The organism is Bradyrhizobium sp. CCGE-LA001 (assembly GCF_000296215.2).
In the GTDB taxonomy this organism is placed as follows: Bacteria; Pseudomonadota; Alphaproteobacteria; order Rhizobiales; family Xanthobacteraceae; genus Bradyrhizobium.
This window is the reverse complement of the sequence record NZ_CP013949.1, coordinates 1,768,177-1,881,120: the sequence shown is the minus strand read 5'-3', so window position 1 is coordinate 1,881,120 and position 112,944 is coordinate 1,768,177. Positions and strand designations below refer to the sequence as shown.

General features: G+C 64.6%; 109 protein-coding genes (2 of these 109 cut by a window edge). 31 read left to right on the top strand and 78 right to left on the bottom strand.

Features of this window, described 5'->3' with window-relative positions:
* Window positions 1-736 carry the 5' portion of a FadR/GntR family transcriptional regulator gene (locus tag BCCGELA001_RS09015; RefSeq protein ID WP_060737565.1) on the bottom strand. 77 nt of this gene lie to the left of the window's left edge, so only the first 736 of its 813 coding nucleotides appear in the window; the start codon lies at window positions 734-736; its stop codon lies beyond the left edge, outside the window.
* 143 nt (window positions 737-879) lie between these two features.
* On the opposite strand from BCCGELA001_RS09015, the gene BCCGELA001_RS09010 reads away from it, so the two are divergent.
* Window positions 880-2,364: a mannitol dehydrogenase family protein gene (locus tag BCCGELA001_RS09010; protein WP_193409768.1), complete on the top strand. Its 1,485-nt coding sequence runs from the start codon at window positions 880-882 to the stop codon at window positions 2,362-2,364.
* A gap of 85 nt (window positions 2,365-2,449) precedes the next feature.
* On the top strand, window positions 2,450-2,857 hold the full coding sequence (locus tag BCCGELA001_RS09005) for a nuclear transport factor 2 family protein (RefSeq protein WP_008560242.1): 408 nt from the start codon (window positions 2,450-2,452) through the stop codon (window positions 2,855-2,857).
* Window positions 2,858-2,928: 71 nt separating this feature from the next.
* Here the strand turns inward: BCCGELA001_RS09005 and BCCGELA001_RS09000 are convergent, their stop codons facing one another.
* Complete coding sequence (locus BCCGELA001_RS09000; RefSeq protein ID WP_060737563.1) at window positions 2,929-3,645, bottom strand: HAD family hydrolase; 717 nt, start codon at window positions 3,643-3,645, stop codon at window positions 2,929-2,931.
* Between the two features lie 130 nt (window positions 3,646-3,775).
* Between BCCGELA001_RS09000 and BCCGELA001_RS08995 the strand changes: the two genes are divergently transcribed.
* Window positions 3,776-4,624: an SDR family oxidoreductase gene (locus BCCGELA001_RS08995; protein ID WP_008560247.1), complete on the top strand. Its 849-nt coding sequence runs from the start codon at window positions 3,776-3,778 to the stop codon at window positions 4,622-4,624.
* Window positions 4,625-4,747: 123 nt separating this feature from the next.
* Window positions 4,748-6,013 carry a serine hydrolase domain-containing protein gene (locus BCCGELA001_RS08990; RefSeq protein ID WP_060735096.1) on the top strand — a complete coding sequence of 422 codons (1,266 nt, stop codon included), beginning with the start codon at window positions 4,748-4,750 and terminating at the stop codon, window positions 6,011-6,013.
* Between the two features lie 55 nt (window positions 6,014-6,068).
* On the opposite strand, the gene BCCGELA001_RS08985 is transcribed toward BCCGELA001_RS08990, so the two are convergent.
* Window positions 6,069-6,956, bottom strand: coding sequence for a dienelactone hydrolase family protein (locus BCCGELA001_RS08985; protein ID WP_008560260.1), 888 nt, complete (start codon window positions 6,954-6,956; stop codon window positions 6,069-6,071).
* 682 nt (window positions 6,957-7,638) lie between these two features.
* Between BCCGELA001_RS08985 and BCCGELA001_RS08980 the strand changes: the two genes are divergently transcribed.
* The gene (locus BCCGELA001_RS08980; RefSeq protein WP_008560262.1) at window positions 7,639-8,217 is read left to right on the top strand and encodes a MarR family winged helix-turn-helix transcriptional regulator; all 579 of its coding nucleotides are present in this window, start codon (window positions 7,639-7,641) and stop codon (window positions 8,215-8,217) included.
* Window positions 8,218-8,230: 13 nt separating this feature from the next.
* On the opposite strand, the gene BCCGELA001_RS08975 is transcribed toward BCCGELA001_RS08980, so the two are convergent.
* Window positions 8,231-9,175 (bottom strand): hypothetical protein, encoded by a 945-nt coding sequence (locus BCCGELA001_RS08975; RefSeq protein ID WP_008560264.1) that lies wholly within the window; start codon window positions 9,173-9,175, stop codon window positions 8,231-8,233.
* An 823-nt stretch (window positions 9,176-9,998) separates the two neighbouring features.
* On the opposite strand from BCCGELA001_RS08975, the gene BCCGELA001_RS08970 reads away from it, so the two are divergent.
* Window positions 9,999-10,769 (top strand): response regulator transcription factor, encoded by a 771-nt coding sequence (locus BCCGELA001_RS08970; protein ID WP_008560265.1) that lies wholly within the window; start codon window positions 9,999-10,001, stop codon window positions 10,767-10,769.
* Window positions 10,770-10,898: 129 nt separating this feature from the next.
* Here the strand turns inward: BCCGELA001_RS08970 and BCCGELA001_RS08965 are convergent, their stop codons facing one another.
* The 37 genes from BCCGELA001_RS08965 to motA all read right to left on the bottom strand — a co-directional run bounded on the left by BCCGELA001_RS08965 (window position 10,899) and on the right by motA (window position 41,539).
* Entirely contained in the window at window positions 10,899-11,357 is a 459-nt protein-coding gene (locus tag BCCGELA001_RS08965; protein ID WP_008560267.1) for a hypothetical protein, read from the bottom strand.
* Window positions 11,354-11,863, bottom strand: coding sequence for a hypothetical protein (locus tag BCCGELA001_RS08960; protein WP_060737562.1), 510 nt, complete (start codon window positions 11,861-11,863; stop codon window positions 11,354-11,356). The genes BCCGELA001_RS08965 and BCCGELA001_RS08960 overlap by 4 nt, the downstream gene beginning before the upstream one ends.
* A 39-nt stretch (window positions 11,864-11,902) precedes the next feature.
* Window positions 11,903-12,382 (bottom strand): rod-binding protein, encoded by a 480-nt coding sequence (locus BCCGELA001_RS08955; protein ID WP_008560272.1) that lies wholly within the window; start codon window positions 12,380-12,382, stop codon window positions 11,903-11,905.
* A complete protein-coding gene (locus BCCGELA001_RS08950; RefSeq protein WP_008560273.1) occupies window positions 12,379-12,798 on the bottom strand; it encodes a hypothetical protein in 420 nt (139 codons plus the stop codon). The genes BCCGELA001_RS08955 and BCCGELA001_RS08950 overlap by 4 nt, the downstream gene beginning before the upstream one ends.
* 6 nt (window positions 12,799-12,804) lie before the next feature.
* Window positions 12,805-13,557, bottom strand: a complete 753-nt coding sequence (fliR, locus tag BCCGELA001_RS08945) for a flagellar biosynthesis protein FliR (RefSeq protein WP_008560275.1) — start codon at window positions 13,555-13,557, stop codon at window positions 12,805-12,807.
* A complete protein-coding gene (gene flhA, locus BCCGELA001_RS08940; RefSeq protein ID WP_060735095.1) occupies window positions 13,554-15,635 on the bottom strand; it encodes a flagellar biosynthesis protein FlhA in 2,082 nt (693 codons plus the stop codon). Before flhA ends, fliR begins: the two co-directional genes overlap by 4 nt.
* Window positions 15,636-15,801: 166 nt before the next feature.
* Entirely contained in the window at window positions 15,802-16,068 is a 267-nt protein-coding gene (fliQ, locus tag BCCGELA001_RS08935; protein ID WP_027572776.1) for a flagellar biosynthesis protein FliQ, read from the bottom strand.
* Entirely contained in the window at window positions 16,065-16,478 is a 414-nt protein-coding gene (gene flgD, locus BCCGELA001_RS08930; RefSeq protein WP_060735094.1) for a flagellar hook assembly protein FlgD, read from the bottom strand. The genes fliQ and flgD overlap by 4 nt, the downstream gene beginning before the upstream one ends.
* Window positions 16,479-16,493: 15 nt before the next feature.
* A complete protein-coding gene (gene flbT, locus BCCGELA001_RS08925) occupies window positions 16,494-16,904 on the bottom strand; it encodes a flagellar biosynthesis repressor FlbT (RefSeq protein ID WP_008560289.1) in 411 nt (136 codons plus the stop codon).
* Window positions 16,904-17,248 (bottom strand): flagellar biosynthesis regulator FlaF, encoded by a 345-nt coding sequence (gene flaF / locus BCCGELA001_RS08920; RefSeq protein ID WP_008560291.1) that lies wholly within the window; start codon window positions 17,246-17,248, stop codon window positions 16,904-16,906. The genes flbT and flaF overlap by 1 nt, the downstream gene beginning before the upstream one ends.
* 50 nt (window positions 17,249-17,298) lie before the next feature.
* Window positions 17,299-18,345, bottom strand: a complete 1,047-nt coding sequence (locus BCCGELA001_RS08915; RefSeq protein WP_008560293.1) for a flagellar hook-associated family protein — start codon at window positions 18,343-18,345, stop codon at window positions 17,299-17,301.
* 3 nt (window positions 18,346-18,348) lie between these two features.
* Window positions 18,349-19,827, bottom strand: a complete 1,479-nt coding sequence (gene flgK, locus BCCGELA001_RS08910) for a flagellar hook-associated protein FlgK (protein ID WP_008560295.1) — start codon at window positions 19,825-19,827, stop codon at window positions 18,349-18,351.
* A gap of 34 nt (window positions 19,828-19,861) precedes the next feature.
* Window positions 19,862-21,094: a flagellar hook protein FlgE gene (locus BCCGELA001_RS08905; protein WP_060735093.1), complete on the bottom strand. Its 1,233-nt coding sequence runs from the start codon at window positions 21,092-21,094 to the stop codon at window positions 19,862-19,864.
* 82 nt (window positions 21,095-21,176) lie between these two features.
* A complete protein-coding gene (locus tag BCCGELA001_RS08900; RefSeq protein ID WP_060735092.1) occupies window positions 21,177-21,758 on the bottom strand; it encodes a transglycosylase SLT domain-containing protein in 582 nt (193 codons plus the stop codon).
* Complete coding sequence (gene fliK / locus BCCGELA001_RS08895; RefSeq protein ID WP_060735091.1) at window positions 21,709-23,037, bottom strand: flagellar hook-length control protein FliK; 1,329 nt, start codon at window positions 23,035-23,037, stop codon at window positions 21,709-21,711. The genes BCCGELA001_RS08900 and fliK overlap by 50 nt, the downstream gene beginning before the upstream one ends.
* Window positions 23,034-24,215 carry a chemotaxis protein gene (locus tag BCCGELA001_RS08890; protein ID WP_060735090.1) on the bottom strand — a complete coding sequence of 394 codons (1,182 nt, stop codon included), beginning with the start codon at window positions 24,213-24,215 and terminating at the stop codon, window positions 23,034-23,036. Before BCCGELA001_RS08890 ends, fliK begins: the two co-directional genes overlap by 4 nt.
* Window positions 24,212-25,471, bottom strand: a complete 1,260-nt coding sequence (locus BCCGELA001_RS08885; protein WP_060735089.1) for a MotB family protein — start codon at window positions 25,469-25,471, stop codon at window positions 24,212-24,214. Before BCCGELA001_RS08885 ends, BCCGELA001_RS08890 begins: the two co-directional genes overlap by 4 nt.
* Window positions 25,472-25,477: 6 nt before the next feature.
* On the bottom strand, window positions 25,478-26,173 hold the full coding sequence (locus BCCGELA001_RS08880) for a hypothetical protein (RefSeq protein ID WP_060735088.1): 696 nt from the start codon (window positions 26,171-26,173) through the stop codon (window positions 25,478-25,480).
* Entirely contained in the window at window positions 26,170-27,795 is a 1,626-nt protein-coding gene (gene fliF / locus BCCGELA001_RS08875; RefSeq protein WP_008560344.1) for a flagellar basal-body MS-ring/collar protein FliF, read from the bottom strand. The genes BCCGELA001_RS08880 and fliF overlap by 4 nt, the downstream gene beginning before the upstream one ends.
* A gap of 290 nt (window positions 27,796-28,085) precedes the next feature.
* Entirely contained in the window at window positions 28,086-28,997 is a 912-nt protein-coding gene (locus tag BCCGELA001_RS08870) for a flagellin N-terminal helical domain-containing protein (protein WP_008560347.1), read from the bottom strand.
* A gap of 266 nt (window positions 28,998-29,263) precedes the next feature.
* On the bottom strand, window positions 29,264-30,169 hold the full coding sequence (locus BCCGELA001_RS08865) for a flagellin N-terminal helical domain-containing protein (RefSeq protein WP_008560349.1): 906 nt from the start codon (window positions 30,167-30,169) through the stop codon (window positions 29,264-29,266).
* A gap of 242 nt (window positions 30,170-30,411) precedes the next feature.
* The gene (gene fliP / locus BCCGELA001_RS08860) at window positions 30,412-31,152 is read right to left on the bottom strand and encodes a flagellar type III secretion system pore protein FliP (protein ID WP_060735087.1); all 741 of its coding nucleotides are present in this window, start codon (window positions 31,150-31,152) and stop codon (window positions 30,412-30,414) included.
* The gene (locus tag BCCGELA001_RS08855) at window positions 31,149-31,592 is read right to left on the bottom strand and encodes a flagellar basal body-associated FliL family protein (RefSeq protein WP_008560352.1); all 444 of its coding nucleotides are present in this window, start codon (window positions 31,590-31,592) and stop codon (window positions 31,149-31,151) included. The genes fliP and BCCGELA001_RS08855 overlap by 4 nt, the downstream gene beginning before the upstream one ends.
* 42 nt (window positions 31,593-31,634) lie before the next feature.
* Window positions 31,635-32,336, bottom strand: coding sequence for a flagellar basal body L-ring protein FlgH (gene flgH / locus BCCGELA001_RS08850; RefSeq protein WP_060735086.1), 702 nt, complete (start codon window positions 32,334-32,336; stop codon window positions 31,635-31,637).
* On the bottom strand, window positions 32,337-33,086 hold the full coding sequence (locus BCCGELA001_RS08845) for a MotE family protein (protein ID WP_060735085.1): 750 nt from the start codon (window positions 33,084-33,086) through the stop codon (window positions 32,337-32,339).
* 67 nt (window positions 33,087-33,153) lie between these two features.
* Entirely contained in the window at window positions 33,154-34,284 is a 1,131-nt protein-coding gene (flgI, locus tag BCCGELA001_RS08840) for a flagellar basal body P-ring protein FlgI (RefSeq protein ID WP_060735084.1), read from the bottom strand.
* The gene (gene flgA / locus BCCGELA001_RS08835; RefSeq protein ID WP_060737561.1) at window positions 34,281-34,733 is read right to left on the bottom strand and encodes a flagellar basal body P-ring formation chaperone FlgA; all 453 of its coding nucleotides are present in this window, start codon (window positions 34,731-34,733) and stop codon (window positions 34,281-34,283) included. Before flgA ends, flgI begins: the two co-directional genes overlap by 4 nt.
* A gap of 37 nt (window positions 34,734-34,770) precedes the next feature.
* Entirely contained in the window at window positions 34,771-35,559 is a 789-nt protein-coding gene (flgG, locus tag BCCGELA001_RS08830; protein ID WP_008560375.1) for a flagellar basal-body rod protein FlgG, read from the bottom strand.
* Window positions 35,560-35,577: 18 nt separating this feature from the next.
* Window positions 35,578-35,907, bottom strand: coding sequence for a flagellar hook-basal body complex protein FliE (locus BCCGELA001_RS08825; protein WP_008560377.1), 330 nt, complete (start codon window positions 35,905-35,907; stop codon window positions 35,578-35,580).
* 2 nt (window positions 35,908-35,909) lie between these two features.
* Window positions 35,910-36,326, bottom strand: a complete 417-nt coding sequence (gene flgC, locus BCCGELA001_RS08820; RefSeq protein WP_060735083.1) for a flagellar basal body rod protein FlgC — start codon at window positions 36,324-36,326, stop codon at window positions 35,910-35,912.
* A gap of 11 nt (window positions 36,327-36,337) precedes the next feature.
* On the bottom strand, window positions 36,338-36,718 hold the full coding sequence (flgB, locus tag BCCGELA001_RS08815; protein WP_008560380.1) for a flagellar basal body rod protein FlgB: 381 nt from the start codon (window positions 36,716-36,718) through the stop codon (window positions 36,338-36,340).
* 86 nt (window positions 36,719-36,804) lie between these two features.
* Window positions 36,805-37,890 carry a flagellar biosynthesis protein FlhB gene (flhB, locus tag BCCGELA001_RS08810; RefSeq protein ID WP_060735082.1) on the bottom strand — a complete coding sequence of 362 codons (1,086 nt, stop codon included), beginning with the start codon at window positions 37,888-37,890 and terminating at the stop codon, window positions 36,805-36,807.
* A gap of 13 nt (window positions 37,891-37,903) precedes the next feature.
* The gene (locus BCCGELA001_RS08805; protein WP_008560383.1) at window positions 37,904-38,944 is read right to left on the bottom strand and encodes a flagellar motor switch protein FliG; all 1,041 of its coding nucleotides are present in this window, start codon (window positions 38,942-38,944) and stop codon (window positions 37,904-37,906) included.
* A 2-nt stretch (window positions 38,945-38,946) separates the two neighbouring features.
* The gene (gene fliN, locus BCCGELA001_RS08800; RefSeq protein ID WP_008560385.1) at window positions 38,947-39,336 is read right to left on the bottom strand and encodes a flagellar motor switch protein FliN; all 390 of its coding nucleotides are present in this window, start codon (window positions 39,334-39,336) and stop codon (window positions 38,947-38,949) included.
* A 76-nt stretch (window positions 39,337-39,412) separates the two neighbouring features.
* Window positions 39,413-39,724 carry a hypothetical protein gene (locus tag BCCGELA001_RS08795; RefSeq protein ID WP_008560386.1) on the bottom strand — a complete coding sequence of 104 codons (312 nt, stop codon included), beginning with the start codon at window positions 39,722-39,724 and terminating at the stop codon, window positions 39,413-39,415.
* Window positions 39,705-40,646, bottom strand: a complete 942-nt coding sequence (locus tag BCCGELA001_RS08790) for a flagellar motor switch protein FliM (RefSeq protein WP_008560388.1) — start codon at window positions 40,644-40,646, stop codon at window positions 39,705-39,707. The genes BCCGELA001_RS08795 and BCCGELA001_RS08790 overlap by 20 nt, the downstream gene beginning before the upstream one ends.
* A complete protein-coding gene (gene motA, locus BCCGELA001_RS08785) occupies window positions 40,643-41,539 on the bottom strand; it encodes a flagellar motor stator protein MotA (RefSeq protein WP_060735081.1) in 897 nt (298 codons plus the stop codon). The genes BCCGELA001_RS08790 and motA overlap by 4 nt, the downstream gene beginning before the upstream one ends.
* Before the next feature lie 142 nt (window positions 41,540-41,681).
* Between motA and BCCGELA001_RS08780 the strand changes: the two genes are divergently transcribed.
* The 4 genes from BCCGELA001_RS08780 to BCCGELA001_RS08765 all read left to right on the top strand — a co-directional run bounded on the left by BCCGELA001_RS08780 (window position 41,682) and on the right by BCCGELA001_RS08765 (window position 46,076).
* Window positions 41,682-42,470, top strand: coding sequence for a DUF1217 domain-containing protein (locus tag BCCGELA001_RS08780; protein ID WP_008560403.1), 789 nt, complete (start codon window positions 41,682-41,684; stop codon window positions 42,468-42,470).
* Between the two features lie 3 nt (window positions 42,471-42,473).
* On the top strand, window positions 42,474-43,202 hold the full coding sequence (gene flgF, locus BCCGELA001_RS08775) for a flagellar basal-body rod protein FlgF (RefSeq protein WP_060735080.1): 729 nt from the start codon (window positions 42,474-42,476) through the stop codon (window positions 43,200-43,202).
* Window positions 43,203-43,238: 36 nt separating this feature from the next.
* Window positions 43,239-44,558 (top strand): flagellar protein export ATPase FliI, encoded by a 1,320-nt coding sequence (gene fliI, locus BCCGELA001_RS08770; protein WP_060735079.1) that lies wholly within the window; start codon window positions 43,239-43,241, stop codon window positions 44,556-44,558.
* Between the two features lie 882 nt (window positions 44,559-45,440).
* Window positions 45,441-46,076, top strand: a complete 636-nt coding sequence (locus tag BCCGELA001_RS08765) for a MarR family winged helix-turn-helix transcriptional regulator (protein WP_060735078.1) — start codon at window positions 45,441-45,443, stop codon at window positions 46,074-46,076.
* Between the two features lie 1,169 nt (window positions 46,077-47,245).
* On the opposite strand, the gene BCCGELA001_RS08760 is transcribed toward BCCGELA001_RS08765, so the two are convergent.
* Window positions 47,246-48,817 carry a porin gene (locus BCCGELA001_RS08760; RefSeq protein ID WP_060735077.1) on the bottom strand — a complete coding sequence of 524 codons (1,572 nt, stop codon included), beginning with the start codon at window positions 48,815-48,817 and terminating at the stop codon, window positions 47,246-47,248.
* Window positions 48,818-49,349: 532 nt separating this feature from the next.
* On the opposite strand from BCCGELA001_RS08760, the gene BCCGELA001_RS08755 reads away from it, so the two are divergent.
* A complete protein-coding gene (locus tag BCCGELA001_RS08755) occupies window positions 49,350-49,829 on the top strand; it encodes a MarR family winged helix-turn-helix transcriptional regulator (protein WP_008560426.1) in 480 nt (159 codons plus the stop codon).
* A 150-nt stretch (window positions 49,830-49,979) separates the two neighbouring features.
* Here the strand turns inward: BCCGELA001_RS08755 and BCCGELA001_RS08750 are convergent, their stop codons facing one another.
* The gene (locus BCCGELA001_RS08750; protein WP_008560428.1) at window positions 49,980-51,059 is read right to left on the bottom strand and encodes an alpha/beta hydrolase family protein; all 1,080 of its coding nucleotides are present in this window, start codon (window positions 51,057-51,059) and stop codon (window positions 49,980-49,982) included.
* 838 nt (window positions 51,060-51,897) lie between these two features.
* On the opposite strand from BCCGELA001_RS08750, the gene BCCGELA001_RS08745 reads away from it, so the two are divergent.
* Window positions 51,898-52,962 carry a ketopantoate reductase family protein gene (locus tag BCCGELA001_RS08745; RefSeq protein ID WP_060735076.1) on the top strand — a complete coding sequence of 355 codons (1,065 nt, stop codon included), beginning with the start codon at window positions 51,898-51,900 and terminating at the stop codon, window positions 52,960-52,962.
* A 25-nt stretch (window positions 52,963-52,987) separates the two neighbouring features.
* Here the strand turns inward: BCCGELA001_RS08745 and BCCGELA001_RS08740 are convergent, their stop codons facing one another.
* Entirely contained in the window at window positions 52,988-53,572 is a 585-nt protein-coding gene (locus tag BCCGELA001_RS08740; RefSeq protein WP_008560432.1) for a LysE family translocator, read from the bottom strand.
* Between the two features lie 464 nt (window positions 53,573-54,036).
* Here BCCGELA001_RS08740 and BCCGELA001_RS08735 point away from each other — a divergent pair, with 464 nt between their 5' ends.
* Entirely contained in the window at window positions 54,037-54,855 is an 819-nt protein-coding gene (locus BCCGELA001_RS08735; protein ID WP_008560434.1) for a YkgJ family cysteine cluster protein, read from the top strand.
* Window positions 54,856-54,960: 105 nt separating this feature from the next.
* Window positions 54,961-56,475, top strand: a complete 1,515-nt coding sequence (locus tag BCCGELA001_RS08730) for an ATP-binding protein (protein ID WP_060735075.1) — start codon at window positions 54,961-54,963, stop codon at window positions 56,473-56,475.
* A 21-nt stretch (window positions 56,476-56,496) separates the two neighbouring features.
* Here BCCGELA001_RS08730 and BCCGELA001_RS08725 read toward each other — a convergent pair whose 3' ends face one another.
* The 9 genes from BCCGELA001_RS08725 to BCCGELA001_RS08685 all read right to left on the bottom strand — a co-directional run bounded on the left by BCCGELA001_RS08725 (window position 56,497) and on the right by BCCGELA001_RS08685 (window position 65,631).
* On the bottom strand, window positions 56,497-57,555 hold the full coding sequence (locus BCCGELA001_RS08725) for a HoxN/HupN/NixA family nickel/cobalt transporter (protein ID WP_236840837.1): 1,059 nt from the start codon (window positions 57,553-57,555) through the stop codon (window positions 56,497-56,499).
* 218 nt (window positions 57,556-57,773) lie between these two features.
* A complete protein-coding gene (locus BCCGELA001_RS08720; RefSeq protein WP_060735074.1) occupies window positions 57,774-58,514 on the bottom strand; it encodes an ABC transporter ATP-binding protein in 741 nt (246 codons plus the stop codon).
* The gene (locus tag BCCGELA001_RS08715; RefSeq protein ID WP_060735073.1) at window positions 58,511-59,350 is read right to left on the bottom strand and encodes an ABC transporter ATP-binding protein; all 840 of its coding nucleotides are present in this window, start codon (window positions 59,348-59,350) and stop codon (window positions 58,511-58,513) included. Before BCCGELA001_RS08715 ends, BCCGELA001_RS08720 begins: the two co-directional genes overlap by 4 nt.
* Window positions 59,350-61,173: an ABC transporter permease gene (locus tag BCCGELA001_RS08710; RefSeq protein WP_008560460.1), complete on the bottom strand. Its 1,824-nt coding sequence runs from the start codon at window positions 61,171-61,173 to the stop codon at window positions 59,350-59,352. The genes BCCGELA001_RS08715 and BCCGELA001_RS08710 overlap by 1 nt, the downstream gene beginning before the upstream one ends.
* A gap of 57 nt (window positions 61,174-61,230) precedes the next feature.
* Complete coding sequence (locus BCCGELA001_RS08705; RefSeq protein WP_060737559.1) at window positions 61,231-62,388, bottom strand: ABC transporter substrate-binding protein; 1,158 nt, start codon at window positions 62,386-62,388, stop codon at window positions 61,231-61,233.
* A gap of 59 nt (window positions 62,389-62,447) precedes the next feature.
* Window positions 62,448-63,026, bottom strand: a complete 579-nt coding sequence (locus BCCGELA001_RS08700; RefSeq protein ID WP_008566401.1) for an alkylhydroperoxidase domain protein — start codon at window positions 63,024-63,026, stop codon at window positions 62,448-62,450.
* 13 nt (window positions 63,027-63,039) lie between these two features.
* Window positions 63,040-63,639, bottom strand: coding sequence for a CMD domain protein (locus BCCGELA001_RS08695; RefSeq protein ID WP_060737558.1), 600 nt, complete (start codon window positions 63,637-63,639; stop codon window positions 63,040-63,042).
* A gap of 37 nt (window positions 63,640-63,676) precedes the next feature.
* Window positions 63,677-64,711, bottom strand: coding sequence for a putative FMN-dependent luciferase-like monooxygenase (locus BCCGELA001_RS08690; RefSeq protein ID WP_008560473.1), 1,035 nt, complete (start codon window positions 64,709-64,711; stop codon window positions 63,677-63,679).
* Between the two features lie 137 nt (window positions 64,712-64,848).
* Window positions 64,849-65,631: a MetQ/NlpA family ABC transporter substrate-binding protein gene (locus BCCGELA001_RS08685; RefSeq protein WP_008560476.1), complete on the bottom strand. Its 783-nt coding sequence runs from the start codon at window positions 65,629-65,631 to the stop codon at window positions 64,849-64,851.
* Between the two features lie 307 nt (window positions 65,632-65,938).
* Between BCCGELA001_RS08685 and BCCGELA001_RS08680 the strand changes: the two genes are divergently transcribed.
* Together BCCGELA001_RS08680 and BCCGELA001_RS08675 are read left to right on the top strand one after the other, a co-directional pair.
* Complete coding sequence (locus BCCGELA001_RS08680) at window positions 65,939-66,469, top strand: YciE/YciF ferroxidase family protein (RefSeq protein ID WP_008560478.1); 531 nt, start codon at window positions 65,939-65,941, stop codon at window positions 66,467-66,469.
* A 149-nt stretch (window positions 66,470-66,618) separates the two neighbouring features.
* A complete protein-coding gene (locus BCCGELA001_RS08675) occupies window positions 66,619-68,409 on the top strand; it encodes a peptide ABC transporter substrate-binding protein (RefSeq protein WP_060735072.1) in 1,791 nt (596 codons plus the stop codon).
* A 57-nt stretch (window positions 68,410-68,466) separates the two neighbouring features.
* Here BCCGELA001_RS08675 and BCCGELA001_RS08670 read toward each other — a convergent pair whose 3' ends face one another.
* The 4 genes from BCCGELA001_RS08670 to BCCGELA001_RS08655 form a co-directional block, all read right to left on the bottom strand.
* Entirely contained in the window at window positions 68,467-69,324 is an 858-nt protein-coding gene (locus BCCGELA001_RS08670; RefSeq protein WP_008560493.1) for an SDR family oxidoreductase, read from the bottom strand.
* A 123-nt stretch (window positions 69,325-69,447) separates the two neighbouring features.
* Window positions 69,448-69,711, bottom strand: a complete 264-nt coding sequence (locus BCCGELA001_RS08665; RefSeq protein WP_144441211.1) for a DUF3551 domain-containing protein — start codon at window positions 69,709-69,711, stop codon at window positions 69,448-69,450.
* 95 nt (window positions 69,712-69,806) lie between these two features.
* Window positions 69,807-70,016 carry a hypothetical protein gene (locus tag BCCGELA001_RS08660; protein ID WP_008560498.1) on the bottom strand — a complete coding sequence of 70 codons (210 nt, stop codon included), beginning with the start codon at window positions 70,014-70,016 and terminating at the stop codon, window positions 69,807-69,809.
* Window positions 70,013-70,837 carry an AraC family transcriptional regulator gene (locus BCCGELA001_RS08655; RefSeq protein WP_060735071.1) on the bottom strand — a complete coding sequence of 275 codons (825 nt, stop codon included), beginning with the start codon at window positions 70,835-70,837 and terminating at the stop codon, window positions 70,013-70,015. The genes BCCGELA001_RS08660 and BCCGELA001_RS08655 overlap by 4 nt, the downstream gene beginning before the upstream one ends.
* Before the next feature lie 474 nt (window positions 70,838-71,311).
* Between BCCGELA001_RS08655 and BCCGELA001_RS08650 the strand changes: the two genes are divergently transcribed.
* The 7 genes from BCCGELA001_RS08650 (at window position 71,312) to BCCGELA001_RS08620 (ending at window position 79,154) form a co-directional block, all read left to right on the top strand.
* Window positions 71,312-73,189 (top strand): ATP-binding protein, encoded by a 1,878-nt coding sequence (locus BCCGELA001_RS08650; protein ID WP_236840836.1) that lies wholly within the window; start codon window positions 71,312-71,314, stop codon window positions 73,187-73,189.
* Window positions 73,186-73,857 carry a response regulator transcription factor gene (locus tag BCCGELA001_RS08645; protein ID WP_008560512.1) on the top strand — a complete coding sequence of 224 codons (672 nt, stop codon included), beginning with the start codon at window positions 73,186-73,188 and terminating at the stop codon, window positions 73,855-73,857. Before BCCGELA001_RS08650 ends, BCCGELA001_RS08645 begins: the two co-directional genes overlap by 4 nt.
* 101 nt (window positions 73,858-73,958) lie before the next feature.
* Window positions 73,959-74,339 (top strand): response regulator transcription factor, encoded by a 381-nt coding sequence (locus BCCGELA001_RS08640; protein WP_060735069.1) that lies wholly within the window; start codon window positions 73,959-73,961, stop codon window positions 74,337-74,339.
* A 163-nt stretch (window positions 74,340-74,502) separates the two neighbouring features.
* Window positions 74,503-76,392, top strand: coding sequence for an FUSC family protein (locus BCCGELA001_RS08635; protein ID WP_060735068.1), 1,890 nt, complete (start codon window positions 74,503-74,505; stop codon window positions 76,390-76,392).
* Window positions 76,389-76,592, top strand: a complete 204-nt coding sequence (locus BCCGELA001_RS08630) for a DUF1656 domain-containing protein (protein WP_008560527.1) — start codon at window positions 76,389-76,391, stop codon at window positions 76,590-76,592. The genes BCCGELA001_RS08635 and BCCGELA001_RS08630 overlap by 4 nt, the downstream gene beginning before the upstream one ends.
* Window positions 76,593-76,603: 11 nt before the next feature.
* On the top strand, window positions 76,604-77,884 hold the full coding sequence (locus BCCGELA001_RS08625; protein WP_008560529.1) for a biotin/lipoyl-binding protein: 1,281 nt from the start codon (window positions 76,604-76,606) through the stop codon (window positions 77,882-77,884).
* 256 nt (window positions 77,885-78,140) lie between these two features.
* Window positions 78,141-79,154 (top strand): helix-turn-helix domain-containing protein, encoded by a 1,014-nt coding sequence (locus BCCGELA001_RS08620; protein WP_060735067.1) that lies wholly within the window; start codon window positions 78,141-78,143, stop codon window positions 79,152-79,154.
* 210 nt (window positions 79,155-79,364) lie between these two features.
* Here BCCGELA001_RS08620 and BCCGELA001_RS08615 read toward each other — a convergent pair whose 3' ends face one another.
* From BCCGELA001_RS08615 to BCCGELA001_RS08575, 9 genes are all read right to left on the bottom strand, one after another.
* A complete protein-coding gene (locus BCCGELA001_RS08615) occupies window positions 79,365-80,303 on the bottom strand; it encodes an acyltransferase domain-containing protein (protein WP_008560539.1) in 939 nt (312 codons plus the stop codon).
* A gap of 9 nt (window positions 80,304-80,312) precedes the next feature.
* Window positions 80,313-81,260, bottom strand: coding sequence for an AEC family transporter (locus BCCGELA001_RS08610; protein WP_060735066.1), 948 nt, complete (start codon window positions 81,258-81,260; stop codon window positions 80,313-80,315).
* Window positions 81,257-82,138, bottom strand: coding sequence for a triphosphoribosyl-dephospho-CoA synthase MdcB (gene mdcB, locus BCCGELA001_RS08605; protein ID WP_008560552.1), 882 nt, complete (start codon window positions 82,136-82,138; stop codon window positions 81,257-81,259). The genes BCCGELA001_RS08610 and mdcB overlap by 4 nt, the downstream gene beginning before the upstream one ends.
* The gene (mdcG, locus tag BCCGELA001_RS08600) at window positions 82,135-82,815 is read right to left on the bottom strand and encodes a malonate decarboxylase holo-[acyl-carrier-protein] synthase (RefSeq protein WP_060735065.1); all 681 of its coding nucleotides are present in this window, start codon (window positions 82,813-82,815) and stop codon (window positions 82,135-82,137) included. The genes mdcB and mdcG overlap by 4 nt, the downstream gene beginning before the upstream one ends.
* Entirely contained in the window at window positions 82,790-83,512 is a 723-nt protein-coding gene (gene mdcE / locus BCCGELA001_RS08595) for a biotin-independent malonate decarboxylase subunit gamma (protein ID WP_008560562.1), read from the bottom strand. The genes mdcG and mdcE overlap by 26 nt, the downstream gene beginning before the upstream one ends.
* Entirely contained in the window at window positions 83,499-84,434 is a 936-nt protein-coding gene (locus BCCGELA001_RS08590; protein ID WP_008560565.1) for a biotin-independent malonate decarboxylase subunit beta, read from the bottom strand. The genes mdcE and BCCGELA001_RS08590 overlap by 14 nt, the downstream gene beginning before the upstream one ends.
* Entirely contained in the window at window positions 84,431-84,748 is a 318-nt protein-coding gene (gene mdcC, locus BCCGELA001_RS08585) for a malonate decarboxylase acyl carrier protein (protein ID WP_008560568.1), read from the bottom strand. The genes BCCGELA001_RS08590 and mdcC overlap by 4 nt, the downstream gene beginning before the upstream one ends.
* Before the next feature lie 9 nt (window positions 84,749-84,757).
* Window positions 84,758-86,404, bottom strand: a complete 1,647-nt coding sequence (gene mdcA / locus BCCGELA001_RS08580; protein WP_060735064.1) for a malonate decarboxylase subunit alpha — start codon at window positions 86,402-86,404, stop codon at window positions 84,758-84,760.
* Window positions 86,405-86,548: 144 nt separating this feature from the next.
* A complete protein-coding gene (locus BCCGELA001_RS08575) occupies window positions 86,549-87,334 on the bottom strand; it encodes an alpha/beta hydrolase (protein WP_060735063.1) in 786 nt (261 codons plus the stop codon).
* A 183-nt stretch (window positions 87,335-87,517) separates the two neighbouring features.
* Here BCCGELA001_RS08575 and BCCGELA001_RS08570 point away from each other — a divergent pair, with 183 nt between their 5' ends.
* The 5 genes from BCCGELA001_RS08570 to BCCGELA001_RS08550 all read left to right on the top strand — a co-directional run bounded on the left by BCCGELA001_RS08570 (window position 87,518) and on the right by BCCGELA001_RS08550 (window position 94,501).
* Complete coding sequence (locus BCCGELA001_RS08570; RefSeq protein ID WP_060737557.1) at window positions 87,518-87,859, top strand: hypothetical protein; 342 nt, start codon at window positions 87,518-87,520, stop codon at window positions 87,857-87,859.
* Between the two features lie 276 nt (window positions 87,860-88,135).
* A complete protein-coding gene (locus BCCGELA001_RS37890) occupies window positions 88,136-88,615 on the top strand; it encodes a hypothetical protein (RefSeq protein WP_158511613.1) in 480 nt (159 codons plus the stop codon).
* 20 nt (window positions 88,616-88,635) lie between these two features.
* A complete protein-coding gene (locus BCCGELA001_RS08560; protein WP_008560591.1) occupies window positions 88,636-89,811 on the top strand; it encodes an efflux RND transporter periplasmic adaptor subunit in 1,176 nt (391 codons plus the stop codon).
* Window positions 89,808-92,951, top strand: coding sequence for an efflux RND transporter permease subunit (locus tag BCCGELA001_RS08555; protein WP_060735061.1), 3,144 nt, complete (start codon window positions 89,808-89,810; stop codon window positions 92,949-92,951). Before BCCGELA001_RS08560 ends, BCCGELA001_RS08555 begins: the two co-directional genes overlap by 4 nt.
* 149 nt (window positions 92,952-93,100) lie before the next feature.
* On the top strand, window positions 93,101-94,501 hold the full coding sequence (locus tag BCCGELA001_RS08550; protein WP_236840834.1) for a PAS domain-containing sensor histidine kinase: 1,401 nt from the start codon (window positions 93,101-93,103) through the stop codon (window positions 94,499-94,501).
* 34 nt (window positions 94,502-94,535) lie between these two features.
* Here BCCGELA001_RS08550 and BCCGELA001_RS08545 read toward each other — a convergent pair whose 3' ends face one another.
* Window positions 94,536-96,833: an FdhF/YdeP family oxidoreductase gene (locus tag BCCGELA001_RS08545; RefSeq protein ID WP_008560614.1), complete on the bottom strand. Its 2,298-nt coding sequence runs from the start codon at window positions 96,831-96,833 to the stop codon at window positions 94,536-94,538.
* Window positions 96,834-97,086: 253 nt separating this feature from the next.
* Here BCCGELA001_RS08545 and BCCGELA001_RS08540 point away from each other — a divergent pair, with 253 nt between their 5' ends.
* A complete protein-coding gene (locus tag BCCGELA001_RS08540; RefSeq protein ID WP_060735059.1) occupies window positions 97,087-98,334 on the top strand; it encodes an oxalate decarboxylase family bicupin in 1,248 nt (415 codons plus the stop codon).
* Window positions 98,335-98,437: 103 nt separating this feature from the next.
* Here the strand turns inward: BCCGELA001_RS08540 and cydB are convergent, their stop codons facing one another.
* The 11 genes from cydB to BCCGELA001_RS08480 form a co-directional block, all read right to left on the bottom strand.
* The gene (gene cydB / locus BCCGELA001_RS08535; RefSeq protein ID WP_060735058.1) at window positions 98,438-99,424 is read right to left on the bottom strand and encodes a cytochrome d ubiquinol oxidase subunit II; all 987 of its coding nucleotides are present in this window, start codon (window positions 99,422-99,424) and stop codon (window positions 98,438-98,440) included.
* A gap of 2 nt (window positions 99,425-99,426) precedes the next feature.
* Window positions 99,427-100,842: a cytochrome ubiquinol oxidase subunit I gene (locus tag BCCGELA001_RS08530; RefSeq protein WP_008560622.1), complete on the bottom strand. Its 1,416-nt coding sequence runs from the start codon at window positions 100,840-100,842 to the stop codon at window positions 99,427-99,429.
* 15 nt (window positions 100,843-100,857) lie between these two features.
* Complete coding sequence (gene mqo / locus BCCGELA001_RS08525; RefSeq protein WP_060735057.1) at window positions 100,858-102,396, bottom strand: malate dehydrogenase (quinone); 1,539 nt, start codon at window positions 102,394-102,396, stop codon at window positions 100,858-100,860.
* Window positions 102,397-102,438: 42 nt separating this feature from the next.
* Entirely contained in the window at window positions 102,439-102,843 is a 405-nt protein-coding gene (locus tag BCCGELA001_RS08520; RefSeq protein ID WP_008560636.1) for a hypothetical protein, read from the bottom strand.
* A gap of 13 nt (window positions 102,844-102,856) precedes the next feature.
* The gene (gene fumC / locus BCCGELA001_RS08515; protein ID WP_008560638.1) at window positions 102,857-104,293 is read right to left on the bottom strand and encodes a class II fumarate hydratase; all 1,437 of its coding nucleotides are present in this window, start codon (window positions 104,291-104,293) and stop codon (window positions 102,857-102,859) included.
* Between the two features lie 177 nt (window positions 104,294-104,470).
* Window positions 104,471-105,133, bottom strand: coding sequence for a YoaK family protein (locus tag BCCGELA001_RS08510; protein ID WP_236840833.1), 663 nt, complete (start codon window positions 105,131-105,133; stop codon window positions 104,471-104,473).
* Between the two features lie 23 nt (window positions 105,134-105,156).
* On the bottom strand, window positions 105,157-105,993 hold the full coding sequence (gene fdhD / locus BCCGELA001_RS08505) for a formate dehydrogenase accessory sulfurtransferase FdhD (RefSeq protein ID WP_060735055.1): 837 nt from the start codon (window positions 105,991-105,993) through the stop codon (window positions 105,157-105,159).
* Window positions 105,994-106,227: 234 nt separating this feature from the next.
* The gene (locus BCCGELA001_RS08495; RefSeq protein WP_060735054.1) at window positions 106,228-106,851 is read right to left on the bottom strand and encodes a sensor histidine kinase; all 624 of its coding nucleotides are present in this window, start codon (window positions 106,849-106,851) and stop codon (window positions 106,228-106,230) included.
* Between the two features lie 38 nt (window positions 106,852-106,889).
* Window positions 106,890-107,390 (bottom strand): Dps family protein, encoded by a 501-nt coding sequence (locus BCCGELA001_RS08490; protein WP_008560653.1) that lies wholly within the window; start codon window positions 107,388-107,390, stop codon window positions 106,890-106,892.
* 57 nt (window positions 107,391-107,447) lie between these two features.
* Window positions 107,448-108,011 carry a cytochrome b gene (locus BCCGELA001_RS08485; protein WP_008560654.1) on the bottom strand — a complete coding sequence of 188 codons (564 nt, stop codon included), beginning with the start codon at window positions 108,009-108,011 and terminating at the stop codon, window positions 107,448-107,450.
* Window positions 108,008-109,060 carry a catalase family peroxidase gene (locus BCCGELA001_RS08480; protein WP_060735053.1) on the bottom strand — a complete coding sequence of 351 codons (1,053 nt, stop codon included), beginning with the start codon at window positions 109,058-109,060 and terminating at the stop codon, window positions 108,008-108,010. The genes BCCGELA001_RS08485 and BCCGELA001_RS08480 overlap by 4 nt, the downstream gene beginning before the upstream one ends.
* A gap of 365 nt (window positions 109,061-109,425) precedes the next feature.
* Here BCCGELA001_RS08480 and BCCGELA001_RS08475 point away from each other — a divergent pair, with 365 nt between their 5' ends.
* Together BCCGELA001_RS08475 and BCCGELA001_RS08470 are read left to right on the top strand one after the other, a co-directional pair.
* Complete coding sequence (locus BCCGELA001_RS08475) at window positions 109,426-110,304, top strand: SDR family NAD(P)-dependent oxidoreductase (RefSeq protein ID WP_060735052.1); 879 nt, start codon at window positions 109,426-109,428, stop codon at window positions 110,302-110,304.
* Between the two features lie 237 nt (window positions 110,305-110,541).
* On the top strand, window positions 110,542-112,944 hold the 5' portion of the coding sequence (locus tag BCCGELA001_RS08470) for an ATP-binding protein (RefSeq protein WP_063921095.1). It continues 564 nt past the right edge of the window; 2,403 of the gene's 2,967 nt are visible here — the first part of the coding sequence; the start codon lies at window positions 110,542-110,544; its stop codon lies off the right edge, out of view.

Genomic DNA, 112,944 nt, shown 5'->3' with positions numbered 1-112,944 from the left:
GCACCGCGCGGCTGCGTCCGGACGACGATGCCGCCGCGGTCTCGGCACCGAAATTCTGCGCAAACCGCGCCTGGGAGCGCGCCAGATGCTCGCGCATCGCCTCGCGCGCGGCGTCGGGGTCATGCGCGGCGACCGCGTCCCGCACCGCGCGATGCTCGTCGAGCGCCGTGCGCCAGGTGCCGGGGCTTTCGAAATAATGCGCCAGCTGCGCGAAATAGGGATTGAGGCGCTGGTCGAACAGCTCGCCGACCACGCGCACCAGAACGGCATTGCCGAGGCTTCCGGCGATCGCGACGTGAAACGCCCGGTCGTGGACCATCGAGGCTTCGCCGGGATGCTCGACATTCTCCATCGCGACGAGCGACACATCGATGCGGGCGATATCGTCCCTGGTCGCGACGCGCGCTGCCTCTTCGGCGATCGCGCTTTCAAGGAATTCGCGGGCGCGCAGCAGCTCGAACGGGCCCTCAATGACGGCGGCGGGTGCGGGCGCGGTCACGGCTGCGGGCTCGATCACGTAGATGCCGGACCCGACGCGGATGCGGAGGCGGCCTTCGACCTCGAGCGCGATCAGGGCTTCGCGCACCGTTGGCCGCGACACCTTGAGCTGCTCGGCGAGCTCGCGCTCGGTCGGCAAGCGGCTGCCGACCGCGTACTCGCCGCTGTCGATCAGGCTTCGCAATTGATCGGCGACCTGGCGATAAAGCCGTCTCGCCTCCACAGCTTCCAGCGGCACGCTGGTCCTCCCGAAAGGGTCGCGCGGCACCTCCCGGCGCCCGCGGCCTGCCAATTTTGGAAAATTGGTCTTACCAATTGACCAGAGCATTGACCCGATACGGGCGCCATGTCAAGCAGCGGCGAAGCGAAGGGGGGACGTCCATGCGCCAGAGCTCGATGCGTCTTGGCCGCGCCAATCTCGACCGGCTGCCGGCTGGCATCTGGCGCCCGGCCTATGATCGTTCACGCATGACGCCCGGGATCGTGCATCTCGGCCTCGGGGCCTTCCATCGCGCACACCAGGCCGTCGTCATCGATGATTGCCTTGCCGCAGGCAGCACATCCTGGGGCATCATCGGCGCGAGCCTGCGTAGCCCGGATACACGCGATGCCCTCGCCCCGCAGGACCATCTCTACACCGTTGCCATCCGGTCGGCGGAAGGCACCCAGCATCGCGTCATCGGCGCGCTGCTCGACAGCATCGTCGCGCGCGAGAACCCGGCGCGGCTGGTCGGGCAAATGGCCGATCCCGCCACCCGCATCGTCTCGCTCACGGTCACCGAGAAGGGCTATTGCCACACGCCGCAGACCGGCGATCTCGACGAGCGGCATCCCGACATCGTGCACGACCTCAACAACCCCGATGCGCCGCGCTCGGCGCCCGGCTTCCTCGTGGCTGCGCTGGCGCGCCGGCGTGCCCAGGGGCTCTCGCCCTTCACGGTGCTGTGCTGCGACAACCTCGCCGCCAATGGTCACACCGTGCAGCGCATCGTGACGCAGTTCGCCGCGCTGCGGTCGAAGGATCTCGGCAAGTGGATCGCGGATACGGTCGCCTTTCCCTCGACCATGGTCGACCGTATCGTGCCTGAGTCGACGGATGCCGACCGGGATGCGGTGTCATCGGCACTGGGCATGCGCGACGCCTGGCCGGTGATGACCGAGCCTTTCACGCAATGGGTGGTCGAGGATCGTTTCACCGCAGGCCGGCCCGATCTTGCCGCAGCTGGCGTCGAGCTCGTCGCCGACGTCAAGCCGTTCGAGCTGATGAAGCTGCGGCTGCTCAACGCCAGCCATTCGGCGCTCGCCTATCTCGGCTATCTCTCGGGCTACGAGACTATCGCCGACACCATGCAGGATCCGCACTTCGCGCGCCTCGCCGCGCAGGTGATGGAGGAGGCTGCGGTGACGCTGACCATGCCTGCTGGTACCGACCTCGCCGCCTATCGCGCCTCGCTACTGAAGCGCTTCGCCAATCCGGCGCTGCATCACCGCACCTGGCAGATCGCGATGGACGGCTCGCAGAAGCTGCCACAGCGCCTGCTCGGCGCGATGCAGGATCGCCTGCGCAAGGACTTGCCGATCGCAACCCATGCGCTCGCGGTGGCCGGCTGGATGCGCTACGTCACCGCAATAGATGAGCACGGCCGCGCGATCGACGTGCGTGATCCGCTCGCCGCCGAGTTCGCGTCGCTGGCGCGCGAGGCGGGACCCGCCGCCGAGCGGCTCGCGCCCGCACTGCTCGGGGTCACGAAGGTGTTCGGGGCGTTCGGTGCCGAGCCGCGCCTGCGCGAGGCCGTCACCACCGCGCTCGGCCGCCTCTACAAGGATGGCGCGCGATGTGCGGTGGAGGCGCACGTCACCGCCTGACCACGAAGCGGACAATGCTGCACTGCGTTCAAAGTCGACGGAAGTCGCGCTTGATTTTTGCCTGTCATTGCCGCACCCGGAAGGCATGGCAAAGGACAGCAAGGTCATCGCCGCGAACGCGGCCTTCTACGCCGCCTTTTCGGCCGGCGATTTCGAGGAAATGCAGCGGATGTGGGCGGATGACGACACCATTTCCTGCATTCATCCCGGCTGGCCGGCGATCATCGGGCGGGCCACGGTGATCGGAAGCTGGCGCGACATCCTGCAGAACCCGGAACGGCCCCAGATCGTCTGCGCCGAGCCGCAGGCCATCGTCGACGGCGACAGCGCCCGCGTGCTCTGCATCGAGATCGTCGACGGCACCGCCTTGGCTGCTGCGAACCATTTTCGCCGCGTCGGCGACGGCTGGCGCCTGGTGCATCACCAATCGAGCCCGATCGCGCAAATTGTCGAGCAGTCCGAGGACGATAGAGCAAGCCATCGCGTCCACTGAGGACGGCGATCACGGCGGCGTGATCTACTGTGCATGGGGTTGTTTTCGCCGTTTCGTTTTCGTTTAGCGCCTCATCCAAGCCTGGACAAATCGTCCAGTACGGCCCGTGCATCGCTGAAATCATCGTCCCGGAAGAACAGGCTGCGGGTGATGAGCACCGGAATGTTGGCCCGCGAGGCCGCGATCAGCCCGTTGGCGGAATCCTCGATCGCGACGCAGTCGGGCGCATCCAGCCGCAGCCGCGCCAGCACTTCGAGATAGACGTCCGGCGCGGGCTTCTTGTGCCTGACATCGTCACCGGCAACGACGGCGTCGAAATCCACGGCCCAACGCGGCCCCAGCGCCTGCGACAGCAGTGCATCGATATTGCCGTGCGAGGTGGTGGTCGCGATCGCAAGCCGCTGGCCGCGCGCCTTCGCCGCAGCCAGCAGCTCCGCCACGCCCGGCCGCAACGGGCAGCAGCCGGTCTCGATCAGCCCGGCATACTGCGCGGTCTTGATGCGGTGGAGCTCCGCGATGTCCACGTCGGATAGGGGCACGGCTGTCTCCAGCCTTGCATGATAGGCACGCATGCGCTCCTTGCCGCCGGTCACGCGCAACAGGTCCTTGTAGACCGCACGGTCCCATTCCCAGCCGAGCCCGTGTCGCGAGAAGGCATGGTTGAAGGCCTGCCGGTGGAGCTCCTCGGTTTCGGCGAGGGTGCCGTCGACGTCGAAGATCAGCGCGGCGGCCTGCCGGATCAGGTCGGCGGCGCCCGATGGCGCGATGGTGACCGCTTCTACATGCATCGTCATGAGCAACCATCGCCCGGTGCTGCGGCCGAGACAAATCGCAATATCTTTTGCCCGCCCCAAAAATCTCTTATGAGCGGAGACGCGCGCAGCGGCGCGATGGAACTCCGACCGGCACGGCAAAGGCATGCGGCTCTTCATTCTCGGCTTCGGCTACAGCGCCCGCCATTTCGTTCGCAAATACGGCGGCGCCTTCACGCATATCGCCGGCACCGTGCGCAATCCCGCGCAGCGGGATGATCTCCCCGGCATCGAGCTGCATGCTTTCTCCGGGAGAGGTCCGGACCGCGCGACAGCCGAACGCATCAGCGAGGCCGATGTCCTTCTCGTCTCGATTCCGCCCGGCAGCACCGGCGATCCCGCACTCGATGCGTTCGGTGACGCGCTGGCCGCGCGCCGCTGCAAGGTCATCTATCTCTCTACCATCGGCGTCTATGGCGACCACGGCGGCGGATGGGTGGACGAGAGCACGCCGCCGCAGGCTGCGCTCGCGCGCGCGCAAATGCGGATCGCGGCGGAGCAGGCCTGGACGGATGCGACCGGTGGCGATGCCGCGATCCTCCGGCTCGCCGGCATCTATGGCCCCGGCCGCAACGCACTGGCGACGCTACGCGCTGGAACGGCCCGGCGCATCATCAAGCCGGGGCAGGTCTTCAACCGCATCCACGTCGACGACATCGCGAGCGCGATCATCGCCGCTGTTCATCACCCGAAGGGCGGCATCTGGAACGTCTGTGACGACCAGCCCGCGCCGCCGCAGGACGTGATCACCTATGCCGCGCAGCTGATGGGCGTTGCACCGCCGCCCGAAGAGCCGTTCGCTACCGCCGAGATGTCGCCGATGGCCCGCAGCTTCTATGCCAGCAGCGCTCGCGTCTCCAACGCGAAGCTGAAGCACGAGCTCGGCGTCACCTTGACTTGCCCGACCTACCGGCACGGCCTCGATGCGCTGTGGCGCGCGGGCGAAGGACGATAAGGTTCCCGCATTTCCCCCGCGTCCCAGACATGCCCTGCCTGCGCTTGACTTCATTCCGGTGCGGTCGTGATCTGGTTGTCGAGCGAGCCACGGCCTAACGAGCTCGCCTCTTGGGAGGATGCAATGAACAAGACGATCGCCATGATCGCAGCGGCTGCCATCATCACGTTCGGCGCAGCCAACGCTGCGCCGCTGCCCGAAACCAATCCCGACGACGCCGGCATCTCCAAGCCGGGGCTCGCACGTCTCGATAACTTCTTCGCGCGCGAGATCGCCGCCAAGCGCGTGCCCGGCGCGGTCGTCGCGGTGGCACGCGACGGCAGGCTCGTACACTACAAGGCCTACGGCATGCTCGACCCGGACAAGGGCACGCCGATGCCGATCGACGCGATCTTCGCGCTGGCCTCGATGACCAAGCCGATGGCGGCGGTAGCAGGCCTGACGCTGATGGAGCAGGGCCGGCTGCCGCTCCAGGCCAAGTTGTCCGACTACTATCCCGGCTTTGCCGACATGAAGGTCGGCGTGCCCCAGGCGGACGGGTCCCTCAAGCTCGAACCGCAGGCCTCGCCGATCTTCATCCATGATCTCTATCGCCACACCTCCGGTCTGATGTATGGCGGCCGCCCCGACAGCTCGAGTCCGGTGGCTCGGCAATATCCTGACGGGATCGCGCCGGCGATCGAAGGCGATACGCAAGCCTTCGTCGACCGCATCACCAAGCTGCCGCTAGCACAGCAGCCCTCGACCACCTTCGAATACGGCTTTTCGATCGACGTGCTCGGCGCCGTGGTCGAGAAGGTGAGCGAGCAGAAGCTCGGCGAATACCTCGCCGCCAATGTGTGGCAGCCGCTCGGCATGAAGGACGCGACCTTCCACCCGACCGATGCGCAGCGCCCTCGCCTCGCCCGCCCCTTTGCCAACGATCCGCTGACCGGAAAGCCGCAGGCCATCAAGCTCTTGGACACGCCGACCAAATTCGACTGCGGCGGCGCCTGCTCATTCGCCACGGTCGGCGACTACCTCCGCTTCGGACAGATGCTGCTCAATGGCGGCGAGCTCGACGGCCAGCGCATTCTCGGACCGAAGACCGTGCACCACATGACCACCAACCATCTCGGTCCCGAGATCAAGAACAACGTGGCAAACGTCGAGCCGCATCGCGGCGGCTTCGGCTTCGGCCTTTCGGTCGCGGTCCGCACCAGCGAGGGCCTGTCGTCGGTCCCCGGCAATCCCGGCGAGTTCACCTGGAACGGCGCATATGGGACGCAATTCTTCTGCGATCCCAAGGAACGTCTCGTCGTGGTGGTAGGAACGGCAGCGCCGGGCGAGCTCAGGAAATATTATCGCGAGCAGGTTCAGGACATCGTCTATGGTGCGATGGTGAAGTGAGATCGTTGCGCTGAAATAAAAAGGGCGGCCGATCGGCCGCCCTTCGTGTCCAGCGTCAGCTCAGGACGCCATATTTCCTGAACCAGGCTTGCGCCTGCTTCCAGGCGTCTTCCGCGGCGTCCTTGCGGTAACTGCCGCGGTAGTCGGCATGGAAGCCGTGCGGCGCTTCGGGATAGATCTTGAACTCGGCCGTCTTCTTGTTCTGCGCGAGCGCGGCCTTCATCTGCTCGACTTGCGCGACTGGGATGCCGGTATCGGCACCGCCATAGAGGCCGAGCACCGGCGCCTTCATCTCGGGTGCGAGCTGCATCGGGCTCTTCAGCCACAGCGGATTTTCGGGGTCGACCACGGTGCCGTAGAAGGCAACGCCCGCCTTGAGTGTGCTGCTATGTGCGGCATATTCCCAAACCGTACGGCCGCCCCGGCAGAAGCCGATGATGCCAAGCTTCGCCGTATCGCCGCCTTGCGATCCCGCCCATGCCACCGTCGCGTCGAGATCGGACAGCAGCTCGGCGTCGGGCTTGGCATTGACGATCGGCAGCAGGTCCTTGATGTCCGAGACCTTGGTGAGATCGGTGCCCTTGCGGAAGTAATAGTCCGGCGCGATCGCGAAGGCGCCGAGCTTGGCGAGGCGGCGCGTCACATCCTTGATGTATTCGTGCAGACCAAAAATCTCCATCGCCACGATGATCACGGGAGCCTTGGTGTTGCCGGCCGGGCGGGCGAAATAGGCAGGCATCTCTTCGGAGCCGACCTTGATCTTGGCGTCACCGACCTGGAGGCCGCTGGTGTCCGTCGTGATCACCTCGGCCCGCACCGGACCTGCCGCCAGCGTGTAGCCGGCGGCCACGGCTGCGGTCGCGCTCATGAATCCGCGGCGCGAGACCGGCGCGACTTTCGTCAGCCCGACAACGTCGGATGTCATGGTAGTTTCGAAGCTCATTGGCTATTTCCCTTCCTGCTGCCTGGTACCCAGGGAGCGGCGCATTCGCCAATAATCGCTCGCGAAACGCAAATCACCAGCCCGCGAGTGCGCTGTCGTCAGACTTGTTCCAGCGCAGCTTCCCCGGTGCAGTTCTCTGGCATCGGGCTCATCGCAATCGATGGTGGCTGCAAATGCCGTACGCTTGACGTTGAACGGCGCTGCTTGCTTTTTTCCAACGATACTCTGACTTTCCCGCACTCGCTCGTGCTGCGACTTAACCGTCCAGCCGCATCGCATCGCAACATCCATTAACCGAGAAAACGGTTCAGCCACCCCGCGCGGCGCTGCAAGGAATGCGTCGACTCACGCTTCTGGGAGGCTTCGACCGCAACAAATGGACATCGCAGTGACGACAATGACGCATCATGTTGCGCAATCACCGCACATCATCGTCAATCCGCGCGTGAGCCGACGTGATTTGATTGAAATTTTCGGATGAGTTGAGCCGAACGATTTACTCGAACTTTCTTTGTGGCGCTCTAGTTCCACGACCGGAAGTTCCATCTCCGGACACGACGGTCTTCCCGCGCGATCCGCCGTCCGGCAGGACGAAAGACCGCTCGAGTGGTTCGATCTCGTCACCCAGATTGCGCTTACTCATGGCTCAATTGAATAAAGTTTTATCCCGCCCGGAATTGAAATGAATTTGGCTCGCGAATCGATTGAACTGTTGGAGCAGGTCGCGCGGATCCTGTGGTTCGAAGGCACCAAGCACGGATTGCGCGACCGCGAGTGGATGGCGCTGCGCTTCCTCTCCCGTGCCAACCCGTTCTCCCGAACGCCTTCAGCGCTGGCCAGTTACGTCGGCACCACGCGCGGCACCGCCTCGTTCATCATCGGCGAGCTCGAGCGGCTCGGCTATCTCGAGCGCAAGCGCTCGGCCAAGGACAAACGCTCGGTGACGCTGAGCGTGACGCAGCAAGGCAAGAAGTTCCTGGTGCGCGACCCCACCAACGTTCTCGTCGAGGCAATTGCCGTCCTCGACGACGACGTCAAGATCCGCTTTCGCGACACGGTCCGGCATGTGCTGGATCGGTCGGACGCGGCCGAGCAGCGGCACCACACCGACGTCTGTAGGCGATGCATCTTCCTCCGAGAGGATCGCACCGCCACGGACAACAAGACCACGGTGGAGTTCAGCTGCCGCCTGTTTCGCGCGCCGATTGCGGAGACCGAGGTCGATCTGCTCTGCACCAGCTTCGAGCATCACCGCCAGTAGAAGGTCGCGCCGGTCACGGCGCCGCCTTGCGCGAGGAATAGACGACGCCTCCGCTGGACTCCACCACCAGACGCCCATTCTCGTTCCTGATGTCCTCGATACGGCCGAGCCCGGGCACCTGCTGTCCCAGCACGGCTTCGATGACGCCATTCGGGCTTTGCAGGATCGCAATTCCCTCATAGGCCTGCCGGACCGACCAGCCCTTGATGACCTTGCGCGGCGCCGACGGCGCAACCGAACCGGTCACCTCGGGCGCAGCGACCGAGGCCATCATCGGCATCGCCTGTGCCGGCGATGTCGGCGATGCAACGGTTGCAGGTGCCGGGGCCTGGACCTGAACCTGTGCTTGGGCGAGCTTGTCGAGCTTCGCCGTGGAGGACGAGCTCACCCGCTCGATGCGGTCCAGGTTCTCGGCGAACCTGCCGAAGCGGTCGTTGGTGGCCTTGCTCGACTGATCGACCGCGGTGCGCAGGCCGTCCAGATTTTCGGACACGCCCGACACCTGCTTGCGCAGCTGCGCCACCGTCTCGCGCAGATTCCTGATCTCGGCGTTGGCCGCAACGTTGCTTTGGACCGGCTGCGTGGTGGTGAGATAGGCGATCACGCCCGTGCAGGCGCAGACCACCAGAATGGCGGCAACCGCCAGCGTTGCGAGCGGCACGACCCATGTCGGGCGCGGCGGCGGCGGCTTGGCCACGATCACGGCCGGCTTGATCACGGCCGGCGCAGGTTTCGGTATCGCCATGTTGTCGAGGCGCGCCTTGGCGCGAATACGCTTCAAGCCCTCGAGCGCCTCTTTCGCCAGAGCTTCATCGCTCGCCGCAAGACGCTTTGCGCTCGCGGCGGGTTTCGCCGCTCGTGCAGCATCGTCCTTTGTATCGCGCGCCTCCGCAGCCGGCCTCGCCGCTGCTGCAGCATCAACGGTCACGTTGGGACGAGCTTGTCCATCGGACAACATGTGGCAATGCTCCGTTCGGTTCGATCTGTCGAACGGCAACGATATGCGTCGAAGCTTGCCTGAAACGTGCGTATCGAAATCATTTCATCGCGCGCGAAGCGACGTCACATGAGCAGAACGCGTCGCGCACGTAGCGCGAGTGCGACTCGAAAGCCACACACTCGCCAAGATTTCGCCAAGCTGGAGTCCAGTCGCAACGCGTGAGTCGAATTGTCGCATGTTGAAACAGGACTTCGACCATCAATCCCGGGTTGAAAATCCCTCGATTTGCATGACGAACCGCACTATCCAAAAGGGCTGTAATTGTACGGGGATGGGGAACTGTAGACCGCCTACGGTGCAGAACTGGTTTAGTTTCCAAATCAACTGATGCGATTGGATATACCAAGAAACACCTCGAAGCGAACCAACAGCATCAAGCACAAATAGCAACCGCTTTGTGGCGCACGCTTGATCGGAAAACGGCAATCGTTACGGTCCTAATCAAGTGATTCTCGCCAGTTGGCGAGGAGATCGACACAGTTTCAGTCGTGTTCGGACGCAATGAGCAACTTGGCGCAACTGATCTAGGTCGTTTCTCAATCCGCTCCGCGAGGTGATCCGTAAGGCACCCGCCGAGCCTCACGCAGTAAGCGTTTCAGTATTGAGTTGGAAGTAGCAGGCCTGCGAGACGCAGGCACTGAATGCGTAGGGCTGCCCGCGAATATCGAAACCATAATAACGGTTCGCGGGATGGAATGTCGTCAAACAGCATCGTTGCCAAGCCGGGGCATCACAAACAACCAACCGGCCGCAACAAGTGCGAAACAGGGGCGAAAGACTGATGTATATTATCGTTGATGATCGCGAGAGCGTCGCGAACAGCTACGTCGGAGGGCTCGTTCGCGAAGGCGTATCGTCGATCGGCTTCTCTTCCGGAGAATTCTGGGACTGGCTGCAATCTGCGAGTGAATCGGACCTCGCGGCGGTGGACGCCTTCCTGCTCGGGGACTGCGACGGCCGCGGAAGCCTGCCGCGGGCCATGCGCAAGCGCTCCTCGGCACCCATCATCGCCATGAGCGGCCAGAAGATGCTCAAGAACACGCTGGAGCTGTTCGAAGCGGGCGTGGATGACGTCGTGCACGTGCCGATTCACCTGCGTGAGATCCTGGCCCGGACGGCCGCAATCGCGCGTCGCCGGGTGGGCGAGCTGCCAAAGCCCTGCGAGAGCAGGATCCAGGTCTTTTTCAACGGCCGTGACCCCGAGATCGCGGGCCACGCCCTCACCCTGCCCCGCCGCGAGCTGCGCATTCTCGAATATATGGTGAGCAACCACGGCAAGTGGATCACCAAGACGCAGATCTTCAACGCAGTCTACGGCATCTTCGAATCGACCTTCGACGAGAGCGTGATCGAGAGCCACGTCAGCAAGCTGCGCAAGAAACTCCGCGACCGCCTCGGCTTCGACGCGATCGTGGCCCGGCGCTACGTCGGCTATCGTCTCAACATTCCGGCCGGCGAGACCTTCGACGTCCCGATGCAGGAGCTCGACGAGGTCGGAATCCTCCTGAACAGGGCGCACGCCGTTCCGGCTGCGTATCCGGCCGGCAACTAACGCGGCACAGCGCTGCAAAATCGACAACGGCCTCTGCGGAGCACCCTTCGCAGAGGCCGTTTGAACATTCAGCAGCGGAGATCACGGAATCCAGGCCCGCCCGAGCGGAAGCATCGTTTCAGGGCGGTCCTATGGCTTCTGCTGGAATTCCTCCTTCGAGACGTAGTTGAAGTCCTCGACCAGGACGTCCTGGACCACGTCGGCCTGCATCCGCTCGTTGACGCGCTGCTTGATGGCCGTCGTGAGGATGGAGAGGTCGTAACGCGCGAGCTTCCTGAAATCGAGCCGGTCGTCGGCGTAGATCCTGCGGAAGGCCTCATCGACGACGAACGGCTCCGGCGGAACGTTGAGCTGATGCAGGGTCCGCGCCTCCACGGTGTAGACGAAGCGCGCGACGATGTAGCCTTGCACGTTGCCGTTCTCGACCATTGGCACGCTCAGCGGCCGCGTCTTCTGATATTGCAGCCCGTCTAGATATTCGTCCTTCGCCGGCAGCAGGCTGCCGTTCTCCTTCCAATAGGCCACGGCATAGCTCGTGCCTGCCGTCAGGATGCAAACCCAGAGCCCGGCCAGCACCAGTCTGATCATTTTCCGTCCTGTGTTGCGCGGCCGGTATAGGTGCCGTCCGACTCGGCATCCCTGACCGCCTTGACGATGATGGTCGCGACCTCGCGCACCGCATCGTAGTGCATTTCGAGCACGGAGCGATTCCGTTCCAGCTTCTCGCGCAACCGCTGGATCTCCTCGGTGATCTCGATCTCGCTGCCGAGGTGGATCCGTGCCCGCATCAGGCGGACGAATTCGAGCATGCTCCGACTCTTCCGGGCGCTAAAATCGTCGAAATCGACCTTCTTTCCGGTCGTAAGCGCGACCGTCTCCTCCTCGACGATGCTTTCGAGCCGGCGGATCGCCGCCAGCAGGCCGCGCATCTCGTCAGATTTCGCTGCGTGGGTGGCATCGATGATCACTTCGCCGCCGGGATTCGGCAGCAGCGCGGGCAACAGCGCATCCCCTGCTTCCGCTTCCGTCGTCGCCTCGATGTCCGCAGCTGGCTGCTCCATCACCGGGGTCGCCGCGCTTTCTTGTGCCTGCATCACGAATTCACCCTTCAACTTTTGTCACCAATTGCCGGATCACCCGGCTTTCCCCGTCACGTCCGGTCCAGCCGGCTGCCCGGCGGCGAGCTGACTGGCAATGCCGATGCCCTTGCCCTTGGCCAGCTGGCTGCCGAGCTGTTCCGCCAGCATCGACTTCCAGAGGCCGCCGGCCGTGCCCTTGCCAAAGACCTCCTCCGACTCCTTCGGCAGCATCGCTTCGACGAAGGTCTGCAGAATGTAGGCTTCGAATTTCCGGTACACCTCGCCGGAGGCCGGCGCCTTGATCACCTGCACCGGCGCGCCGTTGACGGCGCCCGGCTCCGCCTCGGACGACTTCGTTGCGGATTGTTCGGTAGCAGCCGCCTTGGCCTTGCCGGCCTCCGCCTCCATCGTGGCGGCGAAATCCGCATCCGTTGATTTCAGTGCGTCGAGCTTGGCGGTCGCCGCCCGCTGCGCCACGGGGTCGGCGGCTTCGAGGACGTCGAGGACGAGGTCTTGTGTCGCTGTCACGATCATGTCTTGTTCCGGCTGGCTGGCCGCGGCGTCCACTCGCGCACGGCTGGGCTTACGCCCGTCATTTCCTCGAGCGATCGCTTCTCCGCGTCACGGAGCTTGTCGGCGAGAGCCGCTTTTGCGACCTCCTCGAGCTGTTTCACGCGGCGACTTTCGCGGCGAACCTGGTCAAGCTGCCGCGAGGCCTGCTCTTTCACGGCGCGGGCGCCGACGCTCGCCCTGTTGAGACGCCGCGCGATCGAATCGCTCGACGATCCCGCCGGAGGCTTGCCGTCGTTCAGCGCCCTGACCAACCATTCCTGCTGGTCGTCCAGGTTGCGCTCCTGCTGCCGCAGATGCGCAAGCTGCCATTCGGACAGCCGCAGCTGGAGCTTCACCAGCGAAACCATCCGGCCGAGCTTGTCAGCGCGCGACGTCATGACCGGTCACTCCGCGAGCCACGAGGAAACGCCGAGCATGAACTGCGTCAGGAGCTCGTCGCTGGTGAGATAGAGCAGCAGGAAGCCGCCGAACAGCACGAACGGCACCGAGATGAAATAGACCGGAATAGCGGGCGTCAGCTTGTTGATCAGGCCGACCGCCAGGTTGACGATGACGGAATAGACGATGAAGGGGCTGGTGATCCGCAGCGTCAGCACGAAAGCTTCCGACAGGCGCCCGACGAGCTGGTCCAGCGCCATGCTGTCGCCGATCCTGTTGCCGGGATGCCAGACGTCGTAGGAGTTCATCAGCCCGCGCAGCACCTGCCAGTGTTGGTCGGTCATGAAGAACAGCGTGGTGACGGCGGCCATGATCAGCGGCACCAGGGCCGGCGCCGGGTCGGTGTCGCCGACCGGCGTGCCCGGGATGTTGCTCAAGCCTATCGCGCTCGCCATCACGGTCGCCATGGTCTGGAGCGCGAGGAAGAACACGCGGCCGCCGAGCCCGATCACGCTGCCGACAACGAGCTCGGAGCAGATTAGCAGCGCCAGCGTCAGCGGCGCCGCGTTGTCGGTAAGCGGTTTGAGGATCGCGATCAGGATCGGCGTCAGCGCGAACGTCGTGACCAGCGCGACGAACAGGCGAACCTGGGCCGGCACATTGATGCTCGAATAGCCGGGCACCAGCATCAGGCAGGCGCCGATGCGACAGAACACGATGAACGTCACCAGCACGCTGTCGGTAAGGCCGGAGATCACGACACGGCTCCGAGCGCCCTGATCTCGGCGCTGCGCGCGACTTCGACGTGCGACAGGATGGGCAAGGTCGGGAACACCCGCTCCAGGATCATCCGGACATAGGGCCGCGCTTCCGGCGTCACCGCCAGGACCACGCTGGTGCCATTCTCCGTGAACTTGCGGATCGCGGCGCTGGCCTCGGTCGCGAACTGCTCGATCAGGCGCGGATCGGCATCGAACTCGACGACGTCGCCCTTGGCGTCGCGCTTCAGGCTCTGGTGGAACGCGAGGTCCCAGCGATTGCCGAGGCGGACCACGTTCAGCACGCCGTTATCGGAGAGGTCGCCGCAGATCTGCTGGGCAAGACGGGTGCGCACGTGCTCTGCGACCTGCTCGGAGCGCCGCACATGCGGCGCGATCTCGGCGATCGCCTCGAGGATGAGGTGAAGATTGCGGATGGAGACCCGCTCCGCCAGCAGGATCTTCAGGATCGCGAGCAGGCCCGAATAGGAGATCTGCGACGGACAGAGATCCTCGACGAGGCGCTTGTATTCGGGATCGAGCCGGTCGAGCAGGGCGCGCATGTCCTTGTAGGACAACAGCTGGGCGAGGTTGGCCCGGATCACCTCGCTGAGATGCGTGAGCAGCACCGACAGATTGTCGACCGGCTTGCAGCCCTGACGCCTGACCTCGTCGGTGAAGGCTTCCGTCACCCACAGCGCCTTCATGCCGAAGGCGGGCTCGATCACCTCCTCGCCGGGCACGTCGGGCTTGCCGTCCTTGTCGACCAGCACCAGCACCTCGCCGAGCCTGAGCTCGCCATGGGCAATTCGGGTATCGTGGATCCGGATCTGGTAACCCTTGGGGTCGATCGAGAGGTTGTCGCTGAGCTTGATCTCGGGAATGACGAAGCCGTACTGCTTGGCGAACTTCTTGCGGATCTTGGCGACGCGGTGCGCAAGCTCCGTGCGCGAACCGAGCAGATGGACCGACAGATGGCCGCCGAGCGCCAGCTCGATTTCCGCGGTCCTGAGCTGCTCCTTGACGGATTCCTTGGCGTCGGCCTGGGCGCGCTCGTCGGCCTTGCGCGCATCCTCCTTCTGCTTCAGCGCCGCCTGCCGCTTCGGCAAGGAGTAGCCGACGAAGGCCATGACGCCGCCGAGCAGCAGGAACGGCGCCATCGGCAGCCCCGGCATCAAGGCGAGCACGAACATCATCAGCGCGGCGGCCGAGACCGCGCGCGGATAGCCGCCGAGCTGCCGCAGCACCGCCTGCTCGGCCGAGCCTCTGGTGCCGCCCTTGGAGACCAGCAGGCCCGCCGACAGCGACACGATCAGCGCCGGCATCTGCGACACCAGGCCGTCGCCGACGGACAGCTTGGTGTAGACGTCGGCCGCACGCGACAGCGTCAGGCCGTGATGGGTGACGCCGATGATGATGCCGCCGAAGATGTTGATCGCGGTGATGAGCAGGCCGGCGATGGCATCGCCCCGGACGAATTTCGAGGCGCCGTCCATGGCGCCGAAGAACGCGCTCTCCTCTTCGAGCTCGCGGCGCCGGCGCTGGGCTTCCTTGTCGTCGATCAAGCCGGCCGACAGATCCGCGTCGATCGCCATCTGCTTGCCGGGAATGGCGTCCAGGGTGAAGCGGGCGCCGACCTCGGCGATACGCGTCGCGCCCTTGGTGATCACGACGAAGTTCACCGTGACCAGGATCGCGAAGATGATCAGGCCGATGACGAAGTCCCCGCCCATGACGAATTTGGAGAAGCCGGCCACGACGTAGCCGGCGGCGTGCTCGCCCTCCCCGCCGCGCGACAAGATCAGGCGCGTGGTCGCGACGTTCAGCGCCAGGCGCAGGATCGTCGCGATCAGCAGCACGGTCGGAAAGGCCGAGAAATCGAGCGGCCGCTGGATCCACAGCGCGACCATCAGGATCAGCGCCGACAGTGCGATGGAGAAGGCAAGTCCGAGATCGATCAGGATCGGCGGGATCGGCAGGAACAGGATCGTGAGCATGGTCACGATGCCGGCTGCGAAGAAGGCGTCCGCCCCGAGGCGCCGCGGGCTGGGCAGGCTAGCAGCTAACGTATCGGCCATGGGTCACCGGCAGAGGATCCGGCTCGCAATCTGCCGCGCAAAGCTTACGCGAGGGTGGTGGCCCGCGAAGCGCGATCAGATTTGGAATGATCGCGCTTCTGGTTGTTGTTTACGCATGATCTTTCCGGAAAACCGCTTCGCACTTTTCCGGATCATGCTTTAGCGATCAGAAGCCGTGCTCGATGCGCGAATAGACCATCTCGGTGAAGGTGGACAGATGCGCCCCGATGAAGGAGCCGGAGACGGCGACGACGAGGAGAATGACGATGATCTTCGGGACGAAGGTCAGCGTCACCTCCTGGATCTGGGTCAGGGCCTGGATCAGCGCGATCACGGTGCCGACCAGCATCGCGGCGCCGACCGCGGGCCCGGAGGCGACGATGATGGTCCAGATCGCCGCCTGGACGATGTCGAGGGCGTCCCGCTCGTTCATGACTGGCTGATCGTGAGCCCGGGGCCGACCGCGACCTTGGTACCGTTCTCGAGGGTCGCGATGGAGCCGTCGCTGTTGATGGAGACCGAAACGACCTTGCCGGTGAAGCTGGCGCCGGTCGCATCGGTGAAGCTGACGGTTTTTCCGATCAAGCCGTTGGCCTGTGACAGCGACTGCGAGGACAGCAGCGCATCCAGCTTCGAATTGGTCTGCATGGCCTGCTCGACCGTCGAGAGCTGCGCGAACTGGCTCATATATTGCGCGGTGTCCATCGGATTGGTCGGATCCTGGTACTTCATTTCGGCAACGAGCAGCTGAAGAAACGTGTTGTAGTCGACGCTGTTGCTCGACGTGGTCGTGGTCGAGTTGGACGACTTGCTGGTCGTGTCGGTCGCGCTGGTGACGTTCATCTGGCCTCTCCGCTGTCAGGCAGCCTGGAATGGGGAATGGGTCGCGGCGCCGGCCAGGATGGCCTGCTCCACCGGGAACAGCGCCCGGATGCGCTTGAGCGCCTCGAAATAGCGCGTCGTCCCGACCAGTTCGTCGACCGCGGCGAGCCCGTCGAGCATCTCGCGGTTCTCGCACACGGCGAGCAGAGCGGCGTGGTGCTGCGCGTAGAGCACTGACGCGTCCCGGACGTCGGTCGGGTTCATCAGCATCAGCTGGACGATGAAATAGAGCTGCCGCATCGCCGTGGTGGCGTCGGATGCCTGCATGACCTGCCCTTCGAGCAGGAACATCACGTCGTTGACGAGCTCGACCGAGACCTTGCGGTCGACGCGCAGCACCGCACCGTTGACGTAGATCCGTTCGCCGGCGCGCAAGGAGATCTTCATCAAAGAGCGTCTCGGATCAGGCGGTTGATTTCGATGAGCTGCATCACGTCGTTCGACTTCTCGTCGCGAAGGCGGTCGGCTTCCTTCACCACCCAAAGGCCGATCGAGATGATGTCGGCCCGCAGCTGGTCCGGGAGTCCGTTCTCGGGATGCGAGAGGTCCTCGATGAAGATGGTCCACAGCCGCCGGACATAGAGCAGGCTCTCGACCTGCTCCTCGATGTGGAATGCGCCTCGCTGGATCCGTTCGAGCCGGTCGATGCCGAGGCTGAGCGCCTGCCGCTCGCGGCCCCGCGCCTCATGGCCGCTCTCATCGACAACCGCTTCATAGGCTTCAAACGTCATCTGAACCACTCTGCACGGGAGGCCAACCAACAGGACAAGATCGAGCTTTCTCAGAGATAGTTGATGAGACTGATCTGCTGGAGCTGCGAGGTCAGCGCGAGCGCTGTCTTGATCTGGGTCTGCAAGGTGTTGACCCGGACCGAGGCCTCGGTCGGATCGACCGCCTCCAGCTTCACGATCTGGTCGTTGAGGATGTCCTTCTGGATCTTCAGCTTCTCGGTGGCGCCGGTGACGCGTTGCTGGATCGAGCCGACCGTGCCTCCGAGCACGGCGAGGTCGTTGATCGCACCGCTGACGAGGCTGATGGCCTTGTCGACGACGACCTGGAACGTATCCTTGCTCAGGCCAGTGTTCCCGAGATCGGTCAGCATGGTGTAGGCCTCGGCCAGCTTGCGGAAGCCGGGCTGGTTGGCGCTGACCGAGCTGTCGACGACCTCGGTCGTGGAGATGCGGCTCGACAGGGTCTGGTCGGTGGCTGAGGACCAGTTGGTGTCCCAAGCCGGGCTCGCGAACTCGGGATCAAGGGTGTTGTCGAGGAAATTTTGCATCTGCGCAGGCGTGATGGTGCTCACGCTGGCCGACGACTGTGCAAAGCCGAAGCTCGCCAGGAAGTCGGCATCGAGCTGGTTCTTGCTGGCAGAGCCCGCGACGTAGTTCGTGATCGGCTGGGTCTGCGTATTGATGCCGCCGAACAGGTACGAGCCGTTGTAGGAAACGTTGAGCGCGCCGACGAGATCCTGGAGATTGGCGGATGCGCTCGGCAGGATGATCCGCGCACCGCTGTCGGCGTCACGCGCTGCGATCAGGTTCTTGAGGAAGTCCGATGCCGTCTTGCCGAGTTGCGTGATCCGGTTCTGGGTCACGTCGAGGCGGCCGGCGACGAGCTCGTTGGTGTCGACGAGCTGGTCGGCGAAGTTGAACTCGGCGCGCAGGCTGACGTCGCGGCCCGTCCCCGTGCCGAGCTCGAGGCCGACATCGGCGAAACGGCCGGTGGTCGCCTCCTTCGTGGCCTTGCTCAGCGCGGCCTGATTGTTCGTGATCGAGGACCTCAAGGCCGAAGACAGCATCAGGGTCGAGATGTAGTTCGCGCTCATCATGACTTAGTTCCCCACGGCAGCCAGCAGGCTCTGCAGCATCTCGTCGACGGTGGAAATGATCTTCGACGATGCGGAGTAAGTGCGCTCGACCTGGAGCATCAACGCCATCTCGTCGTCCATGTTGACGCCGTTGACGTTGGACAATGCCGCGGTGCTGCGGTCGAGCAGCGTGTTCTGGTACTGGACGCTGTCGTCCGCGGTCTTGCGCTGGCTTTCGATCCAGCTTGCCGAGGACGAGGCGAACTCGATCACGCTGCCGCTTGGCTTGGCCTGCGCCGCGGCGGCGAATGGCTGCGGCGCGTCCATCTCGTTGATGAGCTGCTGGAGCCGTGCTGAGAAGCCGGCATTGCCGGTCGTGTTGTAGTTGAACGCCGCGTTGCCGCTGATCGCGCCGTCGCGCAGCAGATTGGGGTTGCCGCCCACGGCGGGATCGACCGACGCGGCCACACTGATCGTCCCGGCCAGGCCGACCGAGATGGTGGCGCTCGCGGGCATTGCCGGCGCTCCGGGATAGGTGAACAGGCCGGGCCTGTCGGCCAGCGTCGGGGTTGCCGACTGATCGCTCTCCTTGAAGGCGTCAATCAGGCCGCGCGCGATTTCGTCGAGCTGGCTCTGATACGTGACCGTCGCCTTGTCGCGCAGCTCGGCGAGACCGGCGAGCTTGCCCGTCTTGAGCGGCATCACGGAATTGGCGCCGGTGACGGGGACGCCGTCGATATACACCGCGTTTCCGGTCGTGCCGGGCGTATAGACGTTGGTGGCCGCGAAGCTCACCGTTCGCGCCGTCTTGTCGAACAGCACAACGCCGCTGTCGGTATAGAGCGCCGCGTCGCCATTGGCCCGGAGCGACATCGAGACACCGACCTCCTGCGACAGCCTCGAGACGATGTCGTCGCGCTGGTCGAGATAATCGGTGACGTCGTCGCCGGAGATCGTCCCCTTCACGATCGCGGTGTTGACCTTGTCGAATTGGGCGAGCAGCTGGTTGATGTTGGCGACCGACGTCGCCATGTCGGCGTCCGCACCCTCGCGCACGGACTGCACGGTCTTGGTCGCCTGGTTGAGCGTGGTCGCCATGTCCTTGGCTGAGGTCACCGCGGCCTGCGCCAGGGTCGCATTGTCGGTTGAGTTCGCATATTGCTGGAGCGCCTGCTTCAGCTTGGTGAGCTGGGCGGTCGGCGATTGTTCGAGCTCGGGATCGTCGACCGTCGCGGTCGCGATCTTCTGAAGGCCGTCATAGATCACGCCCTGCTTGGCGGAGGCCGACGTCGCGGTGAGGACATTCGTGAACAGGCCGCCGCTCGCGGCGCGTTGGATCGCCGCGACATAGACGCCGGTGCCGGGAAGGTTGTCCAGCACCGCGATCTTGCGCGAATAGCCGGTTGCGCTGGCACCGGCGATGTTGCGCGAGATCGTCGAGGACTGGATGCCCGATGCCATGAGCGAGGCGCGGGCGGAATCGAGAGCGGCGGTAAGGGACATGATGTGCTCTTGCCCGGGACGGGCGCTTCAGGATTCAGCGCTTCAGGTTGACGACGACGTCGAGCAGGTCGGCGCCGGTCTGGAACGATTTCGAGTTCGCGGTGAAGCCGCGCTGCGCCTCGATCATCCCGGTCAGCTCGTCCGCGAGATCGACGTTGGAATCTTCCAGCGCACCGGACTGGATCGTTCCGAGCCCGCCGGTGCCGGCGTTGCCGGCCTGCGCGTTGCCGGAGTTCATGTTGGTCGAATAGACGTTGCCCGGCTCGGGCGTCAGATTGTCGGGGCTCGCGACATCGGCAAGCATGATCGTGTACAACGTCAGCTGCTGCCCGTTCTTGAGGATCGCCGTCACGTGGCCGGCCTCGTCGACGTCGACCTTGTCGATGGCCGCGGGAACGCTGCCATTGACGGTGGCCTTGAAGCTGAAATCGGCTCCGACCTGGGTCATGTTCGACAGGTCCAAGGTCATCGCCGCGCCGCCCGGGACGGTGAAGGCGAGGCCCGTCGGGCTCGCTCCAGCCAGCGCGCCCCTGCCGGCCGCGGTGGTGTCGAAGGTGAAAGTGGTGGCGGCGGCGAGCGACGTGCCCGTCGCCGAATCATAGACTTGAACCTGCCAGGTATCCGAACCCGCAGCCGTCGCGGTATGGGACATGTAGACGTCGAGCGTCACCGCCTGGCCGATATTGTTGTAGGCGACGATCGAGCTTTTCGACGAATAGGACGCCGGGCCGGGCGGACCGGCGATGACGGCCGCCTTCGGATCCAGATTGCCGGTCGTGAGCGTGCCCGCCGTCGATGGCACCGGCACTTGCGAGACCTGGGCGATGTTCACGATCTGCATACCCGCCAGGCTGTTCTGCGAAAAGTTGGTCACGAGGCCGGGTTGGCCCAGAAGGTAATAGCCGGCGGCGTTGACCAGGTTGCCCTGGCTATCCGGCACGAACGATCCGGCGCGCGTCAGATATTGCTGCGTGTTGTCGGCATTCGATACCACGAAGAAGCCGTTGCCCTGGACGGCGAGGTCGGTCGTCGACGTGGTGAACTGGGTATGACCTGCGTCGCTGATGGCGTAGCGGACGGTCGTCTCGACCGCGCCGGAATCGTAATTGCCCGAGCCGCTCTTCAGGATCAGCGAGGAGAATTCGGTCGAAGCCCGCTTGTAGCCCGTGGTGTTGACGTTCGCGATGTTGTCCGAGACCGTCGACAGCTTGTTGGACTGCGCAGACATTCCGGAAACGCCGGTGCGCATAATGCCGTAGAGGCTCATGGATTGGGCTCCTGTGGTAGGGTGGAGTTACAATGAGGGTTCTTGCTTGCGCGGGGCTGATGGTGAGGAACCATGCACAACTTCACGTCGTCTTCGGCTGACAGAACGAACGAGCTTTGTCCGTCCACGCGCCGAAGCCGCTCGAAACGAGATGGGCGACGATGTGACAGACGTAGCGCTTCTGCGCCGGCTGGTTGTTCGGTCCTGCATTGTAGCGGGCGACCGCCATGGTCCAGCTACCTTCGCGCTGTTTGAGCTCTTTCAAAAAGCGCGCGGCGTATTCGACGTTTCGGGCCGGATCGAACATCGCGCGGACCGACGCGAACTTGTCGCCGTGATAATAGTGATTGATTTGCATGCAGCCGAGGTCGATCAGCTTGATGCCCTTGCTTCGCATCGTCTCGAAAGCCGCGATCGCGTCGTTGATGTCCTTGGCGAACACGGTCTGCCCGTCGGCGCCGAGCGCGTAAGGATGCAGCGCGCCACGGCGCCCGGTCTCGGTGAGACCGACCGCATAGAGAATGCCGAGCGGAATCCCGTGCTGCCGGGCCGCGCGCGCCATCTCGCGCTCGCAGGGGCGCGCACCATCGGCTGCCGCCTGCGCGGCGCCTGCGTTACAGATAAACAGGGCCGCGACGAATCTGCGGCGCCACGTCCTGCTCATGACGCGTCTCCTGATTGGACTGGCGCTCCTGCCGGGTCTGCTTCGCCTCGCCGTCCGACTGCCCCGACGACGAGCTGGCGCCGCCGAACGAGCCTTGCGACTGCGACGGCGGCTGCTGCTGGCTCGAAAGCTGCGACTGCGATTGGCCGGAGCCGCTCTGGAATCCATCCAGCGTGCCGTGCTGGACCGGCGCGACGTCGGCGACATAGCCCGCCGACTGCATGAGATCGCGGATCGAATCGCGCTGCTGGTCCAGCATCTGGCTGGTATCCTTGCGTTCGGCCGCAAGGTGGACGGACACTTCGGTGCCGACGAGACGCAGGCGCACGGTGACGTTGCCCAGCGCCGGTGGCTCGAGATTGATGGTCAGGATCTTGAGCGGCTGGTCCGGCGCATTGGTCTGCGACGCCGCGGGATCGGGGAGAGCGGAGGCCGCCGCAGATTCCTTCAGCTCGGCGACCACCGCGCTTGCAACCTGTTGCGGAGCATTGAACTGCGCCGGCGGCAGATGGGTTTCCTGCTGGAGCACGGTGACCTTGGTCGCCTCGGGCAACGCGTCCCGCGCCGAAGCCTTGACCGCGCGCTCCACATTGGCCGTGACGGTGTCGAAGCCGCATGCCGCCGGCATTGGTTTCGAGGTGGCATCGCTGCCTAGCGGCGCGACTGCGGTCGCCTGCGAAGCCACGGCCTGGGAGCGCGCGCCTGTCGGAGCGGCCGCGGACGGCGCTGAATCGGCCACGTCGATTCTAGCTGTATCCGCAGCCCGGCTTTCGCGCCGGGTCGTGGACGAGCGTTCGTCGCGCACGGCCGCCTCTGCCCTGTCGTCCACCGGCGATAGCAGCTGCGATCTCACCGCCGGCGCAGCAGCGAGCTCCTGTCCGGCCGTCGCAACAACGCTGGAGCGGTCCGCGACGTCCGCCCTGTGGTCTGCCGGACGTTCCGACGGTGGATCAACATTGCGGCCGGACGACTTGCGACCGGACCCGGCTTCGTCGGTTGGCTCGAGCCGTTCGTGAACCGTCTCGCCCTTTGTCTTGCTCTCTTCGGTGGGATGCGCCAGATGCGTCCGCAACGATGCGGCCTTCACGCTCGCGTCTGCGTTCTCCTCCTTGAGCGCCTTCTTCGCCAGATTGGAGACGTTGCGGAGCAAATCGTTGAACGACGAGTCCGCCTGCGATTTTGCCCCGGCGCCTTTCGCCGAGCGCGACGTCCCGCGCATGTTGAGAGTTTCGGCGAGGCCCGAGAAAGCCTGTCCGGAGGTTCCGTTGAGCTTGGTCATGGACGGCGATCCCTGGTGAGACGTTCGAGCTCGCCGAACTGCTTCTGCGCACGCGCGACGGTCGCGGTCGACGATGCGAGGTCGAGACGGGCCGGCGTTGCCGGAGGCTTGTCGGCCGTGGTTGCTGATCCTGCGGCGAAGGGTTTGCGGATGTCGAGCGCGAGCTGAACCGCCGCATTCAGAAGGGGAACGTCGCGCTCAGGCAGTTTCGACCGATCGAGCGCCTTCAGTTCGGCGAGACCGCCGTCATACTCGTCGGTGAGCGTCCGCGAGGTGCCACGGAAGAGATGCGCGCGCTCGCGGTCCACCGACGCATCGGCGCTGAGCGTCAGCGCGCGCTCGCTGGCGAGCCGGGTCACGACCAGCCGTCCACGCAGCATCGCGGCGCGTGCGATCACGAGATAGAGCTTGAGACGGCCGGCGCGATCGATCTGCTCCAGCAGCGTCGTGATCCGGGCAAATCGACGCTCGTCGAACGCCAGGCTCGATTGCGTCAGGCCCGTGGAGAAGCGCTGCCAGAAATCGCCGGCATAGATCGAGTTGCGGTAATGGCGGATATAGGCCAGCGTCAGGAACTCGAACTTGTCGAAATCCTCCGCCTGCCCGACCAGCAGGATCTCGCGCCGCAGTGCCGCCTCCTCCACCAGCGTGCCCGGGAGGAGCAGGCGCGCATCGTCGAGGCGTTCGATCGCGAACGAGGCCTCGCTGCGCGCGAACAGCGCACCCTGGACCAGCGCGACCTGTCCGCCGAGACCTGAGGGAAGCGCGCGCGGCTTAACGTCCTTGAGCAGCTCGCGCGCCTCGTCCTGGCGACCCTCGACATAGGCGAGCGCACCATTGAACAGCCGCTCGTCGATGGTCATCTTGTCGCGCGGCAGCTTGCGGACGATCTGCGGCGCGCCGCCGCTCAGCAGGTAAATAACGACGGCCTGACCGTTCTGCGGACTGCTCCACACGCCGGCATCGGCGGCGAGAAATTTCTCGCCGATCTGCCGGATCAGCGCGATGTGGCTGCCGTGCGCCGCAGTGTCGCCGTTGGCAATGCCGTCCTGCACGGCTTGCAACGCGCGCACCAGCTCATACGGCTGTTCGCCTGACGGCGGCGTCGGCTCGGCAAACGCACTTGCTGCCGCGAGCGGCAGCAGCAACAGCACGGCGCGGAGAAACGGCCTGATCAAGAGCGCTTCTCCCGGATCAGGATTTCGATCCGGCGATTCTGCGCGGCCGCCGGATCGTTCGGCAGCTTCGGCCGCCGGTCGGCGTAGCCTTCGATGTGCTCGATCCGCTGCGCATCGACGCCGGCGCGGACGAGCATGTAATAGGCCATCTGCGCCCGCGCGGTCGACAGCCGCCAATTGTCGTAAGCTTCCGACCGGTACGGCCGGTTGTCGGTATGGCCGCGGACGATGATCAAGCCGGACCGCCTCGTCAGCAGCGGGCCGATCTTGTCGATCACGCGAATGAGCTCGGGCCGCGGCTCGGCCGAGCCAACTGCGAACATGCCGAAGCTCGCATCGTCGGTCAGGCTGATCAGAAGCCCCTCCTCGACCTGGCGCACCTCCGCCGCCGGTCCCGCGCCGGCCTTGATGTCTGACAGCGCATCCGCGATCGCGGACTGAAGCTGCTTGACGGTCGGCTGCTGCGTCTGCGCCGCATCGCGCGGTTCGGCCTCCTTCGTCGTATCGCCAGGACGCGCCTGCGCAGCGGCATTGGCCTGAGCGCCGGCCTGCGCATTGCCCTCGCGCGGTGCTTGCGACGGCGCCGGTCCCGGCGGCAACAGCGGCGACGGGCTCGCGGACGCGCTATCTGCGTTCGGCGCCACGCTTCCACCGGCATCATCCGCCTTGGCACGGCGCGCCTGCGGCTCGCTTTCGATGATGCGATCCCCGTCCTTGGACGCCTGCGGCGCCAGCTTCCAGTAACCGGGATCGAAGGGATCCCGGTAGGCGTCGCCGCCCTTGAGGCCGTCTTCTTCCGCGGACGTCAGCGCGCCGGCGCGCCGCTGGCCCGAGGCCTGGTTCGCGCTGTTCGCGATCTCAGCAAGCGTGGCATAGGGATCGCGGAACAGGACCTTCTCCTCGTAGGAGGCCGGTTTCTCCGCCGTCGGCGAATCGCCACGCCGTTCCTCGTTCGGCCCGGCCGGCTTGCGCCTGCCGTCCTGTCCTTCGAACGACGACGGCTCCTTCTTGGAGAGATCCTTCAGGCCCTTCGGAGCCGGTGCGTTCTCCGCGAGCTTGATCGGATTGAAGTAGCTCGCAACCACCTGCTTCTGGTCCTGGTTGAGCGCGTTGAGCAGCCACATCACCAGGAAGAACGCCATCATCGCGGTCATGAAATCCGCATACGCGATCTTCCAGACGCCACCATGCGGCTTTTCATCCTCGAAGGCGCTCCTCCGCCGGATGATCACGAGTTCTGGCTTGACCTCATTCATGGCGGGCTACCGGCGCGCCTCCTTGAGGCGTTCGCTCCAGGCCGAGATCTGCGTCTCGATCACGGTCTGGTCGGCCACGGCGCGGACCTCGAAGCTGTCGGCGGCCTCATAAGCGATGCCCGTCCGCCGGGACTTCTCGAGCTGCACCCTCACGAGGTCCAATAGCTCGCTCGGGCCGGTGACCTTGAACACCGGCATCGGCGAATTCCCGGTCAAGGCCGCGATCTGTTCGACCAGCGATCCGATCGCCTTGTCGCGAACCGCCTCGTTGAGGAAGGGCAACAGGATCCGCGCAACGGAGCTCGCGATATTGCTCTCGATCTCGCGGCAAGCCGCCTCGAAACCGTTGACGATCGTGGCCGCCTGTTGATCGGACCATTTCGCGCGCTCCTCGCCGAGCCGGATCGCGCTGCGGACGCGTTCCTCCGCAAGCCTGGCGTCGCCTTCCGCGACGCCGGCCGCATGGCCGCGCCGATAGGCATCGTCGAGAAGATTGGGGAGCGGGGATTCCGGTGCGGGCGACGGCGGCTGAAGCTGCGGTGGGGCGTGCGGCTGTGGCTGAGGTTGCGCCTGGGCTTGCGGCTCGCGCCGGACCTCCTTCCTTGTCAGCACGTCCTGGATCTTGGGCGGAGGGGGCGGCGGCGACTTGGCGCGGCCGTTCGCGTCGAACTGCGTCAGCAGTTTTCCGATTGCCGCGTTCATGCCGCCTCCTCGCGTCGCATCCAGTCCTTAAGGATCGCTGCCGCCTGCGCTTGATCGAGCCGCACGATCTGCTCCAGCCGCTTCTGCGGCGTTCGCTGCATCTTGCCCTCGAGGTCCTCGACGAGGTTGAGCTCGGGGTCCTGACTTTCGGCCAACGCCAGCGCCGTGGCAGCTTCGAGCTCGGCGACCTCGGCCGCTTCGGCCTGCTCCTGCTCGGCGCGATGGGTGAGAATGCCGTTGACCGCGGGCCGAAGTCCGAACCAGACCAGCATCGAGGCAACGGCGAGAATGGTCACAGCGTTGATGACGCTGCCGAGCTGCTTGTTGATCATCTCGACGAAAGTGATCGGCGGCACCGGCGCCAGCTCGCGCGAGCCTTCGATGAAGTCGACCGCCGAGACCTGAATCTGGTCGCCGCGCTGCTTGTCCAACCCGCCCGCCGTCGCCGCGAGCTGGCTGATCTCGGCGAGCTTGCTGTCGACGATGGCCTGGTTACTCTTGTCGCCGAGATCGGCGACGAGACGGGCGCGGTTGACCAGGACCGCGATGAAGAGCTTCTTGACCGAATAGCCGTCGCTCACCGTCGTCGTGGTCTTGGACGAGACCTCGAAATTGGTGACGTCCTCGCGGCGGGTCTTGTCCTCGCTCGAATTCTTGCCGCCGCCCGCGTTCACCTGCTGATCCGGAAGGTTCTGTTGCACCGTGGTCGGCGTCGAACGGTCCGCGTTCTGCGAGGATTCCTTCTCGCGCACGTTCCGCACCGAGCGCTCGGCGCGGCTCTCGGGATCGTAGACGGTCTCGTTGATCTGCCGCTTGTCGGTGGAGAGCTGCGGCGCGACGCTGACCTCAAAATTGTCCAGGCCCAGATACGGGGTCAAGGCCTTGCGGATGTTCTCCTGCACCATGCCGCCGACGGTCTTCTGCAGGCTCGCCATCTTGGTCGGCGCGGCGCTGGCCTCATCCTCCTCCGCAAGCAGCATCGAGCCGTCGGCATCCAGCACCGTCACCTTGTCGCGGTTCATACCGGGGACGGCGGCCGCGACGAGATGACGGATCGATTGTGCGGTGCGCGCCTCGATCGCACCATCGGTGCGCAGAACGACTGAAGCGGATGGCGGCTGCTGGGTCGCGCGAAACGAGCCGCGCACCGGGAGAACGATGTGAACCCGGGCCGCCTTGACGCCCTTCATCAGCTGCACCGTGCGCGCGATCTCGCCTTCCAGCGCCCGCAGCTTGGTGACTTCCTGCATGAACGAGGTCAGGCCGAGCGAGCCGATCTTGTCGAACAGCTCGTAGCCGGAATTGGCGCTGGTCGGCAGCCCCTTCTCGGCGAGCAGCATCCGAGCCTGCATGGTCTGGCTTGGCCGCACCGATATCGCATCACCGGCCGTGTTGACGTCGAAGGTGACGTTCTGCTCGCGCAGCGCCGCGCCCATGCGCGTCACGTCCTCGCGGGTGAGGCCGGTATAGAGCGTCTCGAACTCAGGCCGGCTCAGATAATAGGCGCCGCCGACGACGGTGACGAGAACGGCGAATCCGATCAATCCCAAGGCCATCAGGCGTCGCGGCCCGAGCTCCAGCAGATTGTTGAGCAGTTGCTGTATCTGCGCGCGACTGAGCATATGACCTCGTGGCAATGCGAACGTAGGCGACACTCCGCTGCCAACCTTGTCTGAAGGTTGCGCGACGACGCGAGCACGCCGGTTCGCGGACGAGGCATTGCAATTTTACAAGGGTTCGGTGAAGCGATCGATGTCGGCAACCGCGGGCCGGACGATGGCGGCTCGAACGGCCGCGCCAAGTCATCGTGCGTCGGGAAGTCGATGTCCGGGCACGCCTCGTGCCCTCATATCCGCCGCTCGCGGCGGTGACCGTGCTCCCCAGGGAGCACGGTCGTCTTCGAAAGCCCCGCTTAGCCGCGGAACAGCGACAGGATGCTCTGGCTGTTCTGGTTGGCGATCGAGAGCGCCTGAACGCCGAGCTGTTGCTGGGTCTGGAGCGCCTGCAGGCGGGTCGATTCCGCGTTCATGTCGGCGTCGACGAGCTGGCCGATACCACGATCCACCGAGTCCATCAGCGACTTCACGAACTCCGTGTTGTTCGAGATGCGGTTCTTGATGGCGCCGAGATTGGCGGCGGACTGGCTGACCGTGTTGATCGCGGCGGTGACCTGCGCGATGTAGCCATCGATCGTGGTCTGGTCGGCCGCCGAATCGGTCAGAGCGCCGATGTTGATGGTGTCGACCGACGCGCTGCCGCTCACCGTGTCCAGAATGCCGCCCGTGGTCGAGGTGTAGAGCGAGTAGTTGGCAACCGTCACCGTGATCGTGTTGATCGTCGGCGTGCCGCCGACGCGCGAGAACGACGACACTAGGTTGACCGTCGCCGGCGTGGTGGCGTTGGTGCTCAGCCAGTTGACGCCGTTGAACGTCGCCGCGTTGGCCACGTTCTTCATGTCCTGCTGGATCTGAGTGATTTCGGCCTGGATCTTGGTGCGGTCGATGCCGGCGGTCTTGGCTTCGACCAGCAGCGCCTGGAGCTTGGTGAGGCCGGAGTTGCTGTCGCCGATTACCTTGTTCAGAGCGGTGTATTCGGTGTCGACGGTCGCAGCCGACAGACCGAGCGAGTCGGACACCGCGGAGAGCGCGGCGTTGTCGGCGCGCATCGAGGTCGCGATCGACCAATAGGCCGAATTGTCCGAAGCGGTCGCGACGCGCTGGCCGGTCGAAATGCGATTCTCGGTCGTCTGCAGGCTGGCGCTGACATTCCGGAGGGTCTGGAGCGCAGTCATTGCAGCGGAGTTGGTAAGCAGGCTGGAAGCCATCTTTGATGTCCCTTTGAAAGCAGATTGGATTTGGGGACATACCGGGCTTGCACCGGTACGACGGGGCGGCATCATGCCTTTGGGCTGGGCAAATGCGCGCGTGAGCCCAATCCGTCGTAGCGGCGAGACTAGCCAGCGAAGCTTGTGCGGGGCTTGTGGCGTTGTGATCCGGCCGCAACAGGGCAGCCGGAATCATGGCGCGGTCATGCCAAACGAAAGGGCCGCGCTTCGCGAGAAGCGCGGCCCTCCTGGGACTGTCCTAGGGCTTAGCGGAACAGCGACAGGATGCTCTGGCTGTTGTTGTTGGCGATGGAGAGCGCCTGAACGCCGAGCTGCTGCTGCACCTGGAGGGCCGCCAGACGGGTGGACTCCTGGTTCATGTCAGCGTCGACGAGCTGGCCGATACCGCGATCCACCGAGTCCATCAGCGACTTCACGAACTCGGAGTTGTTCGAGATGCGGTTCTTGATGGCGCCGAGGTTGGCCGCACCGGAGGAGACCGTGCCGATCGCCGCGGTGACCTGCGCGATGTAGCCATCGAGCGTGGTCTGGTCAGCCGCCGAGTCGGTCAGTGCGCCGATGTTGATCGTGTCGACCGATGCGCTGCCGCTCACCGTGTCCAGGATGCCGCTCGTGGTCGAGGTATAGAGCGAGTAGTTGGCGACGGTGACGGTGATCGAGCCGGTGGTCGGAGTGGCGCCGACGCGCGAGAACGACGACACCAGGTTGACCGTCGCCGGCGTCGTGGCGTTGGTGCTCAGCCAGTTGACGCCGTTGAACGTCGCCGCGCTGGCCACGTTCTTCATGTCCTGCTGGATCTGGGTGATTTCCGACTGGATCTTGCTGCGGTCGACACCGGCGGTCTTGGCCTGCACCAGCAGCGACTGGAGCTTGGTCAGGCCGGAGTTGCTGTCGCCGAGCACCTTGTTGAGAGCGGTGTACTCGGTGTCGACGGTCGCGGCCGACAGACCGAGCGAGTCGGAGACGGCGGAGAGCGCGGCGTTGTCGGCGCGCATCGAGGTCGCGATCGACCAATAGGCGGCGTTGTCGGAAGCGGTCGCCACGCGCTGGCCGGTGGAGATCCGGGTCTGCGTGGTGGAGAGTTGCGAGCTGACAGACCGCAGGGTCTGGAGCGCGGTCATGGCGGACGAGTTCGTGAGCAGGCTTGACATTGCGAATGTCCCTTTATGTACGCGTTACATTTTCACTTGGGGACATACCGGGCTTTCACCGGTACGGAGGGGCGGCATCATGCCTTTGGACTGATGTGGGTGAGGTCCAACCCGCCGTGACGCCTTGCTAGCACGCCGAATCTTGCCGCCGGATTAAAATCGCATTGAATTTCATGGCTGTAACGGGGGTCTTGCGGTTACCATTCGCTAACCATGATCGCGCGGTTCGCAACCGCGCTCCGTCACGAGAACGAGCGCACCAGTCCGGACGCCAACAGATTCCAGCCGTCGATCAACACGAAGAACAGCATCTTGAACGGCAGTGCGAGGATGGTCGGCGGCATCATCATCATGCCCATCGACATGGTCAGCGTCGCCACGATCATGTCGATGACGAGGAACGGCAGGATGATGAGGAATCCGATCTCGAACGAACGCCGCAGTTCGGAGATCATGAAGGCGGGAATGATGACGCGCATGTCGACGCGCTTGTCGTCGAACTTCTTGCGGAAGCTCTCCGCGGCGAGCGCCTCGAAGGTCTGCAGATCCTTGTCGCGGACATGGGCCAGCATGAACTCGCGGAATGGATCGGTGATTTTCAGATAAGCCTCCTCCTCCGAGATCTCGTTCTTCATCAGCGGCTGCACGCCACTCTCCCAGGCGCGGTCGAAGGTCGGCGCCATCACGTAGAAGGTCATGAACAGCGCGAGGCTGATCAGCACGAGGTTGGCCGGCGTGGTCTGGAGGCCGAGACCGGCGCGCAGAAACGACAGCGCCACGGCGAAGCGCGTGAAGCTCGTCACCATGATGAGCAATCCCGGAGCAACCGACAGCACCGTGATCAGCGCCATCAACTGGATGATCCGGCCGCTGGTGGAGCCGTTGCCGGGCGGCAGCAGCGAGTTGAGGTCGGGAATCTGGGCCAGCGCCACTTCGGGCAGAACGGCCAGGATCAAGGCGAGGAGCAGGACTCTCACTCTCACTGGATCACCAACGTCTCAATGATCAATTCGCGGACCTTTCCAGAGGAGCGGATATTGGCGCGCTCGATGAGGTCGTCGCGCAGGTGCTGGAGGCCGCGCGATCCCTCGAACTGAACGACCGAGGCGGAGCGCAAATAAGTGACGATGTCCTCGCTGATGTGCGCAGCCAGGATGCCGGCATCCTCGTCGCTCATGCTCTCGGTCACCATGGAAGCCTCGACGCGGGCCCAGTTGTTGGCCGGTGCGGCCAGATTGGTCACGATCGGCGACAGTTTTCGAAGCCGTGCGCTGCCGGTGTAGCTCGAGGCCAGCGGCGGCGGCGCGGCGCTCTTCTTCGCGTCGGCGGCACGCTCGGCCGCCGCAAACAGATGCAGGCCGGCCAGCGCACCCGCACCGATCGCGACGAGGGTCAGCACGACGATGGCCGCGATCAGGCGCATCACGTCCCCTGCCCTCGCGATACGGCCCGGCCGGCGCGGATCTCAGAATGGAGCCACGGCGTCATAGATCCGATGTCCCCATCCAGGCTGTTGCACGTCAGACAGATTTCCGCGACCGCCATAGGACACGCGCGCCTCGGCGATCTTGTCGTAGGAGATCGTGTTGGCCCGCGAGATGTCGCGCGGGCGCACGATGCCGCCGACGTTGAGCACGCGCATCTCGGTGTTGACGCGAAATTCCTGCGAGCCGCTGATCATCATATTGCCGTTCGGCAACACGTCGGTGACGATGGCCGCGATGGACAGCTTGATGTCCTCGGTGCGATCGATCTGACCGTTGCCCTTGATCTGGGTATTGGTACTGAGATTGGCGTTGGCCGAGCCCGTGTCTTTCCATCCGGCCACGTCCATCAGCCAGTCGAGCCCGAACTTGATCTGCGAATCGCGTGAGCGGTCGGTCTTGTTGTCGAGCTTGGCCTTGTCCTGCATCGAGATGATCACCGTCACGACGTCGCCGGTGCGCCGTGCCCGGGGATCGCGATAGAGATCGGTGCCGTCGTCCCAGGTCGAGCGATAGCTGACGGGCGTGCGCATCCGGGGCGTCACCGGGATCGGATCGGCCTGCGTCCGCAGGCCGCTGCCGACCGGGGACAGTCTCGGGCCGGTCAGGACTTCGGCCGGGTCGTGGTAGCATCCCCCCAGGGCCACAGATGCGAGCGCGAGGATGAGGATCGGCTTCTTCATCTATCTGGTCTTTCCGTCGTCCGCGCGGCGCATCCCGCCGAGCAGGTCCGCAAGGTGCGCCGCGCGCGCCGTATCCATCTCGTTGAAGATCGCACTCGAGCTCCGCGGACTGAGCTTGGCCAGCACGGCGGCGGCGGTCTCGTCGGCCATTCCGGCGATCTGGGTTGCGGCAGCCTCGGGCTTCATGCGCGAATAGATCTCGACCACGCTGGCTTCGGCCTTCTTCAGGAACTCGTCGCGTAGCGCCATCCACTTCTCGTATTCGGCACGCTTGGTTTCGACCTCGGCGATGCGCTCGCGCAGCAGGCTCTCGGCCTTCTCCAGCTCCTTGAGCTGCCAGGCCAGTCTTGCATCGACGGCGGGATCGGCGACGTTGCTACAGAACAACGCGACCTCGTTGTCGGCGGGGACAGTGGCCTGTGGCGCTGGGGGCTTCGGCGGCGCTGTAACGGCACCGGGCTTGGCTGCACGGACAGGCGCCGGCGCCGGCGCGGGCGTCTCGGCAGCCGGTACTGCGCCGGTGACGGCGGGGCTTGAATCCTCGGCCGCCCACGCGGTGGCACGGATGTCGTCTGCGCCCGGAATCGGGGTCGCCGGCTTCGGCGGCCCGGCTGCACGGGCGCGCGCGAAGGACAACAGGTTGAGCGGCTTCGACGGCTTCGCCTCGTCCAGCGCCAACACAGGCGAAGCGCCCGCAAGCGTCCACACCGCGACGAGGAGGAGTTTGGCTTTGTGATCCAGCTTCAGCATCGGGCCGCGCGCGATTCTCGGTCGAGACCAGAGCATTGCGCGACCAAGCTTGCACGACGCTTATGCATCATTGCACGATGACGTCGGCCTGGAGCGCGCCGGCCGTCTTGATCGCCTGGAGGATGGCGATGATGCCTGACGGCTTCAAGCCGATCTGGTTGAGCCCGCGGACCAGGCGCTGGAGGTCAACGCCGCTGAGGATCGCCACCTGCGATCCGGCCTCGTTAGCCTCGACCACCGTCTGCGGAACGACGACGGTCTGCCCACGCGAGAACGGCGCCGGCTGCGAAACCACCGGCATCTCCGTGACGCGAACCGTCAGATTGCCGTGCGTCACGGCAACGGTCGATATCCTCACGTCGCGTCCGATCACCACCGTGCCGGTGCGCTCGTTGATCACCACCCGCGCCGGCGTATCCGGCTCGACCGTCAGCTCGCCGATTTCCGCCAGGAACCGGACCGGGCCGATGTGGCGCGGCTTCGACAGCACGATCGTACGATAGTCGCGTTCGAAGGCGATCTGTGCGCGATACCGGCCGCCGGCATAGCGGTTGATGGCGTCGAGGATGCGCGTCGCGGTGACGAAGTCGGGGTTCTTGAGCTCCAGCACCAGGAATTCCATCTCGTGGAGACTGCCCTGCACCTCGCGCTCGACCAGCGCGCCGTTCGGAATGCGTCCCGCGGTCGGCGTGCCCTGGCTGACGTTCTGTGCCTGGCCGCCGACACTGTAGCCGGCCACCGTGATCGCGCCCTGCGCCACCGCATAGACCGCGCCGTCCGCCGCCCGCAGCGATGTCATCACCAACGTGCCGCCGAGCAGTGAGGTCGCATCGCCAAGCGACGACACGGTCACGTCCATCCGCTCGCCGGCGCCGATCGACGGCGGCAGGTCCGCGGTCACCATCACGGCCGCGACGTTGCGCGTGCGCAGCGTGGTCGGCCGGGTGGGATTGTTGGTGCTCGTCGCCTCGTTCCTGACGTTGATGCCCATGTTCTCGAGCATCGATTGCAAGGATTGCTCCGTGAACGGCGCATTGCGCAGCGTGTCCCCGGTGCCGTTCAGGCCGATGACGAGGCCATAGCCGACGATCTGGTTCTCGCGCAGTCCCTTGATGTCCGCGATGTCCTTGATGCGGACGGCGGCGTGGGCGCTGGTGGCGGCGAAGAGGAGGACGAGCGCGAGCAGGATTCTGGTCATGACCCGTCCACGACCTTGACCGTGCCGTCCGGCTGCACGACACCCCTGATGATCACGCCGGTGTCGGTATTGCGCACCGGAATGAGCGCGCCGGCCGCGCCCGACTGCATCGCCGAGCCGTAGGTGACGATGGACAGGCCGCTGTCTTCGACCACGACCTTGACCATGGCGCCGCGAGCGACCGTCCAGGGATCCTCCACCGCATTGGTCGGGATCGGCTGGCCCGGCAACAGCGTGCGCCGGGCCATGCGGCCGACCAGGACCTGACGTCCTTCGATGAACATGGCGACGCCGAGCAGATTCGGCGCAAAGCCGCGCTCGATGATCATGTCGTCCCGGATCAATTCGCCCGTCCGGATCGAGACGGCCGGCACCGGCAGCCGCTTCTCCTCGGCCGCGGCAAGGCGCGCCGAGACGAGCACCAGCAGCACGGCGGCCACCCCGCGCATGATCCAGCCCATCCTTTTCAACATCCAGACACCGGAACTAGCGCATGCCCTTCGAGACCGTCGAGGCCATTTCATCCGAGGCCTGGATGACCTTGGCGTTCATTTCGTAGGCGCGCTGGGCCGAGATCAGCTCGGTGATTTCCTTGACCGGATCGACGTTGGAGGCCTCGAGGTAGCGCTGGTTGATCTTGCCGTAGCCGGCGTCGCCGGGCAGCCCGACCACGGGGGTGCCGGAGGCCGTGGTCTCGCGGTAGAGATTGCTGCCGAGCGGCTCGAGGCCTGCTTCGTTGGCGAAATTGGCGAGATTGAGCTGGCCGATCTGCCGCGGATTGATTTCGGTGTCCAGCTTGGCGAACATCTGGCCGGTCTGGTTGACCGTGACCTCGACCGTTCCCTGCGGCACCGTGATCGCGGGATCCAGCAGATAGCCGTCGATCGTGACGAGCTGGCCGTTGGCATTGGTGTTGAACGAGCCCGCGCGCGTGTATTGCACCTCGTTGTTCGGGCCGAGCACCTGAAACCAGCCGCGGCCGTTGATCGCGAGGTCGTAGGGATTTCCGGTCTGCGTCAGCGCACCCTGGATGTGCAGCTTGCGGATCGCCGCCGACTTGACGCCGAGGCCGAGATTGCTGCCTTCCGGGATCGGCGAGGAGCCGTTGACGTTGGCGACGCCCTGCATGCGGTCCATCTGATAGAACAGATCGGTGAACTCCGCACGCGCCCGCTTGTACGAGGTCGAGTTGATGTTGGCGATGTTGTTGGCGATGACCTCGACGTTGGTCTGCTGGGCATTCATGCCCGTGGCCGCGATGGCGAGCGATTTCACGATCGTCACTCCTTCAGATCAAATCGACATCCGAACGACTTCTTGATAGGCCTGCACGACCTTGTCGCGAACGGCGACCGCGGTCTGCAAGGCCTGCTCGGCCGACATCAGCGCCTCCACGACGCGCCGCGTCGATTCCTTGCCCTGCATCGCCGAGATCGACGCCGCCTCGCCCGCCTTGAGCGTTCCGATCGCGTCGGTCGTCACCTGCTTCATCACCGATTCGAAGCCGAGCTCGTCACCGGACTGAATCGCGGTCGTCGCCGCCGGCGAGATCGCCTGCGTCTCGGTCGCCCGGCTTGCCGCCTGGCCCGCGGAGATCGCCGTCGATGAAATTGCCTCAAGCATTGTCAGCTCCTCAGGAGATCGATGGTCATGCCAAGCATCGATCTCACCTGCTTCACGACCTGGAGATTGGCTTCATAGGACCGGTTGACCTCGCGCATGTCGGCCATCTCGATCATCATGTTGACGTTCGGCAGCTTGACGTAGCCAGCCTTGTCGGCGGCGGGATGCCCCGGATCGTACTCGACACGATACGGCGTTGTGTCGACCCCGATTTCCTTTACCTTCGCAAGCTGCGCGCCCGAGGCCCGATCCATGGCGGCATCGAACGTGATGGTCTTGCGCTGATACGGATCGGCGCCGGCGGTGCGCCCGGTCGAGGTCGCGTTCGCGAGGTTTTCCGAGACAATGCGCATACGGGTCGATTGCGCTTCGAGCCCGGAGCTTGCGACCGTCAATGACGATTGTAGGGAGTCCAGCATGTCAATTCACCTCAGGCCTTTGCGCTCGACAGGACCATGCGGTGGAACGAGCGCACGATCGCCGAGTTCATCGAATAGTCGCGACTGACGTCGCTGCCCTTGATCATCTCCTGCTCGAGGCTGACGGAGTTGCCGGAGTGCACGACTTCCCAACTGTCCTTCTTGTCGATCTTGCGCGTGTCGGTCTCCGCTGCGGACAGCTGCATGTGCGATGGCGACGTCATCGCGAGCCTGACCGGCATGCCATCGAGCACCTTGTTGAAGGGCTCGACGTCGCGCGCCTTGAAACCCGGCGTGTTGGCGTTGGCGACGTTGGTGGCGATGGTCGACTGGCGGAGCTCGAGATAGCGCGCCTGCGACGATGCCAGTTCGAAGAGATAAAGCGGTCCCACGACAGCGCCCCGTTATGTTCTGTTGGGGCAAGCTTAGGGTGACAAGCTTTCGTCAGGCTGATGCGGCCCGCGCCGTCCTCGGAAATCTATGGGACCTTCTCGGACCGCGCCGCCTGCTTGGACTGGAGGAAATAGATGATCTCGGCGACGGGACGGAAGAATTCCGCCGGGATCACCTGATCGACCTGAACCGCTTCGTAGAGTGCGCGCGCCAGCGCCTTGTTCTCGATAACGGGAATTCGGTTCTGCTCGGCGACTTCGCGGATCTTCAGCGCGATCACGTCCATGCCCTTGGCGACCACGAGCGGCGCGGCGTTCTCCTCGCGCTTGTAGCGCAGCGCGATCGCGAAGTGCGTCGGATTCGCGATCACCAGCGTTGCGCGCGCGGCGGAGGCGATCATGCGCTGGCGCGAGCGGTCACGCGCGAGCGAGCGCAAACGTGCCTTGATCAGCGGATCGCCTTCCGCCTGCTTGTGCTCGTCCTTGATCTCCTGCTTGGTCATGCGGAGCTCGCGCCGCCAGTGGAAGCGCGACCAGGCGAGATCGATCGCGACCAGGACGATGGTCGCGATGCAGATCGCCGATACGATCCGCATCGCGATGTTGAGGATCATCTCCGGCAGCGCAACCGGATCGGTGTACATCGCCTCGAATGCCTTCGCTTCCGACGATCGCAGCACGAAGGCGACGACGGCGGTCACCGAGGCAAGCTTGAACAGCGACTTGGCGAACTCGACCAGGCCTTGCGATCCGAACAGCCGGCTCCAGCCGCTGACCGGGGAGATGCGCGACAAGTCCGGCTTGATGCGGTCGAGCACGAGGCGCGGCGCATTCTGCAGCAGCGAGGATGCAAGGCCGAACGCCATCATGATGACGATCAGCGGCATCAGGAATTGCAGCGCCTGCAGGCCCACCACGGTGAGCAGGTTCTGCGCATCCGCCCCCGTCGTGAGCGGGAAGCCTTCGGGATCGTCGAGAAAGCTCTTCAGCGTCGGCGTCAGTTGCTGCACGCCCTGGCCGATCAGGAAAGACAGGATCACCATCAACGCCGCCATCGAGGCGAGGATGGAAGCCTCCCGAGAGACCGGAATTTTGCCCTGCTCGAGCGCATCACGGACTTTCTTCTCGGTCGGCTCTTCTGTTCTGCTCTCCTTGTCGGATGTTTCTGCCATGCCCGTTCAGCGGTCAGCGGAAGACCAGCTCATCCTCCTGCTCGGGATTGAGCTCGATTTCACCCTTCTCCGCGAGGTCGAGCGCGAGATCGGTGATCACGCGCCGCGCTTCCAGTACGTCGCGCTGGTTCGACGGCTCGCCGATGGCGAGCTCGTGCTCGACGACGCGGCGGACGCGCGAGGCGACCGAGGACAGGATCAGCTCGCGGAAGTTCTTGTCGGTCCCCTTCAGTGCGACGACGATGCGGTCGGTCGGCACCTGGTCGAAGATCATGGTGCGTGCCTTCGGCGTCAGGTTTGTGACGTCGTCGAAGGTGAAGAGCAGCTCCTTCAGCACTTCGGCCGATTTCGGCCGCTTCTCCGACAGGCTCTTCAGCATGTCCTCGATGTGGCCACGCTCCATCTTGTTGATGATGTCGGCGACGCGGGCGTAGGTATCGGCGCCAAGGTTGCGGGCGAAGTTGAGCGTCAGGTCCTCATGCAGCGTCTTCTCGATGATGCGCATGGCGTCGTCGACGATCGGCTTGAGGCTCAGGACGCGCCGCATCAGCTCGTTGCGCAGGCTCGAGGGCAGCTGGCTCATGACCTTGGCAGCGCAGGCCGGCTTGACCTTGGACAGGATCAGCGCCGCCGTCTGCGGATGCTCCTTGGAGAGATAGCTCGCCAGCGAGTTTTCGGACACCGACGATACCCGGTCCCAGACCGACCGGCTCGAATTGCCGAGCAGGTCGGACATGATCTGCGAAACCTGGTCGGCCGGAAGCACGTCGCCGAGCACGGCTTCCAGGCCGCCGAGCGTGCCGAGGATGTTGGCGCCCATCGAGAATTGCTGGGCGAACTCCTCGACGATCCCCTCCAGCTCCTGCGCCGTGATCGGCCGCAGCTCGGCCGCGGCCTTGGTGACGATGCGGATCTCCTGCGGTTCGAACTGCTGAAGCACGCTCGCGGCCGCCTGCCGCCCCATGGCCAGCAGGAGCGCCGCGACCTTCTCCGTGCCGCCCAGCGTGGCGACGCCTCGCGGCTTGACGGGAGCGATGCCGACCTGTGCCGCCATGGTCAGGTGTCACCCTGCCCCAGCGGACCGACGATCTCCGTCAATGAGACGCCGAAGCGGGAATTGTCCTCTTCGACCACGACCACCTCGCCGCGGGCCACGATGCGGCCGTTGACGACGACATCAACGGGTTCGCCGACCCGGTGATCGAGCGGCACCACGGCGCCGCGGCCTAGCTTCATCAGGTTCGCCACCGGAATGGTCGCGGACCCCAGCACGACCTGCATGGTGACGGGAATGCGCAGGATGGCATCGACATTGGCGAACTTGCCGGTCTCCTCCGCCGTGCGCGCGGCGATCTCCGCCAGCCGCTCCAGTGGAGATGTGTCGGCATGCCCTTCGTCGGATGCCGATGCTCGCGTGGCAGAGTCATAGTCGAAGGATTGCGCCATTTGGTATCGCCTCTTGGTATTTCCGCTGCCGGAGCACCGTGGCGTTCCGGCCGTATCGTCTTCGCCGGCTTCGGCTTCAATGCTTGTTCACTTCGACACCGGCGCTCGCGGCGGGCCGGAGCCCGGACCTCGCATCGAGTGCCGCGATCGCCTCGTGGGCCTGATCGATCTTCGTGCTCAGCACATTGGCGAGCCGTCCGAGATTTGCGGTGGAATCGTGCGCCGCATGGATGACCGTGTCGAACGCACCCGCCGTCTCCTGGACGATGGTCGAGAACTCCCCCTGATAGCTGCGCAACCGCGCCAGCTCGCGGTGCATCTTGGTCACCCGCATGCTGGTGAAGGCGAGCGCGATCAGCAGCACGGCATCAACGAGATAGGATATCATCGACGAACTCCCGTTTCTGATCGACGGGATCGGCCACCTGCATGGCGTAATAGCCGTCGAGCTGGCCGATCTGGCACCAGAACAGCACCTGGTTGTTGCTTTCGAGCCGGGCGAGCGTGCGCGGCGTGGCTTCGAGCTCGAGCACCTGCCCGACCTGGAATTTCACGACGTCGCCGAGGGTGATCATCTTCTCGTCGAGCACCGCGCTCAGCGTCACCTCGGTGCGGTGAACCTCGCTCTCCATCTGCTCGCGCCAGCGCGGATCGGACGCGCGGCCGTCGCTGACGACGACATGCGCCAGCTTTTGCCTGAGCGGGTTGAGCGCGGAGTGCGGAATGATCAAGAACATCTGGCCGCCGCGATAGAGCGCCTGCAACATGATGTTGGCGCAGATCGACATGTTGCCGCTGCGTCCGATCGCCAGCGAGGCCATGGCCGTCTCGACCCGCTCCACGCGGAAGGTGACGTTGGAGGTTCCGGCAAAGGCGGATTGCAGCGCCTTGGCGAACCGCTCGAACAGCGCCTGCACCAGGCGGATCTCGATGTTCGAGAATGCGCGCTCGACGTCGAGCGGGGGCTCGGCGCCGTCGGACCCGAACATCGCCTCGACCATGGTGAACACGAAATCACGGTCGAGCATGATGATGACGCGGGAGTCCCATTGCTCGGCATAGAGCACGGCCGCCACCGCGTTGGCCTCGTAGGGGTTGATGATGTCGCCGACGCGGTCATTGGTGATGCCGTTGACCGAGAAATAGCAGGGCGTTCCGGCCATCGGCTGCAGGCTGTCGGTGCACGATGCCGCCATGCGATCGAAGATCACATTGAGCATCGGCATGCGCTCGATGGAGATACCCGCCGCGTCGAGCAGGTAGTTCGGCAGCTGTTTGCGCTGATCGACCTCGACGTCTTCCATCATCATGCGCGGGCAGCCTTCGGTTCAGCCTCGGTCGGGACGGCCTTGGGACCCGCAATCGTCTCGTTCTCGACGACGTCGATCGACGGCCGCTCCGTGCTCGCGATCATCTTGCGGCCGTGCTCGACGGCGATCTGCGGCATGGCACCGTTCATGAACGCCAGCAGCGTCTGCTTGACGATGATGTAGGGCCGGCACTTCTTCTCGCGCGTCATCTTGATCTTGATCGCAAAGGGCGAAAGGACGCCGTAGGACAAGAAGATGCCGGCGAAGGTGCCGACGAGCGCCGCGCCGATGTAACCGCCCAGCAGCTTCGGCGACTGGTCCAGCGCCCCCATGGCCTTGATGACGCCGAGCACGGCGGCGACGATGCCGAGCGCCGGCAGCGCCTCGGACACCGTCACCAGCGCATGGTAGGGCGACAGCTTGCTCTTCACGATGGTGTGGATCTCCTCGTCCATCAGCGCCTCGATCTCATGCGTGCGCGCGTTCCCCATGATGATGAGGCGGACATAGTCGCAGATGAACTGGAGCAGCGCCGGGTCGGAGAGCACGCTCGGAAACGCCTTGAAGATCTCCGAGGAGGCGGGATCGTCGATATGCGCCTCGACCTCGTTGCGGCCCTTGCCGCGCAGCTCGCGCATCAGGGCATGGAGCGCACCGAGCAGGTCGAGATAGTAGCGCTCGCCGGGCACTGCCCCGGTGATGGCCTGCATGCAGGCGACCCCGGTGTCCACGACCGTCTTCCACGGATTGGCCACGATGAAGGTGCCGACGGCGGTGCCCATGATGATCACGAACTCCCACGGCTGCATCAGCACGGCCAGATGCCCGCCCATGGCGGCAAAGCCGCCGAGCAGTGCCGCCACCGTGATGAAAATCCCCACGAAACTGCCCAACACGCCGCTCCATCACCGATCCCACCGGAAACATCTAGCGGGCGAGCCTTGCGCGAAGCTGGCTTGCGAATCGCCAGCCCCGCGCAAGCAATTCGCGGCAGCTTGCGACGACGTCGCGGGAGCGGCCAGAGGAACGCGTCTCATGCTATCCACCATCGCGGATTACACCAGACTGACCAAGGACATGGGCAAGTCGCTGACGCAGGTCGCGACGCAGCCGGATGTCAGCCGCGAGACCGACTATTTCCTCAGCCACATCGGCAACGTGAAGACGATCGACGATTTCCTGAAGGACTACCGCCTCTACTCCTACGCGATGAAGGCCTACGGCCTCAGCGACATGACCTATGCCAAGGCGTTCATGCGCAAGGTGCTGACCGAGGGGGTCGGCAACAAGAACACCTTCGCCAACAAGCTCACCGACGTCCGCTACCGCGAATTCGCCAGCGCCTTCAATTTCGCCGCCCTCGGCAGCAATGCGACGAAGACCACCCAGGCCACGACCGGGACGGCGACGCAATATGTCAGGCAGACGATGGAGCAGAAGGCCGGCGACCAGAACGAGGGCCTGCGGCTGGCGCTGTATTTCACCCGCAAGGCGTCCACCGTCACCACCTCCTATCAGATCCTCGCCGACAAGGCGCTGACGCAGGTGGTTCAGACCGCGCTCGGCCTGCCCTCGACGATCAGCGCGGCCGACATCGACGCCCAGGCCAAGATGATCACGGACAGGATCAAGCTCACCGACTTCCAGGACCCGGCCAAGGTCACCAAATTCGTGCAGCGCTTCGCCGCGATGTGGGATGCGACCCAGGCCCAGAGCGACAACTCGACCAACCCCGCGCTGGTCCTGATCGGCGGCGCCTCGTCGATGGCCAGCATGGACATCGACATGCTCTCGAAACTTCAGTCCATCCGCTTCGGAAAGTAAATCATGCAATCGGCTCTCTATGTCGGATTGTCGGCGCAGGTCGCCCTCGAAAAGCGCCTCCAGACGATCGCCAACAACGTCGCCAACGTCAACACCGCGGCGTTTCGCACCGACGTGGTGAAGTTCGAGACCGTGTTGTCCAAGGCGGGCGCCAGTCCGGTCGCCTTCTCCTCGCCCGGCGACAACATCATCTCCCGAGAGATGGGCAACATCACCGAGAGCGGCAACCCGCTCGACGTCGCCGTGGTCGGACAGGGCTGGATCGCCTTCGCCGGTCCGAACGGCACGGTCTATACGCGTGACGGCCGCCTCCAGATCGCCCCCAACGGCGACCTTCAGACCGTATCGGGCTTTCCCGTGGTCGATGCCGGCGGCGCGCAGATCACGCTCGACCCGAACGGCGGACCGGTGTCGATCGCGCGCAGCGGCGCCATCACCCAGGACAACAACGAGATCGGCACCATCGGCCTGTTCAACATTCCCGCCGACGCCAATCTCGAGCGCTACGGCAATTCCGGCGTCACGCCCGACCGTCCGGCGACCGCCATCGCCGATTTCTCCCGCGACGGCTTCAAGCAGGGCTATGTCGAGGGCTCCGGCGCCAATCCGATGATGGAGTTGACCAAGCTGATCGCGGCCTCACGCGCCTTCGACGGCACCAATTCGATGATCGAGGGCACCGAGGGCTCGCTCCAGAATGCAATCCGGACGCTGGGCGAACCCGGCAAATAGACTGCGCCTCGCGCGCATTGAGGTTGGACGGTTTCCTTGAACGCTCTTCGGCAACTCGAATGGGCGCTGCTGGAGCTTCAGCAGAGCACCCCCCTGGCAAGCGTCAGTGGCGCGATCTCCGAGATCGCGCCGACGCATTTCCGCGTCTCCGGCCTGTCGCGCTTCGTCAGGCTCGGCGAGCTGATCGGCGTCGCCGGCACGCCCCAGATCGGCGAGGTGGTGCGGATCGACAGCGAGGGCATCATCGCCAAGCCGTTCGACCGCCAGTTCGCCGGCGGCCTCGGCTCGGTCGCCTACCGCATGCCGCCGCCGTCCTTTGCGCCCGATCCGAGCTGGAAGGGCCGCGTCATCAATGCGCTCGGTGCGCCGCTTGACGGCCAGGGTCCGCTCACCCCGGGATCGCGCGCGGTCTCGGCGGAAGCCGAGGCGCCTTCGGCCATGAAGCGCTCGCGCGTGCACAAACCGCTGCGCACCGGCGTGCGCGTCATCGACCTGTTCGCGCCGATCTGCGCCGGCCAGCGCGTCGGCATCTTCGCCGGCTCCGGCGTCGGCAAATCGACACTGCTTGCGATGCTCGCCCGCAGCCAGGGCTTCGACACCGTCGTGCTGGCGCTGGTCGGCGAGCGCGGCCGCGAGGTGCGCGAGTTCATCGAGGACGTGCTGGGCGCTGACCGTCATCGCGCCGTCACAATCGTATCGACGGGCGACGAAAGTCCGATGATGCGGCGGCTGGCGCCGAAGACGGCGATGGCGGTGGCCGAGTATTTCCGCGACCGCGGCGAATCGGTGCTGCTGATGGTCGATTCGATCACCCGGTTCGCCCATGCCGCCCGCGAGGTTGCACTCGCCGCCGGCGAGCCCGCGGTTGCGCGCGGCTACGCGCCGACAGTCTTCACCGATCTGCCGCGGCTTCTGGAGCGCGCCGGCCCCGGCGAGGAAGGATCCGGCACGATCACCGGGATCTTCTCCGTGCTGGTCGACGGCGACGATCACAACGAGCCGATCGCCGACACCATCCGCAGCACGCTCGACGGGCATATCGTGCTCTCCAGGCACATCGCCGACCAGGCGCGCTATCCGGCCGTCGACGTTCTGGCCTCGGTCTCCCGCCTCGCTCACAACGTCTGGGATCCCGAGGAGCGCGAATTGGTGAGCAAGCTGCGGGCCATGATCGCGAAATACGAGGACACGCGCGATCTTCGCCTGATGGGCGGATATCAGTCGGGACGCGATCCGGGCCTCGATCAGGCGGTCGAGATGGTGCCGAGAATCTACAACGCCATGCGCCAGGACGCTTCGGCGCCGCCGAGCGCCGATCCGTTCCGCGAGCTCCGGGACATGCTCAAAGGCGACTAGAGCGCGTTGAGAATCATCATCGCGCTTCAGGTTGCTGCATTGTTTTCCCACTCCTGCGCCGGCGCGCGATGCGAGCGCACGTCGCTCGACGTTTTCGACAGGTGTTTGCGCATGCCGCCACGCTTCCAGCGCATGCACGGACGTGACTGTCACTGGCTTTCGCCTTTTTTGCGTGTCCACCGTTCAGGGGAGAGCAGCGAGCGGCCGCGATCGACGGGCCATTCCGAGCCAGAGGCAACAACAACCGGCACGTGCAATTCCTGCGAATTCCCTCGGATGCTCCCTGACGGATCGTACAAGTTGTGGATGACATGGCGGCGCGCATCGTCTTCGTGCACAACCTTCGATCAACTTGCATCAACGGCAGACAATGACGTGGCGTGCAATCAAACCGTTGCAGAGTCGCGTGCATGCTGCTCGTGCCAGCGTATTGCGTTCACCTTCATGTGTTCGGACGCGTGAGATTGTCTTGAACGTTACATTCGCCTGCTTCGACATCCAATCTCCGCGAGTGTCTTGACTTGATTTTGTTGAGAAGCTCATTCATCGTTTCGGTTGAATACAAGAAACGTCTGCTTGTGACTTGAACTTTAGGGGCTTCGGTTGAACTACTCCGATCCATCGTCTGCTGGCGACGGCAACTCGGCCCCCGTGCGACGACGGCGCCATTGGTGTGCCGCAAGCGACCCGACCTTTCGCTCCAGACCACGCGACTCCCGTCGGTCCAGGTCGGGTGCGTCGTGAATCGCGCCTTCGAGCGAGAGCGCGCTGCGGTTTTCTCATCGCGCACCTCCAGCGCTCTGACGCCTCGCGATGGAGTCGCGAGCCAGGACGCAAAGCGGCTTGACGCCGCAGACGAAGTTCCGGGGACGAGGTAAATCCATGCCATTGGCACGAGAGGCCGTCGAGCTGCTGATTCAGGCGGCGAGGGCCTGGTATTTCGAGGGCAATCAGCATGGACTGCGCGACCGCGAATGGATGGCGCTGCGCTTTCTCGGACGTGCAAACCGATTTTCGCGCACGCCCTCCGCGCTCGCCGGTTTCATCGGCGCCACCAGAGCGACGGCATCGCAAATCGTGAAGACGCTCGAGAGCAAGTCCTATTTGGTGCGAAAGCCGTCGCACGAAGACAAACGCTCCGTCGTGCTCCACGTCACCGCGCAGGGCGAGAAATGCCTGAGTCAGCACGACCCGATCAATCACGTGATGAACGCGGTCACCGCGCTCGGACCTGAGGAATGCATCAGGCTTCGCGACTCGCTGCGGGAGGTTCTCAATCATCTCGACGCGGCCCATCAGCGACTGGATGCGAGCATCTGCCGGGATTGCATGTTTCTCGCCGAACGCGGCCCCGTCACCGGCAAGGGACGCGCAACGGCCGAGTTCATGTGCCGGTTGTATCGCGCTCCGATATCGCTCGAGGAGACGGAGCTGTTGTGCACGAGCTTCGAGCGCACCCGCGACCGTCCGAAGATCGAGGAACATCTCGGTCGCGCGCGCGTGGCGAGCCAGGGATGAGGTGCGTGCGCGGTCGTTCCCGCGATCACGCGAGCCTTGGCGACCGCTTCAAAATGACGAAGCAAGGTGAGTCAGGGGCGGCACGGTCCATGCGGAGAGATGGGCCCCGGCTCTGCAGCGCAACGTCGAAGGGACGCTGCGCTGCGTCCGGAGCACGAGAGCGGAATGTGGCGCACACTCTCTCCACGTCATTGCGAGGAGCCCTTGCGACGAAGCAATCCAGAGTCCTTTCGTGGAGGGATTCTGGAAGCTTCGTCGCTTCGCTCCTCGCAATGACGGAGTATGGAGCGATAGCTGGCTCTCCAACCTCCACTGTCATTCCCCGCGAAGGCGGGGAATCCAGTACGCCGCGGCTTCTCGATTCAATCACGAACGTCTCGGAGTACTGGATCGTCCGGTCAAGCCGGACGATGACACCGAGTGCGTGGCTACGGACACGCCTTCGCAGCCTCGCGGCGCTTTTCGCCCGAGCTTTGCTTGGTCGCTCCACCCCTCCTATCCAAGAGGGTGCAGGGAAGGCCGGGTGCCGGCGGCACCCGCGGTCCGCTGCGCATGGAGCACACGCAGGAAGAACCGCACAGCAGCATACAGGTGAAGCCCAACACACGGCCTTCCCTGCGCGATGGTCGGACGGCTTATGCCGCGCTCTCCCGGGAGCCGAGTTCCTTCTGGCCTCCCTCACCCTCACGGAATTCACCGGCCCCGCGCCGGTTGACGCAGATGCCGCATCCGCAAGAGCTTGACCGTAGCAACGACGGCCAGGACCACACGGTTTTGCCGTACGCACGGTTCGTTGGCGCCACAGGGTCCGCGGGCGTTGTGCACCTTGCCCTCGGAATATGACGCGACGAACCTGACAGCGCCGCTCGTCCACGCGATGCAAAGGGCTCACGGAGAGCAATCCGCCCTGCCCTTAGCTTTCGCGCACGACGCTGCTGCGTCCACCGCAAGCCCGGCTCTGCGATCACACGACAACATGACCGCCCCTCAAGGGTGAGCCGGGATGAACGACACATACGTCAATTCCGAATTTCGGTAAAGCGGAATATTTTTCCGAATCTGGATTGACAGAGGGCGACACAGGCGAATGCGGTAGCCCATGGATCGCTGCACAATAAAAAACACCCGGCGGTTTCCCGCCGGGTGCTCGTTCAGCCGTTGCGAAGATATTACCAGTTGCGCTGGGCGCGGAGCAGCAGGGTGACGCTGTCCTGATCCTTCAGCTGGTACAGGGCGGCCGGCTTGGCCGTCGTACCGGCACCGGCGTAACCGACCGTGCCCGAGTACTTCTGGTCGAGGCGGGTCCAGTTCAGGTCGCCCGAGAACGTCAGGTTCTTGACCGGGGTCCAGCGGGTGATGAGGCCGATCTGGCCGATGGCGAAGTCAGGGTTACAACCCGTGACACCGGCGAGACCGCCGAACACGCCGCCTGCACCGCCAGCGCCGCAGAGAGCGGTCTTGGCGAGCGAGCCGTACTGCGCCTGAGCGTAGGCACCGTACAGCGCGGTGTTCCAGTAGGGATCCCAGTTGTGGGTGTAAGCGCCACGGAAGCCCCAGGTCTTGACCGTCTCCTGCTGGCTGCCCGTGATGAACACGGTGTCCGGAGCATAGGCGAAGCCGACGCTCTGGTAGGCAACGCCCGAGTTGCCGAACATCGAGTAGGAGCTGCCCGCCAGGTTCTGGAAGTTGTAGCGGGTCGCACCGTCGGTGTAGACGCCCGAAATGTTGATCACGTCACCCGCACCGGTCGGGATGTTCTTGATCGACAGAGCGAGCTGAACCGCCCAGCCCCACTTGTCGTCGGGGTGGCCAGTTGGCTCGGTCGCGCCGTAGTAAGCGACGTGGTTGTCATGCGCAGCGACCGACGCCTGGAACATACCCCAGGCCTGGTCGACACGGACCATACCGACGAGGTTCGGCGAACGCGAACCGCCGATGGCGTTGGTGCCATACGTACCACCGATCATGCCGCCTGCGGTCGCGCCGGTCAGGTTGACGTTGCCGGCCTGATAGTAGGCCGTCGCGTCTTCAGCCGAGAACGACGCCGTGATGCCTTGACCGAAGTCAGCGGTGTAGGTGAACTGGTTGACACCAGTGACCGTGCCGGAGCCGCCGACGAGGCTGTCGATGTTGTTGCCGGGATAGTTGGTCCAGGGCGCGTCGAACTGCGACACGGCCTTACCCATGGTGAAGCCGGCGAACTGGATGAAGGCATAGTACACGCCGAGCGAACCGGCCGAGGTGTTGCCATCGGTGCCGTTGACCGACGAACCAACGAGCGCCGGCGTCGCGCCGGAGGTGTTGAGGCCGAGGTTGCCGGTATAGACCGTGCCACCCGTCGCAGAGCCGGAGCCCTGATAGCCGCCGGTGGTCCAGGTGAACACGCCGTCGAAGAAGGTACGGACGACGCCGTATTCGGTCGCGGTGCGCGTGTCGATGTTGAGATCCTGACGAGCACGCATGTTGTAGTAGTTGCTCAGGCGGTTGTGCGCACCGGCCGGAGAGCCATTCGAGATGCCGTAGTTGCTGTTGGTGTTGAACGCGACTTCAGCGCGCAGATAACCACCCAGCTTGATGCAGGTGTCGGTGCCCGGGATGTAGTAGAAGCCGGCGCCGTACAGCGAGCAGATCTTCACGTATTCGACCGCCTTGGCCTTCACGGGGAGATCGGCAGCGAACGCCCCGGAGGCGGCCATCAGGCCGGCAGCCGAGCCGAGCAAAAGCGTCTTCGTTAACTTCATTAGGTAAACCTCCAGGTCGATTCAGGGGGCTCGGCTCCTCGGAGGACACCGCTTCACCCTCATATTTCCGTTCAATTCAGATCCGCACTGAAGGTCCGGTCTGAAACGACAGCGAGGTGCCCCCCCTCCGTCGTGCTTCACGTATAGTTTATAAAAACAACCGCCTCAATTTATTGATTTAGTGAACTGAAAGTTCGGCGACGGATGTTGCTCGCGAGCAACAGAGAGGTGGGAACACCAAATAACGTACTGAACAAAAAGTAAAAAGCCCTCAGGGGGCATCCCGAGGGCTTTCTTGGAGGTCTCACATCGCTGTCCGTCGACGGGGTCAAGAGCAGCAAAGAATGAGTGCACCGAGACGTAATTGAATTAATTGATTTCTGCAAGCATCAAATCGTCGAGCCATTTCGATAATGTCACGCCTGTTGCCCTTGTCGGGGCGCGACATAGGAGACGTGCTCGCGATATCCCGATAGAACATTGACCCAAGAACAAGAAGAAAGGATCAACGCCAAACGGGGGGCAACGCGGCATGATCGAGAAGAAGCTCGACAAAACGATCAGGGAATTCATCTGGAACATCGTCGAAATCCACGCGCAGCTGGACGACATTCACACCAGCTGGGCCGGACTGTTGGGCATTACCCAGCCGCAATGGCTGATCTTGATGGCGATCACCGAGCTGGACGAAGGACGAGGCGTTGCCGGCATCGAGATCGCGAACAAGTTGCGGGTCCACCCGGCCTTCGTGACCAACCAGACCAAGATCCTGGAAAAGGGCGGCTTTCTATCGCGGCAGCCGGCAACGGACGATGCCCGCTTCATTCTGATGTCGTTGACCGCGAAGGCGACGGCGGAAATCGAGAAACTGTCCAAGAGAAAGCTCGCCTTGAACTCGACCATGTTCAACGAGCTCGACGAGAAGACCTTGAGTGAACTGAATGCAGCGCTCGCAACCATTGCGAGGAACGCCCGGCTGGCGGCACGATTGCTGGCTATCGACGCCTCGTGATCGGCCGATGCCGGGGCGAGACCGAGTGCCCGGGCCGAATGCTGGCTATCGTCGTGCTGCGTCAGGATCGGCCTTCCGTGGCTCGCGACATCCACTCCAGCGGACTCTTCACGACGAGGCCAAATCGCGCACCGCCATGGCCTGACCGCGCTACAGGTATGTCACGGGCTGATGCTGACGGGCAGTCCCGAGCTTGCTGTCGAGCCAATCGAGCACGAAGTTGTCGACAGCGATGAAATTCTCGACCTCGCCGAGCGGGTGCGGCACGTTGTTGGGCACGACGACCGAGCAATCCGCTCCACTCTCCCGATAGCCGGCTTGCAGGTCGAGAGCATCCTGCTCCCAGATCATGGAGCGAGTCCCGACGACCATGAGCAGCGGGCACGGAAGCCGACGCGACGGCAGCAACGAACCCGCCGAGGCTCCGTCAGGGACGGCCGGCCCGAAACTGGTCATCCTCCGCAGTGCTCTCCGCATGACCGGCGTCGAGACACCGCCGTCGCACACCGCGGCCGCGATCCTGCGATCCGAGAGGGCGAGACGGGACGCGTGACAAGCGCCCGCCCCTTCACCATAGATCGCGATCCGCTGCGAATCGACATCGGGGCGAGCTTCCAGATAGTCCAACCAGCACTGAAGCCTGTGCTCCGGCTTGAAGGAGCGATGAACGGTCGAATTGCCGGCATTGACGAGCAACAGCGACATGCTCCCGCAGAGCGAGGCCGGCAACAGCCTGCTCATCATCGAGCCCAAGGTGATGTCCCCATCGCTGACGCAGATCACCGCCGGCGCCGTAGGTCCACGACGGAGCGCCGGCAGGAAGAAGCCGGCCAGCACCCCTTGATCGAAGAAATCGATCTTGACGCGCTCAATCGCCAGACCGGCCTCGGCTTCGAAGCCTCTCAGGCCGATACCGACCTCGTCTGCGAGATCGGCACTTTCGACATCCCCCGGACAGGACAGAGTCCTGACGACTTCGAGGGCCGTCAACGAGCAGAGCCATGCTTCCCGCGCAATCTCGGCGGACCCAACGTCGCGCGCGCTTTCGGCCAATGTGCGGTAGTCGTCCGCGAGCCTCAACCAGTCCGAAATCCACAGATGCCGGTGCGTCTCACGCACGAGCTCGGCGACGGACAGACTTTCGAAAAATTGTGACGCGCGATCCCGCAAGCGGGCCAGGTTTTGGCCCGCACCGTCGCATGCGCCGCAAGGCCAATGATCCCCTTCCATCTCAGCCCCCCGAGCGACGCCGTCAACAACTGCCCGGACTTGCGTCCGGACCGGCGGACTTCGCGTTCTGCACAGCGCCCTGCGCAACTGCTCGATGCGATCGCAGGCGCACCGTTTCATCTACGCGTCGCGCAGCGGGGGCACTGCGCGAGACGGCCGGCATCCCGAACGAGCCAACTTGGGCACCAAGTCGGGGCCGGCTCAACTCAATCGTCACGTCCCAGCTCCATCGCTGTTGCACAGTCATTGCCGCGCACACTTGCGATGCGGGCCTCGTCGTTTCTCGTTGCGATCGGCGGATGAAGACAACTTCACTTCGCCGATAGAACAGACATGCCTGTCTGTGCCGTCATTGTGAAACCACGATATGGTGAGCGATGCGGCGGTTTGCCGCTTCATCGAAGCCAACCGGCGACATGACAGGACGATGACAGCGCCCCCGCCAACTTGCTGATCTTCTGCACCCGACGTGTGACGAAGTATGATCGCACCCTACGGAGTGCCCGAACGGATGGACATCCGACAAATCGAAATTCGGTGAGGTCAATTTCAGGACGCCTGCGGGATTGAGCAAGCGGACCGGGCGGCATGTGCCGAAGCCGCGAGCGCCTTGACCTGTCGCGCGACAAACGAGCGTCCGTGGCCAGATCGCGCGAGGCAGGCCGGCGTTCGCGCCGGCGGACGAAAGGTCGGCGGATTGCGCCTCCTCCATCCGGCGCGGCCTTGTATGCATTATCCCAGTTGCCATCCCCGCAGACTTCGCTTTACATGCCGGCAACTCGCCCGCGGATGACGGCCGGGGCTCAAAAATCACACACATTGTCAGAGGGGACGGAGCATGGCGCGCAACATATTGATTCTCGGGGCTTCTTACGGCTCCCTGCTGGGCACGAAGCTGCTGATGGCGGGTCATAACGTCACCCTGGTCTGCCGCGCCAAGACGGCGGAGCTGATCAACCGCGACGGTACCGAGGTGCGCATCAAACTGCGCGACGAGGCGGTGCACCGGGCGATCTTCTCGCGCAACCTGCCCGGCAAGCTGGATGCGGTGACCCCGGCCAATGTCGACCTCTCCCGCTACGATCTGGTCGGCCTTGCGATGCAGGAGCCGCAATACACCAACCACACGGTGCGCGTTCTCATGGTCAAGATCGCCGCGGCGAAGCTGCCGTGCCTGTCGATCATGAACATGCCGCCGCTGCCTTACCTGAAGCGGATTCCGGCGCTCGCGGACATGGATCTCGAGGAGGCCTACACCAATGCGCAGGTGTGGGAGCGGTTCGAGCCGGGTCTGGTGACGCTGTGCTCGCCCGACCCGCAGGCGTTCCGTCCGCCGGAAGAAGCCGCCAACGTGCTTCATGTCGGCCTGCCCACCAACTTCAAGGCGTCCGTGTTCGCCGACGAGAAGCACAACAAGCTGCTGCGCGAGCTCGAGGCCGACATCGACGCGGTGACGCTCGACGGCCTCGACGTGCCGGTGAAGCTGAAAGTGTTCGATTCGCTGTTCGTGCCGCTGGCGAAATGGTCGATGCTGCTCACCGGCAATTACCGCTGCATCACGCCGCACGAGCCGCAGTCGATCCGCGATGCCGTGCACGGCGATCTCGAGCGCTCGCAGACGATCTACGACCATGTCGACGCGATCGCCCGCAAGCTCGGCGCCGATCCGCAGGACCAGGTGCCGTTCGCAAAATACGCCAAGGCCGCGGAAAGCCTGCTCAAGCCGTCCTCAGCGGCGCGCGCGGTCGCGAGCGGCGCGCCCTTCATCGAGCGCGTCGATCTCCTGGTGAAGCTGATCTCGCATCAGCTCGGCGTGCCCAACCCCGAGATCGACCGCACGGTCGAGACCGTGGACCTGAAGCTGAACGAGAAGATCGTGCAGGGCGGATCCGGCGCGCAGTAGCGCGCCGTTCCCGCGGACGCCGGTCTCACGCGCCCAGGAGCGATTGAACCCAGATCAGGCCGGTCACCGCGACCAGCGTGACCGCGCCGGTGCGCGTGACCAAGTCGGGATGGCCGAGGCGGCGAGCACCGCGGCCGAGCGTTGCGCCAAACGTCACCCACGCAATGCCCGCCATGACGATCAAGAGCGCGATCACGGCGAGCCGGGGCACCAGCTCGAACGGCCCTGCCTGGAGCGGCAGAAGCAGGAAGGCGAACACCAGCGCCTTGGGGTTCAAGAGCGTGGTGAGCAGCACGTGATTGAAGGTCACCGGTGCGCCACCGCGCAGTTCACGCGACCGGAAGCGCCAGAGCATGACGGCCAGGCACAGGATGTAGACCGTCACCGCCACGCGAAGCACCATGGCCGCGATCGGGATATCGCTGACGATCGGACCGAGCGCGAGCCGCAGCAGCGCGATCGCCAGCAGATAGCCGGCGAGCTCGGCCGCGAGGAGATGCAGCGAGCGCGCGATGCCGACCCCCGCCGCCGATGTCGCGAGCAAGGTGTTGGTCGGCCCCGGCAATGCCAGCAGGAAGCAGGTCGCGGTGAAGAAGGTCAGAAAACTCATCGGCCCAGCTAACAGGTTGCGGGCTCACGAACCTTGATCTGCATCACTTTCCGCCGCGGATGGTGATCCCTCGTCTGCACCGCCGCTTGCTTCACATGCGCGGCGCTGTTCCCGGTGTGGCGCAAACCCAACGACCATTACCGCCCCTGGTCGCGCGACGGATCGCCTTCGTGCTCAGCGTGCCGGCGGATATCACGACTGCGTGAGACGATCGCAGGGCGCACGTCACATCCCGGCGTCCGGTAACCAAAGCGAACCGATTCCGCGCGAAATCGGCGCCCCTTACCTGCTCGCCCTCCATTCGCGCAAACGTTGCATGCGTGCAGCACGGACCCGGCTTCTTGCCCAGCTGCGGCAGAAATGAGCAACATATCTTTTCAAGTCAGGTGTCTGTGACCTGTTTTCCAGTCTGTGTTTCCGGCTGGAATCGCAATGCACGGCTGAAACCGAGAAGAACAACAACAATGGATCAGGCGATGCTGACCGTCGTCCGCGCCGTGCAGGCGGGCGCGACGACGTTGAAGGGCGTGATCGACGCCACCGGACTGTCCCGTCTCAAGATTGAACGTGCGTTGAATCTGCTGGAGAAGCAGAAGCTGCTGGTCCGCAACGGCCAGGGCATTCGCGCGACCGGCCTGCCGAAGGCGACGCGGCCCGCCCGGCAGTGCGGCTCATGCAACGCCTGCTGCGATATTCTGGAGGTGGCCGCCGTCGACAAGCCGGTGAACCAGCTCTGCAAGCACTGGCAGACGGGTACGGGCTGCACCATCTACGATCGCCGCCCGCCGATGTGCCGCTCGTTCGTCTGTGCCTGGTTGCAGGGCCATCTCGACGAGTCCTGGTTTCCCGTACAGGCGGGCCTCGTGGTGCATTTCAGCCAAGACGCCGTCAACGTCACCGTCGACGACGAATGCCCCGATCGCTGGCGCGAGGAGCCCTATTTCAGCAAGCTCGTCGAATGGTCGCTGAATGGCATTCGGCGGATTGGCAACCGCGGCTATGCCACCCTCGTCGTCGCCGGCGCGGATCGGTTCCTGCTGCTCGGACGCACCGTCGTTCCGGAGCCGACGCTGTTCGGAACCGCGTTCCTGCCGCTCACTGGCGATACATTCCGGTTCTGGCGGGCGACGTCGCCGGAGCATTTGCAGCGGTTGCACGAGCGCATCGCCGAGATCGAACGCATCAGGCAGGAATTCGGCTCCTGCGCCATCCCCGAGAACGAAGACGACGATCCGCACGCGCCGTATCGGCCCGCACTTCTACGGTTGTCGCATCACGCCTGAACTCCGCCGTGGGCAACGCTGCCTGATTCGCGCCGTGGCGCTCGACGCGCGCCGGCCGGGTTGATAAGCCGCTGTCCGCGAATGACGGGGACTTGAGTCGGGGACATGACGGTTGCGATCGAGATGGGGCAGACCACGGCGGGCGCCGCGGCGGCCATGGACCTCGAGGAACTGCTGGCGACCCGTCTCCTGGTGCAGGGCAATTCGGGCTCCGGCAAATCGCATCTGTTGCGGCGGCTGCTGGAACAGAGCGCGCCCTGGGTGCAGCAGGCCATCATCGACCCCGAGGGCGATTTCGTCACGCTGGCCGAGCGCTTCGGCCATCTCGTGATCGAGGCCGAGGATCACACCGAGCGCGGCCTTCAGGTCGCCGGCGAGCGCGCGCGGCTGCATCGCGTCTCCACTGTGCTCAATCTCGAAGGCCTCGACGCCGAGAACCAGATGCGCCGTGCGGCCGCGTTTCTCGGCGGCATGTTCGACGTCGACCGCGACCATTGGTACCCGATGCTCGTGGTCGTCGACGAGGCGCAGCTGTTCGCGCCGGCGGTGGCAGGCGAAGTCTCGGACGAAGCGCGCAAGCTGTCGCTCGGCGCGATGACCAATCTGATGTGCCGCGGCCGCAAGCGCGGCCTCGCCGGCATCATCGCGACCCAGCGTCTGGCAAAACTAGCCAAGAACGTGGCGGCGGAAGCCTCCAACTTCCTGATGGGCCGGACCTTCCTCGACATCGACATGGCGCGCGCGGCCGACCTGCTCGGCATGGAGCGGCGGCAGGCCGAGGCGTTTCGCGATCTCGAGCGCGGACAGTTCATGGCGCTGGGACCCGCGCTGTCGCGCCGTCCGCTGCGCTTGAACATCGGCCCGACCGATACGAGCCCGCGCAATTCGACGCCGCGGCTGGTGCCGCTGCCGGAAGCGACGCTGGAGGATGCCCGCGCCGTGATCCTGGCCGCGCCCCCGCCCGATGCCAGCCGTCCGCAGCGGCGGCCCGCGCCCGACCTGCTCGAGCAGCTCCGGGCGGCGAAGGCCGCCGCGATCCCGGAGATCCAGCCCGAAATCGTGGAGGCGCCGGTCAGCGCCGAGGAGCTCGCGCAGCGGCGCGAGCGCGTCGATCGCACGCTGCGCGCCGTGCTGGCCGAGCCCGATGCCGGCTTCCGCGCCATCGGCGTGCTCTATCAGGAGTTCGTGGTCCGCTGCCGCATCGAGGGGCTCGGCGCGGCGGTGCCCGATCTCAACGAATTCCGCCGCATGCTGACGCATGCGCGGGCCGGGCTCGGGACGGATCTCGCCGAAGACGACGCCTGGCAGGACGTGTCGCTGCGCGCCTCGATCCTGCCCGACGACATGCAGGGCGTATTCATGATGATCGCGCGTGCGGCCAGGGAAGGCTGGCCCTGCCCTGGAGACGCTGCGATCGCCCGGGCCTATGGCTCGCATTCGCTGCGCCGCGCGCAACGGCTGCTCGGCTATATGGAGGAGCAGGGCCTGATCGTCGTCCAGCTCGACGGCGGCGGCCGCCGGATCGTGACGCTGGTAGAGCTGGCCTGGGCGACGGCGCCGGGCGATCCCAATGGCGACGATGTGCCGGCGGAGCCCGCGCGGAGCGCGGCGGCGCTCTGATGCCGCCGATTTAGAAGCGTCTCAGGCTGCCTCGAAGCCGCGGGCTGCATCGGGCGAACGGCGCGCCCCATCCGCAAACATGCGGCGATAGAGCAGCACCGAGACCAGCCAGGCCAGCGCGAACAGCGCGACCACGACGAAGCCGACATTCGCCAGCGACTCGTTGAGCCCTTCCACCACCGCCCAGAAGCCGCCGGACAAGCCGAGGCGTTCCGCGATCAGGCCGAGCGCCTCGACGCCGCCGATGAACAGCGCGACCGCGACGGAGGCGCCGGTGATCGTGAGATTGTACCAGAGCTTGCGCAAGGGATCGACAAAGGCCCAGCGATAGGCGCTGACCATCAGCGCGGAATCGGCGGTATCGACCAGCGCCATGCCTGAAGCGAACAGCGCCGGGAAGACCAGGACGTCGGCAAGCGAGGTACCGCGCGCAGCTTCGCCAGCGGAGATGCTGAGCAGGCCGATCTCGGTCGCGGTGTCGAACCCGAGGCCGAACAGGAAGCCGAGCGGATACATGTGCCAGGGCTTCGTCACCAGGCGGAACATCGGGCCGAGCAGCCGCGCCAGGAATCCGCGCTTGGCGAGCAGCGCATCGAGGCCGGCGGCGTCGTGAACGCCCTGCTCACGCGCCATGCGGAACGTCCGCCACAGGCCGGCGAAGATGGCGAGATTGATGGCCGCGATCACCAGCAGGAACAGCGCCGAGACCGATGTGCCGATCAGGCCGCCGATCTGCTCGAGCAGGCTGTCGCCGCCGAGGCTGACGACGCCGAGCGCCAGCAGCATGGTCGCGACGACGACGACGGTGGAATGGCCGAGCGCGAAATAGAGCCCGACGCTGCGCGGCGCGCCGCCCGCCTGCATCAGCTTGCGCACGACATTGTCGATGGCGGCGATGTGATCGGCATCGACGGCGTGGCGCAGGCCGAACACCCAGGCCAGCAGCGCGGTCGCCATCACCGTCGGACGGTCGCCGAACGCCGCAAAGGCCCAGGCCCATGCGGCAACATTGGCGGCGACGAGCCCGCCGAACAGCAACACCACGCCGGGCTCGACCGCCCGCAAAGACCATCTCGTCACGATATCATTCCGTCCGCTGCACGCCCCGTCGCCACCGGTATGATATTTTCATAGAATTCTCACACTAGCCAGTCCCGGCATTGGCCTGCCGAACGCCTATGCGAGTATGCGGGACGTCATGCCCGGGCTTGTCCCGGGCATCCACGGTCTTCGTGCAGCAAGGAAAGCCTTGGATGGCCGGGTCAAGCCCGGCCATGACGTTGTGGGGGCATTTAGGACTACGCCGCCTCGGAACCGCCGAGATAGGCGTCGCGGATGCGGGGATCGTCCTTCAATGTCCGCGCCGGGCCTGACAGCACGATCTTGCCGGTCTGAAGCACATAGGCTTCGTGCGCGATCTCCAGCGCGAGGCTGGCGTTCTGCTCGACCATGAACACCGAGACACCCTCCTGGTTGATGGTGCGGATCAGCTCCAGCACGCGATCGACATAAAGCGGCGACAGGCCCATGGTCGGCTCGTCCATCACGATCATGCGGGGGCGGCTCATCAGCGCGCGCGCCATCGCCACCATCTGCTGCTCGCCGCCGGAGAGTGAGCCGGCGCGCTGCGACAGGCGCTGGCCGAGTTTTGGGAACAGCGTGAGCATCCTGTCGAGATCCTGCGCCACCGCCTCGCGGTCGTTGCGCACGAACGCGCCCATCAGGATGTTCTCGCGGACGCTCATGTCCGCGAACAGACGCCGCGCCTCCGGCACCGAGGCGATGCCGCGGCGGACGATCTGCGGCGTGGAGAGGCCTAGCAACGAAGCACCATCGAACGTCACGTCGCCGGAGCGCGGCTTCACCAGGCCCAAAATGATTTTCATCGTCGTCGATTTGCCGCTGGCATTGCCGCCGAGCAGACAGACGATGTGGCCGCGCGCGACCGTGATCGAGAGGTCGAAATGCACCTGGGCCTGGCCGTAGAAGGTATTGACGTTCGACAGCGCCAGCAGCGGTTCGGCGGAAGCGTTGGTCATGCCGCGCTCTCCTGCTTGGTCGCGAGGCCATGGCCGAGATAGGCCTCGATCACCTTGGGATCGCTCCGCACCTGTTCGCCCGGCCCTTCCGCGATCTTCTTGCCCTCGTCCATGACGATGACGCGGTCGGAGAGGCGCATCACCATCTCCAGCTTGTGCTCGATCAGGAGGATGGTCAGCCCTTCCGCTTTCAGCTCGGCGACGAGCGCCTGCATCTCCGCGGTCTCGGTCGGGTTCATGCCGGCGGTGGGCTCGTCGAGCAGCAAGAGGCGCGGCCTCAGGGCGAGCGCGCGGGCGATCTCGACGCGGCGGCGGTTGGCGTAGGACAGGCTGTAGGCGGGCTGGTCGATCCGCGGCAGCAGCCGCTCGCCGAAGCGTGCGAGGATAGTCTTCATCTCCTCGCGCAACCGCTCCTCCTCCGCCTTGACGCTCGCGGGACGCAGCAGCGCGAGGCCCAATTCCAGCAGCGGGCCGATCACCGGCACCGCCGGCTTGACCGCACGCAAGCGCGTGTGCGCGCCGATCAGGACGTTGTCCATCACGCTGAGATTGCCGAAGACGCGGCCGAGCTGGAAGGTGCGCGCGATGCCTTCTGCCGCAATCCGTTCCGGCGGCAGGCCCGTGATGTCCTGTCCCTCGAAGCGGACCTCGCCGGCATCCGGCCGATCGAGCCCCGTCACGAGGTTGAACAGCGTGGTCTTGCCCGCGCCGTTCGGGCCGATGATGCTGACGAGCTCGCCCTTGGTGAGGTCGAGATCGATGGCATCGACCGCGGTGAGACCGCCGAAGCGCCGGGTAAGACCGCGCAGGGACAGCATGGGAGCGTGCTCCGCCATCAGACCGTCCCCAGCAGGCCCTGCGGCCTGAACCGCACGAGCAGCAGCAGCACGATGCCGTAGATCAGGATGCGGTACTCCGCCGCGACCCGGAAGACTTCGGGCAGGCCGACCAGCGCGACCGATCCAAGGATCGCACCGACGACGTTGCCGAGGCCGCCGAGGATCACGACGGTCAGCGCCAGGATGGATTGCTGCGTATTGAAGGTCTCGTGGTTGATGTAGGAATAAAGATGCGCGGCGATGCCGCCGCTGATTCCGGCGGCGAACCCGCCGAAGATGAAGGCGAGCGATTTGTAGCGGTTGAGGCCGAGGCCATAGGCGCGTGCGGCGATATCGTCGTCGCGGATGGCGCGGAAACTGCGGCCGAGATGCGAGCCGAGCAGGCGCCCCTGGAGCAGCGCGAGCACGACCATCACCGCGAGGCTGAACCAGTAGACCGACGCCGGGCTGATCAGATCGTAGCCGAACAGCGACAGCGGCGGGATGCCGGAGATGCCGATCGGCCCGCGTGTCACGCTTTCCCAGTTCAGGATCACCAGTGCCACGATCTCGCCGATGGCGAGCGTTGCGATCGACACGTAATGCCCGCGCAGGCGGAACGACGGCGAGATCAGGAGCGTGCCGAGCGCGGCACTCATCAGGCCGCCGCCGATGACCGCGAGCCCCACGGGAACGGCCAATGTCAGCGACAGCAATGCGGAGGTGTAGGCGCCGATCGCGAGCAATGCGGCATGGCCGAGCGAAACCTGCCCCATCGTGCCCGCCACCAAAGTCAGACTCAGCGCAAGCATACCGAGCAGCCAGGCGTTGATCAGGGTCTGGAGCACGTAGAAGGACACCGGAAGCAGCGGCAGGATCGCGAAGCCGGCGACCGCGACCAACAGCGCCCAGCGCGGAATTTGCACCGGGCGGCTCGGCGCGATGAACGTGCCGGTCAGCGGCTCGGGCGGCGCCTGCCGCGCGCTGACGAACAGCCCGTTCGGCCGCAGCACGAGCACGACGACCAGCAGCAGGAACGCGAATAGATTGCGATAGCTGGTGCCGAGCATGGCCACGCCGTAGCTCTCGACCAATCCGAGCAGAAGGCTGCCGATGACCGCGCCCGGCACGTTGCCGGCGCCGCCGACGACTTCCGCGACGACGCCCTTGAGCGTCGCCTGAAGGCTCATCGCAGTGTCGATCTGGTTGTAGTACATGCCGACCAGCAAGCCGGAGACGCCGCCGAGCGCCGCCGCGATACCGAACACGGCTTGATTGACGCGATTGACGTCGACGCCCATTTGCATGGCGGCATCGCGGTCCTGCGCGGTGGCACGCACGGCCCAGCCCAGCTTGGTGTAACGCAGGAACACGAACAGCAGCAGCGCGCTGGTGAGGCCGACGCCGGCGATGAGCAGGTCGAGAGGCCCAATCGTCCCGCCACCGACCTGGAAGCGGATATCGGGCAGCTGGCTCGGCAGCGCGCGCGGATTTGGCGAGAAGGTCAGCATCACCAGCTGGTCGAGCACGAAGCTGATGCCAATGGTCGCGAGCAACGGCGCGATGCGCACCGAATTCTGCAGCGGCCGGAGGCCAAAGCGCTCGATGATCAGCCCGACGATCGCCGCGGCCACGGCGACCAGGATGATGGTGAGCGGCAGCGGCGTGTGCAGCTGCACGACCGCGACCCAGCCGATATAGGCACCGACCAGATAGATCGACCCTTGTGCGAAGTTGATCAACCGGCTGACGCCGAAGATCAGCGCGAGCCCGACCGCAACGAGTGCGTAGACATTGCCGACGATCAGCCCGTTGATGGTGTAGTCGACCCAGGAGGACACGCTGATATCACCGCGTAGAGAGGAAAGCGGCCGGAGCCCCCGCTCCGGCCATCATTGTCAGGTGGGCTTGCCATCCCAGAGCGCGAACTGCCCCTTGCGCACGACGAGCTCGGCATTCATGGCGCCCTTGACGCGGCGGCTCTCGACGTCGAACGTCGCCTGGCCGAAGATGACGCTGGAGACGTCCTTCACCTTGGCGAAGGCGTCGCGGATGGCGCGGCGGTCGGTGCCGCCGATCTTCACCACGGCGGCCGCCATGTTCATGGCGTCATAGGAATAGGCGTTGAAGGCGTCAGGCTCCTGCCCGCCATACTTCGCCTTGAAGCCGGCAATGAACTTCTTCACCTCGGGCCGCGGGTCTTCCGGGAAATAGCGCGTGCCGAGATGCACGTTCTCGACCGCTTCCCCGCCGAGCTCCAGGAATTTTGGCGAATAGACCGAGCTTGCGGCGCACATGGTCTGGTTGAGGCCGACCTGGCGCGCCTGACGCGCGATCAGCGCGCCGTCGGAATAATAGGAGATCAGGATCAGACCGTCGGGATTGGCATCGCGCACACGCACCAGCGTGGAGCGGAAGTCGCGCTCCTCTGCGATATAGCCCTCGGTCACCGCGATCTCGGCGCCATATTCCTTCGCCGCCTTGACGAAATAGTCCCGGCTGGTGCGGCCCCAATCGGTGTTGAGATGCAGCACCGCGAGCTTCTTCAGGCCGAGCCGCTTCACGGCGTAGGACGCCAGCAGCGGCTGCTCGTCGGCCTGGCTCACCGACGTGCTCCACATGAAGTCGCCGCCCTTGGTGAAATCGGGGTGCGAATTGGTGAAGCCGAACTGCACGAGGCCGCCGCGCTGATAGATCGGCGAGGCCGCCATCGAGGCGGGGCTGGAGAAATCGCCGAGCTCCATGACGATGCGAGGATCGGACACGAATTTCTGGGCGATCGCCACCGACTGGCGCGGATCGCTCTGGCTGTCCTCGAATTGGTAGGCGAGCTTGCGGCCGTTGACGCCTCCGGCCGCTTGGATCTCGTCGAGTGCGAGATCGAAGCCCTGCTTCCATTGCGCGCCATATTGCGCATTCGGTCCCGTGAGGGGACCGCTGACGCCGAGCAGGATCGGCTCGGAGGATTGCGCGAAGGCGGCGCGCGAGACGGCGGCTCCTGCCATCATGGTAGCAAGCGAGCCCTTGATCAGGGACCGACGATCGATGTTGCTCATGCACGGCTCCATCCATTCAGTGTTGATACAGTCAGCAATTCTTGTGCCGGGCGGCTTGCTTATTTCGAAGGTTCGCCGAGCGACAGCATCAGCCGGTTCGCCCAGTTAAAGAATGAAGCACCGTTGATGACGTCGACGATCTCGGCATCATCGAGACCAGCGCGGCGCAGCTCCTCGACATTGTCAGGGCCGAACGCGATCGGCGTTGCCGCCAACGCCACCGACGCCTTGACGATTGCGTTCCAGCGCTCGCCGAGATCGGTCCCGACGCCCTTATCGAGCAGCCGCTGCACGTCGTCGCGGCGCTTGGAATAGGTGCTGGCAAAACGCGCATGCACCGAGGCGCAGTAGATGCAGCCATTGTAGCGCGAGGTCGCCGCCGCTGCGAGCTCACGCTCGGCGCGCGGCAGGCCGTCGGCGACGTTGTAGAAGATGTCCTTGTCGGTCCTGGTGCGCGCTTCCAAGACTTCGGGGTCACGCACCAGCAGGCGGAAATATTCCGACTTGGCACGGGCGCGATCGACGAGGCCGGCGAAATGCCGTTCGGTCAGCTCGGCCTCGGGCAGCGGATCGATCCACGAGACCCAGTCGAGTTCGTCCTGGGTGAAGACGGCGGGCGGATTGACGGCGGTGCTCATGTGCTGCCTCCTTTCATGCGTTCGCTGCTGCGAGCGTGCGCAGGCCGCTGACGACACGCAGCTGGAACGACAGAAACGCAACCAGCTGGGACAAGGTGACGATACCGGTGGTCGACCAGCCGGCGGCCAGCAGCGCCTTCATGTCCGCGGAGGCGGCATCGCGCGGACGAAACACCAGGAGATGCGCATGCTCAAACGCGGCCACGAGCCGGGCGCCGAGCTCGGGCTTGCGCTCCGCGCTGACGCGATAGATCAGACCGGCCTTGTTCTCGATCGACAAGGGGCCAGCCGGAAACGCACCGTAGGGGCCCGAGGTCCGGCCGCGCTCGATCTCGACCAGGATCGCCTCGACGAGCGCCGCACCGTCCGTAGTCGCGGCAAGCTTCTCCCGATAGAACGAAGCAACGGGCGACTCGCCATGGAGCCCGGTCACGAAGGCCGCGACGGCGGCGCGCTCGGCTAGCGAGAACTCGCTCGCATCGATCGGCTCGAACAGTGAGAGATAGCTCTTCTGCGCATTCTCGCGCGCCTGCAGGCGGTGCGCGCGGATGGCATCCAGAGCCGATCCCGGCTCGATTCCGGCGAGCGTGTCGATGATATCCTCGGTATTCATCATTGAGCCTCGTGCAACGCGATCCCGTTCATTCCGACTAGCCCGCCAACGCCACGCCAGGTGGGGTCCGGGTCCAGCCCAGCGCCGGTGCGACCTTCTCCGCGACCAGCTCGATCGAACGCAAAGTATAGGGGTGCGGCGCGTCGACCGAATGCGCCTGGAACACCAGATCGGTCACCCGATCGAGCGTGGCGTCGGCGCGGAGCGAGGCGATGACACCTTCGGCAGCGCCGACATGGGTGTCGAACGCTGTGATCATCTCCTCGAGCGTCTCGCCCGGCCTGGCGTGACCGCCTTTGAGGAATTGCGGCAGCGCGCGCCGCAATCCAATGTCCGCAAGCCGCATCGCTTCGGCATGGTCGTCGGCGACGAAGACGCTGCGCGAGGCCATGATGCGGGGCTCGCATCCCGCCGGCAGCGCCGCGAGATAGGCATCGATGATCGGATTCTGGATTTCGGCGAGTGTCGCGCGCGGCGCCTCCTTGGTCCGCGGCTGCGTGCGCGACAGCAACAGGCCATCGCCCGCCTTGCCGGCCCGGGCGCCGCCCGCGACGGAGAATGTCGCCTGCCAGATGCGCCCGTCCAATTCCGGCCGTTGCGGATAGAGCGTATCGCCACCATCGAGAGGCTTGCCGACCAGCGCGGCGCGGACGACCTCCAGATTGCGGGCGAAGATCTCGTTGCGCTGCGCGCTGTCGAGGCCGAACGCGGCGAAGGCCGACGGATTGCCGCCGGTGCCGACGCCAAGCTCGAAGCGGCCGTTGCAGAGCAGGTCGAGCACCGCGGCGTCCTCCGCGACCCGGACCGCATTCTCCAGCGGCAGCGTGACGATGCCGGTGCCGAGGCGGATGCGCGAGGTCTGCGCGGCGACGTAGCCGAGGAAGGCAAAGGGCGACGGCAGGCCGCCTTCGCGCTCGTGGAAATGGTGCTGCGCGATCCAGGCGGAATCGAGCCCGGCCTCCTCCGCGCGCACGATCTGTTCGGCGGCGAAGCGATAGCGCTCGGCCGGCGACGCCTCGTCGAGCAGGCGCGTGAAGAAGCCCAGTCGTTTCAGGTTTGCAAAGCGTTTCATACGACCCCTGTCGGGCGAGGATGGGCCCCGATGATGTCGGTTGCCGCAGGTCCAGACAAGCGGGCATTGCGCAAGGCTCATACGCAAGGCTGCCCGCCGGGATCGTCCCCGCACTGAAGCCGGACTGGGCAGACTGCCTACCAGCTCGGCAGCACCGCGCCCTTGAACTTGGTCAGGACGAACTCCTTGACCTCCGGCGTGCGATAGCTGTCCACGAGAGTCTTGACCCAGGGCTTGTCCTTGTCCGCGGTGCGAACGGCGATCAGGTTGACATAGGGGCCCTTCGGGTCCTCGCGCAGGATCGGGTCCTTGACGGGATCGAGGCCCGCCTGAGTTGCGTAATTGGTGTTGATCGCGGCGGCATCGACGTCGTCCAGCGCGCGCGGCGCCTGCGCCGCATCGACCTCGATGAATTTCAGCTTCTTGGGATTGTCGGTGATGTCGAGCACCGTCGGCTTGAAGCCGGTGCCGTCCTTCAGCTTGATCACGCCCTTGTCGCGCAGCAGCAACAGCACGCGGCCGCCATTGGTCGGATCATTTGGGATGGAGACCTTGCCGCCCTCGGGGATGTCGGCGAAGGCCTTGTGCTTCTTCGAATAGACGCCGATCGGGAAGTTCACGGTGAGCGCGACAGCCTCGATCTTGTAGCCGCGGTCGGCCTTCTGATTGTCCAGGTAAGGTTGGTTCTGGAACGAATTGGCCTGGATCTCGCCGGCATCGAGCGCAGCGTTGGGCACGACGTAGTCGGAGAACTCGATCAGCTGGAGGTCGAGGCCCTGCTTGGCCGCGATCGGCTTCACCGCCTCCAGGATTTGCGCGTGCGGTCCCGGCGTGACGCCGATTTTGATGGTCTCGGCGCTCGCGGCGGCGGACCAGGCAGCGAGCAGGATCGAGAGGATCAGCGGTGAGCGAAACGACATCTTGGTCTCCGTGCAATCTTCGGAAATCGATGGAACCGTATTCGCTTCTCTGCAGTGCGAAATCAATGAAATGGAAATCCATATTAGGCGCCTGTCGCGGGCACGCCTTCTCCATTCGGCGGCAAACGGGAAACGAATTCGCAGGCGCTCTCGATCAGAACCTCAAGTGTCCCATGGCCGCCCCGAGCACTTCGCAGAATGTTCCTCTGCGTTGCCCGCCGGATTGCAGGCATGTCGCTCGCTCGGACGGGAACAGCTGCCGGCCTGCGGCGTTCCACTGCCATCATTGTAGAACAGGAGTCTTTTTATGGGTTTCTTTACCAAGGATATCAAATCGATGGAGGACTTGCTGATCCACGGCCTCCAGGACATCTACTATGCCGAACAGCAGATCTTGAAATCGCTGCCGACGATGATCGAGAAGGCCACCAACAGGGACCTCGTCGCCGGCCTGAAGGCGCATCTGGAGGAGACGCGCAAGCAGGTCGAACGGCTCGAGAAGGTGTTCGCCAAGCTCGGCAAGGAGGCGAGCGGAACCCACTGCCCGGCCATCGACGGTCTCATCAAGGAGGCCGACGAGACCGCCGGCGAGATCGAGGACAAGGCCGTGCTGGATGCCGCCATCGTCGCGAACGCGCAGGCCGTCGAGCACTATGAGATGTGCCGCTACGGCACGCTGATCGCATGGGCCGAGGAGCTCGGCCACGACGAGATCGTGCGCTTCCTCACCACCAATCTGAACGAGGAGAAGGCCGCGAACACCAAGCTCAACACGGTGGCGCTGCGCAAGGGCGTCAATGCCAAGGCTTCCGACGCAAAGGCTTCCAACGCCGCGTGACGACGAGATGGCGGCTCCCCCTGCGGAGCCGCCACGGTCGCGGACGAGGTTGCGCCGTCTCGCTGCGACATCTTCGACTCCCCCATGCTCCCCTCCTGAGCTAGAGTGCGTCACGGCCGGTGACAACTTTCAAGCGTGGGGAGCATCCGATGAACGAGAAGGACATCCGCAATCTGATCGCGGAGGTGAAGCAAGGCACGCTGTCGCGACGCTCCTTCATCCAGCGCGTTGCCGCGATCGGGATAACCGCGCCGATCGCGAGCCAGATCCTGGTCTGGCACGACGTGGCGATGGCCGACGCCAGGCTCCCATACAAACCGACCAAGGCCGGCGGCGGTGGCCCGCTCAAGATCCTGCTCTGGCAGGCCCCGACCTTGCTCAATCCGCATTTCGCGATCGGCACCAAGGACCAGATCGCCTCGCGAATCTTCTTTGAGCCGCTCGCCGGCTGGGACAAGGACGGCAACCTCATCCCCTGCCTTGCCGCCGAGGCTCCGGCGAAGGCAAACGGCGGCATTGCGGCAGACGGCATGAGCGTGACCTGGAAGCTCAAGCAGGGCGTCAAGTGGCATGACGGCAAGCCTTTCACCGCCGACGACGTCGTCTTCACCTGGCAATACGCCGCGGACCTCGCGACCGCGGCCTATACGACGGGATCGTACAAGGACATCAAGGTCGAGAAGATCGACGACTACACCGTCAAGGTGATCTTCAAGGCGCCAACGCCGTTCTGGGCCGATCCCTTCGTCGGCGGCTCGGTCGGCCAGATCCTGCCGAAGCATCATTTCGGCGACTATGTCGGCGCCAAGTCGCGCGAGGCGCCGGCGAATCTGAAGCCGGTCGGCACCGGTCCGTACAAGTTCGTCGAGTTCAAGCCGGGCGACCTGATCCGCGCCGAACGCAATCCCGATTATCACATCAAGAATCAACCGCATTTCGACACGCTTGAGGTCAAGGGCGGCGGCGACGCGGTCTCCGCGGCGCGCGCAGTGTTGCAGACTGCCGAGTACGACTTTGCCTGGAACATGCAGGTGGAGGAGGAAGTCCTCAAGCGCATGGAGGCGGGCGGCAAAGGCAAGCTCGACATCACGCCTTCCGGCAATGTCGAATTCATCATCCTCAACACGACGGATCCCTGGACCGAGGTCGACGGCGAGCGTTCGAGCGTCAAGACCAAGCACCCGACGCTGTCAGATCCTGCCGTTCGCCGCGCGATCAATCTCCTAATCGACCGCGATTCGATCCAGAAGTTCATCTACGGACGCGGCGCCATCGCAACCGCGAGCTTCGTCAACGCGCCCAAGCAGTTCAAGTCTCCCAAGCTGAAATACGAGTTCGACATCGACAAGGCCAACAAGATCCTCGACGAGGCCGGCTGGACCAGGGGCGCGGACGGCATCCGCGAGAAGGACGGCAAGAGGCTCAAATACGTCTTCCAGACCTCCACAAACGCCCCGCGGCAGAAGACTCAGGCCATCATCAAGCAGGCTTGTCAGAAGGCCGGCATCGACATCGAGATCAAGGCGGTCACGGCATCGGTGTTCTTCTCATCGGACGTCGGCAATCCCGACACCTATTCGAAATTCTACGCCGACATGGAGATGTACAATACGACGCAGCCGCAGCCCGATCCGGAGCGATTGCTGAACCAGTGCGTATCCTGGGAGATCGCCACCAAGGACAACAAATGGCTGGGCCGCAACAATTCGCGCTATTCCGATCCCGAAGCCGACAAGGCCTACAAGGCCGCGCAGAACGAGCTCGACCCCGCCAAACGCGCCGCGCTGCTGATGAAGGTTGACGAGATCTTCTGCGGGGCCAACGTGTTCCTGCCGCTGCTGTCGCGGCACATCGTCAACGCCAGCGTCAACAATCTCATGATCGACATTTCGGGATGGGACACCATCACGTGGAATCTGGCGGCGTGGCATCGCAGCTGAGGCCGGCACGACCGCGGGGGGCCCTCCTCGCAGTCACGCCTTCTTGCATGCCGAGAGTCAGATAAACGGCTTGCCACCGGTGACGGCGAGCGTCGCCCCCGATGTGTAGCTCGAGAGCGGATCGGCGAGCATGACATAGGCCGTGGCGAGCTCGGCCGGCTGGCCGGCGCGCTGCATCGGGACCTGCTTGCCGAAGTTCTTGACCCTGTCCTCCGACATCGTGGAGGGAATCAGCGGCGTCCAGATCGGACCGGGAGCAACGGCGTTGACCCGAATGCCCTTCTCCGCCAGCATCTGGGCAAGCCCGCCGGTGAAGTTCTGGATGGCTCCCTTGGTGGTGGCATAGGCGAGCAGGCTGGGATTCGGCATGTCGGAGTTCACCGAGGCCGTGTTCACGATGGCCGCGCCGGGACGCATATGCGGGACGGCGGCCTTGGTCAGATAGAACATGGCGTGGATGTTGGTCTCGAACGTGAGCTGCCATTCCTCGTCGCTGATATCGGCAATATCCTTGAACGTCGCCTGATGAGCGGCATTGTTGACGAGGATGTCGATGCCGCCGAGTTCCTCGACGGTGCGCCGGACGATGGTGCGGCAATGCTCGGGATTGCGGATGTCACCGGGGATCAGGACGGCTTTGCGTCCCTCCCGCTTGACCAGCGCCTTGACCTCGCCGGCATCCTCGTCCTCGTTCAGATAGGAGATGACGATGTCGGCGCCTTCCCTCGCATAGGCGATCGCGACGGCGCGGCCAATCCCGCTGTCACCGCCAGTGATGATCGCTTTCTTTCCAGCCAGGCGTCCCGCCCCCTTGTAACTCTCCTCGCCGTGATCCGGCTTCGGATCCATCGCCCGGGTCGAGCCGGGCATCGGTTGCTGCTGCGCAGGAAAAGGGGGTTTTGGATAATGGGTCATGTGAGCGCTCCGGGCGTTTGTTCCGCTAACGGGGAGCGGAAGGAAGCGTTCCTCCGACGTCCAACGGCTGTGCGAGAGCGCACTTGGACGATTTGACAATCGTAGCCCCGGCCAGACGCAGCCTCAATGCTCGTGCCGACCCGCCCGATCTGCGTTCTTGTCGTCGGCGGCCTCACGGACGCACTCCGCTTCCGCACCCGTTATGCTTTTCATGCACAGGGCCAGTGTTGCAAAGCCGCAGGTTTGATGCCCGTCATCGAGGAGGCAGAAGCGGTCGCCATACGGCTCCGGCGGCTCGAGCGTCGCCTCGGAAATGCCGATGATCGCAACGAGCGCACCGCCGAACATCAGCGATGAAATCACATGTCGTCGCCTCGCCATCATCATTCTCCTGGTTCGCGTTCCGGCCCGGCGTCGTTCGGGTATTGCGCCGCCGTTGCATCGTTGCAGGCCGATCGCACGATCGGCCGATCCGTTGCCTGCTATCGCGCGACAACTGCGACGGTGGCTCTGCAGAAGCTGAAGATGAAGCGGCCATAGAGCGCGCCGAGCCCCAGCCCTGAAGAAGCCAGACGGTAGGAATTGCCAAGAGCACGGGCAATTTCGAGCCAGCCCGTGACCTCGTTGTGCGCGGGCGTCATGTGGATGCCGGCCAGCGGCAACATCAGCAGCTGAATTGCGATCTCGGTCATGACGGCACAGCTTCCGCGCGCGGCAGCGGCATGAATTGCGCCAGATAGGCGCTGCGCCATTGATAGGGCGTATCGCCGACGAACCGCTTGAACACCGTCGTGAAGTGCGCCTGGGTCTGGAATCCCACCGTCAAGGCGGTGTCGACCAGCGAGACGTCGCCTTGCTTCAGCAGTTCCTGGGCACGCTCGATCCGGCGCTTCAACAGAAATTCGTGAGGCCGCATGCCGACCGCCGCCCGGAACTGCGCGGCAAAGTGCATCCGGCTGAGCCCGGCAACGGCGGCGAGCTGCTCCAGCGTGATCTTCGCGCCCAGATTTTCGTCGACATATTGCATCACGCGCTTGAGGCGCCATTTCTGCAACGACCGCACGGTGCGGCACGCACGGCCTTCACGCTCGTCGTTATCGGGCTCGGCCTCACTGCGCTGAGTCACGGTCTGTGCGCTGGCGCGGCGGGTCACAATGGCAAGACGCAACGCATCGGCGAGGATGGCCGAATGGGGATGGTGCATGATCTCGGTCGCCGCGAGCGCGTCCGAAAGCCGCCGCATCACGGGATCCGTGGACTCCTCTGCACCGCATTCCCGATCGAGCCGCTTGGCAGACACCCTGAAGCCGGACTCGCGAGCGGACCTCTGCATATCCGGCGCCTCGATGGCGAGTGCAACATCGAGGTGAACCAGAGACATCGTCGTCCCCTCCTTGCCGGCCTGACCGGAATATCCCGAGCGCCGGCGCCTGCTGCCGTCGATCTCCGAGACATCGATCGAGCCGAATGCATGATCCTTGGTGGTAAGCGGCTGTGACAGCTGTAGCGACATCGTCGAAGCTCCTTGTCCCGTTTCGATCCGGCGAAAGCCTGGCCGGGTTGTCCGAACGTCATGGGAGCAGAGTAATTCGAGGGGCCGCGCGCTCCATTCTACGCGCGGGTGGACCGATAGGTTCTCGGGTTGATCGCATCATACCTAGGTATGATCGCAGCGAGGCCGCTGAGTTGACCGGCGGCCGGACACCGTCCAAGCATTGACGAATCGACCGACGGCGCTGCGCCATGCACCTGCGGTAAGTTGACGCGCCACCGCTGGGGAAAATCGCGGAGAATTGCTGTTTTTCGAGAGATTGCCTGCCCCATTGGCCGCGCGGCCTCCGGCCGGTCATGCGGTCTTCCAAGAGAGCACGAAAATCACGCAGCCAGATGTTGTCGGCGCCACAAAATCGCGGCATCAACGCAGCTGGAATGAAGCGAACGACGACCAGCGACGATGACGACTCCTGATCGGGTTACGGGCTCGTCCATGAGCCGCGCAGGCCTGCGGTTCTGGTCCGCAATCCTCGCCCTCGCGGTTTTCCTCATCGATGTCCTGACGCCGCTCGAAGGCGCGGTCGCCGTTCTCTATGTCGTTGCGATACTGCTCGCTGCGCGGACGAACCGGCGCAATGACATCGTGGTCGCGGCGAGCGGCTGCGCGGTGCTGACGATCACGGCCTATCTGCTCTCGCATGATCTCCAGCACATCGCCTCGCCGGCCCTTCGTGCCGTGGTGAGCCTTGCGGCCATCACCATCACCACGCTGCTGGCGCTGCAGAACCATGCCGCAACCAACCGCCTGGCGGCGCAGGCGCGCCTGCTCAACCTCTCGCATGACATGATCTTCGTCCGCGATCGCGCCGGCATGATCAGCTTCTGGAACAAGGCCGCGGAGCAGACCTATGGCTGGCCGGCCGGTGATGCGCTCGGGCGCTCCGCCGACGCGTTGCTGCGGACCACCTATCCAGACAAGCGAGAGGCAATCGAGCGTGTTCTGCTCGAGACCGGCCGCTGGGAAGGCAGAGTGGAGCAGCGCACGAAGGACGGTGCTACACTCATGGTCGATGCCCGCTGGGCCGTGCAGCACGACCATCTCGGCAAGCCGGTCGGCGTGCTTGAAACGCACACCGACGTCACGGATCGCGTGGCGGCGCACAGCGCCCTGGTGCAGAGCGAGCAGCGATACCGCCGGATGTTCGACGCAAGCCGGATCGGCGTGGTGGAGGAGGACTGGACCGAGGTACGGGCCACGCTGAACGCGCTGGACACTGGCGGCGCCGGCTTGCGCAATCATTTGGCGCGACATCCCGATATCGTCCGCTCTGCCCGCCGGCTCGCCAAAATCACCGATGTCAATCCGGCCATGCAGAAGATGGCAGGCGCGGACGGCTCTTCGGCCTTCATCGCCAATGTCGACAAACTCCTCGGCCAGAACGACCGCAGCTTTCTCGGCGCATTACTGGCATTCGCCGAAGGCGAACCCTTTTACGAAGGCGAGACTGAGATCGTCAGGCTGGACGGACGCAAGGTCCCCGTGCTGTTCACGATCACCTTTCCGGCCGAGCCGGATGGAGATCGTAACGTGCTCGCCTTCGTCATCGATATCACCGAGCGCAGGCAGGCGCAGGATGCGCTGCTCGCCGCGCAAGCGGATCTCGCGCATGCGGCGCGCGTCGCCACCTTGGGCGAGATCAGCGCCTCCATTGCCCACGAGGTGAACCAGCCGCTGGCAGCGATCGTCACCAGCGGCGAAGCCGGCCTGCGGTGGCTGCGGCGCGACGTGCCCGATCTGAAGGAGGTCGCGACCACGATGGGCCACGTTGTCGCTCAGGGCCGGCGAGCCAGTGAGATCGTGGCCCGCATCCGCAATTTCCTCAAGAAAGCACCGCCCCAGAAGGATCAGCTGCAGATCAGCGAGATCATCGAGGAAGCCACCTCCCTCGTGGCCCGCGAGTTCGCAAAGGACGACGTCGTCCTCGCCATCGAGACGGAACCTGGCCTGCCGCCGATCCGTGGCGACCGGATCCAACTCCAACAGGTGCTCGTCAATCTGCTGATCAATGCCGGCCAGGCCATGTCGAGCCAATCCGGTTCCCGCATCGTCACGCTACGCACCGGCACCGCCGATGGGGAGAGCATCGTCATCACGGTGCAGGACAGCGGGCCCGGCATCAGCCCTGACGACCTGCCGCGCCTGTTCGATCCGTTCTTTACGACCAAGCACGGTGGAATGGGCATGGGACTTGCGATCTGCCGAACGACAGTGGAAGCTCATGGCGGCCAGTTGTCGGCAGAGAGCATCCCCGGCTCGGGAGCGACATTCCGCCTGACACTGCCCTTCAGCCAACAGCGCGCCTCGCCATGACACGACCAAGCCAGCCGCCTCCGCCGGCCACCCCCTCCCGTTCCGTCGTCATCATCGTCGATGACGACGCGGGCATTCGCGCCTCGCTCGACAGCCTGTTCCGGTCCGTTGGTCTGGAGACACGCCTGTTCGGCTCACCGGCCGAACTGCTTGGCGGCACGCTGCCGGACGGCCCCGGCTGTATCGTGCTAGACGTCAGGCTTCCGGGCGTGAGCGGGCTCGACCTCCAGGGCCAATTGACCCGCCAGGGCATCAACTATCCCATCATATTCATGACCGGCCATGGCGACATTCCCATGTCGGTGCGCGCCATGAAGGCCGGCGCGGTCGACTTCCTCGCCAAGCCGTTTCGCGACCAGGACATGCTCGACGCCGTGACCGCGGCGCTCGAACGCGATGCGCAGTACCGGGCTGAAACCTCGGCGAAGGAGGATATCCGGGCCCAATACGAGACCTTGACTGCACGCGAGCGCGAGGTCATGGGCCATGTTACCGCCGGATTGATGAACAAGCAGGTCGCCGGCCTGATCGGCCTGAGCGAGATCACGGTCAAGATCCACCGCGGGAACGTCATGCGCAAGATGGGCGTTAAGTCACTGGCCGACCTCGTTCGCAAGGCCGAGGCGCTCGGGGTTTCCCAGACCCGCAGGACTACGGACCAAACCTGAGTATAGTTTCGGCAAGGCTGCTCCGCGGTCATATAAGGAGCTATCGGCCGCGCAATGGGAGATGTCCTCCTTGCGGAACACCGCGGTCAGGATGTGTGCCAATGGCCAAGACCCCGGTGATTGCGATCGTGGACGACGACGAAGGCGTTCGCACCTCGCTCGCGAGCCTGGTGCGTTCGCTCGGCTATGAGGCGCATGCCTATGAATCCGGAGTCGATTTCCTGCGGCAACCGCCGGGAAACGATCCGGAATGCATGATCGCCGACGTCCAAATGCCGGCCATGACCGGTGACGAGATGCAGGCGCAGCTGGTTGCCTCCGGTCGCCGTTTCCCGATCATCTTCATGACGGCGTTTCCGAGCGAGACGGTGCGCCAGCGGGTGATGGCCGCAGGCGCGCACTGCTATCTCGGCAAGCCCTCGAGCGGCGACGAGATCATCCGCTGCCTCGAAGAGGCGCTGGCGGGCGACGCACCGCACTAGCCAGTTCCCCCTTTTGATGAACGCAGACCGTCTTCGGATGCCCAACGTGCATTCCGGCAATCGGATGGGTGGCGCGGAAAGACCGGCGGGGAATACCAGCCCAATAGTCGCGTGAAGTCACGACATTGGTGGTGCCACCTGCGCCGCCAAAGGACGCTCCGCGATGCAAGTGAACTCCAGCAGTGCCGTTGCCCAGGCGCGCCCATGGCTCCTCGCCGGCTTGCCGGCGAGGTCCTGGGTCTTCGCGCTGCGCGTGTGGCTGGCAATGCTCCTTGCGCTCTATGTGAGCTTTTGGCTCGAGCTCGAATCCCCCTCCTCGGCGGCCCTGACTGTCGCGGTGCTGGCGCTGCCCACACGCGGCCAGGGCATGGAAAAGGCCGGCTACCGGCTGCTCGCGACGGCCATCGGCGTGGCGGCATCGATCGCGATCGCCGGCATGTTTTCGCAGACCGGCGGTCTGCTGCTGGCGGCATTCGCCGTCTGGATAGGCCTCTGCGTCTATGTGGCGGGGATGCTGGATGGGAACCGCGCCTATGCGGCGGCTCTCTCCTGCATCACGGTTGCCCTGATCGCCATCGAGCAGATCGACAGCCCGCTGCAAGTGTTTCCCACCGGTGTCGCGCGCGGCGCCGCCATCGGCATCGGTGTCCTTGCGGTGGCCCTGGTCAACGAAGTGCTGGCCGCGCCTGACTATCATCCGGTTCTCGCAAGCCGCCTCGAGGCGCTGCATCGCCGCGTCATGGATTTCGCGCATGCCGCCATCCGCGGCGAAGCTGCATCCACACAGGACGCAGCACACCTGCTGCGTGACATCGTGGCACTGCGTCCGGAGATCGCGAGCCTCACCACGGAATCGAGCGTCGGCACGGCACGAACGGCAGCCGCGCGCTCCGCCATGGTGCACCTCGTGAACCAGCTGGCGCTCGCCCGCGCATTTGTGGCGCTGCCGGCCGTATTCGTAACCCCGGATGATCGTCATGGCAGCCTGCTGGCGATCTCCAGGGCTCACCTACGCAGCGAGATCGCCCGCGCGAATGACGAGCCGTGCCGCAGCCTCGCGGCGATGCGGGCCGGCGAGCATCCGTTGCGGCAATGGCGCGCGCCGCTGTACCGCTCGCGCCGCATCGCGGGCGAAGGCGCGGTCAGGGCCGCGATCCACTTCATGCTCGTTGCAATCATCTTCGTGATGGCGGGATGGCCGTCCACGGAGCTCTGTCTGGCGCTCGCTGCGGTCATCATTGGCTTGAGCTCTACGGCTCCAGATCCGCGCGGCTTCACGATGCTGGCGGTCCTTGCCATGCCGCCGGCCTGTCTGCTCGCCGGCGGCCTGAAGTATCTGGTCTTCAACGGCGTTTCCGAGTTTCAGCTGCTGGCGATCGGCCTTGCGCCTGTCGTGATCGGCCTGGCGCTGCTGATTGCGTCGCCGAACCCCGCGCGATCATCGCTCGGCCGACTCATCCTCGTCTTCACTCTCGCCGTGCTCGCGCCGAGCAATCCCCAGAACTACGATCCCGAAACATTTCTGGTCACATGCCTGTTTGCCCAGCTGTCCGCGGTTCTGGCGTTTGCGACGCAGCTCGTGCTGCCGTCCTTGTCCAACGATCGGCGCACCAGCCTGCTGCTGGGCGCGGCGCATCGCGAGCTGAACCGCCTGGTTTCCGGAGAAGTCCGGCACTTAGCGCCCGAGGAAGCAGCGTTTCGCGATGCCGCGCGTATCGGCCAGATCTTGGCCGCCGGCGGCAACTCGGCGGCCCACCAGCGGGCCGTCGCAGAGGCCATGTGCTGCTTCGATCAGGCAGTGGCGCTTCGACGGTGCCGCGCCGAGCTCGACCGGCTGGCGGCAGGTCCACTCGCCGAAGCCGCACGCGCCGCGAGAACCGCTCTCGCTTTTCGGAATGACCGCGCAATGCTGGCCGCCGCCGAGGTGCTGCGTCTGGCGGCATCGGAGCGTCACCTCACCGTCGAGCCCGCGCTTGCCGCACTCGTTTCGACGAGCGTCGCGTTCGAACCGCAACAGACTTTCGCCGGCCCCCGCAGGGAGGAGCGGCAGTGACGAACACCTATTGCGAGCTCGTCATCGGCGGCGTCCTCATCGCGCCCATCGTGTCCTACGCCGTCATAGCGCTGGTGGCGTTCCTGCTGCTTCGCCCCGTGCTGCGGCTGGTCGGATTCGCCAGACTGTTCAGCAACCCCTCGCTGGCCGAGCTCAGCCTCTACGTGGCGATGTTCGGGTTGCTCGTCTTGTTGCTCTAGCGAGAAAAGCCATGGCTACTGCCCTGCCCCAAGATTCTGCGTCAGTCGATGACGAGGCGCGAGCCGGCGCCGCCGACACGATCGACCGCGCCGGCCTCGAACAGCCCATGGCGCGCGATACCGGCGACCGCAGCACCGGCGGCAGCGCATCTTGGCAATCCGCATCGTTCCCGAAGTCGCAGCGCAGGACCATCGGACGGCTGATGGTCGGGGCCAGCAAGCATCTTGCGACCCTCGGCATCGCGCTGGTCGCCGTCTGGATCGCGGTCGCGACATGGGAGCACTACGTAAGCGCGCCCTGGACACGCAATGGCAGCGTTCGCGTGCAGGTCGCCAACGTCGCACCGCAGATCTCGGGCAAGATCATGGAGCTGCGGGTGGCCGACAACCAGTTCGTCCACAAGGGCGACGTCCTCTACGTCATCGATCCCTTCGACTTCGATGTCGCCGTCCGCATCGACAAGGCGCTAGTCGACCAGCGGGCGGCGGATCTGGAGGTGAAGCAGGCCGAGTTCGACCGTCGCCAGCACCTCTCGGACCTAGCCACGACGCCGGAGGAGCAGCAGATCTTTGCCGGCAATGCGGCGCAGGCAAAAGCTGCCTTCGAGGCCGCGGCGCACCAGCTCGCACAGGCCGAGCTAAACCTGAAGCGGACCAATGTGGTCAGCCCTGTCGACGGTTACGTCACCAACCTGCTGCTGCGCGTCGGAGACTTTGCCACGACCGGCGTGAGCAACATCTCAGTCATCGATTCCAACAGCTTCTGGATCGACGGCTATTTCGAAGAGACCAAGATGGCGCGCGTCTGCGTCGGCGATCGCGCGGAGGCCCAGCTCGTCGGCTATTCCAGGCCCATTCTCGGACACGTGAAAACCGTGACGCGCGGCGTGAGCGTGTCGAACGCCGCAGTCGGCACGCAAGGCCTTCCCAATGTCGACCCGATCTACACCTGGGTGCGGCTTGCCCAGCGTGTTCCAGTGCGCCTCGCCATCGACACGGTGCCGGCGGACGTGCCGCTCGTCTCCGGCATGACCGCCACGGTGACGATCCGGCAGCCCGGCGCGGATGATAGGCAAAACTGGACCCGGCGCCTCCGTGCGGCGCTCGTCGACCCGATCTTCGATGTGTTCGGCGCCGGAAATCTATCCCGCCCGGATTGCCTCCAATCCGCGTCCCAACAGCCTGCCGAGGTGAGCACGCTTCCCTATGCGCGGGTGCCAGCGATTCCGTCGGCGGAGAAGCTCGCGCCGGGCCTCACGCCTGGCATTGACGTCTCGCCTCGGCTGCCCTGAACCGCCCGGCTTTCGGAGCGCGGGATTGCGGCTCCTGAATCGAGGCCGCACCGCCCGGCCTTATGCAGAAGCCTTTGATTTTTTTGCTTAATCGGCAGTCTTGAGCCTCCGGCCGCACCTGCCGCATTCGCAAAATCTAACACGATTTAAGCAACTCTAACGAGCCTTGTGACGGCTTCAGACCTATCGTTCGAGCATGGATCAACAACGTTCAGCTGCGGTCACGCCGCCAGTTGGACCAAGGATGGGACGAACGATGTTCACCGATATGCAGGCGGCGGGTGCCCGGTTGACGTATCAACCCAGCCCTCGCGAACCGGATTTTCCTCAGGGTGCACGCGCGTTTCTCCGCGAGCAAAGATGGCGCCAGCCGGAGCAACGCGTGGGCAGCGGGCGCGAGGACATCATGATCTCGCGCTGGACCTCCACGCAGGCGGCTGTGAGCCGCGAGGAAGCGACGACGCCTGCCGACCGGTACTTCTTCGCCATCGCCCTGAAGACGACCCGTCTCAAGCTGACCAGAGGCCCTCAAACCATATTCGACGGCATCATGCCGGCGGGGACGCTCTATGTCGGCGCACCGTCGAAGCAGCTTTGCGCGCAGTTCCAGGCGCCATGCGATTTCCTGCACTTCCACGTTCCGGCCAATTGCCTTCCGCCGCCGGAAAAGGGAAAGCATCCGGTCACGACCGACGGCCTGAACGATCTGGTTCTGCTGCGCGACCCATTCGCCGAGCAGCTTGCAAAGGCGCTGACCGAACACGGCCATCTGGTCGACCAGGATTTCGCGCGCTGCATCGCCCAGACCCTGGCAATGCATGTGGCCCGGCGCGAAGTGCCGCGCACGAAAGTCAACGCTCTGCCGAAATGGCGTCTGCGCCGCATTGAGGACTATGTCAGGACGCATTTCGACCATTGCATCAGCCTGTCGGACCTCGCCGGCGTCGCGGGGCTATCGCGGATGCATTTTGCGGCGCAGTTCCGGGCCGCAACCGGATATCGGCCGCGCGAATATCTGCTGCATCAGCGCATCGAGCAGGCGAAAACCCTGCTGCTGAATTCCGAGACATCCCTGGCCGAGGTGGCGCTGGCGGTGGGCTTCTGCACGCAGGCACATTTCTCCACCGTCTTCAAGCGGATCACGGGCAACACCCCGGCACGCTGGCGATGCGCGAGCCGGAATGCGCAGGTCTCGCCTGTGCCGGCCGGCGACGATCCAGCTTTGGGGCGCAAGGTCGTGTCTCACCTTCTGCCCGCTGCCCTTTCGTGAATCATGCGAAATGAGAAACAACCTGATTACTTGAAATACTTCTTCCGCCCGATCGGCGATGCTGGAGATGTTAGTGACTGAGACCCCAAGTCACGGCTCGCGTCTCTCCTCCCAGGCGTACGAGCATTAGGGCCGTCCTCTCTCCCAAGGAGGACGGCCCCTTTTTTTTAGCTCGCACGTACCATTCGAAGCTGGAAGGAATTGATGTGTCTAATCGCCGAGTTGGCGCGCAAGCCAGGTGCGGACTCCGTCGAGACTCCTGAAATCATCCAGCGAATGCGCCGGCAGATCGGGCCCGATACCCCTGACCATCGCGCTCAGCGCGTGCCCCGGCCCAAGTTCGAGAAACGCCGTCGCGCCCGCTTCCAGACAGGCCTGCAGGCAGCTCTCCCACTGCACGGTTTGCGAGATCTGCGCGGCGAGCTTGTCGAGACCGGTTTCCGCGGAAGCGATGGGCGCGCCGTCGATGCCACTCAGGACACGCGCACCGCCGGCCGGCGGGAACGCAACGGATGCTGACCGCAGGATGTTGCGAAACTCGGCCGATGCTTCGACGAGCCGTTGCGTGTGGGAGGCAACCTCGACCGGGACATCGACGATCCTTGGCCCGTGCATCGCCCTTGCGGCCACAGCGATCCCGCTCAATGCCTCGCGGCTGCCCCCGATCACAAAGGCACCGCCCGGATTGACGATGGCGATCGCCGCACCGTAGCGCTCGCAGAGACGGTCGACGTCGCCGCGCGAAAGTCCGCGCACGAAGACCAGTCCATCGCCGGCGGTCGTGGCCGCATCCATGGCTTCTGCCCGGCGCGCGACGATATCGAGCGTAACCGCCGGTTCGAACAGGCGACCGACGGCCCACGCGGCAACCTCGCCGACACTATAGCCGGCGACGATGACGCCATTCGGAATTGAAGCTTTGAGCGTGGCTGCGGCGGCGAGCGCCTGGACTGTGCACAGAATCTGGCCGGCGCGGTTGCGATGCAGAGACTCATCGGCCTCGCTGCGCACGAACCCGCGCGGATCGCAGCCGCCCAGCAATGTCGCCGCGTGCGCAAACAGGTGCGCAGCCTCCGGCACATCGCCAGTCAGAGCGAACATGTCGCGGTGCTGCCTGCCTTGTCCCGCACACAGGATCGCCAGCGTCATGGTTGCGGCCTAGCTAGGAAAGAGCATGGCGATCGCGATCGCCAGAGTGACCGCACTTACGCCAGTGCTCGCGATGACCACGGAGCCCACCGTCGCGGAATCCAGCCGATAATTCACGGCAAACAGGATGCCGAAAAAGCCGGAAGGTACCGCGGCGAGCAGAACGGCCGTCCTCGCGGTATCGGGCGAGATCGGGACGACATGAGTGACTGCAATGGCAGCGAGCGGCCGAACGATGTCCGCAGTCACCGTTGCGGCTGCGACCTTCAAGTTCAGCTGGAACCGGTGCGCCGACAGAATCGCGCCGGTCAGGAACAGGGCGACGCCCGCGGCCGAGCTGCCGATCAGCGCGAGGCACGCATGGGCGAGCGCATCAAGGCTGACATTCGATAGCGAGAACATGATGCCTAGCGCGGGCGCGAGCACCACGGGCTTTGTGACTGCGCGCTCGACGGCGGTCAGGATCTGCCGTAATGCCATGACCTCGCCGCGCGCCTTGGCGGCGTCCATTTCCGCGATGATCAGGGTCACCGGGCTGATCAGGATCGAACCGGTCGCCAATGCGACGGCGACCGGAACGACTCCGGCCGGTCCGACGATGGAGGTCAGGATCGGAAGACCGACGCCAGCAAGATTCGGGAAGCCGATCGTCAATGCCTGGATCGACGCATCGGGCGGCGAGATCTTCAGGCCGCGCGCGGCAAGGTACCAAGCGGTATAGAGCAGCGCCATCGTCAAGGCCAGGACGACGAAGAGCGGAATTTGCTCGATCATCGCCGTGCGTGACGCAGATGCGGTCGCCGCGAACAGCGACGCCGGCACGGCAAAATCCATCACGAGGGCATTGAGCGCACCAACGTGCAGATTGTCGACGATATGAAGCCTGCCGGCGGCGTATCCCAGCAACAGGACGAAGAACACCGGCACCAGCGCCATCAGGATTGCATTGGACATCATGCCCCCGGTGCGTCGTGAGCGTCGACGAAGAGCGACATGGCGAGCAGGTCTGCCGATCCACCGGGGCTGAGGCGGCGGGCGACGAAACTGTCATGGATCGATCGTGCGCGTTCACGCCATCCCGCGGCACGTATGCCGCCGGCATCGATGAACTGGCGCGCCGCGCGATGCGCAAAGTGAAGCCCGTCGAGCCCGCCCCGATGCAACAGGTTGGTGTCTTCCACGGACGCAATCAGGGCAAAACACGCCTCAACCCGAGCTGCTTCTCTATCTTCGGGGGCAGCGGATATCGCCTGCCGCAAGGCGGGCAAGCCGATCCGGTAGATACTGGGAAATCCGTTCGCCGCTTCGCGACTGGCACCACCTGCATGAAAACGACGGCGCGCAGCGTTGCCGTGGCTGTGCAGCAGCATCGGACCATCGAGGATGTCGACGCCCCAGCGGCGAGCCACGACATCGCCGAGCCGGAGCGCCGGATCGACCAGCCCGCCAGCCCGCGCACCGGCCGCCGCACACAACAGGCCAAGCCCGAAGATCGCGCCGCGATGCGTGTTGACGCCGGACGTCGCTGCAAACATCGCGCGCTCAGCGTCGAGGCCGATGATCCGCAGCCGTCCCATGCCGCAATTGCGCGCGCCCGCATCGGCAAGCGATTGAAGATAGGGCTTGATCGCCTCGGCGCTGCGACGAAACGTGCCAGCATCCATGTCATCGTGACTGCCGTTGTCGACGTGGCTCACCAGCCCCGGCTTCGGCCAGGTTTCCAGCTCCTTGACGAGACAATCGGCAGCGAGATCGCCGATGGCGGAGACATCGGTCGCAATTCGCGCCCGGCGTGGAGCGAGCGGTTCGGCACCTCGCAAGGCTGCAGCAATCATGGTCTCGTCGCTCCCGAGATGAACTGGGCCCTGTCCAGAAGGGATACGCCGTCGATGCTCTTGACCAGAAGCTCGCTTGCACCTGCACTGAATTCCCGCCAATTCACCGCCGCGCCATCGGCGCGCATCAGCTCGCCATCGAGCCGCATCGGAGCTTCGATCTCGACCTCAGCCAGATCGGCGACGAGACGATCCAGGTCAATTTCGGGTCGCGTCTCGAACAGGAGGTCGAGATCCGAGCCCGTGGTGACGTAGTCCAGTCCGGTCAGCGACTGCCATGCGAGGCTGCCAAACACGCGTGCGGGCGCCGAATGGCGGAGCGTGAGCTCCTCGAGCCGATCGAGTGTGGGCCGCCAGCACGGCGGCGCGGACAAACGCGCTTCCCTCAGCGACGGAGGCCTCGCAACCGCGATGATGTCATCGAGCCCGGCGAGAAGGGAGAGCCGCTTCTTACCGGCGGATGGCGGCAGCGGCAAGCCCAGCGCAAGACCGGTTGCCTCGGATGGCAGCGCACGCCGCCTGATTGTCGGCCAGCCGAGTTCTACCCAGTGAAGGACGAGGGGATCGCACGCGAGATCGCCATGCGGGTCGAGCATCGCGCGCCAGCCTCGCGGACTGACGAAGACGAGGTCATGACGACGGGCCGGGCGCTCAGCGGATTTGCAAGGCGAGATCACGAACGCGCTCCGCTATATCGGCGGCTTTCGGCCGGCCACCGCGTTCCTTGCCGAGCACGTCCCTCCGATCGCGCACCGCCGGCATATCGGCGAGCAGCGCATCCAACTGATCGACGAGTGGAGCGGCATCGGTCCAGATCATGTGAACGGCGCCCATCTGTTCGAGATTGGACAGGCCAGGGGCGAAAACCGGCGTCGATTTCGCCTTCTCTTCAAGCGCCTCCATCGACAGCTTGGTCACCTTCGCCATCGATGGCAGGTCCATCACCGCGGGGCTGGCGCCGGGCAGTCCGACCAGCACGCGGGTCGCAAGGCCCGTCGCAAGCAGGGCCCCTGCCGCCGAGTGGCCATAGAGAAGCCCGATGGTCGGACGTCCCTGCATGTCGGCATGGATCAGCACCTTCGCCAGATGCGCCAGGAATTCGTTGAGACCGAGCAACTCGTCACGCTTGCTCATGCGCTGACTGTCGCTGTCGACCAGCACCAGGACCGGTCCCGTGTCCCGGCCGATCGACTCCAGGACATGTCCGGACAGCCTGATCGCCTCATCGACGCCGAGCGCGGTCCGATCCGCGACGCCGATGACGAGCATCCTGCCACCGGATCGCAGCGTCGCCGAGCCGGCGATGACGCCGCCATCGTTCCTGATCTGATGGCCGTCGGGAAACAGCGAAGTGAGAATGTCATCGAGCGTCACGGCTTGTCCTCTCGATCCTGTTGGCGAGCGCGATGAACTGGTCGGCCGGCAACTCCGGCACCGTTTCCGCATGCGCGATGCCTTCGGCGGTCCAGATGTCGATGGCGTCCCCGCAAGCGCCGAAGCGGAGCAACCGGTCCGCCAGGCGTACCTGCTCCGCCTTCAGCCGATCGAGATCGAAGGCGCCGATCGAACCGATCAGGTCGAGCGCGGCCTCGCGAAAATCCTGCACCGTGTCGTCGGCAAAGACGTCGGCCGCACCGAGCAGCCGCCGATGCTTGCCGCCCATGGTGCGCCAGACCAGCGCCCTGTCCCGCGAGTCGAACTCCTCGACGCCGCGATTGGTCTCAATCACCTCGGGGCCCGAGACCGCGATGCGACCCGGCTCCGACACCGCGAGCGCGGAGCAGCAGCCGGCGATCAGGCCGCCGCCGCCATAGCAGCCGGAGCGCCCGCCGATCAGGCCGATGATCTTCACGCCGGCACTTCGCGCCTCCATCACCGCACGCATGATCTCGGCGATGGCCAGCTCGCCCGCATTGGCTTCTTGCAACCTGACGCCGCCGGTGTCGAACAGGATGAGAACCGGGATCGTGCCGATCTCGCGCGCGCCACGCAGCAGCCCGGTGAGCTTGGCGCCGTGCACCTCGCCGAAGGCACCGCCCATGAAGCGTCCCTCCTGCGCCGCCACGAACACCGGCTCGCCGTCGAGGCGGCCGTGGCCGACCACGATGCCGTCGTCGAACTGCTCGGGCAGATCGAATATCTTCAGATGCGGACTGATCTCGCGCTGCTCCGGCCCGATGAACTCGACGAAGCTGCCGGTATCGAGCAGCAGCTCCAGCCGCGTGCGCGCCGACGCCTCGTTGAAGCTGGTGCTGCGGGCCCGTTCGGGCGGCGCGAAGTCTTTTGTGGCAGTCATTGGCCGTTCTCCGCGATCAGGCGCACCGCCTGTGCCAGCCGAAGCGAGACCGTATCGGGACGCGCGCCGCCATCATTGATGGAGAACTTCAGTCCGCCCGGCGAAAAGCGCTCGACGAAGTCGTCGACCACGGCGGTCCAGACCTCACTGAAGCCCACCGCCGCCGTCCTGATGACGACGGCGCATTGCGCATCCGGCAGCACGCGCTCCACCAACACTTCCAGATTGCCCGAGGCGACCACGCCGACGAGCGCGCTCCGCCTGGTGCCGTCCGCGCGTGCGCTAACCTGATGTTGAAAGCTGAGATCTTCCATGATCCGTCCTCACCAGTTCCTGAATTTCGAGGGCGGCGCATAGAGCCCGCCCGACCAGCGCACGAGATCTTTGATCGACCGCGCCGCCAGCAGGCTGCGGTTGGCGTCGAGCGGATTGATGCCGAGATCCTCGGGGCGGCAGATCACGCCGCACTCACGCAGGCGCGCGACCATGGCATGATCCCGCCTTCGGCCGACGTCGGTGTAGCCGGCGACGCCGCGGATCGCCTGCTCGCGCTCCAGGGCGGTGCGGCAGAGCAACAGATTGGCCACGCCCTCCTCGGTGACGACGTGCGTGACGTCGTCGCCATAGATCATGACTGGCGCGAGATCGAGCTTCAGCTTCTCGGCGAGCTCAATCGCATCGAGCTTCTCGACGAACAGCGGCACGTTCTTGTCGCCAAAGGTCTCACCGATCTGCACCACCAGCTTGCGGCCGCGGCGCATGAGGGCCGAGCCGTCGGGATCGGCCTCCGCCCCGGCCTTCAGCCAGGGTTCGCTCGGATGGCGCCGACCGCGGGCATCCGCCCCCATGTTCGGCGCGCCGCCGAACCCGGCGATGCGCGAGGCGGTGACGGTCGACGAGTTTCCTTGAAGATCGATCTGCAGCGTCGAACCGATGAACATGTCGCAGGCATAGAGCCCGGCGGTCTGGCAGAAGGCGCGGTTGGAGCGCAGCGAACCGTCGGGGCCGGTGAAATAGACGTCGGATCGGGCGCGGATGTAGTCGTCCATGCCGACCTCCGAGCCGAAGGAGTGGATCTGCCGGACCCACCCAGACTCGATCGCAGGGATCAGCGCGGGATGCGGATTCAGTGCGAAATGCGTCGCGATCCTGCCCTTCAGCCCAAGCCGCTCGCCGAAGGTCGGCAACAGAAGCTCGATCGCCGCCGTGCTGAAGCCGATGCCGTGATTGAGCCGCTGCACGCCATAGGGTGCATAGACGCCCTTGATCGCGAGCATCGCGGTGAGGATCTGGCCTTCGGTGATCGCCGCGGGATCGCGCGTAAACAGCGGTTCGACGAAGAACGGCTTGTCGGATTTGACGATGAAGTGGACGCGGTCTCCAGGGATATCGACCCGCGGAACCTGGTCGACGATCTCGTTGACTTGGGCGATCACGACACCGTCCTTGAACGCCGTCGCCTCTACGACGGTCGGCGTGTCCTCGGTGTTCGGACCGGTGTAGAGGTTGCCGTCGCGATCGGCGCTGACGGCGGCTACCAGCGCGACCTGGGGCGTGAGGTCGATGAAGTAACGTGCGAACAGTTCGAGGTAGGTGTGGACCGCGCCCAGCTCGATCTTGCCGCCGAACAGCATGCGCGCGATGCGCGCCGATTGCGGTCCGGAATAGGCATAGTCGAGCTTCTTCGCGACACCTCGGTCGAACAGGTCCAGATGCTCAGGGAGAACGACGCCCGACTGCACCATGTGCAGATCGCTGACCTTGGAGAGATCGACGGCAAGCAGCGCGCGGCTGAGCAGATCGGCCTGCTTCTGGTTGTCACCTTCAAGGCAGACCCGGTCACCTGGCCGGAGCACAGCCTCGAGCAAGTGCGTGGCGTCTCGGGCTTCCACGACTTTGCCGCGAGCCAGCACGGCGCCTGCGGCGATGCGGGCATCACGCGCCACGCGGTTGTTCTGCCAGCTCGTCATGGCCTTCGCTCCTCGCGACTGGCGTCGGTCGTCTCGACCAGGTTCATGGAATATCTCGGATGGGGCAGTCAGGCCGGCGGGAGTGCTGTCTCTCCCGCCGTCCTTCCCTTCGCCGGCCGTGCGTCAGGACCGGCAAATACGTGGTCAGCGCGCGGCCTGCTGACCAAGGCTGCGTGCCGCGCGCGTGATGACAGCCGCCACTTCCTTAGGATGCGATTCGTAAACCGAATGGCTCGCGCCGGGGATCACCGTGGTGTGGCTCTTGGCACGCTCGTAATACCAGCGCTCCAGGTCGGGATTGATGATCTGGTCGCTGCCGGCAACGATGCCCCAGCTCGGCTTGGTCTTCCACGCCGCCGCCGTGAGCGGCGTGCTGAACACCTGTGCCGCAGCCGGAACCTGGGAGCGTGCGACGAACTCGGCGCGCTCACGCGGCAGATCGGGCGCGAACAGCTTTGGGAATTGCACGGGATCAAGATAGGTGAACTTGTCGGGCGTGACCTTGATGACGCCTTCGGTCTTTCCAAGCACGCTCGGCGTCTTCTTGCCCAGCGCCGATTCGTCCTCGCCGACGTCGGGGGCGTGCGCGGCGACGTAGACGAGCCCGACGACGCTCGGATGAACGCCTGCTTCGGTAATGATCGACCCGCCGTAGCTGTGGCCGACGAGAAGCGTCGGGCCGTTCTGGAGATCGAGGATCCGTTTCGCCGCCGTGACGTCATCGGCGAACGACGTTTCCGGCTCCTGGACCATGGTGACGTGGAAACCTTCCTTGGTCAGGATCTCGTAGACGGGCTTCCAGCCGGACGCGTCCACCCAGGCACCGTGCACCAGGACGATGTTCTTCAGGGGCTCCGCGCGCGCCGTGTCGACGGTCGCGAACAGCGAAAGGGCGGCGGCGAAGGCAAGGCAGGCGCTATGAGGTTTCATGTCGGGATCACTCCGTGTTGGAATGATGCGACACTAGGTCGAGACCGGTCCCCACGTATTTCCCCAAACAACTATCCTTGCCACTTCGCACGTCCGGACGGGATCATTGCGGCGATGGCCCCTCGCGATTTCCGAGACCGCGACCTAGCTATGCGCGCATCCCGCATGCACAGGATCGAACCGATGACATCGACCGCAAAATTACCTATCGCACTTCTCATTCTGCTGGGCGCTGCATCGCCGGTCCGTGCAGGCACCTGCGCGGACGAGATCGCTCGCACCCAGTTGCAGCTGGATCGCGCCATCGAAAATAATGCCGGCGCGCAAGGCTGGAAGCCGGAGAGCCTCAGCGCGCTGCGCAGCCATCAACCGACGCCCCGCTCCCTTGCTCAGACCGAAGGCAACGCTGGCGTCGACTTCACGGCCGCGTTGGATTCGCTTGAACGAGCGCGCGCCGCGGATCACATCGGCGACATGCGCGCGTGCCGCCGGCAACTGGCCCAAGCGCGGGCTATTCTGAGATAGCGAAAGCAAAAATCAGAACCGACGCCGCGCTGCTGCCAATGCAGCGCGGCCGCTTATTCGTGCGACGGAGGGCGCAGCCGCCCGGGCGTAAAGACTCGCTGTCTTCGTGCAGCCCGGGAGTGGGACGTGCGTTCTGGAAATACCCGCGCTCGCGCACCTTTCTAAGGTTCTACGGCATTCAGCTCGGAGCGATCGTCCATGCAGGATCAGCATTCACCGAACCACATCGTCGCGACGAGATCGGGATCACACCGGCGCGCTTCGATGCATGCAGCCATGACGGTTGCAGCCGGCATTCTCTGGCTGGCCTCGGCTGCGGCCATGGCTCAGACGATGGTGCCCGGAGCGCAACCCTCTTCCGGCATGCTCGCGACGTCGCCGCTCAACCCGCAATCCACCCGGCCCGTGGGCATTCCGCTGGGATCGACCGAGGTTGCAACGCCGGGCATCTCGCCGCTCAATCCCGCGCAGGACATGACGAACTGTCCGACCTCGGCCAATTCCGCTTCGCCTGGCGCATTGTTCGATGGGGGTGGACTTGCCGGCAACTCGTCCAGCGCCTGCGCCGGCAGCGCGTCGGCTTCATCGCCGCTGTCCTCGCCAACGGCGGTCGGACGCGTCGGAATTCCGTTGGGTGCCACCGAGCTCGGCGGCGCCGGAATCAGTCCCTCCGTTCCGGTGCCCAGCCCCGCGCCTGCTGACGGCACGACCTCGATCAACGGCATGCCGTCGATCAACGGCGCGGGCCTTCCCTGACATCATCGAGGATCATCATCGTGAAACGCCCCCTCACCTTCGCGCTCGTCACTCTCGCCGCCATCGGCGCCGGAGCGGGCTTGTGGTTCTTCGCGGACCGCAAGCCGGTCGTCGCAGCGGTGCCCGTGCCGGTGCCCCCCGCCGTGCCGGTGGTCGCCGCCACCGTCACCGGCAAGGATGTTCCGATCTATCTGCGCGGCATCGGCACGGTGATCGCGTACAACACCGACGTGGTGCGCAGCCAGATCCAGGGGCAGATCGTCAAGATCGCCTTCACCGAGGGACAGGCCGTCAAGGCCGGCGACCTGCTCGCCCAGATCGACCCTCGACCCTATGAAGCGCAAATCGAGCAGCTGACCGCCAATCGCGACAGGGACCAGGCCCAACTCGCGAACGCCGAGGCCAATCTCTCCCGCTACAATCAGCTCGGCGACAAGGGCTATGCGACGCCGCAATTGATCGACACCCAGACGGCGCAAGTGGCCCAGCTCAAGGCGGCCGTGAAGGCCGACCAGGCGCAGATCGACCAGGCCAACGTCCAGCTCAGCTATACGCGCCTGACCTCGGCTATCCCCGGCATCACCGGCGTCCGCCAGATCGACGTCGGCAACGTGATTCATCCGACCGATCCCAATGGCCTCGTCGTCGTCACCCAGATCGAGCCGATCTCGCTGCTCTTCACCTTGCCGCAGACGGACCTGCCGGCGATCCAGGAGCACGCCGCCAAGGAAGCGCTGAAGGTCATCGCCTACAGCCAGGACGACAAGATGAAGCTGGACGAAGGCAAGCTGCTGCTGGTCAACAACGAGATCGCGGGAACGACGGGCACCGTCCAGCTCAAGGCGGAATTTCCCAACCATGAGCATCGGCTGTGGCCAGGGCAGCTCGTGAACGCCCGCCTGCTGCTGGAGGTGCGGAAGGATGCGCTGACGGTGGCCGGCTCGGCCGTCCAGCAGGGCCCGAACGGCAGCTATGTCTATGTCGTGTCGCCGGACCAGAGCGTCAGTCTGCGACCCGTTCACGTCGCAGAGATCAGCGACGGCCAGGCATTGATCGACCAGGGACTGAAATCAGGCGACGTCGTCGTGGTCGATGGTCAATACCGGCTCACGGAGGGAAGTCGCGTTCACGAACTGCACGGCAAGGCCGCGCGCGAGGCCGACCTGCAGAGCGCCGTGCAGGATGCCATCCCGTGAACCTTTCCGCGCCCTTCATCCTGCGGCCGATTGCGACCGCCCTGCTGATGGCAGGCCTGCTTTTGCTGGGCCTTGCGGCCTATCCCCTGCTGCCGGTCGGCGCGCTGCCGAACGTCAACTACCCCACGATCCAGATCTCGGCGCAATTGCCGGGTGCAGACCCCGGGACCATTGCCTCGTCGCTGGCCACCCCGCTCGAACAACAGCTCAGCCAAATTCCCGGCATCACGCAACTCACCTCGTCCAGCGCGCTCGGCGTCGCCCAGCTCACGGTGCAGTTCGAGCTGTCACGCACGGTTGACAGCGCCGCCGTCGACGTGCTCGCCGCCATCAACGCCGCCAGCCCCTTCCTGCCGCCGAACATTCCCTATCCGCCGACGATCCGGAAAGTGAATCCCGCGGAGACGCCGATCATGCTGATCGCGCTGACCTCGGATTCGCTGCCGCTGACCACGGTGGACGCCTATGCGGAGAACATCCTGCTGCCCAAGATCTCGCAGGTCCCGGGCGTGGGCCTCGTCGGACTTGGCGGCCAGCAGAAGCCCGCCATCCGCATCCGCGTCAATCCGCAGGCGCTTGCCGCCCGCGGCATCGGCCTGGAAGACGTCCGCAACGTGATTGCCGGCGCCAATGTCGATCTGCCCAAGGGCACGCTCAACAGCCCGCGGGTGACGTATACACTCAACACCAACGATCAGCTGCTCAAGCCTTCGGCCTATGAGGACCTCATCATCGCCTATCGCAACGGCTCGCCGGTGCGGCTGCGCGACGTCGGCACCGCGATCGAAGCGCCAGAAAACGATCTTCTGGCAGGCTGGTACGGCAAGGACCCCGCCGTCATTCTGGCGGTCCAGCGCGTCCCCGGCGCCAATGTCATCGAGACCGTCGACCGCGTCAAGAAGCTGCTGCCGCAGCTGCAAGCCTCCGTTCCGCCCGCGATCAAGGTGACGATCGCGGCCGATCGCACCGCCACGATCCGCGCCGCCGTCTCCGACGTGCAGTTCACGCTGCTGCTGACGGTCGTCCTGGTGGTGATGGTCATATTCCTGTTCCTGCGGAACTTCTGGGCCACCGTCATTCCGGCGATCACGGTGCCCCTGGCGCTGATCGGGACCTTCGCGATCCTCTATGTGCTCGGCTACAGCCTCGACAATCTCTCGCTGATGGCGCTGTCGATCGCGGTCGGCTTCGTGGTCGACGACGCCGTCGTCGTCATCGAAAACATCGTCCGCCATCTCGAGCAGGGCATGACGCCGATGGAGGCGGCGCTCAAGGGCTCCCGCGAGATTGGCTTCACGATCGTCTCGATCACTTTCTCGCTCATCGCGGTGTTCATCCCGCTGTTCCTGATGGGCGGCTATGTCGGCAAGCTGTTCCAGGAGTTCGCCATCACGATCACGGCCTCGCTGCTGCTGTCGCTGATCATCTCGCTCACGCTGACGCCGATGATGTGCGCGCGCCTCCTGAAGGACAATTCGCGCAGCAAGCACGGCCGGCTCTACCTCCTGTTCGAGCGCGGCTTCGACGCCCTGCTTGCGCTCTATGCGCGGGGCCTGCGTGTGGTGCTGCGCCACCGCTTTGCGACGCTGCTCGTGATGCTCTCGACCGTGGCTCTGACCGGCTATCTCTATGTCATCATCCCGAAAGGCTTCTTCCCGCAACAGGACACCGGGCAGATCGTCGGCATTACCGAGGCCGCCCAGGACATCTCCTTTCCCGCCATGTCCGAGCGCCAGCAGGCGATCGTCCGCATCCTCTCGAAGGATCCGGCCATCCAGTCGGTGGCCAGCTATATCGGCCCCGGCGGCCCGACGGCGACGCTCAATCAGGGGCGCATCTTCATCGTCCTGAAGCCGAAGCCCGAGCGCAAGGCGAGCGCCGACCAGATCATCAACCGGCTGAGGCCGCAGCTCGCCCACATCCAGGGCATCACGCTCTACATGCAGGCGGCACAGGACATCACCATCGGGGCGCGCCTGTCGAAGACGCAGTATCAGTACACGTTGACGGACGCCGATTCCAACGAGCTCACCCACTGGTCGGCGATCTTCCTGGAGAAGCTCCGCGCGCTCGACATCATCACCGACGTCGCGAGCGATCAGGCCAATGCCGGTCCGCGACTGCAAGTCACCGTCAATCGCGAAGTCGCCTCCAGCTTCGGCATCCTGCCGACGACGATCGACAACGCCCTCGACGACGCCTTCGGCCAGCGCATCGTCTCGACCATGTTCACCTCGCTGAACCAATATCACGTGGTGATGGAGGTCGATCCGAAATTCCAGTATGGCCCCGAGGCGCTCAAGGACATCTACCTGAACTCGGCCGCCGGCCAGCAGGTCCCGCTCAGCACGCTGGTCCACAGCGTCATCGAGCCTGCGCCGATCCTGATCAACCATCAGGGCCTGTTTCCCTCCGTCACGATCTCGTTCAACCTGCGGCCCGGCGCTGCACTCGGCGATGCCGTGGCGGCGGTCCAGAAGATCGAGAAGGAGACCGGCAAGCCGGCTTCGCTCTCGACCTCGTTCCAGGGCAACGCACAGGCCTTCCAGTCATCCTTGTCGGGCACGCCGCTGTTGATCGGTGCGGCACTGATCGTGATCTACATCATTCTCGGCGTGCTCTATGAGAGCCTGATCCATCCGATCACGATCCTGTCGACGCTGCCGTCCGCCGGCATCGGTGCGCTGCTGCTGCTGCTCGCGGTCCACATGGATCTCAGCGTCATCGCCATCATCGGCATCATTCTCCTGATCGGCATCGTCAAGAAGAACGGCATCATGCTGGTCGACTTCGCCCTCGACGTGGAGCGCCAGCACGGGCTGAGCCCCGAGGGGGCGATCTACCAGGCCTGCACGCTCCGCTTCCGCCCGATCCTGATGACGACGATGGCGGCGCTGCTTGGCGGCGTGCCGCTGATGCTCGGCACCGGCACCGGGGCGGAATTGCGCCAGCCGCTCGGCTACACCATCGTCGGCGGCCTGATGCTCTCGCAGATCCTTACGCTGTACACCACGCCCGTGGTCTATCTGTATCTCGACAAGCTCGGCAACTGGTTCACCGGCCGCAAGGCGGGCGCAAGCGAAACGCCCAGCCCTTCCCAGACCAACGCAGATACGGGATTGACCCACGAATCCGCTTGAGGTGATCCGACCGCGGCGTCGTGCATTTTGGCAAAGAACCTGCGGAAACGCAAAAGACGGCTCTCCCGCACTGCGGTAAACGTCCGCCCATGACGTCTGAACGCCTGGATGGCTCCCACCGCGTACAGCTCCGGCGATGGTGGCGCCGCGTGCTGCCAACCGAGACCAGGCAGAATCGCGTTCTCCTGTGGGCCTGGGGCAGCGTCGCCTTGAGCCTGTTGACGCTCGCCTGCTTGCTGCTCGAATACGATTTCACGGTGATCGCGGTCGCAGCTTTTCTCGCTGCGACGCTGACGCTCGTCGCAGCGGTCATGGACATCGCCGCCAGGAATAAGGCGATCGCCGAGCTGGAGCGGAGCGAGCAGCGTTATCGCCAGCTGTTCAGCCGCATGCCGATCGCGCTCCGGCAGCTCGACGCCACCAAGCTTGTGGTGCTGTTCCGGAAGTTGCGCGCGGAAGGGGTCGAGGATCTCGGCAGCTATTTCGACGCCCATCCCGATTTCCTCAAGACCTGCATGAATGCTCTCTCGTTTCAGGAGGCCAATGAACGGGCGATCCAGATGTTCGGCGGCGATTACGCTGGACGCTCCATGTCCGACACCTGGCGGGAGCGGCCGGATACGTTCCGGCGGGCCATGGAATCCCGCTTTCGCGGCGAGACGAACTTCGAGGAGGAGACCAGGATGGTCACCTGGGACGACCGCGTCCTCGATGTCCTCTTCACGACGGCGCGCGTCGGTCCCGTTAATGATCTCGAACTGAGCCTGGTCGGCACGATCGACATCTCCCAGCGCGTTCGCGCCCAGGAGAGACTCCGGCAGGTACAGGGGGAGTTCGCGCATGCTGCGCGGATCTCAATGCTCGGCGAGCTCACCGCCTCGATCGCCCACGAGGTCAACCAGCCACTGGCCGCCATCACGACCAATGCCGCGGCCGGCCTGCGTTGGCTGAACAGGCCCAATCCCGACATGGCCGAGCTGCGCAAGGTGATCGAGAACACGGCGACGGATGCCAGACGTGCCGCGAGCATCGTGGCGCGCGTTCACGGAATGGCGACGCGAAAGGCGCCGGAGCGGATCCCGCTCTCGCTCGACGACGTCGTTCGGGAGGCCATGCTGTTCCTCCGGCATGAGCTGGAGTCTCACGACGTCGCAATCCAGCACCGCCCCGGCCCGGCAACGCCGCTTGTGCTGGGCGACCGCACGCAGCTTCAGCAGGTGATCGTCAATTTGGCGATCAACGCCATGCAGGCCATGATCCAGGCCGGCACGGAAGGCTGCCGGATCATCATCGCCACCACCTCTCCGGAGGAGAGTACAATATGCTGCTCCGTGGAGGACAACGGCCCGGGCATCGACACCGAGCATGTCGGCCGTCTCTTCGACAGCTTCTTCACGACCAAGGAGAGTGGCATGGGCATGGGCCTGCCGATTTGCCGCTCCATCGTCGAATCGCATGGCGGCCGGATCAATGCCGAGGGCAAGGGCGCCGAGGGCGGCGCACGGTTCTGGTTTACGCTGCCAATCTCCGGCTCGACGCATCCGGGCTGATCGGAAGGGAAGGCACGGACCGACGCCGTCCGGTCTATTGCTCGGGCACAGCGCCGCTCGAGCGCACTAGGCGGATCGGAACACCCTTGAACGACGGCGTGAAGCTCATGGGATCGCGGGCATAGAGCGGCACCAGCGGATTGGTCTCGGGATAATAGGCCGCACAACAGCCGGCCGGAAACGAATGGCCGACCACGCGGAAGTTGCGCACGATCCGCTCGACGCCATCGGTCGATTCCGTGATGAGGTCCACGCGGTCGCCCTCGGCAAAGCCGCGCTTCTTCATCTCATCCTCGTTGAGGAAGACCACGTCGCGTTGCCCGAAGACGCCGCGATAGCGGTCTGACATCGAATAGAGCGTCGTATTGTATTGGTCGTGGCTGCGGATCGTGCTGAGCCACAGGAAGTCGGGATCGCATTGCTTTGGATCCTCGCCGCAGCCCTCGAACACCAGAAAATTGGCCTTGCCCGACGGCGTCGTCCAGATCCGCTCGCGCGCCGTTGAGGTCAAATGGAAGCCGCCGGGAACGCGGATCCGCGCGTTGTAGCCCTGGAAGATGGGGAACACCGCCTCGATGGCATCGCGAATGCGGTCGTAATCATCCACGAACCCGTCCCAGTCGACCACCGTGCGGTCACCGAGCGTCGCCTTGGCGACGCCGGCAACGATCGCGACTTCGCTGAGGAGATGCTCCGACGCTGGCGTGTTGCGGCCGCCCGAAGCGTGGACCATGGACATGGAATCTTCCACCGTGATGGACTGAGGTCCCGTCGCCTGGACATCGATCTCGGTGCGGCCGAGACAGGGCAGGATCAGCGCGGCCCGGCCGTGGATCAGATGGCTGCGATTCAGCTTGGTGGAGACGTGGACAGTCAGGTCGAGCTTGCGCAAAGCGGCCTGCGTCGCCTGCCAGTCCGGAATGGCGGCGGCGAAATTGCCGCCCATGGCGAAGAAGACCTTCACCTCACCGCGGATCATGGCCTCCAGGGCCGTCACGACGTTATGGCCCGGCTCGGACGGCGGCTTGAAGCCGAAGTGCTGTTCCATCCGCTCGAGGAAATCCGCCTTGGGGACTTCCGTGATTCCCACCGTGCGATCGCCCTGCACGTTGGAATGACCGCGAACCGGGCAGACGCCGGCGCCCTCACGTCCGACATTGCCGCGCAGGAGCGCCAGATTGGCGATTTGCTGCACGTTGTGCGCGCCGCGCTGATGCTGCGTGATGCCCATGCCATAGACCAGAATGGCGCGCTCCGACTTCATATAGGCGTTGGCCGCGTACTCCATGTCTTCGCGCGTCAGACCCGACTGCCGTTCGATGTCGGGCCATTGCGTTCGCTCGAGATCGTCGATCAACGCTTCGATCCCGACCGTGTGTCCCCTGATGAAATCCCAATCCAGGATCTCCGGCCGATCGGCGGCGCGTGCCGCTTCGTCCGCCTCGACCAGGATCTTCATGATGCCCTTGAGGACGGCGACGTCGCCGCCGACACGCACCTGGAACAGCTTCGAGCTGATCTTGGTCGACGTCAGCGTGATCATCTCGACGGGGCTCTGTGGCGCCTGAAAGCGCTCGAGCGCCCGCTCGCGGAAAGGGTTGAAGGATATGATCGAAGCGCCGCGGCGCGCGGCATTACGCAGGCTCGTCATCATTCGCGGGCTGTTGGTGCCCGGGTTCTGGCCGAAGATGAAGATGCAGTCGGCCTTGTCGAAATCCTCCAGCAGCACGGTGCCCTTGCCGACGCCGAGCGATTGCGGCAGGCCAACGCTGGTCGCCTCATGGCACATGTTGGAGCAGTCGGGGAAATTGTTGGTGCCATATTCGCGGACGAAGAGCTGATAGAGGAACGCAGCCTCGTTCGAGGTCCGTCCGGACGTGTAGAAGTCCGCCATGTTCGGATCCGGCAACGCCCTCAGCTCGCGGCCGATCATGTCGAACGCATCGCGCCACGCCACCGGAAGATAGCGGTCGGAGGCCGCATCATAAGCCATGGGATGCGTGAGCCGGCCGACCATTTCGAGATCGTAGTCGCTCCAGGTCGAAAGCTCGGTGACGGTATGCTCGGCAAAGAACTCGGGCGTGCAGCGCTTGGACGTCGCCTCCCAGGCGATCGCCTTGCCGCCGTTCTCGCAGAATTCGAATGACGAGGTATGCTTCGGATCGGGCCACGCGCAGCCGGGACAATCGAATCCCTGAGGCTGGTTCATGCGTCTCAGCGTCGCCGCGCCCTTCATCGGAACCCGCTGCACCAGCAAGGCCTCACTGAGCGCCTTGAGCGCCCCCCAGCCTCCGGCAGGCTCATGATAGGGACGAACCGATTTCCTGGTCATCGACGATATCTCTGAATGTGACGTTCCCGGCGCAGTTAACGATCGTAGCCTCCGTAGCGTCTTTTCAAATCGGACTTCGAATTTCGCAATTGCACAGCTTCGGTTATGCCGCGGTCCTGCCTACCGCGCCGAGACCGATAGTGCATTCCGGAAAAAACATCGTCGTTCGCGGAAGCTGGGCGGTCAGGGTGAAACTAGGCTGCGACGCTGGGAGTCTCGCTGGAGGCTCAACATGCATTGAGGAGCGACCAACATGTTTTCACGACGGGAATTGCTGGCCATGTCGGCAGCGGGCGCTGCAATGGTCAGCTCCGGTGCGCAAGGCGCGACCTTCGGCAATCCGGACGAGCCGCCGCAAGGTGCGATCAATACCAAGAACGCCAGCAGCCTGAGCGATCCCGGACCGCAAAATCCGGCTCTTGCGAAGCAATTCCCCTCGGCGCAGACGCCGCCGGCGACGGATGTCGGCGGCCTGCCGATGAACTGGGCCTCCTTCAACAACGCACCCAGGCGCATCCAGAACGGCGGCTGGGCCCGCCAGGTCACGGTCGCCGACTTTGCGATCTCGAAGGAGATCTCCGGCGTCAACATGCGGCTTTCCGCCGGAGGCATCCGCGAGCTGCATTGGCATCAGGCGGCCGAATGGGCGATCATGACCTACGGCGGCTGCCGCATCACCGTGCTCGACGTCCAGGGGCGGCCGTATGTGGCCGATCTCAAGGCCGGCGACCTCTGGTACTTCCCGCCCGGCGCGCCCCATTCTCTGCAAGGACTTGGTCCCGACGGCTGCGAGTTCGTGATCTGCTTCGACGACGGCCACGCCAACGAGTTCAATACGCTACTGGTGACGGATTGGCTCGCCCATACGCCGCCGGAGGTGCTGAGCAAAAACTTCGGCGTGCCGGCCGAAACCTTCGCCAAGATTCCGCTGCACAATCTCTGGATCTTCCAGGGGACGGTCCCCGGCGATCTCGCCGCAGATCGTGCCGCGGTCGCCAAACATGCCGAGGCGCCGCCCTATCCGTTCGTCTACCCGCTGAGCAGCTCGGCTCCGCTCAAAGAGAGCGCGGCGGGCAGCATCCGCGTCGCCGACAGCAGCAATTTCAAGGTGGCCACCACGGTTGCGGCGGCGCTGGTGACGATGCCGCCGGGCGCGGTCCGGGAGATGCACTGGCATCCGAACGCGGACGAGTGGCAATACTACATCAAGGGCAAGGCGCGGATGACGGTGTTCGATACGGGGCCCAACGCACGCACGACGGATTTCTACGCGGGCGATATTGGTTATGTCCCACGCAATCTCGGTCACTATGTCGAGAATGTCGGCGACACAGATGTGCAGTTCGTCGGCGTCTTCCGCGCCCCGCGTTACGAAGAGGTCTCGCTTTCCAACTGGCTGGCGCATACTCCGCCCAGGCTCGTCGCCCAGCACCTCAACATCGACGAGAAGCTGATCGCGCAGTGGCCGGACACCGGTCCGGGCGTCATGCCCAAGACTTGAACGAAGGGAGACCTAAAACAGAAAGGCGCCCAAACCGGCGCCTTTCTTTTTGCTCGTTTGAAGATACCCGCCGCCCGACGGAAAGCCGCCACACCGGCGGCTTTCAATAGTGGGCCGATTCCGAATCGAACTTGCCCTTGAAGACGCGGAAGCCGATCGCGACGTAGATCAGCATCAGCGGGAAGATGAAGAGGCCCTCTCCCCAGAACATGAAGGCGAGGCTGGCATGAGGTGCAGCGGCTTCGTCGATGGTGATGGCGAAGGGAACCATGTAGGGCCAGAACGAGAGCGCCAGCGTCCCGAACGCCGACATGAAGATCAGCGAGACCATGTGGAACGGCCAATAATCATCGTGCCGCAGAATGCTGGAGGCGAGCATGCAGGCAGCCCCCGCACCGATCGCGGGAAAGACGAACAGATAGGGCCGCTCGATCCAGCGATGCAGGATCGGCAGATGCTGCAACAGCGCGTGGCTGAAGACGAGGATCAGGAACAGCAGAACCCCGGTCGCCAGCACCGGGATCTGCGTCCGCGCGACGTCGCGAACCGCGCCGCCGCGCTTGCGCACCAGCCAGCAGGCTCCGAGCAGCGAATAGCCGAGGCATAGGCCGATGCCGCACAGCACCGAGAAGCCGCTGAACCAGCCGAATACGCCCCCGGCATACTGGCCGTCGATGATCGGCAGCCCTTGCACGAGCGCGCCGACCATCACGCCTTGCATGAAGGTCGCGACCAGGGAGCCGCCGCCGAAGCCGAGATCCCAGATCCACCGTGAGTGCTGCGACTTGGCGCGGAATTCGAACGCGACCCCGCGCAGGATCAACCCCAGCAGCATGAAGATGACGGGGATGTAAAACGCCGAGAGCACCGTCGCATACACGACCGGAAACGCACCCCACAGGACCACGCCCGTCACCACGAGCCAGGTCTCGTTGCCGTCCCAGAACGGCGCGATTGCGCCCAGCATGGCCTGCCGGCGCGCTTCGCTGTTCGGCAGCAGGAACAATATTCCGACGCCGAGGTCGAAACCGTCGAGCAGAAGATAGATCAGGATGCTGATAGCCAGCAGAGCAACCCAGAAGGTCACCATGGTCATTCTCCAGCCTGAGCGTAGTTGCCGCCCGGGAGCGGCGGCCGGTCAGCAAGCGACATCGGCCGGTTGGGCATGACGGGCGCATGCACGACCTTATCGTCGAGCCCCGCCGGACCGGCGCGCAACAGCCGGTAGATGTAGTAGGTCCCGAACGAGAAGATGAAGGCGTAGACCGCGACGAACATGATCAGCGACGTCGTCGCCGCGGCCGCCGTCAGGAACGGCGTCACCGCATCTGCGGTGCGCAGCACACCGTAGACCGTCCACGGCTGGCGCCCCACTTCCGCGGTGTACCAGCCGGTGAGGATTGCGATCCAGGGCAACGGAAAGCTGAGGAAAATGCCCCAGAGCAGCAGGCGGCTCCGGTCGAGACGATGCTTGAAGCTGAGCCAGCTCCCGAGCCAAGCCAATGCCAACATCAGGAGGCCGCAACCGACCATGATGCGGAAGGCGAGGAATGGAATTGCCACCGGCGGCCGGTCCTGCGGCGGAAAGCTGGTCAGGCCGACCTCCTTCGAGCTCAGGCTCATGCTGCCGATGATGCTCCCGAGCACCGGAATCGAGATCGCATACTTGTTCGATTCGGTGCTGGAATCGGGGATCGCGATCAGCACCTCCGAGGCCGGCTGCTCGTCGTGCCAGCGCGCCTCGATCGCGGCAAACTTGGCCGGCTGGTAATCGTGGACGTAGTCGCCGACGAGATGCCCGATGAAGAGCTGCACGGGAAGCAGCACCGCCGCGAGCGCCAGGCCCATGCGCAGCATCACATGCGCCTCGGCCCGATAGGTCCGCCGCAACAGGTACCATGCCCCGGTGGCCGCGACGCAGAACGCGCCGGTCAGGTAGGATGCGAGCAGCATGTGCGGAAACCTGACCCAGACCACCCTGTTGAAGATGATCTGCATCCAATCGTCGGGCACGAACTGCCCGTTCTGCAGGATGTAGCCGGTCGGCACCTGCATCCAGCTGTTGTTGACCATGATCCAGAACGCGGACAGCGTGGTGCCGAGCGCCACCATGGCGGTCGAGAACAGGTAGAACCAGGGCGGCACGCGCCTCCGGCCGAAGATGAGGATGCCGAAGAAGCTCGCCTCCAGCATGAAGGCGGTGAACGTCTCATAGGACAGGAGCGGGCCCTGGATCGGCCCCGACATCTTCGAGAGCACGCTCCAGTTCGTACCGAACTGGAATGCCATCACTACCCCCGACACGACCCCCATGCCGAAGGCGACGCCGAAGATCTTGAGCCAGAACTCGAACAGCGTTCGATAGACCGGCTTGCCGCTATGAAGGTGCATCGCCTCCAGCACCGTCAGCCATGCGGCAAGCCCGATCGTGAAAGCCGGGAAGATGATGTGAAACGAGATGGTGAAGGCAAATTGCAGCCGCGACAGGAGAAGCGCCGTCGGGTCCATGGGAATCACTCTCTCTCACGCTCGTTGCGCGGCCGCCGGCGTGCGTGCGGCCGGATGCTGGATGTCGGCGATCTCGAGCACTGCCGCTGTCGCCGAGCGGATCTGGCGGCAGAAATCCGCATTGTCGATCAGCGACACGCCGTAGGACGGGATGATCTTTTTCAGCTTCGGCAGCCAGGCGCTTGCGGTCAGCTCCCCGGCAAAGCACTTCTCCAGCACGCTGATTGCGATGAACGCGGCGGTGGAAGCGCCCGGCGAGGCCCCGAGCAGGGCCACCAGCGAGTGATCCTCGGCGCCGACGAGCTCGGTGCCGAATTCGAGCAGTCCGCCCCGCTTGACGTCGGGCTTGATGATCTGGACGCGCTGGCCGGCGACCTGCAGCCGCCAGTCCTTCGGGTCGGCCTTCGGAAAATATTCATCGAGCGCCGCAAGACGGTGGCTCTCGGACTGCAACACCTGTCCGACCAGATACTCCGTGAGATCGAAATTGTCGCGCGCCACCGAGAGCAACGGCTTGACGTTGGCAGGACGGATGGACTCGAACAGATCCAGCAGCGAGCCGTGCTTGAGAAACTTGCTTGAGAAGCCGGCATAGGGCCCGAACAACAGCGAGCGCTGTCCGCCGATCACGCGCGTGTCGAGATGCGGCACCGACATCGGCGGCGAGCCGACCGCGGCCTTGCCGTAGACCTTGGCGTGGTGACGCTCGTTGATATCAGGATCGTCGCAGCGCAGCCAGATCCCGCTGACGGGGAATCCGCCATAGCCGCGCCCCTCCGCGATGCCTGTTTTCTCCAGCAGCGGCAGCGCACCGCCGCCGGCGCCGATGAAGACGAACCTCGTACGGACCGACCGCGTCTCGCCGCTTTCGGTGTCGCGCACCTCGACCCGCCAGCGGCCACCCTGCTCGCGGACGAGATTGGTGACGCAGCTCTTGTAATGCACGGCGCAGCCGGGCTGGCTGACGAGATGACTAACCAGCAGATGCGTCAGCGCTCCGTAATCGACGTCGGTACCGGAAACGATGCGCGTTGCGGCAACCGGCTCGTCGCCGCTCCGGCCGTCCATCACCAGCGGCGCCCATTCGGCGATCTGCCGGGGGTCCTCGGTGTGCTCCATGCCCTCGTAGCAATGATGGGCCGACATCGCCGCGAAGCGCTTCCGCAGGAACGCGACATTCTCCGCGCCATGCACGAAGCTCATATGCGGCACCGGATGGATGAAGGCCCGGGGATCGGAGATCGCGCCCTTCTCGATCAGGTAGGACCAGAACTGCCGCGACAGGTCGAATTCGACGTTAACCTGCAGCGCCTTGGAGATGTCGATGGTGCCGTCGGGTCGTTCCGGCGTGTAGTTCATCTCGCAATTTGCAGCGTGCCCGGTGCCGGCATTATTCCAAGAGTCCGAACTTTCCAGCGCGCAATCGTCGAGCACTTCGAGCATCTGAATCGTAAGAGACGGCTCCAGCTCCTTGAGCAGGACGCCGAGTGTGGAGCTCATGATGCCTGCGCCGATGAGCACGACGTCGGTTTCGCGGTCGGAAGTCGCTTGCATGGCTTTTTCTCTTCGTTGGATGTTGCTGTTGGGCTTGCTCGATCAGGCCCGCGCCGATTGCCGCGCCTTTGCGCGGAACGGCACCTCGGCTCCCGGTCGCAGCACCACATAGGCGCGGCGCCAGGACGAATCGTCCGTCAGTTTCCAGCTGTGCCCCGACCCCGCGGTGTCCTCGGCCAGCAGGATGTTGCCGGGATGGATCAGGAAGTGATGTCCACCACGCGTCTGGAAATCGAGCGTTCCGCTCAGCGTAATCACCAGCTGGCGGATCGGCGCGGTGTGCCAGGAAAACGCGCCGCCCGACTCGGTTTCCTGAAAGGACACGCTGACGGCATCGACCTTGTCGGTGAGAAAGTCACCGCGCTGGCCGGGCGCGAGCTCGATGACGCCTTCCTCGAAATGCGAATTGCCGTCCCCTCCGGTCCATAGACGTACACAACGGATCATCGTTTCTCTCCTTTCAGCCGGCCTTTGCGCCGATTGCGTGTGGCGCCTCGATCGCGGCCACATAGGGTTTGACCATCTTGGCGGGATCCACGATGCGGTCGAACTCCGCCTCGGTTACGAAACCGAGCTCGAGCGCCGCCGACTTCAGCGTGAGATCGTTGTCCATGGCGTAATGCGCGATCCTCGACGCCTTGTCGTAGCCGATCACCGGAGCCAGCGCGGTCACGAGCATCAGCGACCTCTCGACATACTCCTTGATCCTCTTGCAATTCGGCTCGGTTCCTTCGACCAGGAACTTGCGGAAGTTCGTGCAGCCGTCGGTGAGGATGGTGACGGACTGCGTGATGTTGTGGATGATCAGTGGCTTGTAGACATTCATCTCGAGATAGCCGCCGGCACCGCCGAACCCGACAGCAACGTCGTTCGCCATCACCTGCACGGCGATCATCGTCAGCGCTTCGGCCTGCGTCGGATTGACTTTGCCTGGCATGATCGAGGAGCCGGGCTCGTTCTCCGGTATCAGCAGCTCGGCAAAACCCGCGCGTGGACCGCAGGACATCAGGCGGATGTCGTTGGCGATCTTGTAGAGCGATCCGGCGAGTGTACGAAGCGTGCCGGAGAGTTGCACCAACGCATCATGTGCGCCCTGCACGGCGAACTTGTTCGGCGCGCTGACGAATGGCAGCTCTGTCAGCCGCGCGATCTCGGCAGCAGCGGCTTCGGCGAAGCCCGGTGCCGAGTTGATTCCGGTGCCGACCGCCGTGCCGCCGAGCGCGAGGCGGAGTACGCCCTTGAGCGCGTCGTCGATGCGCGCCAGATCGTCAGCGAGCATGCCGGCATAACCGGACCATTCTTGTCCCAAAGTCAGCGGCGTCGCATCCTGCATGTGGGTCCGGCCGATCTTGACGATATCGCCCCACTGGCTCGATTTCGTCGCGATCGCGTCATGCAACGCCGCGACGGCCGGCACGAGACGCCGGGTCACGTTCACGGCAGCCGCGATGTACATTGCCGACGGAAAACTGTCGTTCGACGATTGCGACATGTTGACGTGATCGTTCGGATGAACGGGACGCTTGCTCCCGAGCGGCCTGCCGGCAAGCTGGCAACAGCGGTTCGAGATCACCTCGTTCACGTTCATGTTGAACTGAGTTCCGCTGCCCGTCATCCAGACGTGAAGCGGAAACATGTCGTGATGCTGGCCCGAGAGAATCTCGTCGCAGACTTGGACGATCAGCTTGTGGAGCTTGCCGTCGAGACGGCCGCCGGTGCAATTGGCATTCGCCGCTGCTTTCTTCAGGATCGCATAGGACTGGATCATTTCGCGCGGCATCAGGTCCTTGCCGATGCTGAAATGCTCCAGCGAACGCTGCGTCTGCGCACCCCAGAGCCTGTCCGCGGGAACTTCGACTTCACCAAGACTGTCTGTCTCTTTGCGGAGGTCGTTCATCCTTGCCTCTCGTTGCAATTGACGTTGGAATGGCCTTCCGGCTCTGCTCAGGAGACTACGGAGCGCGCCGCTCGCCTGCTTCCGTGAACGAACGCCCTTTTCTCGAATGGCATGGTGGACGCTTCGAGGCTCAGCGCACGAACTCGCATTGCGCGCCGATGATCTTGAGCGAACAGCTCAGCTTCGGCGCAGCCGGCGGCACAGCCAGAGCACGCACGCCGACGATGTGATCGGCAGCGCAATGGCCCACGCGCCCATCCACTTCGTTGCGCAACAGCCGAGGGCAGCTCCCGTCAAGAACATCAGGCAGAGCAGAAACATGATCCAGGTGCCGCGCGCGGCGTCACGATCTGACCCCGCAACGGATTGGTCGATGGCGCGGAGCATGTTGCCCGTGACGGTGACGGTGAGAAATTGCCAGCGCTCGACCTGCCTGAAACTGGCCGACCGCAGCGCTATGCCGAAGGAGATCGCGGGTATGGCGATCATCTCCGGGATTCGATGGAGCAGCAGCATCACGACCGTAAGGCAGACGATCTCTCCGACGAGGCAGCGTAGCGGCGACCGGATGCGAATCGCCAGCGAGGCACCGAGCAGAAACGCGACGATCGGAAGGAGATGGTGGACCGCCTGCCGCCACTGTCCTGACATGGCGTCGATGCCGAGGAAGGCGACATTGCCGGTTTGCGAGCTTGCAAACACGCCGCCGAGCGAAAGCCAGGTAAAGACGTCGAGAAAGCCACCTGATAGGGTCAGGAGACAGGCGACGAGCAGCGATCGCTCGGGAGCATCGACGCCGGTCCGCATCTCGGTGGCGGACCCTGGAGATAAGGCGTGCATCGCCATGTCGCGCAGCCGTAAGGTCAGGCGTCAGCGCGCGGTGCGGCGTCTTCGGGCAGCAGAACGCGGCGGGTGTGCGTGAATACGCCGTATCCGTCATCGCGGGCGATCGCGAGCAGGGTGATTCCCGCCTCCTCCGCGGTCCGGATGGCGAGTGCAGTCGGAGCAGACATGGCCACGAGGACCGGTGCGCCGATCATCGCCGCCTTCTGTACCATCTCGACCGATACGCGACTGGTCAGCAGCACGACGCCATCCTCCGCCGATCGTCCCTCGCGGGCCATCGCACCCGCGAGCTTGTCGAGCGCGTTGTGACGGCCGACATCCTCCCGTACAGGACCGATGCCGATGCGGGGATGCCAGAATGCGGCCGCATGGACGGACCGCGTCTGCTGGTTCAGGACCTGGAGCGGCGACAGCGCCTGCATGGCGCCGAGCAAGTCCCGTGCGTGAAAGGCGGTGCTGCGGCCGGCGACCTGCGACGGTGCGCGGCACGCCTGTTCGAGGCTCTCGATGCCGCACAACCCGCATCCGACGGGTCCGCTAATGGCGCGGCGCCGGGCCGCCAGGGACGCCGCGCGGTCGCCCTCGAGCCACATCCGAACCTCGACACCCAGCTCGTTCGGGACCAGCTCGATGCTGCTGATCTCGCTCATGCGCTCGACGATGGCCTCGGTGAGGCTGAAGCCGATGCCGAAATCCTCGAGATCGCTCGGAGTGCCCATCATTACCGCATGGGTCGATCCGTTATAGGTGAGCGCAATCGCGATCTCTTCGGCGATCAGGCGCGAGGTCGACCGCGTTTGACCGCCGCGCCAGGCAATCTCCCGATGCCGGGTGAACGTCGAACCCGTCATCATGGCTCACACTGTCGCCGGCTGGGCAGCGCAACGGGACGTGGTGATCGCATGGATGGTCCTTCGTGGCGAGGCCTTCGCATTCGACACATCTCTCATGGCTTGCCCCTCTTTTCGGTCGCCGGTCATGAATCGGATCAAGCCTATCGGGAGCCTCCGCTCGCCATCTTTCGAAGACGCCGCGATATTGTTTCATCTGCACGATTGGAAACGCCGTTGGTACCGATAACGTCCAGGCTAACGCGGAACGCTCACCATGATTCTGCGGCCATCGGAATCGGCGCAGATGTCGATCGTTCCCTGGAGACGCGCGGCGAGCATCTCGACGAGATCGCGGGTTTCTCCGCGGTACCAGTCTTCGCCGGACGTGCCGCCGTCGGTCATACAGCAGACGATCGACGTCGCGGTCCCCCACATTTCGAGATGAATTATACCCGTGCCGCTGCGGGACAGGCAGCGCGCAAGACCCGTGATGAGCTCGAAGACGATCACGCCCAGCAGCCAGCACTGCTCGGAGTTCACCTTCTGCGGGTGCAACAGAAGCGAAAGCGCGATTCCCTCGCTTTCCAGGCTCGCGCGGCTGATCGACCGGCACAAGAGCCGGAGATAGGCCGCCAGATCGACGATCGTGGTGAACTCGGGCATTTGCAGCGCGTGGTGAAGCCGCGCGTGGTTTGCCAGCCTGTCCCGCACGGAAGCGAGGGTTATCCTCGCGTCCGCAGCGTCGCAACGATCGGTGGCTTTCGAAACCAGGTCGATCGCCGAAGCGAGCTCGTCATCGATCCGAGACGCGAGCTCGCGCAGCAACAGGCGCTCCGCCTTCGTGCTGCCATCCGGCGGGAGTTCCGAGAGGCTGTTCATCCTTCACCCGCTTCCCGGCCGAACGGCATATCTTGCGCTTACGACTTCGGACCGGTGCGGCCGGTCTCGTACAGGAACCAGATTCGCCGCTCCGTCTCGTCGATCCAGTTTTCAAGCAGGCTTGCGGTGGCGACGTCGGCGTATTCGTCGCAGAGCTCGTGAACCCGGCGCATCTCCCGCGTCAGCTGCTGGTTGTCGCTGCGCAGCTCGGCGAGCATGTCCTGCGGATCGACATAGTCGGCGTCGTTGTCGAGAATGCGCTGCTCGCGGGCGATGTGGCCGATCGAGCGTAGCGTGGTGCCGCCGATCTTGCGGGCGCGTTCGGCGATCTCGTCGGTCATCGCGAAGATCTGCTCGGCCTGCTCGTCGAGCATCAGGTGGTAGTCGCGGAAGTGGCTGCCGGATACGTGCCAGTGGAAGTTCTTGGTCTTCAGGTAGAGAGCGAACACGTCGGCGAGCAGCGCTCTCAGCGCGGCTGGAACGTCCCGGTTCGCATTGGCACCGAGATCGGTCGGTGTCTGGAGATCGGCTTTGGTCATGGTCGGTATCCTTGCTTAGAGGTTGGAAATTCTAGTCTCGCGACGAGGCCCGACGGATCATTCGCCGGCCGTCGTTCTGTCGCGCAAGCGTACGAGCGATATCGTTGCGAACACGCCGTCGCGCCGGACCCATGCGTGGAACAGCCCCGCCGCGAGATGCAGCAAGACGAGAGCGAAGAATGCGAAGCCCAGATAGACATGGGCGTTCGAGAGCAGCGTGTGCCCGCGGTCGCTCTGCGGCAGCAGCGCAGGAATTTCGACGTCGCCATAGAGAACGACCGGGTAGGACGCTGCCCAGAGCATGCCGAGGCCGAGCAACGGCATGATGATCATGAACCCATACAGCAGAAGATGCGACGATCTTGCACCCAATTTCATGGCTCTCGGAAGATCATCCGGCAATGATGGTGCGCCGTAATACAGCCGGAGCGCCAGCCTGATCAGAACGAGAGCCAGCAAGATGACGCCGAGCGTCTTGTGGATCAGGATCAGCGGCAGATATTTTGGCGCGACCGTCGAGACCATGCCGGCGCCGATGAAGAGCATAGCGAGAATGCAGGCCGCCATCAGCCAGTGCAGGAGCCGCTGGGCCAGCGTGAAACGGTGAGGAACGTCGGTCATGGCTTTGCGGCTCCCGTGCGCGGATAGTCCTTGGCCTCGGCGGCACGCAGATCGAAGGACTTGCGGTACACCGATGAGCGCGCGGCCGGGAACGGATCGTCGGACACCCGGATTCCCTCGGGCAGGACGGTCGGATCGAAGTTGATGTCGCGGCATGGTCCATCGCGCTCCGGTTCGATCCGTTGCACGATCAGCGTTCCGACCTCCACCTTGCGGCGGGTCTCCGGCCAGGCTTTGCTCGGGTCTGCTGTCGGATCACCGGGATCGGCGACAATCGTGACCATGGTCCACCGCAGCGGACCGGCTGTCCGGACCCGCTCCGCGATCTCCTGCTCGAGATAATCCGGACCGCGGTTTTCGAGGTCGGCTTGCGAAATCGCAACGGGTTGTGCCGCGGGCAGCAGCGACCATCGCACCGCGTGATCGCCGCCCTTCGCGTCCGTGAAAATGAAGCTGTTGAGGCCATGATAAGCCTCTTCCGCATAGCTGCCGGTCCATGGCGCCGTCTTGGCCCAGGCTGCAAAATGGCCGAACTCCGGATTTGCCTGAATGAACGTCTTCATCGCGTCCGGATCCTTCTTGCCAGACGCGATCAGCAGGTCGTGAAACGCTTGGGGCGTCGAGACCGCGAAAAATGGCGGGTTGATCATCGCCATCCGCCAGACGTCGCCATCTGCCGTGACCTGAAGACCGAGGCCGCGCACGCGCACGGTCGCATCCACCGCGTTCGGATTGGGCGTGCCGAGATTGAAACGGCCCAGAGCCGGATATCGCCCTTGCACGAAGACCTTGGCCCGGGAGAGTTCCACGCCGTTTCCGTTGGCCTCGAACGTGCCGGTGAAGCAGATCCCCTTGGCGTGATTTCGGCGGCGGCCAAGCGGCGGTCCACTTGGGGGCGTCAGCGCCTCGATCATCCGTTCCGGCGTCAGGCGTCCGGGAGAGAGCCATCCTGCAGTGTACGCGAACGCCACTGCGCCACCGCCCACGATCGCCGCAATCAAAACGAGCGGTCCGAGGCTCGACCGCGGTAGTTTGCCTGGCAGAATCATTCAGTCTCCTTGCGAGCCGCAAACCGCCCCGGGGCGATCGGAGCGGCACCGCCGCATTGTCGAGTAACGAGAAGGTGTTCTAGCTGTGTGCTGCGGCCCCGATCTTCTCAAACTCAACGCCAATTTCGCGAAGGCACGTCTGGTTCTGCTGGCGCAGTCGAGCAGGACACCCTCCACCCTCGTTCGGGCGTTCTGGAAGTATTTCGTGCTTTATGAAAATTGCCCGTAACGCGCGAAAGACCGGCCCCGCGCCTGGCCCTAAGTCAGATGTTCTTCGCGCATCGGTCGCGACGCTCGCCTGACGACGGTCGCGTCGCGGCTGTGCTGTGAATCTTCGCGAAGGCTGGAATGCGATTGGGGATTCAATGAGCAAAGTGATCGTCGTCACGGGAGCCGCAAACAATACCGGACGAAACACCTGCGAAGAACTGGCGCAGGCGGGACACACGGTCTACGTCTCGATGCGGGAAGCGGGCGACCAAAGCGCACATGGCCTCGGCAAGGCCGGAAAGGCCGCTGAGCTTCGCGCCATCGAGTTCGATGTCTCCTCGGAAGCCTCCGTGAACGCGGCCATCGAAGCCATCGTCGCCGAGCACGATCGCCTCGACGTGATCGTGCACAATGCGAGACAGGTCCTCTATGGGCCGACGGAAGCCTTCACGCCGGAGCAACTCGCCGAACTCTACGATATCAACGTGCTGAGCGCGCAACGCCTCAATCGGGCGGCATTGCCGCAATTGCGCAAGCAAGGCCAAGGCCTGCTGATATGGATCACGTCGAGTTGCGCACGTGGCGGGTCGGTGCCTTTCCTCGGTGCCTATGCGTCGTCGAAGGCGGCGATGGATGCGCTCGCGCTCGGCTATGCCGGCGAACTCGCGCGATGGGGGATCGAGACGAGTATCGTCGTCCCCAGCGCTCTCGGGCCCGGCCACTACGTCCGCTCCGGCCGGCCGACGGACACCGTTCGCGCCGAGGAATATGCCGACGGACCGACCGCCGATCTGACCGAGACCGCGCTCGCAGGATTGGCGCAGCTTTCGCCCAGAGACCGTGCCGAGCAAGACGTCGCGAAGGCCGTCGCCGACGTCGTGAGCATGCCGTTCGGACAGCGGCCGTTGAGGGTCCATATCGGACCAGATGACGATGGTGCGGCGGCCGTCGATGCGGTCGCCGACCGCGCGCGCGCCGAAATGCTGCGCCGGATCGGGCTGGAGGACGTGCTCTCGCCGGTGATCATCGGCTAGGACCGGACGCCGTTCAGTGACATATCGCCGCATCAAAGGCTGAAAGTGCGAAAGCGCCAGAGGCGAACGTGACATGCGCCGTATGGCGGCCATTCTTTACCTCGATATGACCCCGATGGCAGTTTCGAACCTGCCACGACGTCCATAAGTCCTGGTGGACTCCCAAGTTCTGGAATGCGAGTCGTTTGTCGGGTTGAAATCCCTAGAATGGCCTCCCGCTGGCAAAGCATAAATCGCATGGCCACTGCCGGCTCCTCTGTCCAAGAGGGGGCTGCTCGGGAGATTTTCGTCTTCGGCCCGTTTCGCCTCGACGCCGAGCAGCGGCGGATCGAGAGGAATGGCGAGCGGGTCCAACTGTCGGCTCGGGCCTTCGACATCCTGCTCACGCTGATCCGGCGCGCAGGAACGGTCGTCAGCAAAAGCGATCTGATGGCCAGTGCGTGGCCCGATTCCAGCGCCGACGAGAACAGCCTGCGTGTTCACATCGCAGCGCTTCGCAAGGCGCTCGGAGACGGCAACGCCGGGGTCCGATATCTGACCACCGTCTCCGGCCAAGGCTATTGCTTCGTCGCGTCAATTTCCAGGACCGACCAGGCACAGCCGGAGTCGTCCAGTCCCCCTTACGTCCACAACCTGCCGGCACATCCCCGACAGATGGTGGGGCGCGAGCAAACTATCCGGGAGATATCCGAACGACTGATAGGTCAGCGTTTCGTCACCGTCGTCGGCCCGGGCGGCATCGGCAAGACGACCGCGGTCATTTCGGTCGGCTATGCCCTGCTCGCCGAGTTTGCAGGCCAGGTCCACTTCGTTAGTCTCGGCGAGACTTGCGATGCCGCGCTTGTACCGGCCGTCGCTGCGGCTTCACTCGGGCTGCCGGCACGATCGACCGATCCCTCGGCAGGACTTGCGGCTCTCCTGCGCGGAAGGCGCATGCTGCTCATTCTGGATTGCTGCGAGCATGTCATCGACGCGGCGGCTGCGCTGGCCGAGAAACTCTTCCAGGAGGCGCCAGAGTTGCACATTCTCGCCACCAGCCGGGAGCTGTTGCGTGTCGAGGGCGAACATGCCCACCGCCTTCTGCCACTGGCAAGTCCTCCGGAGAAGGCCAGTCTGACCGCTGCAAGTGCGCTCGCCTATCCCGCCGTCGAACTCTTCGTCGAGCGTGCGACGTCCGGAGGGAGCGAGTTCGCGCTGACGGATGCGAACGCTTGGGATGTCGGCAATCTCTGTCGCCGGCTCGATGGCATTCCGCTTGCAATCGAGCTCACCGCCGGCCATGTCGGCGCATATGGCGCCCGCGCCATGGTCCGGCTCCTCGACGAGCACTTCAATCTGCTCTGGGAGGGGCGGCGGACCGCCCTGCCCCGCCACCGCACGCTGCGTGCAACCATCGAGTGGAGCTACAATCTCCTTTCCGAAGCGGAGCGCGAGGTTCTCGACCGGCTGTCCGTGTTCGTCGGCAGCTTCAGCTTGGACGCCGTGCGGGCGATCGCCGCGACCGCAAAGGACGATGACGCCATCCTGGCCATCATCGACAGCCTCGTCGCCAAGTCGATGCTTGCGTCGAGCGTCGACCGGCAATCGCCCCGTTATCGGCTCCTGGACGCCACCCGGGCCTACGCGCAGGAGAGGCTCGCCGCCCAAACCGATGCCGATGAGATGGCGCGGCGCCATGCCGCCTACTTTCTCGCCCTGCTCGAGAACACTGATGGCGCCGCGAGAGACGGCTTCCCGGCCGCAACCGATCAGTTCGGTAACGTACGAAGCGCTCTGGCGTGGTGCTTCTCGGATCGAGGAGAGCGTGGCATCGGGGTGGCGCTCACGGCGGCAGCTATTCCCCTGTTCTTCAAACTGTCGCTCCTGGCCGAATGCGAGCACTGGGCCGCGCGCGCCATTGAGGCGCTCGATGAAACTGCCGAAAGCGCGAGGCGCAGCCTTGCACTCTACGCCGCCCTCGGATCGGCCCGGACACTCACCGGGCAGTTCGACGATATGGCCATGATCTGCCTCAACCGCGCGCTTGCGCTGGCAGAGAAGATCGGCGACCTTTCCGGCCAGGTCCGGCTGATCGATCGGCTGCATCTGCTCCAACTGCTCACCGGGAAATTCGCCGACGCCTTGAAGACGGCCAGAAGAGGCGAGAGCATCGCACTGGAGAGCGGTGATCCCGGTGCCCTTTCCCGCATGCACTTGGCGCTTGGCATCTCCTGTCACTATCTCGGCGAACTTGCCGCCTCCCGTGCGTACATCGAGGCCGCGATGTCGCGTTCCGGCGCGACGAAGGACGTCGGTGGCGAGCCGACGCTCGACTATCCCGGCCGCGCACCGATCACTTTGGCCCGTATTCTATGGCTCCAGGGATATCCCGACCGAGCCGTGGAAATCGCGCGAAAGACTGTTTCCGACGCGCTCACCATGGACCACCCCACCATGCTTTGCCGGGCGCTGCTCTGGGCGTTCGACGTGTTCTATTGGAATGAGGAGCTGGAAAGTTACGAAGCTTCCATCGACAGGCTTCTGGCCGAGAGCCGTACGCACAAGCTCGCCACGCTCGAGATCGTGGCGGAAGCCATGAAAGGAATTGCGCTGCTGACGCGCGGGACGACCGGTCCGGGTCTCGCGATGCTGAAGGGCTCG

Excerpts from the sequence above, each read along its gene's own strand:
- BCCGELA001_RS09010 (WP_193409768.1), top strand. The coding sequence starts at position 880 with ATGCGCCAGAGCTCGATGCGTCTTGGCCGCGCCAATCTCGACCGGCTG.
- BCCGELA001_RS09005 (WP_008560242.1), top strand. The coding sequence starts at position 2,450 with ATGGCAAAGGACAGCAAGGTCATCGCCGCGAACGCGGCCTTCTACGCC.
- BCCGELA001_RS09000 (WP_060737563.1), bottom strand. The coding sequence starts at position 3,645 with ATGCATGTAGAAGCGGTCACCATCGCGCCATCGGGCGCCGCCGACCTG.
- BCCGELA001_RS08995 (WP_008560247.1), top strand. The coding sequence starts at position 3,776 with ATGCGGCTCTTCATTCTCGGCTTCGGCTACAGCGCCCGCCATTTCGTT.
- BCCGELA001_RS08990 (WP_060735096.1), top strand. The coding sequence starts at position 4,748 with ATGAACAAGACGATCGCCATGATCGCAGCGGCTGCCATCATCACGTTC.
- BCCGELA001_RS08985 (WP_008560260.1), bottom strand. The coding sequence starts at position 6,956 with ATGAGCTTCGAAACTACCATGACATCCGACGTTGTCGGGCTGACGAAA.
- BCCGELA001_RS08980 (WP_008560262.1), top strand. The coding sequence starts at position 7,639 with ATGAATTTGGCTCGCGAATCGATTGAACTGTTGGAGCAGGTCGCGCGG.
- BCCGELA001_RS08975 (WP_008560264.1), bottom strand. The coding sequence starts at position 9,175 with ATGTTGTCCGATGGACAAGCTCGTCCCAACGTGACCGTTGATGCTGCA.
- BCCGELA001_RS08970 (WP_008560265.1), top strand. The coding sequence starts at position 9,999 with ATGTATATTATCGTTGATGATCGCGAGAGCGTCGCGAACAGCTACGTC.
- BCCGELA001_RS08965 (WP_008560267.1), bottom strand. The coding sequence starts at position 11,357 with ATGATCAGACTGGTGCTGGCCGGGCTCTGGGTTTGCATCCTGACGGCA.
- BCCGELA001_RS08960 (WP_060737562.1), bottom strand. The coding sequence starts at position 11,863 with ATGCAGGCACAAGAAAGCGCGGCGACCCCGGTGATGGAGCAGCCAGCT.
- BCCGELA001_RS08955 (WP_008560272.1), bottom strand. The coding sequence starts at position 12,382 with ATGATCGTGACAGCGACACAAGACCTCGTCCTCGACGTCCTCGAAGCC.
- BCCGELA001_RS08950 (WP_008560273.1), bottom strand. The coding sequence starts at position 12,798 with ATGACGTCGCGCGCTGACAAGCTCGGCCGGATGGTTTCGCTGGTGAAG.
- flhA (WP_060735095.1), bottom strand. The coding sequence starts at position 15,635 with ATGGCCGATACGTTAGCTGCTAGCCTGCCCAGCCCGCGGCGCCTCGGG.
- fliQ (WP_027572776.1), bottom strand. The coding sequence starts at position 16,068 with ATGAACGAGCGGGACGCCCTCGACATCGTCCAGGCGGCGATCTGGACC.
- flgD (WP_060735094.1), bottom strand. The coding sequence starts at position 16,478 with ATGAACGTCACCAGCGCGACCGACACGACCAGCAAGTCGTCCAACTCG.
- flbT (WP_008560289.1), bottom strand. The coding sequence starts at position 16,904 with ATGAAGATCTCCTTGCGCGCCGGCGAACGGATCTACGTCAACGGTGCG.
- flaF (WP_008560291.1), bottom strand. The coding sequence starts at position 17,248 with ATGACGTTTGAAGCCTATGAAGCGGTTGTCGATGAGAGCGGCCATGAG.
- BCCGELA001_RS08915 (WP_008560293.1), bottom strand. The coding sequence starts at position 18,345 with ATGATGAGCGCGAACTACATCTCGACCCTGATGCTGTCTTCGGCCTTG.
- flgK (WP_008560295.1), bottom strand. The coding sequence starts at position 19,827 with ATGTCCCTTACCGCCGCTCTCGATTCCGCCCGCGCCTCGCTCATGGCA.
- BCCGELA001_RS08905 (WP_060735093.1), bottom strand. The coding sequence starts at position 21,094 with ATGAGCCTCTACGGCATTATGCGCACCGGCGTTTCCGGAATGTCTGCG.
- BCCGELA001_RS08900 (WP_060735092.1), bottom strand. The coding sequence starts at position 21,758 with ATGAGCAGGACGTGGCGCCGCAGATTCGTCGCGGCCCTGTTTATCTGT.
- fliK (WP_060735091.1), bottom strand. The coding sequence starts at position 23,037 with ATGACCAAGCTCAACGGAACCTCCGGACAGGCTTTCTCGGGCCTCGCC.
- BCCGELA001_RS08885 (WP_060735089.1), bottom strand. The coding sequence starts at position 25,471 with ATGAATGAGGTCAAGCCAGAACTCGTGATCATCCGGCGGAGGAGCGCC.
- BCCGELA001_RS08880 (WP_060735088.1), bottom strand. The coding sequence starts at position 26,173 with ATGAACGCGGCAATCGGAAAACTGCTGACGCAGTTCGACGCGAACGGC.
- fliF (WP_008560344.1), bottom strand. The coding sequence starts at position 27,795 with ATGCTCAGTCGCGCGCAGATACAGCAACTGCTCAACAATCTGCTGGAG.
- BCCGELA001_RS08870 (WP_008560347.1), bottom strand. The coding sequence starts at position 28,997 with ATGGCTTCCAGCCTGCTTACCAACTCCGCTGCAATGACTGCGCTCCAG.
- BCCGELA001_RS08865 (WP_008560349.1), bottom strand. The coding sequence starts at position 30,169 with ATGTCAAGCCTGCTCACGAACTCGTCCGCCATGACCGCGCTCCAGACC.
- BCCGELA001_RS08855 (WP_008560352.1), bottom strand. The coding sequence starts at position 31,592 with ATGCGCCTGATCGCGGCCATCGTCGTGCTGACCCTCGTCGCGATCGGT.
- flgH (WP_060735086.1), bottom strand. The coding sequence starts at position 32,336 with ATGAAGAAGCCGATCCTCATCCTCGCGCTCGCATCTGTGGCCCTGGGG.
- BCCGELA001_RS08845 (WP_060735085.1), bottom strand. The coding sequence starts at position 33,086 with ATGCTGAAGCTGGATCACAAAGCCAAACTCCTCCTCGTCGCGGTGTGG.
- flgI (WP_060735084.1), bottom strand. The coding sequence starts at position 34,284 with ATGACCAGAATCCTGCTCGCGCTCGTCCTCCTCTTCGCCGCCACCAGC.
- flgA (WP_060737561.1), bottom strand. The coding sequence starts at position 34,733 with ATGCGCGGGGTGGCCGCCGTGCTGCTGGTGCTCGTCTCGGCGCGCCTT.
- BCCGELA001_RS08825 (WP_008560377.1), bottom strand. The coding sequence starts at position 35,907 with ATGCTTGAGGCAATTTCATCGACGGCGATCTCCGCGGGCCAGGCGGCA.
- flgC (WP_060735083.1), bottom strand. The coding sequence starts at position 36,326 with ATGCTGGACTCCCTACAATCGTCATTGACGGTCGCAAGCTCCGGGCTC.
- flhB (WP_060735082.1), bottom strand. The coding sequence starts at position 37,890 with ATGGCAGAAACATCCGACAAGGAGAGCAGAACAGAAGAGCCGACCGAG.
- BCCGELA001_RS08805 (WP_008560383.1), bottom strand. The coding sequence starts at position 38,944 with ATGGCGGCACAGGTCGGCATCGCTCCCGTCAAGCCGCGAGGCGTCGCC.
- fliN (WP_008560385.1), bottom strand. The coding sequence starts at position 39,336 with ATGGCGCAATCCTTCGACTATGACTCTGCCACGCGAGCATCGGCATCC.
- BCCGELA001_RS08795 (WP_008560386.1), bottom strand. The coding sequence starts at position 39,724 with ATGATATCCTATCTCGTTGATGCCGTGCTGCTGATCGCGCTCGCCTTC.
- BCCGELA001_RS08790 (WP_008560388.1), bottom strand. The coding sequence starts at position 40,646 with ATGATGATGGAAGACGTCGAGGTCGATCAGCGCAAACAGCTGCCGAAC.
- BCCGELA001_RS08780 (WP_008560403.1), top strand. The coding sequence starts at position 41,682 with ATGCTATCCACCATCGCGGATTACACCAGACTGACCAAGGACATGGGC.
- flgF (WP_060735080.1), top strand. The coding sequence starts at position 42,474 with ATGCAATCGGCTCTCTATGTCGGATTGTCGGCGCAGGTCGCCCTCGAA.
- BCCGELA001_RS08765 (WP_060735078.1), top strand. The coding sequence starts at position 45,441 with ATGCCATTGGCACGAGAGGCCGTCGAGCTGCTGATTCAGGCGGCGAGG.
- BCCGELA001_RS08760 (WP_060735077.1), bottom strand. The coding sequence starts at position 48,817 with ATGAAGTTAACGAAGACGCTTTTGCTCGGCTCGGCTGCCGGCCTGATG.
- BCCGELA001_RS08755 (WP_008560426.1), top strand. The coding sequence starts at position 49,350 with ATGATCGAGAAGAAGCTCGACAAAACGATCAGGGAATTCATCTGGAAC.
- BCCGELA001_RS08750 (WP_008560428.1), bottom strand. The coding sequence starts at position 51,059 with ATGGAAGGGGATCATTGGCCTTGCGGCGCATGCGACGGTGCGGGCCAA.
- BCCGELA001_RS08745 (WP_060735076.1), top strand. The coding sequence starts at position 51,898 with ATGGCGCGCAACATATTGATTCTCGGGGCTTCTTACGGCTCCCTGCTG.
- BCCGELA001_RS08740 (WP_008560432.1), bottom strand. The coding sequence starts at position 53,572 with ATGAGTTTTCTGACCTTCTTCACCGCGACCTGCTTCCTGCTGGCATTG.
- BCCGELA001_RS08735 (WP_008560434.1), top strand. The coding sequence starts at position 54,037 with ATGGATCAGGCGATGCTGACCGTCGTCCGCGCCGTGCAGGCGGGCGCG.
- BCCGELA001_RS08730 (WP_060735075.1), top strand. The coding sequence starts at position 54,961 with ATGACGGTTGCGATCGAGATGGGGCAGACCACGGCGGGCGCCGCGGCG.
- BCCGELA001_RS08720 (WP_060735074.1), bottom strand. The coding sequence starts at position 58,514 with ATGACCAACGCTTCCGCCGAACCGCTGCTGGCGCTGTCGAACGTCAAT.
- BCCGELA001_RS08715 (WP_060735073.1), bottom strand. The coding sequence starts at position 59,350 with ATGGCGGAGCACGCTCCCATGCTGTCCCTGCGCGGTCTTACCCGGCGC.
- BCCGELA001_RS08705 (WP_060737559.1), bottom strand. The coding sequence starts at position 62,388 with ATGAGCAACATCGATCGTCGGTCCCTGATCAAGGGCTCGCTTGCTACC.
- BCCGELA001_RS08700 (WP_008566401.1), bottom strand. The coding sequence starts at position 63,026 with ATGAGCACCGCCGTCAATCCGCCCGCCGTCTTCACCCAGGACGAACTC.
- BCCGELA001_RS08695 (WP_060737558.1), bottom strand. The coding sequence starts at position 63,639 with ATGAATACCGAGGATATCATCGACACGCTCGCCGGAATCGAGCCGGGA.
- BCCGELA001_RS08690 (WP_008560473.1), bottom strand. The coding sequence starts at position 64,711 with ATGAAACGCTTTGCAAACCTGAAACGACTGGGCTTCTTCACGCGCCTG.
- BCCGELA001_RS08685 (WP_008560476.1), bottom strand. The coding sequence starts at position 65,631 with ATGTCGTTTCGCTCACCGCTGATCCTCTCGATCCTGCTCGCTGCCTGG.
- BCCGELA001_RS08680 (WP_008560478.1), top strand. The coding sequence starts at position 65,939 with ATGGGTTTCTTTACCAAGGATATCAAATCGATGGAGGACTTGCTGATC.
- BCCGELA001_RS08675 (WP_060735072.1), top strand. The coding sequence starts at position 66,619 with ATGAACGAGAAGGACATCCGCAATCTGATCGCGGAGGTGAAGCAAGGC.
- BCCGELA001_RS08670 (WP_008560493.1), bottom strand. The coding sequence starts at position 69,324 with ATGACCCATTATCCAAAACCCCCTTTTCCTGCGCAGCAGCAACCGATG.
- BCCGELA001_RS08665 (WP_144441211.1), bottom strand. The coding sequence starts at position 69,711 with ATGATGATGGCGAGGCGACGACATGTGATTTCATCGCTGATGTTCGGC.
- BCCGELA001_RS08660 (WP_008560498.1), bottom strand. The coding sequence starts at position 70,016 with ATGACCGAGATCGCAATTCAGCTGCTGATGTTGCCGCTGGCCGGCATC.
- BCCGELA001_RS08655 (WP_060735071.1), bottom strand. The coding sequence starts at position 70,837 with ATGTCGCTACAGCTGTCACAGCCGCTTACCACCAAGGATCATGCATTC.
- BCCGELA001_RS08650 (WP_236840836.1), top strand. The coding sequence starts at position 71,312 with ATGAGCCGCGCAGGCCTGCGGTTCTGGTCCGCAATCCTCGCCCTCGCG.
- BCCGELA001_RS08645 (WP_008560512.1), top strand. The coding sequence starts at position 73,186 with ATGACACGACCAAGCCAGCCGCCTCCGCCGGCCACCCCCTCCCGTTCC.
- BCCGELA001_RS08640 (WP_060735069.1), top strand. The coding sequence starts at position 73,959 with ATGGCCAAGACCCCGGTGATTGCGATCGTGGACGACGACGAAGGCGTT.
- BCCGELA001_RS08635 (WP_060735068.1), top strand. The coding sequence starts at position 74,503 with ATGCAAGTGAACTCCAGCAGTGCCGTTGCCCAGGCGCGCCCATGGCTC.
- BCCGELA001_RS08625 (WP_008560529.1), top strand. The coding sequence starts at position 76,604 with ATGGCTACTGCCCTGCCCCAAGATTCTGCGTCAGTCGATGACGAGGCG.
- BCCGELA001_RS08620 (WP_060735067.1), top strand. The coding sequence starts at position 78,141 with ATGTTCACCGATATGCAGGCGGCGGGTGCCCGGTTGACGTATCAACCC.
- BCCGELA001_RS08615 (WP_008560539.1), bottom strand. The coding sequence starts at position 80,303 with ATGACGCTGGCGATCCTGTGTGCGGGACAAGGCAGGCAGCACCGCGAC.
- BCCGELA001_RS08610 (WP_060735066.1), bottom strand. The coding sequence starts at position 81,260 with ATGATGTCCAATGCAATCCTGATGGCGCTGGTGCCGGTGTTCTTCGTC.
- mdcB (WP_008560552.1), bottom strand. The coding sequence starts at position 82,138 with ATGATTGCTGCAGCCTTGCGAGGTGCCGAACCGCTCGCTCCACGCCGG.
- BCCGELA001_RS08590 (WP_008560565.1), bottom strand. The coding sequence starts at position 84,434 with ATGACTGCCACAAAAGACTTCGCGCCGCCCGAACGGGCCCGCAGCACC.
- mdcC (WP_008560568.1), bottom strand. The coding sequence starts at position 84,748 with ATGGAAGATCTCAGCTTTCAACATCAGGTTAGCGCACGCGCGGACGGC.
- mdcA (WP_060735064.1), bottom strand. The coding sequence starts at position 86,404 with ATGACGAGCTGGCAGAACAACCGCGTGGCGCGTGATGCCCGCATCGCC.
- BCCGELA001_RS08575 (WP_060735063.1), bottom strand. The coding sequence starts at position 87,334 with ATGAAACCTCATAGCGCCTGCCTTGCCTTCGCCGCCGCCCTTTCGCTG.
- BCCGELA001_RS08570 (WP_060737557.1), top strand. The coding sequence starts at position 87,518 with ATGACATCGACCGCAAAATTACCTATCGCACTTCTCATTCTGCTGGGC.
- BCCGELA001_RS37890 (WP_158511613.1), top strand. The coding sequence starts at position 88,136 with ATGACGGTTGCAGCCGGCATTCTCTGGCTGGCCTCGGCTGCGGCCATG.
- BCCGELA001_RS08545 (WP_008560614.1), bottom strand. The coding sequence starts at position 96,833 with ATGACCAGGAAATCGGTTCGTCCCTATCATGAGCCTGCCGGAGGCTGG.
- BCCGELA001_RS08540 (WP_060735059.1), top strand. The coding sequence starts at position 97,087 with ATGTTTTCACGACGGGAATTGCTGGCCATGTCGGCAGCGGGCGCTGCA.
- cydB (WP_060735058.1), bottom strand. The coding sequence starts at position 99,424 with ATGGTGACCTTCTGGGTTGCTCTGCTGGCTATCAGCATCCTGATCTAT.
- BCCGELA001_RS08530 (WP_008560622.1), bottom strand. The coding sequence starts at position 100,842 with ATGGACCCGACGGCGCTTCTCCTGTCGCGGCTGCAATTTGCCTTCACC.
- mqo (WP_060735057.1), bottom strand. The coding sequence starts at position 102,396 with ATGCAAGCGACTTCCGACCGCGAAACCGACGTCGTGCTCATCGGCGCA.
- BCCGELA001_RS08520 (WP_008560636.1), bottom strand. The coding sequence starts at position 102,843 with ATGATCCGTTGTGTACGTCTATGGACCGGAGGGGACGGCAATTCGCAT.
- fumC (WP_008560638.1), bottom strand. The coding sequence starts at position 104,293 with ATGAACGACCTCCGCAAAGAGACAGACAGTCTTGGTGAAGTCGAAGTT.
- BCCGELA001_RS08510 (WP_236840833.1), bottom strand. The coding sequence starts at position 105,133 with ATGCACGCCTTATCTCCAGGGTCCGCCACCGAGATGCGGACCGGCGTC.
- fdhD (WP_060735055.1), bottom strand. The coding sequence starts at position 105,993 with ATGATGACGGGTTCGACGTTCACCCGGCATCGGGAGATTGCCTGGCGC.
- BCCGELA001_RS08495 (WP_060735054.1), bottom strand. The coding sequence starts at position 106,851 with ATGAACAGCCTCTCGGAACTCCCGCCGGATGGCAGCACGAAGGCGGAG.
- BCCGELA001_RS08490 (WP_008560653.1), bottom strand. The coding sequence starts at position 107,390 with ATGACCAAAGCCGATCTCCAGACACCGACCGATCTCGGTGCCAATGCG.
- BCCGELA001_RS08485 (WP_008560654.1), bottom strand. The coding sequence starts at position 108,011 with ATGACCGACGTTCCTCACCGTTTCACGCTGGCCCAGCGGCTCCTGCAC.
- BCCGELA001_RS08480 (WP_060735053.1), bottom strand. The coding sequence starts at position 109,060 with ATGATTCTGCCAGGCAAACTACCGCGGTCGAGCCTCGGACCGCTCGTT.
- BCCGELA001_RS08475 (WP_060735052.1), top strand. The coding sequence starts at position 109,426 with ATGAGCAAAGTGATCGTCGTCACGGGAGCCGCAAACAATACCGGACGA.